General features: G+C 73.1%; 103 protein-coding genes, 3 tRNA genes, 1 other RNA gene and 1 pseudogene (1 of these 108 only partly in view). 52 read left to right on the top strand and 56 right to left on the bottom strand.

The window, feature by feature from the left end:
* The 7 genes from LG943_RS13550 to LG943_RS13520 all read right to left on the bottom strand — a co-directional run.
* Positions 1 to 3,138: the start of a type I polyketide synthase gene (locus tag LG943_RS13550; RefSeq protein WP_270072614.1), read on the bottom strand. Its footprint begins 3,666 nt before the window's first position; only the first 3,138 of its 6,804 coding nucleotides appear in the window; the start codon lies at positions 3,136 to 3,138; its stop codon lies beyond the left edge, outside the window.
* Positions 3,135 to 3,479 carry an acyl carrier protein gene (locus LG943_RS13545; RefSeq protein WP_270072613.1) on the bottom strand — a complete coding sequence of 115 codons (345 nt, stop codon included), beginning with the start codon at positions 3,477 to 3,479 and terminating at the stop codon, positions 3,135 to 3,137. Before LG943_RS13545 ends, LG943_RS13550 begins: the two co-directional genes overlap by 4 nt.
* Positions 3,480 to 4,186: 707 nt before the next feature.
* Positions 4,187 to 4,639, bottom strand: a complete 453-nt coding sequence (locus tag LG943_RS13540; RefSeq protein ID WP_270072612.1) for a pyridoxamine 5'-phosphate oxidase family protein — start codon at positions 4,637 to 4,639, stop codon at positions 4,187 to 4,189.
* Between the two features lie 226 nt (positions 4,640 to 4,865).
* The gene (locus tag LG943_RS13535) at positions 4,866 to 6,221 is read right to left on the bottom strand and encodes a cellulase family glycosylhydrolase (RefSeq protein WP_270072611.1); all 1,356 of its coding nucleotides are present in this window, start codon (positions 6,219 to 6,221) and stop codon (positions 4,866 to 4,868) included.
* 194 nt (positions 6,222 to 6,415) lie between these two features.
* Positions 6,416 to 8,029, bottom strand: a complete 1,614-nt coding sequence (locus LG943_RS13530; RefSeq protein ID WP_270072610.1) for an ABC-F family ATP-binding cassette domain-containing protein — start codon at positions 8,027 to 8,029, stop codon at positions 6,416 to 6,418.
* A 231-nt stretch (positions 8,030 to 8,260) separates the two neighbouring features.
* Positions 8,261 to 10,132, bottom strand: a complete 1,872-nt coding sequence (locus LG943_RS13525; protein WP_270072609.1) for a glycoside hydrolase family 3 protein — start codon at positions 10,130 to 10,132, stop codon at positions 8,261 to 8,263.
* A gap of 462 nt (positions 10,133 to 10,594) precedes the next feature.
* Positions 10,595 to 11,179 carry a TetR/AcrR family transcriptional regulator gene (locus LG943_RS13520; RefSeq protein WP_270072608.1) on the bottom strand — a complete coding sequence of 195 codons (585 nt, stop codon included), beginning with the start codon at positions 11,177 to 11,179 and terminating at the stop codon, positions 10,595 to 10,597.
* A 74-nt stretch (positions 11,180 to 11,253) separates the two neighbouring features.
* Between LG943_RS13520 and LG943_RS13515 the strand changes: the two genes are divergently transcribed.
* The 6 genes from LG943_RS13515 to trxA (LG943_RS13490) all read left to right on the top strand — a co-directional run bounded on the left by LG943_RS13515 (position 11,254) and on the right by trxA (LG943_RS13490) (position 16,054).
* Entirely contained in the window at positions 11,254 to 12,462 is a 1,209-nt protein-coding gene (locus LG943_RS13515) for an MFS transporter (RefSeq protein WP_270072607.1), read from the top strand.
* A gap of 277 nt (positions 12,463 to 12,739) precedes the next feature.
* A complete protein-coding gene (locus LG943_RS13510) occupies positions 12,740 to 13,756 on the top strand; it encodes an NADP-dependent oxidoreductase (protein WP_270072606.1) in 1,017 nt (338 codons plus the stop codon).
* A gap of 71 nt (positions 13,757 to 13,827) precedes the next feature.
* Positions 13,828 to 14,613 (top strand): helical backbone metal receptor, encoded by a 786-nt coding sequence (locus LG943_RS13505; protein ID WP_270072605.1) that lies wholly within the window; start codon positions 13,828 to 13,830, stop codon positions 14,611 to 14,613.
* A gap of 57 nt (positions 14,614 to 14,670) precedes the next feature.
* Positions 14,671 to 15,204 carry a DinB family protein gene (locus tag LG943_RS13500; protein WP_270072604.1) on the top strand — a complete coding sequence of 178 codons (534 nt, stop codon included), beginning with the start codon at positions 14,671 to 14,673 and terminating at the stop codon, positions 15,202 to 15,204.
* 86 nt (positions 15,205 to 15,290) lie between these two features.
* Positions 15,291 to 15,707: a MerR family transcriptional regulator gene (locus tag LG943_RS13495; RefSeq protein WP_270072603.1), complete on the top strand. Its 417-nt coding sequence runs from the start codon at positions 15,291 to 15,293 to the stop codon at positions 15,705 to 15,707.
* Complete coding sequence (gene trxA, locus LG943_RS13490) at positions 15,707 to 16,054, top strand: thioredoxin (protein WP_270072602.1); 348 nt, start codon at positions 15,707 to 15,709, stop codon at positions 16,052 to 16,054. Before LG943_RS13495 ends, trxA (LG943_RS13490) begins: the two co-directional genes overlap by 1 nt.
* Positions 16,055 to 16,264: 210 nt before the next feature.
* On the opposite strand, the gene LG943_RS13485 is transcribed toward trxA (LG943_RS13490), so the two are convergent.
* The 3 genes from LG943_RS13485 to LG943_RS13475 form a co-directional block, all read right to left on the bottom strand.
* Positions 16,265 to 17,212 (bottom strand): HNH endonuclease, encoded by a 948-nt coding sequence (locus tag LG943_RS13485; protein WP_270072601.1) that lies wholly within the window; start codon positions 17,210 to 17,212, stop codon positions 16,265 to 16,267.
* Between the two features lie 321 nt (positions 17,213 to 17,533).
* A complete protein-coding gene (locus LG943_RS13480; protein ID WP_270072600.1) occupies positions 17,534 to 19,864 on the bottom strand; it encodes an ArnT family glycosyltransferase in 2,331 nt (776 codons plus the stop codon).
* A complete protein-coding gene (locus tag LG943_RS13475; RefSeq protein ID WP_270072599.1) occupies positions 19,861 to 21,117 on the bottom strand; it encodes a glycosyltransferase in 1,257 nt (418 codons plus the stop codon). The genes LG943_RS13480 and LG943_RS13475 overlap by 4 nt, the downstream gene beginning before the upstream one ends.
* A 402-nt stretch (positions 21,118 to 21,519) precedes the next feature.
* Between LG943_RS13475 and LG943_RS13470 the strand changes: the two genes are divergently transcribed.
* Together LG943_RS13470 and LG943_RS13465 are read left to right on the top strand one after the other, a co-directional pair.
* Positions 21,520 to 22,323, top strand: coding sequence for an alpha/beta fold hydrolase (locus tag LG943_RS13470; RefSeq protein WP_270072598.1), 804 nt, complete (start codon positions 21,520 to 21,522; stop codon positions 22,321 to 22,323).
* A gap of 8 nt (positions 22,324 to 22,331) precedes the next feature.
* On the top strand, positions 22,332 to 23,612 hold the full coding sequence (locus tag LG943_RS13465) for a PP2C family protein-serine/threonine phosphatase (RefSeq protein WP_270072597.1): 1,281 nt from the start codon (positions 22,332 to 22,334) through the stop codon (positions 23,610 to 23,612).
* A 136-nt stretch (positions 23,613 to 23,748) separates the two neighbouring features.
* Here the strand turns inward: LG943_RS13465 and LG943_RS13460 are convergent, their stop codons facing one another.
* Together LG943_RS13460 and LG943_RS13455 are read right to left on the bottom strand one after the other, a co-directional pair.
* Positions 23,749 to 24,000, bottom strand: coding sequence for a hypothetical protein (locus LG943_RS13460; protein ID WP_270072596.1), 252 nt, complete (start codon positions 23,998 to 24,000; stop codon positions 23,749 to 23,751).
* Positions 24,001 to 24,257: 257 nt separating this feature from the next.
* Complete coding sequence (locus LG943_RS13455) at positions 24,258 to 25,040, bottom strand: L,D-transpeptidase (RefSeq protein ID WP_270072595.1); 783 nt, start codon at positions 25,038 to 25,040, stop codon at positions 24,258 to 24,260.
* 240 nt (positions 25,041 to 25,280) lie between these two features.
* Between LG943_RS13455 and LG943_RS13450 the strand changes: the two genes are divergently transcribed.
* Entirely contained in the window at positions 25,281 to 25,994 is a 714-nt protein-coding gene (locus LG943_RS13450; protein WP_270072594.1) for a response regulator transcription factor, read from the top strand.
* A complete protein-coding gene (locus LG943_RS13445) occupies positions 25,975 to 27,981 on the top strand; it encodes a sensor histidine kinase (RefSeq protein ID WP_333486362.1) in 2,007 nt (668 codons plus the stop codon). Before LG943_RS13450 ends, LG943_RS13445 begins: the two co-directional genes overlap by 20 nt.
* Positions 27,982 to 28,214: 233 nt before the next feature.
* On the opposite strand, the gene LG943_RS13440 is transcribed toward LG943_RS13445, so the two are convergent.
* From LG943_RS13440 to dnaA, 9 genes and pseudogenes are all read right to left on the bottom strand, one after another.
* Positions 28,215 to 28,288: transfer RNA gene (locus LG943_RS13440), tRNA-Ile, on the bottom strand.
* Between the two features lie 137 nt (positions 28,289 to 28,425).
* Complete coding sequence (locus LG943_RS13435; RefSeq protein WP_270072627.1) at positions 28,426 to 29,100, bottom strand: DUF3566 domain-containing protein; 675 nt, start codon at positions 29,098 to 29,100, stop codon at positions 28,426 to 28,428.
* 678 nt (positions 29,101 to 29,778) lie between these two features.
* The gene (gene gyrA / locus LG943_RS13430) at positions 29,779 to 32,382 is read right to left on the bottom strand and encodes a DNA gyrase subunit A (RefSeq protein ID WP_270072592.1); all 2,604 of its coding nucleotides are present in this window, start codon (positions 32,380 to 32,382) and stop codon (positions 29,779 to 29,781) included.
* A 50-nt stretch (positions 32,383 to 32,432) separates the two neighbouring features.
* Positions 32,433 to 34,370, bottom strand: coding sequence for a DNA topoisomerase (ATP-hydrolyzing) subunit B (gyrB, locus tag LG943_RS13425; RefSeq protein WP_270072591.1), 1,938 nt, complete (start codon positions 34,368 to 34,370; stop codon positions 32,433 to 32,435).
* 389 nt (positions 34,371 to 34,759) lie between these two features.
* Positions 34,760 to 35,257 (bottom strand): DUF721 domain-containing protein, encoded by a 498-nt coding sequence (locus tag LG943_RS13420; RefSeq protein WP_270072590.1) that lies wholly within the window; start codon positions 35,255 to 35,257, stop codon positions 34,760 to 34,762.
* Positions 35,250 to 36,380, bottom strand: a complete 1,131-nt coding sequence (gene recF / locus LG943_RS13415) for a DNA replication/repair protein RecF (RefSeq protein ID WP_270072589.1) — start codon at positions 36,378 to 36,380, stop codon at positions 35,250 to 35,252. The genes LG943_RS13420 and recF overlap by 8 nt, the downstream gene beginning before the upstream one ends.
* A 177-nt stretch (positions 36,381 to 36,557) precedes the next feature.
* Positions 36,558 to 37,481: pseudogene (gene gnd, locus LG943_RS13410) on the bottom strand (phosphogluconate dehydrogenase (NAD(+)-dependent, decarboxylating)); the annotation flags it as partial.
* A gap of 40 nt (positions 37,482 to 37,521) precedes the next feature.
* Entirely contained in the window at positions 37,522 to 38,661 is a 1,140-nt protein-coding gene (gene dnaN / locus LG943_RS13405) for a DNA polymerase III subunit beta (protein ID WP_270072587.1), read from the bottom strand.
* Between the two features lie 644 nt (positions 38,662 to 39,305).
* Positions 39,306 to 41,204: a chromosomal replication initiator protein DnaA gene (gene dnaA / locus LG943_RS13400; RefSeq protein WP_270072586.1), complete on the bottom strand. Its 1,899-nt coding sequence runs from the start codon at positions 41,202 to 41,204 to the stop codon at positions 39,306 to 39,308.
* Positions 41,205 to 42,014: 810 nt separating this feature from the next.
* On the opposite strand from dnaA, the gene rpmH reads away from it, so the two are divergent.
* From rpmH to LG943_RS13360, 8 genes are all read left to right on the top strand, one after another.
* Entirely contained in the window at positions 42,015 to 42,158 is a 144-nt protein-coding gene (gene rpmH / locus LG943_RS13395) for a 50S ribosomal protein L34 (RefSeq protein ID WP_179768393.1), read from the top strand.
* Between the two features lie 99 nt (positions 42,159 to 42,257).
* Positions 42,258 to 42,683, top strand: coding sequence for a ribonuclease P protein component (gene rnpA, locus LG943_RS13390; RefSeq protein WP_270072585.1), 426 nt, complete (start codon positions 42,258 to 42,260; stop codon positions 42,681 to 42,683).
* Positions 42,680 to 42,985 carry a membrane protein insertion efficiency factor YidD gene (yidD, locus tag LG943_RS13385; protein ID WP_270072584.1) on the top strand — a complete coding sequence of 102 codons (306 nt, stop codon included), beginning with the start codon at positions 42,680 to 42,682 and terminating at the stop codon, positions 42,983 to 42,985. The genes rnpA and yidD overlap by 4 nt, the downstream gene beginning before the upstream one ends.
* A 28-nt stretch (positions 42,986 to 43,013) precedes the next feature.
* A complete protein-coding gene (gene yidC, locus LG943_RS13380; RefSeq protein ID WP_270072583.1) occupies positions 43,014 to 43,949 on the top strand; it encodes a membrane protein insertase YidC in 936 nt (311 codons plus the stop codon).
* 136 nt (positions 43,950 to 44,085) lie between these two features.
* Positions 44,086 to 44,598, top strand: coding sequence for a Jag family protein (locus tag LG943_RS13375; protein ID WP_270072626.1), 513 nt, complete (start codon positions 44,086 to 44,088; stop codon positions 44,596 to 44,598).
* Positions 44,599 to 44,798: 200 nt separating this feature from the next.
* The gene (rsmG, locus tag LG943_RS13370) at positions 44,799 to 45,518 is read left to right on the top strand and encodes a 16S rRNA (guanine(527)-N(7))-methyltransferase RsmG (RefSeq protein WP_270072582.1); all 720 of its coding nucleotides are present in this window, start codon (positions 44,799 to 44,801) and stop codon (positions 45,516 to 45,518) included.
* Positions 45,519 to 45,697: 179 nt separating this feature from the next.
* On the top strand, positions 45,698 to 46,528 hold the full coding sequence (locus tag LG943_RS13365) for a ParA family protein (RefSeq protein WP_270072625.1): 831 nt from the start codon (positions 45,698 to 45,700) through the stop codon (positions 46,526 to 46,528).
* Between the two features lie 25 nt (positions 46,529 to 46,553).
* Positions 46,554 to 47,477 carry a ParB/RepB/Spo0J family partition protein gene (locus LG943_RS13360; protein ID WP_270072581.1) on the top strand — a complete coding sequence of 308 codons (924 nt, stop codon included), beginning with the start codon at positions 46,554 to 46,556 and terminating at the stop codon, positions 47,475 to 47,477.
* A 478-nt stretch (positions 47,478 to 47,955) separates the two neighbouring features.
* On the opposite strand, the gene trxA (LG943_RS13355) is transcribed toward LG943_RS13360, so the two are convergent.
* The 8 genes from trxA (LG943_RS13355) to LG943_RS13320 all read right to left on the bottom strand — a co-directional run bounded on the left by trxA (LG943_RS13355) (position 47,956) and on the right by LG943_RS13320 (position 59,199).
* Positions 47,956 to 48,282 carry a thioredoxin gene (gene trxA / locus LG943_RS13355; protein ID WP_270072580.1) on the bottom strand — a complete coding sequence of 109 codons (327 nt, stop codon included), beginning with the start codon at positions 48,280 to 48,282 and terminating at the stop codon, positions 47,956 to 47,958.
* 87 nt (positions 48,283 to 48,369) lie between these two features.
* A complete protein-coding gene (trxB, locus tag LG943_RS13350; RefSeq protein WP_270072579.1) occupies positions 48,370 to 49,302 on the bottom strand; it encodes a thioredoxin-disulfide reductase in 933 nt (310 codons plus the stop codon).
* 276 nt (positions 49,303 to 49,578) lie between these two features.
* Entirely contained in the window at positions 49,579 to 50,451 is an 873-nt protein-coding gene (locus LG943_RS13345; protein WP_270072578.1) for an anti-sigma factor family protein, read from the bottom strand.
* 29 nt (positions 50,452 to 50,480) lie between these two features.
* Positions 50,481 to 51,101, bottom strand: coding sequence for an RNA polymerase sigma factor SigM (gene sigM / locus LG943_RS13340; protein WP_179770661.1), 621 nt, complete (start codon positions 51,099 to 51,101; stop codon positions 50,481 to 50,483).
* 8 nt (positions 51,102 to 51,109) lie between these two features.
* Positions 51,110 to 52,645, bottom strand: a complete 1,536-nt coding sequence (locus tag LG943_RS13335) for a protein kinase family protein (RefSeq protein ID WP_270072577.1) — start codon at positions 52,643 to 52,645, stop codon at positions 51,110 to 51,112.
* A 261-nt stretch (positions 52,646 to 52,906) separates the two neighbouring features.
* Positions 52,907 to 54,757: a murein biosynthesis integral membrane protein MurJ gene (gene murJ, locus LG943_RS13330; RefSeq protein ID WP_270072576.1), complete on the bottom strand. Its 1,851-nt coding sequence runs from the start codon at positions 54,755 to 54,757 to the stop codon at positions 52,907 to 52,909.
* Positions 54,758 to 54,878: 121 nt separating this feature from the next.
* Positions 54,879 to 56,612, bottom strand: a complete 1,734-nt coding sequence (murJ, locus tag LG943_RS13325; protein ID WP_270072575.1) for a murein biosynthesis integral membrane protein MurJ — start codon at positions 56,610 to 56,612, stop codon at positions 54,879 to 54,881.
* A 67-nt stretch (positions 56,613 to 56,679) separates the two neighbouring features.
* On the bottom strand, positions 56,680 to 59,199 hold the full coding sequence (locus LG943_RS13320) for a DUF6049 family protein (protein WP_270072574.1): 2,520 nt from the start codon (positions 59,197 to 59,199) through the stop codon (positions 56,680 to 56,682).
* A gap of 328 nt (positions 59,200 to 59,527) precedes the next feature.
* Here LG943_RS13320 and LG943_RS13315 point away from each other — a divergent pair, with 328 nt between their 5' ends.
* On the top strand, positions 59,528 to 60,991 hold the full coding sequence (locus LG943_RS13315) for a CCA tRNA nucleotidyltransferase (protein ID WP_270072624.1): 1,464 nt from the start codon (positions 59,528 to 59,530) through the stop codon (positions 60,989 to 60,991).
* 211 nt (positions 60,992 to 61,202) lie between these two features.
* Positions 61,203 to 61,868, top strand: coding sequence for a GOLPH3/VPS74 family protein (locus LG943_RS13310; RefSeq protein WP_270072573.1), 666 nt, complete (start codon positions 61,203 to 61,205; stop codon positions 61,866 to 61,868).
* Positions 61,869 to 62,112: 244 nt separating this feature from the next.
* Here the strand turns inward: LG943_RS13310 and LG943_RS13305 are convergent, their stop codons facing one another.
* The 3 genes from LG943_RS13305 to LG943_RS13295 form a co-directional block, all read right to left on the bottom strand.
* Positions 62,113 to 63,417 (bottom strand): MFS transporter, encoded by a 1,305-nt coding sequence (locus LG943_RS13305; RefSeq protein WP_270072572.1) that lies wholly within the window; start codon positions 63,415 to 63,417, stop codon positions 62,113 to 62,115.
* 192 nt (positions 63,418 to 63,609) lie between these two features.
* Positions 63,610 to 63,798, bottom strand: a complete 189-nt coding sequence (locus LG943_RS13300; protein WP_333486361.1) for a DUF397 domain-containing protein — start codon at positions 63,796 to 63,798, stop codon at positions 63,610 to 63,612.
* Complete coding sequence (locus LG943_RS13295) at positions 63,795 to 64,604, bottom strand: helix-turn-helix domain-containing protein (protein WP_270072571.1); 810 nt, start codon at positions 64,602 to 64,604, stop codon at positions 63,795 to 63,797. Before LG943_RS13295 ends, LG943_RS13300 begins: the two co-directional genes overlap by 4 nt.
* A 359-nt stretch (positions 64,605 to 64,963) precedes the next feature.
* Between LG943_RS13295 and LG943_RS13290 the strand changes: the two genes are divergently transcribed.
* Complete coding sequence (locus tag LG943_RS13290; protein WP_270072570.1) at positions 64,964 to 65,362, top strand: ATP-binding protein; 399 nt, start codon at positions 64,964 to 64,966, stop codon at positions 65,360 to 65,362.
* The gene (locus LG943_RS13285) at positions 65,359 to 65,571 is read left to right on the top strand and encodes a helix-turn-helix domain-containing protein (protein ID WP_270072569.1); all 213 of its coding nucleotides are present in this window, start codon (positions 65,359 to 65,361) and stop codon (positions 65,569 to 65,571) included. Before LG943_RS13290 ends, LG943_RS13285 begins: the two co-directional genes overlap by 4 nt.
* Before the next feature lie 151 nt (positions 65,572 to 65,722).
* Here the strand turns inward: LG943_RS13285 and LG943_RS13280 are convergent, their stop codons facing one another.
* The 3 genes from LG943_RS13280 to LG943_RS13270 form a co-directional block, all read right to left on the bottom strand.
* On the bottom strand, positions 65,723 to 66,448 hold the full coding sequence (locus tag LG943_RS13280; protein ID WP_270072568.1) for a hypothetical protein: 726 nt from the start codon (positions 66,446 to 66,448) through the stop codon (positions 65,723 to 65,725).
* 389 nt (positions 66,449 to 66,837) lie between these two features.
* The gene (locus tag LG943_RS13275; RefSeq protein ID WP_270072567.1) at positions 66,838 to 67,917 is read right to left on the bottom strand and encodes an inositol-3-phosphate synthase; all 1,080 of its coding nucleotides are present in this window, start codon (positions 67,915 to 67,917) and stop codon (positions 66,838 to 66,840) included.
* Between the two features lie 89 nt (positions 67,918 to 68,006).
* A complete protein-coding gene (locus LG943_RS13270) occupies positions 68,007 to 68,627 on the bottom strand; it encodes a PadR family transcriptional regulator (protein WP_270072566.1) in 621 nt (206 codons plus the stop codon).
* 844 nt (positions 68,628 to 69,471) lie between these two features.
* Between LG943_RS13270 and LG943_RS13265 the strand changes: the two genes are divergently transcribed.
* From LG943_RS13265 to LG943_RS13235, 7 genes are all read left to right on the top strand, one after another.
* Positions 69,472 to 72,129, top strand: a complete 2,658-nt coding sequence (locus tag LG943_RS13265; protein WP_270072565.1) for a transglycosylase domain-containing protein — start codon at positions 69,472 to 69,474, stop codon at positions 72,127 to 72,129.
* Positions 72,130 to 72,135: 6 nt separating this feature from the next.
* Complete coding sequence (locus LG943_RS13260; protein WP_270072564.1) at positions 72,136 to 73,497, top strand: glycosyltransferase 87 family protein; 1,362 nt, start codon at positions 72,136 to 72,138, stop codon at positions 73,495 to 73,497.
* 90 nt (positions 73,498 to 73,587) lie between these two features.
* On the top strand, positions 73,588 to 73,878 hold the full coding sequence (gene rpsF / locus LG943_RS13255; RefSeq protein ID WP_179768345.1) for a 30S ribosomal protein S6: 291 nt from the start codon (positions 73,588 to 73,590) through the stop codon (positions 73,876 to 73,878).
* 68 nt (positions 73,879 to 73,946) lie between these two features.
* On the top strand, positions 73,947 to 74,522 hold the full coding sequence (locus LG943_RS13250) for a single-stranded DNA-binding protein (protein ID WP_270072563.1): 576 nt from the start codon (positions 73,947 to 73,949) through the stop codon (positions 74,520 to 74,522).
* A gap of 75 nt (positions 74,523 to 74,597) precedes the next feature.
* Complete coding sequence (gene rpsR / locus LG943_RS13245) at positions 74,598 to 74,834, top strand: 30S ribosomal protein S18 (protein WP_017595522.1); 237 nt, start codon at positions 74,598 to 74,600, stop codon at positions 74,832 to 74,834.
* 20 nt (positions 74,835 to 74,854) lie between these two features.
* Entirely contained in the window at positions 74,855 to 75,301 is a 447-nt protein-coding gene (gene rplI, locus LG943_RS13240; RefSeq protein ID WP_270072562.1) for a 50S ribosomal protein L9, read from the top strand.
* 197 nt (positions 75,302 to 75,498) lie between these two features.
* Positions 75,499 to 76,320 carry a peptidoglycan recognition protein family protein gene (locus tag LG943_RS13235; RefSeq protein WP_270072561.1) on the top strand — a complete coding sequence of 274 codons (822 nt, stop codon included), beginning with the start codon at positions 75,499 to 75,501 and terminating at the stop codon, positions 76,318 to 76,320.
* 7 nt (positions 76,321 to 76,327) lie between these two features.
* On the opposite strand, the gene LG943_RS13230 is transcribed toward LG943_RS13235, so the two are convergent.
* Entirely contained in the window at positions 76,328 to 77,707 is a 1,380-nt protein-coding gene (locus LG943_RS13230; RefSeq protein ID WP_270072560.1) for an MATE family efflux transporter, read from the bottom strand.
* 338 nt (positions 77,708 to 78,045) lie between these two features.
* On the opposite strand from LG943_RS13230, the gene dnaB reads away from it, so the two are divergent.
* Positions 78,046 to 79,956, top strand: a complete 1,911-nt coding sequence (gene dnaB, locus LG943_RS13225; protein WP_270072559.1) for a replicative DNA helicase — start codon at positions 78,046 to 78,048, stop codon at positions 79,954 to 79,956.
* Positions 79,957 to 80,138: 182 nt separating this feature from the next.
* On the opposite strand, the gene LG943_RS13220 is transcribed toward dnaB, so the two are convergent.
* Both LG943_RS13220 and LG943_RS13215 read right to left on the bottom strand, forming a co-directional pair.
* Positions 80,139 to 81,080: an oxidoreductase gene (locus LG943_RS13220; RefSeq protein WP_270072558.1), complete on the bottom strand. Its 942-nt coding sequence runs from the start codon at positions 81,078 to 81,080 to the stop codon at positions 80,139 to 80,141.
* Between the two features lie 431 nt (positions 81,081 to 81,511).
* Complete coding sequence (locus LG943_RS13215) at positions 81,512 to 82,066, bottom strand: DoxX family protein (protein ID WP_270072622.1); 555 nt, start codon at positions 82,064 to 82,066, stop codon at positions 81,512 to 81,514.
* Between the two features lie 90 nt (positions 82,067 to 82,156).
* Between LG943_RS13215 and LG943_RS13210 the strand changes: the two genes are divergently transcribed.
* The 3 genes from LG943_RS13210 (at position 82,157) to LG943_RS13200 (ending at position 84,765) form a co-directional block, all read left to right on the top strand.
* Complete coding sequence (locus tag LG943_RS13210) at positions 82,157 to 82,780, top strand: TetR/AcrR family transcriptional regulator (RefSeq protein ID WP_270072557.1); 624 nt, start codon at positions 82,157 to 82,159, stop codon at positions 82,778 to 82,780.
* A 157-nt stretch (positions 82,781 to 82,937) separates the two neighbouring features.
* Entirely contained in the window at positions 82,938 to 83,468 is a 531-nt protein-coding gene (locus LG943_RS13205; RefSeq protein WP_270072556.1) for an SRPBCC family protein, read from the top strand.
* Positions 83,469 to 83,634: 166 nt separating this feature from the next.
* Entirely contained in the window at positions 83,635 to 84,765 is a 1,131-nt protein-coding gene (locus tag LG943_RS13200) for a Gfo/Idh/MocA family protein (RefSeq protein ID WP_270072555.1), read from the top strand.
* Between the two features lie 87 nt (positions 84,766 to 84,852).
* Here the strand turns inward: LG943_RS13200 and LG943_RS13195 are convergent, their stop codons facing one another.
* Complete coding sequence (locus LG943_RS13195; protein WP_270072554.1) at positions 84,853 to 85,335, bottom strand: Lrp/AsnC family transcriptional regulator; 483 nt, start codon at positions 85,333 to 85,335, stop codon at positions 84,853 to 84,855.
* Between the two features lie 107 nt (positions 85,336 to 85,442).
* Here LG943_RS13195 and LG943_RS13190 point away from each other — a divergent pair, with 107 nt between their 5' ends.
* The gene (locus tag LG943_RS13190; protein ID WP_270072553.1) at positions 85,443 to 85,856 is read left to right on the top strand and encodes a DUF2000 domain-containing protein; all 414 of its coding nucleotides are present in this window, start codon (positions 85,443 to 85,445) and stop codon (positions 85,854 to 85,856) included.
* A 206-nt stretch (positions 85,857 to 86,062) separates the two neighbouring features.
* Here the strand turns inward: LG943_RS13190 and LG943_RS13185 are convergent, their stop codons facing one another.
* From LG943_RS13185 to upp, 5 genes are all read right to left on the bottom strand, one after another.
* Positions 86,063 to 86,293: a hypothetical protein gene (locus LG943_RS13185; protein ID WP_270072552.1), complete on the bottom strand. Its 231-nt coding sequence runs from the start codon at positions 86,291 to 86,293 to the stop codon at positions 86,063 to 86,065.
* Between the two features lie 233 nt (positions 86,294 to 86,526).
* Positions 86,527 to 87,045: a PH domain-containing protein gene (locus tag LG943_RS13180; protein ID WP_270072551.1), complete on the bottom strand. Its 519-nt coding sequence runs from the start codon at positions 87,043 to 87,045 to the stop codon at positions 86,527 to 86,529.
* Positions 87,046 to 87,058: 13 nt separating this feature from the next.
* Entirely contained in the window at positions 87,059 to 87,223 is a 165-nt protein-coding gene (locus LG943_RS13175; RefSeq protein WP_179768322.1) for a hypothetical protein, read from the bottom strand.
* A 151-nt stretch (positions 87,224 to 87,374) separates the two neighbouring features.
* Positions 87,375 to 87,596 carry a three-helix bundle dimerization domain-containing protein gene (locus LG943_RS13170; RefSeq protein ID WP_270072550.1) on the bottom strand — a complete coding sequence of 74 codons (222 nt, stop codon included), beginning with the start codon at positions 87,594 to 87,596 and terminating at the stop codon, positions 87,375 to 87,377.
* Positions 87,597 to 88,001: 405 nt separating this feature from the next.
* Positions 88,002 to 88,640 (bottom strand): uracil phosphoribosyltransferase, encoded by a 639-nt coding sequence (gene upp / locus LG943_RS13165; RefSeq protein WP_270072549.1) that lies wholly within the window; start codon positions 88,638 to 88,640, stop codon positions 88,002 to 88,004.
* 309 nt (positions 88,641 to 88,949) lie between these two features.
* On the opposite strand from upp, the gene LG943_RS13160 reads away from it, so the two are divergent.
* From LG943_RS13160 to LG943_RS13145, 4 genes are all read left to right on the top strand, one after another.
* A complete protein-coding gene (locus LG943_RS13160; RefSeq protein ID WP_270072548.1) occupies positions 88,950 to 89,453 on the top strand; it encodes a tRNA adenosine deaminase-associated protein in 504 nt (167 codons plus the stop codon).
* Between the two features lie 81 nt (positions 89,454 to 89,534).
* Positions 89,535 to 90,032, top strand: a complete 498-nt coding sequence (locus LG943_RS13155) for a tRNA adenosine deaminase-associated protein (RefSeq protein ID WP_270072547.1) — start codon at positions 89,535 to 89,537, stop codon at positions 90,030 to 90,032.
* 83 nt (positions 90,033 to 90,115) lie between these two features.
* Entirely contained in the window at positions 90,116 to 90,595 is a 480-nt protein-coding gene (locus LG943_RS13150; RefSeq protein WP_270072546.1) for a nucleoside deaminase, read from the top strand.
* Positions 90,596 to 90,605: 10 nt separating this feature from the next.
* Positions 90,606 to 90,693, top strand: a tRNA-Ser gene (locus LG943_RS13145).
* A 110-nt stretch (positions 90,694 to 90,803) separates the two neighbouring features.
* On the opposite strand, the gene tgmC is transcribed toward LG943_RS13145, so the two are convergent.
* The 6 genes from tgmC to LG943_RS13115 form a co-directional block, all read right to left on the bottom strand.
* Entirely contained in the window at positions 90,804 to 92,006 is a 1,203-nt protein-coding gene (gene tgmC / locus LG943_RS13140) for an ATP-grasp peptide maturase system methyltransferase (RefSeq protein WP_270072545.1), read from the bottom strand.
* Complete coding sequence (gene tgmB / locus LG943_RS13135; protein WP_270072544.1) at positions 92,003 to 92,956, bottom strand: ATP-grasp ribosomal peptide maturase; 954 nt, start codon at positions 92,954 to 92,956, stop codon at positions 92,003 to 92,005. The genes tgmC and tgmB overlap by 4 nt, the downstream gene beginning before the upstream one ends.
* Entirely contained in the window at positions 92,956 to 93,255 is a 300-nt protein-coding gene (gene tgmA, locus LG943_RS13130) for a putative ATP-grasp-modified RiPP (RefSeq protein ID WP_270072543.1), read from the bottom strand. The genes tgmB and tgmA overlap by 1 nt, the downstream gene beginning before the upstream one ends.
* A gap of 106 nt (positions 93,256 to 93,361) precedes the next feature.
* Positions 93,362 to 94,072, bottom strand: coding sequence for a GntR family transcriptional regulator (locus LG943_RS13125; RefSeq protein WP_270072542.1), 711 nt, complete (start codon positions 94,070 to 94,072; stop codon positions 93,362 to 93,364).
* A 3-nt stretch (positions 94,073 to 94,075) separates the two neighbouring features.
* The gene (locus tag LG943_RS13120) at positions 94,076 to 94,648 is read right to left on the bottom strand and encodes a GntR family transcriptional regulator (RefSeq protein WP_270072541.1); all 573 of its coding nucleotides are present in this window, start codon (positions 94,646 to 94,648) and stop codon (positions 94,076 to 94,078) included.
* 51 nt (positions 94,649 to 94,699) lie between these two features.
* Positions 94,700 to 95,428, bottom strand: a complete 729-nt coding sequence (locus LG943_RS13115) for a Mut7-C RNAse domain-containing protein (RefSeq protein ID WP_270072540.1) — start codon at positions 95,426 to 95,428, stop codon at positions 94,700 to 94,702.
* Positions 95,429 to 95,534: 106 nt separating this feature from the next.
* On the opposite strand from LG943_RS13115, the gene LG943_RS13110 reads away from it, so the two are divergent.
* Positions 95,535 to 96,137 (top strand): hypothetical protein, encoded by a 603-nt coding sequence (locus LG943_RS13110; protein ID WP_270072539.1) that lies wholly within the window; start codon positions 95,535 to 95,537, stop codon positions 96,135 to 96,137.
* Between the two features lie 22 nt (positions 96,138 to 96,159).
* On the opposite strand, the gene LG943_RS13105 is transcribed toward LG943_RS13110, so the two are convergent.
* The gene (locus LG943_RS13105; RefSeq protein ID WP_270072538.1) at positions 96,160 to 96,516 is read right to left on the bottom strand and encodes an STAS domain-containing protein; all 357 of its coding nucleotides are present in this window, start codon (positions 96,514 to 96,516) and stop codon (positions 96,160 to 96,162) included.
* A 312-nt stretch (positions 96,517 to 96,828) separates the two neighbouring features.
* On the opposite strand from LG943_RS13105, the gene LG943_RS13100 reads away from it, so the two are divergent.
* The 7 genes from LG943_RS13100 (at position 96,829) to LG943_RS13070 (ending at position 102,748) form a co-directional block, all read left to right on the top strand.
* On the top strand, positions 96,829 to 97,269 hold the full coding sequence (locus LG943_RS13100; protein ID WP_270072537.1) for an STAS domain-containing protein: 441 nt from the start codon (positions 96,829 to 96,831) through the stop codon (positions 97,267 to 97,269).
* A gap of 386 nt (positions 97,270 to 97,655) precedes the next feature.
* Complete coding sequence (locus LG943_RS13095; RefSeq protein WP_270072536.1) at positions 97,656 to 99,116, top strand: type III PLP-dependent enzyme domain-containing protein; 1,461 nt, start codon at positions 97,656 to 97,658, stop codon at positions 99,114 to 99,116.
* The gene (locus tag LG943_RS13090) at positions 99,113 to 100,435 is read left to right on the top strand and encodes a pyridoxal-phosphate dependent enzyme (RefSeq protein ID WP_270072535.1); all 1,323 of its coding nucleotides are present in this window, start codon (positions 99,113 to 99,115) and stop codon (positions 100,433 to 100,435) included. The genes LG943_RS13095 and LG943_RS13090 overlap by 4 nt, the downstream gene beginning before the upstream one ends.
* An 89-nt stretch (positions 100,436 to 100,524) precedes the next feature.
* On the top strand, positions 100,525 to 101,748 hold the full coding sequence (locus LG943_RS13085) for an aminotransferase class V-fold PLP-dependent enzyme (protein WP_270072534.1): 1,224 nt from the start codon (positions 100,525 to 100,527) through the stop codon (positions 101,746 to 101,748).
* Between the two features lie 70 nt (positions 101,749 to 101,818).
* Positions 101,819 to 102,196, top strand: coding sequence for a type II toxin-antitoxin system RelE/ParE family toxin (locus tag LG943_RS13080; RefSeq protein WP_270072533.1), 378 nt, complete (start codon positions 101,819 to 101,821; stop codon positions 102,194 to 102,196).
* Positions 102,197 to 102,201: 5 nt separating this feature from the next.
* Complete coding sequence (locus tag LG943_RS13075; protein WP_270072532.1) at positions 102,202 to 102,519, top strand: XRE family transcriptional regulator; 318 nt, start codon at positions 102,202 to 102,204, stop codon at positions 102,517 to 102,519.
* A gap of 106 nt (positions 102,520 to 102,625) precedes the next feature.
* Complete coding sequence (locus LG943_RS13070; protein WP_270072531.1) at positions 102,626 to 102,748, top strand: hypothetical protein; 123 nt, start codon at positions 102,626 to 102,628, stop codon at positions 102,746 to 102,748.
* 57 nt (positions 102,749 to 102,805) lie between these two features.
* Here LG943_RS13070 and LG943_RS13065 read toward each other — a convergent pair whose 3' ends face one another.
* The 4 genes from LG943_RS13065 to LG943_RS13050 form a co-directional block, all read right to left on the bottom strand.
* Positions 102,806 to 103,282: a TIGR03618 family F420-dependent PPOX class oxidoreductase gene (locus LG943_RS13065; protein ID WP_270072530.1), complete on the bottom strand. Its 477-nt coding sequence runs from the start codon at positions 103,280 to 103,282 to the stop codon at positions 102,806 to 102,808.
* 72 nt (positions 103,283 to 103,354) lie between these two features.
* Entirely contained in the window at positions 103,355 to 104,842 is a 1,488-nt protein-coding gene (locus tag LG943_RS13060; RefSeq protein WP_270072529.1) for an MFS transporter, read from the bottom strand.
* 81 nt (positions 104,843 to 104,923) lie between these two features.
* Positions 104,924 to 105,415, bottom strand: coding sequence for a MarR family winged helix-turn-helix transcriptional regulator (locus LG943_RS13055; RefSeq protein ID WP_270072528.1), 492 nt, complete (start codon positions 105,413 to 105,415; stop codon positions 104,924 to 104,926).
* An 83-nt stretch (positions 105,416 to 105,498) separates the two neighbouring features.
* Positions 105,499 to 107,055, bottom strand: a complete 1,557-nt coding sequence (locus LG943_RS13050) for an acyl-CoA synthetase (protein ID WP_270072527.1) — start codon at positions 107,053 to 107,055, stop codon at positions 105,499 to 105,501.
* A 119-nt stretch (positions 107,056 to 107,174) separates the two neighbouring features.
* Between LG943_RS13050 and LG943_RS13045 the strand changes: the two genes are divergently transcribed.
* The 4 genes from LG943_RS13045 to LG943_RS13030 are packed head-to-tail and all read left to right on the top strand — an operon-like array spanning position 107,175 to position 111,619.
* Positions 107,175 to 108,455: a cytochrome P450 gene (locus LG943_RS13045; RefSeq protein ID WP_270072526.1), complete on the top strand. Its 1,281-nt coding sequence runs from the start codon at positions 107,175 to 107,177 to the stop codon at positions 108,453 to 108,455.
* The gene (locus LG943_RS13040) at positions 108,455 to 109,519 is read left to right on the top strand and encodes a beta-ketoacyl synthase N-terminal-like domain-containing protein (RefSeq protein WP_270072525.1); all 1,065 of its coding nucleotides are present in this window, start codon (positions 108,455 to 108,457) and stop codon (positions 109,517 to 109,519) included. Before LG943_RS13045 ends, LG943_RS13040 begins: the two co-directional genes overlap by 1 nt.
* A 20-nt stretch (positions 109,520 to 109,539) precedes the next feature.
* The gene (locus LG943_RS13035) at positions 109,540 to 110,034 is read left to right on the top strand and encodes a beta-ketoacyl synthase N-terminal-like domain-containing protein (RefSeq protein ID WP_270072524.1); all 495 of its coding nucleotides are present in this window, start codon (positions 109,540 to 109,542) and stop codon (positions 110,032 to 110,034) included.
* A 58-nt stretch (positions 110,035 to 110,092) separates the two neighbouring features.
* A complete protein-coding gene (locus LG943_RS13030) occupies positions 110,093 to 111,619 on the top strand; it encodes an aromatic amino acid ammonia-lyase (RefSeq protein WP_270072523.1) in 1,527 nt (508 codons plus the stop codon).
* 145 nt (positions 111,620 to 111,764) lie between these two features.
* Here the strand turns inward: LG943_RS13030 and LG943_RS13025 are convergent.
* Positions 111,765 to 111,849: transfer RNA gene (locus tag LG943_RS13025), tRNA-Ser, on the bottom strand.
* Between the two features lie 131 nt (positions 111,850 to 111,980).
* Between LG943_RS13025 and ffs the strand changes: the two genes are divergently transcribed.
* Together ffs and LG943_RS13015 are read left to right on the top strand one after the other, a co-directional pair.
* Positions 111,981 to 112,076, top strand: an RNA gene (gene ffs / locus LG943_RS13020) — signal recognition particle sRNA small type.
* A 147-nt stretch (positions 112,077 to 112,223) separates the two neighbouring features.
* The coding region (locus tag LG943_RS13015; protein WP_270072522.1) for a DNA polymerase III subunit gamma and tau at positions 112,224 to 113,508 on the top strand (1,285 nt) is incomplete at its 3' end.

Genomic DNA, 113,508 nt, shown 5'->3' with positions numbered 1-113,508 from the left:
CTGCCGGACCTCCACGTCGCGGGGTTCGGCGCCGAACACCGCGCACGCCGCCGCGAACGCCATCTCGATGTAGGCGGCCGCCGGGAGGAACACCACGCCGTTGAAGCGGTGGTCGGCCAGCCAGGGGTGGCTGCGGGTGCCGATGTCGGCGCTCCACACGTGGCGGCCGTGGTCGTCGGGCAGCCGGACGCCCTCGCCCAGCAGCGGGTGCCCGGAGCGGGCCAGTCCGGCGGCGCTCTCGATGGTGGGCACCAGCAGGACGCGGTGGTCCCACGCGGTCGGCGGCAGTTCCACGGGCGCGCCGGCGGGGTGCTCGCGCGCCCAGTCGATCCGGCCGCCGGCGCAGAAGGCCGCGCCGACGTGGGTGCGCAGGGAGGTGACAGGGTCCTCGCCGCGCCGGATGGAGGGGGTGGCGGTGACGGTGCGGCCGCGGTGCCGGCCGGCGGCGGCGATGGCGTGGGTGAGCAGCGGATGCGGCGAGAGTTCGGCGAAGACGCGGTGGCCGTCCTCCAGCGCCGCCTCCACGGCCGCGGCGAACCGCACGGGCCGGCGCAGGTTGCGCGCCCAGTAGCCGGCGTCGAAGGCGGGGATGGCGCGGGGGTCGTCCTCGACGGTGCCGTAGCAGCGGATCGCGGGGTCGGCGGGCGGTGCGGCGGGCCGCAGGTCGGCGAGTTCGGCGATGATGCCGGGCAGCAGGTGGTCGGTCAGCGGGGAGTGCGGCGCGCCGTCGATGACCACCCGGCGGGCGGGGATGTCAGCGTCCTCCCACTCCTCCACCAGCCGCTCGATCGCGGCCTCGGGACCGGCCACGACCGTGGACTCGGGGGCGTTGAGGACCCCGATCACGACGTCGTCGGCGCCGAAGCGCTCCAGGTCGCGGGCGGTCTGCTCGGCGGACAGCTCCACGGCGGCCATGGCGCCGGCCAGGCCGGTCATCAGGCGGGAGCGGCGGCAGACGATGCGGGCGCCGTCGGCGGGGGAGAGCGCGCCGGCGACGACGGCGGCGGCGATCTCGCCCATGGAGTGGCCGATGACCGCGCCGGGCTCGACACCGTGGGCGCGCCAGGCCGCGGCCAGGCCCAGGTGCATGGCGTAGAGCGCGGGCTGCACCCGGTCGGCCCCGGTGATGGGGTCGGGCGCGGTGATCAGCTCGTGGACGGAGATGCCGGCCTCGGCGCGGATCACCGGCTCCAGCTCCGCCACGGCGGCGGCGAACGCGGGTTCGGCGCGCAGCAGCTCGGCGCCCATGCCCGACCACTGCGAGCCCTGGCCGGAGAACACCCACACGACCTCGCGGGCGGCGCCGGCGGGCGCGGTGCCGGCGGCGGTGCCCACGGCGGCGCCGACACGGCCGTCGGCCGCCGCGCGCAGGCGTTCGGCGAGCTGGGCGTGGTCGGCGGCGGTGACCGCGATGCGGGCGGCGCGGGGCGCCCGGCCGCGCGCCAGGGCGTGGCCGATGTCGGTGAGCGGGGTGTCGGCGCCCTCGGCCTCGACCCAGTCGGCGATACGGCGGGCGGTCTCGGCAGCGGCGGCCGGGGAGCTGGCCGAGACGGGGAAGACCAGGGGGCCGTGCGCGGGAGCGGGAACGGGCGCGGACGCGGGAGCGGAGGGCGGTGCCGGCGTGCGGTCGGTGGCAGCCGTGTCGGCGCCGGAGTCAGCGGAGCTGGCGGCGGTGGGATCGGTGGTGGCGTCGGTGCTGGTGGCGGCGGCGCGGGAGGCGGGGGCGGGCGCGGCCGAAGAGGCGGTGCGGCCGGCCTCGGGCGGGCTCTCCAGGATGACGTGGCCGTTGGTGCCGCTGAACCCGAACGAGGACACCCCGGCCAGGCGGGCGCCGGAGGCGGTCGCCCACGGCTGGGCTTCCTGGGGGATGTAGAGGCCGGTGCCCTCGGCGTCGATCTCGGGGTTCCACGCGCGGAAGTGCGGCGTGGGCGGGACGGTGCCGGTGCGCAGGGCCATCACGGCCTTGAGGATGCCGACGATTCCGGAGGCGCACTCGGTGTGTCCGAGGTTGTTCTTGCTGGATCCGATGGGCAGGCGGCGGCCGCCGCCGGTGCCGTAGACCTCGGCCAGGGCGCGGAACTCGATCGGGTCGCCGAGGGGGGTGCCGGTGCCGTGGGCCTCGATCAGCCCGATGTCGGCGGGTTCGGCCCCGGCGGCGGCGAGGGCGGCGCGCAGGACGGTGGTCTGGGCGGTCTCGGAGGGCGCGACGATCCCGTTGGAGCGGCCGTTGTGGTTGACCGCCGAGCCGCGCAGCACGGCGAGCACGCGGTCGCCGTCGCGCCGGGCGTCGGCGAGGCGCTTGAGGACGAGCACGCCCACGCCCTCGCTGCGCACGTAGCCGTCGGCCTCGGCGTCGAAGGCGCGGCAGCGGCCGGTGGGCGAGAGCATGCCCCACTGGGAGAAGCTGATGCTGGCGCCGGGGCCGAGGATGAGGTTGACGGCGCCGGCGAGCGCGAGGTCGCACTCGCCGCTGTGCAGGCTGTGGGCGGCCAGGTGGACGGCGGCCAGGCCGGAGGAGCATGCGGTGTCGACGGCGAGGGCCGGGCCGTGGGCGCCGAGGAGGTAGGCGATGCGTCCGGCGGCGACGGAGTGGGTGTTGCCGGTGGAGAGGTAGGCCTCCGGCATCCGTTCGCCGCCGGACACGAGCGGTGCGCAGCGCAGCATGTAGTCCACGTGCGCCAGGCCGGCGAAGACGCCGGTGGCGGTGGCCTCCAGGGAGGCGGCGGGGATCTGGGCGTGCTCCAGGGCCTCCCAGGCGACCTCCAGGAGGACGCGCTGCTGGGGGTCCATGGCCAGGGCCTCGGTGTCGGAGATGCCGAAGAACCCGGAGTCGAAGCCGCCGACGTCGTCGATGTAGCCGCCCCACCGGCCCACGGTGCGGCCGCGCACGCCGGGTTCGGGGTCGTAGAGGCGCGCGGCGTCCCAGCGGTCGGCGGGGACCTCGCCGATGGCGTCGCGGCCGTCGGCGAGGAGGCGCCACAGGGAGCGGGGCGAGTTCGCGCCGCCGGGCAGGCGGCAGCCCATGCCCACGACGGCCAGCGGCGGGTAGGCGCCGGACCCGGCGGACGGCACCCGGGGTGCCGGGGCGGGCGCCGGGTCGCTGGAGGGGGAGGGCGCCGAGGCGGGGCGTGCGGTCATGGGGCTCCGTTTCGGGGCGGTGTGTTGGCCGGCGTTTCGGTGGGCGTGTGGTGCTCGACGGGAGTGCCGGAGGGGGCGGAGGGGGTGGGATCGGAGGAGTCGCCGAGGTGGGCGGCCAGGGAGTCGATGGTGGGGTAGCGCCACGGCAGCAGCGCCGGCACCGGGCGGCCCAGGCGGGACTCCAGTTCGCCGCACAGGGAGACGGCGTCGCGGGAGGAGAGGCCGAGAGAAAGGAACGGCACGCGGGGGTCGACCTCGGCGGGGTCGGCTCCCGTGCGCCGCGCGACGGAGTCGATCATCAGTGCCCGAACGTCGGCGGTGCCGCCGGTCGACCCGGTCATGGGAATTCCCCGATTTCCTCGCTGCGAATGAAGGGCGAGCGCGCGCTCACTCCGACAGGAAATTGATTATCCCCGCAGCGAGATTGCGCCGCAACACCCTTCCAGGGAATCACAAAAGTGGCAATTCGCATTTCTCGGATAAGTTCCCGGAAACGGATGCAGACAATGCGGGAACCCGCCCATCGGACGAAGGCGGGCACCTCAACGCGGCCGGAAGGGCGAGCCCGGGAGGCGGTGGACGGCGACCATCGGGCGCTGGCGGGGCGGGCGATGCCGGTCCGAGGGGCGGCCGCCGAGCCGGTGGGCGGGAGGGCGCGCCATCACCCGGGCGCGGCGCTCAGGGGAATTCGGAACGACAGCAAAGACAGCGAACGTCGGACCGGTATTTCGCGGAATCGAAGCGGCCCGCACGTGAGATCCATCGCCGTGTTCTTGCAGCGATTTCCGGCCTTGCGGGCGGAACGAAAAATGCCGGAAAGGTGTTTTTGCCCGCTGTCCGCATGAACCGTCCGGCGCGTGCTCCAGGCCGGGCGGGCATCGACACGAGCGGCGAAGGTGTCAACGGATCGACGGACCGACGGGCGACCGGGTCGGCATGGCGGTGTAGCGACACAGCCGTACAGCCGTACAGCCGCATATCGGCAGGTCCGCATGTCGGCATCCGGCCATGCCGGCACGCGGCCCAGTCGGCGGATCCCCGCGGCGGCTCAGCCGAGCCAGGTGCCCTCGCGCATGAGGTCCCGGTCGGGAAGCTCGTTGACCTCGCGCCACGCCTGGACGCGGAGCGGGCGCACGCGGAAGTAGCGGTAGGAGGCGAGCGCGCGCGGGTCGAAGCCGGTCTTCTCGGCGAAGGCGTCGAGGGTCGCGTCGGGCAGTTCCGCGGCCGTGTGCACCTCCACGGTCCCCTCGACCATGACGACGTCGCGGGTGGGGCCGAGGCCGAGCCGGACCCGCCCGCCCTCCGCGAGGCCGCGGCCGGTCGGGCTGGTGATGGGCGTGGCCAGCAGCAGCGTCTCACCGTCCCAGAGGAAGGACAGCGGCACCAGGTAGGGCTGGCCGTCCTGCGCGGTGGCCACCCACAGGTCGACGTCGGCGGCGAGCCGGTCGAGGGTGTCCTGCTTGCGCTGCGGGAGCGGGCGGGGCGGCTGTACTGCGGTCACGGTCGTCCTCCTCCGGTGTGGGCGCCCAGCCTGCCACGGCGCCGACGGCCGCGCACGCCCGGGGTCCGGTGGAGGCCCGGGGAGGCCCGAGGAGATCGGTGGAGCCCGGCAAAGCGGGTGGCAAGCGGGTGGCCCGGCGGGCCGCCGCGCGTCGTTCCGGGAGCGCTCCCAGAACGCGCGGACGTGTCCGCCGGGCCGGTGCCGCCCTGGGGAGGGCGGTGTGCGGTCAGCCGCGCGGGGTGCAGGTGGGCACCGGCGCGGCGTTGGTGCCGCTGTGGGTGCCGGTGAACCCGAAGGACGCGCTCTGGCCCGCGGAGAGGTCGCCGTTGTAGCTCTTGTTCACCGCGGTGACGGTGGCGCCGCTGGAGGTGACGTCGGCGTTCCACGCCTGGCTGACGCGCTGGCCGTTGGCGAAGGTCCAGGTGACCTGCCAGCCGTCGATGTCCTCGGCCGCCGTGACCTCGACCTCGCCCTGGAAGCCGCCGCCCCACTGGTTGACGACCTCGTAGGCGGCGGTGCAGCCGCCCTCCGGGTCAGGCGAGGGGCTGGGGTCCGGTGAGGGGCTGGGGTCGGGCGAGGGCGAGGGGTCGGGGTCCGAGCCGTAGACGCTGGCGGTCTCGGCGGTCTCCACGATCCCGTTGGGGCCGTTGAACAGCCGCTCGCCCCAGGAGGTCAGGCTGTCGGGATTGAAGTCGTCGACCAGGTCGAGGTACTCCACCCCGCCGCCGTTGCCGCTGTAGGACCAGCCCAGGTAGCCGATCCCCAGGTCCTCGGCGGTGGCGAGGATGGCGTCCTCGTCGGGGTTGCCGTCGCTGTGGTTGTGGCCGAACTCGCCGACCATGATCGGCAGGCCGGCGTTGACGTAGGAGTTCAGGTAGCTCTGGATCTCGGCGGCGGTGTCGTAGACGCCGTACATGTGCACGTCGAAGATGAGGTTGGCCGCCGGGTCGCTCTGGAAGATCTGCTGGGCGTTGTCGCGCATGGTGAACGACCAGTCCTGGCCCCAGTTGGGCGCGTCGACCACGATGGTGTGGTCGAACCCGGCGTCGCGCAGGCGGTCGATCGCCTGGGTGGTGGCGCCGGTCCACTGCTGGTAGTCGGTGTTGCCCCACGGCTCGTTGCCGATGTTGATCAGCACGTAGGGCTCCTGGCCGGCCAGGACGTCCTGCATGTCGATCCAGTAGTCCACCGCCTGGTCGAGGCTGGCCGCGGCGCCTTCCTCGCCGTAGCCGGTGGTGTCGTGGACCTCCAGCACGCAGATCAGCTTGTTGGCCTTGCACTCGGAGATGACGTTGGCGAGGTCGGCGGCCTCGGTGCGGGTCCAGCGGTGGCCGCTGCTCAGGACCACCCGCACGGAGTTGGCCCCGAGGTCGGCGATCTCGGCGAAGGACTCGGTCTCGCCGGTGTACCAGGCGTGGGGGTGGTTGACCCCGCGGAAGACGAAGTCGTTGCCGTTGGCGTCGACGAGGCGGCCGTCGCGGATCTCGAACCCGGTCTCGGCGTGGGCCGGCTGGACGACGAGGAGCAAGGAGAGTAAGAGGGTGGCCACCGCCGACGCGGTGATGGCGAGGCGTGTACGCATGGGTCGTTTCCTCAAGGTGGATGTCGTCACGGGTCGTGGACCCGGAACGTGAACGGACGTACCGGCCGGCCGGACGGCTTCCCCCTGGAGCGCCATCGCAACTATAAGCGACGTGACTTTGTTCACTCAACTGCTGAAGTTAGAAACACCGGGCGCTCCCGCGCCGCCGTGGGACGGCGCGGGAGCGCGCGGGCTCAGCCCTGGAGGGGCTCGGTGTCGAACGGTGCCCGGCCGCGTTCGACCCGCCACCAGCGCGTGACGCCGATGTCGGCGAGGAACGCGGTGTCGTGCCCGGCCACCAGCAGCGCGCCCCGGTAGGCGGCCAGCGCGTCGGTGAGCTGGCGCACGCTGTCGAGGTCGAGGTTGTTGGTGGGTTCGTCCAGGACCAGCAGGTGGGGCGGCGGGTCGGCCAGCAGCAGGCACGCCAGGGAGACGCGGAAGCGCTCGCCGCCCGACAGCTCCCCGGCGGCCTGGCCCACGCGGTCGCCCCGGATGAGGAAGCGGGCGAGGTTGGCGCGGACCTCGTGGGGGGTGGCCGAGGGCGCGGCGGCGCGGACGTTGTCCATGACGCTGAGCCGGTCGTCGAGGATGTCCAGGCGCTGGGGCAGGTAGCCGATGCGGTCGGTGGAGCGGACGACCCGCACGACCGGGTGGTCGGCGCCGCCGGTGATCGCCCGCAGCAGGGTGGTCTTGCCGCTGCCGTTGTCGCCGACGAGGGCGATGCGCTCGGGTCCGCGCACGTAGAGGGTGCCCTCGGGGGTGGCGAGCTGGAGCACGTCGCGCCCGGCGGGGACGTCGGTGTCGGGCAGCGAGATCCGGATGCGGTCGTCGTCGCGGACGGCGGCCTCGGACTCCGCCAGCGCCTGTTCGGCCTCCTCGACCTTCTCGGTCTGCATGATGCGGTGCTTGCCCGCCGAGACCTGGGCCTCGCGCTTGCGGGCGTTCATGACGATCTTGGGCTCGCGCTTGGACTCATACATCTTGTTGCCGTAGCGGAGCCGGCGGTCGAGCTTGGTGCGGGCCTCGACGAGCTGGCGCTTCTCGCGGCGGACCTCGGCCTCGGCGGCGCGGACCATGCGCTGGGCGGCCTCCTGCTCGGCGGCGAGCTGCTCGGTGTAGGCGGTGTAGTTGCCGCCCCACGTGCGCAGCCGGCCGTCGCGGAGTTCGGCGATCTGGTCGACGCGTTCGAGGAGTTCGCGGTCGTGGCTGACGACCACGAGCACCCCGCGCCAGGAGTCGACGGCCTCGTAGAGCAGGCCGCGCGCGCGGCGGTCGAGGTTGTTGGTGGGTTCGTCCAGCAGGGTGATGGCGGGCCGGCGCAGCAGCAGGCCGGCCAGCCCGGTGAGCACCGCCTCGCCTCCCGAGAGGGTGCCGACGGTGCGGTCGAGCGGGTCGCCCGACGCGGAGGGGTCGAGGGCGATGCCGAACCGCGCGAGTTCGGCGACGGCGCGCTCCTCGATGTCCCAGTCGTCGCCGACGGCGGTGAAGTTGGCCTCGGAGGCGTCGCCGGCCTCGATGGCGCGCAGGGCCGCGCGGGTCTCGGCGATGCCGAGGAGTTCGGCGACGGTCTGGCCGGTGTCGAGAGTGAGCCGCTGGTCGAGGTAGCCGACGTCGCCGGCGGTGGTGATGGTGCCGGAGTCGGGGGTGAGCTGCCCGGTGACGAGCTTGAGCAGCGTGGACTTACCGGACCCGTTGCGGCCGATCAGGCCGGTGCGGCCGCGGTCGAAGGCGGCGTTGAGGCCGCTGAAGACGGCGGTGCCGTCAGCCCAGTCGAAGGAGAGGTCGGTGCAGACGATGGAGTGTGACAAGTGGGTCCCCAGGAGTGTTGTGCCCGATGAACGAACGGGTGTCGACCAGCGCGGTCCCGTTGAACAGGCGCAACGTGGGGTCCTCCTTGTCGGTTGACGGCGGTTGCCAGTCGCCGGCGGCGCGGTGCCGCACGCTCAGTGTGCCACACGCTCCCCCATTAACGCAACACCTATCGCGTTATGCGACCGGAGCGCGGGCCGCACCGGTGCTCGGCGCGGCCCGCGCGGGGACTACCCGGTAAGGCCGTGGCCCACCGGGAACAGCGGCTTCTGGCCGTCGCCCTTGTTGATCGGCTCCTGGTCGACCGAGGCCGGCCAGGTGACGGGCAGCTTCCCGCTGAACGGCCGGCGGCCGAAGAGGACGTCGGTCATGCCGGCGCCCTCGGTGCCCGGCAGCCACGAGGCGACGAACGCGTCGGCGGTGCGCAGTTCGTCGTTGATGACGAGCGGGCGCCCCGATACCAGCAGCGCCACGCAGACCTCGGTGCGGTCGCAGATCTCGCGCAGGTTGCGCTTGTCGAGGTCGCTGAGGGCCAGGGTGGCGCTGTCGCCGCGGCCCTCGGCGTAGGGGGTCTCGCCGCCCACCCAGATGCCGATGTCGCCGGAGTAGTCGCCGCCGGTGTCGGTGCCGACGTACTCCAGGTCGGTGGCGGTGCCGGCGGTCTCGGCCTGGACGGCCTCCCAGAAGGTGGTGCCTTCGGTGATGTCGCCGCTCTGGCCCTGCCAGGAGATGGACCAGCCGCCGAGCTGGTTGCCGAGGTCGTCGGCGGTGCGGCCGCCCACCACGATGTCGGCGCCGTCGCGGGCCGACAGCGGCAGCACGCCGTCGTCCTTCAGCAGCACCTGCGACCGGCCGACCGCGTCGCGCGCCACGGCGCGGTGCCGGGCGGAGCCGACGTCGTCGGTGTGGGAGCGGTCGGTGAAGGGCCGCGCGAACAGGTCCTGCTGGAACTTCAGGTCGAGGATGCGGCGGACGGCGTCGTCGACGCGGGCCTCGCTGATGCGCCCGGCCTCGACCTCGCTGACGATGGTCTCGATGTTGAGCCGGTAGTCGTCGGGCACCATGATCATGTCGACGCCGGCGTTGATGGACTTGCGCAACTGCTCGGCGTAGGAGTCGCCCTCGACCTGGCGGACGCCGGCGTAGTCGGAGATCACCACGCCCTTGAACCCGAGTTCGCCCTTGAGCACGTCGTTGAGCAGGTAGTCGTGCTCGTGCATCTTCAGGCCGTTCCAACTGCTGTAGGACACCATGACCGAGGCGACGCCGGCCTTGACGGCGCTGCGGTAGGGCGGCAGGTGGATCTCGCGGAGTTCGGACTCGGTCAGCCGGGCGTCGCCCTGGTCGATCTGGTAGTTGTTGTCGCCGGTGCCCCAGGTGGTGCCGCCGTCGGCGACGTAGTGCTTGGCGGTGGCGGCGACGCCGTCGGGGCCGAGCCGGTCGCCCTGGAGGCCGCGAACCGAGGCCGCGGCCAGCGGTTTGACGATCGAGGGGACCTCGCCGAAGCCCTCGTAGGTGCGGCCCCAGCGGTCGTCGCGCGGCACGCTGACGGCCGGGGCGAACGTCCAGTCGATGCCGGTGCCCAGGACCTCGCGGCGGGTGATGTCCTGCACCCGCTCGACCAGGCGGGCGTCGCGGGTGGCGCCCAGGCCGATGTTGTGCGGGAAGACCGTGGCGCCCTCGACGCTGTTGTGGCCGTGGACGGCGTCGATGCCGTAGATCAGCGGGATGCCCAGCCGGCTTTGCATGGCGTGCCGCTGGTAGTCGTCGTACATGTCGGCCCAGTCCTGGGCGGTGCCGCCGGGCTGCCCGCCGGGGCCGCTGCCGCCGCCCGAGAGGAGGGAGCCGATGCCGTACTCGGCGAGGTCGTCCTTGTCGTCCATGACGTGGACGTGGTCGACCTGGGTCATCTGGCCGGCCTTCTCGGCGAGGGTCATGCGCGCCAGGCAGTCCTCGGTGGAGGTGCAGCGCGGCGCGGCCGCGGCCGTGGGCGCCGCCGCCGTGATGAGGGGCAGCGCGAGCGCGGCCGCGGCGAGCGTGCACGCCGCGGCGAGCGGCCCCGACCTGCGGGGTCTCGCGGATCGGGTATGGGGACCTGCCATCGTCAACCTCCTTGTGATGCGCCTGCTGCGGCGCTGCGAAAGCCCGGCGGCCCCACCCCCGGCGCGATTGCCCCGACGGGCGATCACCTCTCTCTCCGTGATCACTCAAATCCATGAAGTGACTTAACGGTAAATAGGTGTTCACGGAAGCGTCAAGAAGTCCACAGCCCTGTGGATGACGCGCGAGCGGTACCCCTCGCCGACCGGCGGTCCTCGGGACGCGGACCCGCAACGAGAGGTACTGGGAACGCTCCCCGAGAGCAAGCAACGCGCCGAACCGCAGGTCAACCGGGTTTCGGCGGGCAACCGAGAACCGGCCGGATCCGGCTCCCCCAACGGCCCGACCGGAATCGACATGTCGGCATGGCGGCACGCCGCCATGCCGGTTCCTCGACACGCAACCGCTCCACGAGCCCCATCACGATCACGCGCGGGTTCAGGCCCCGCCGACGCGGATCCGCCTCAGCGCGCGGCGTCCACGCGGGCGTCGACCCACGCGCACAGGTCCCGCAGCGCCGCCTCGGCCCGCTCGCGGTCGCCGGTGCTCAGGTAGTCGGTCTCCAGCCCGGCGTAGGCCGCGTTGAGCAGGGTGGCCGTGGTGCGCGCCTCGTCCTCGGGCATGCCGCGCCGCACCAGGCAAGTGCCGACGAACTCGGCGCGCCCGCGCACGAAGCCGGGCACGGGCACGGGGAGGCGCCCGGCGGCGGCCAGCCCCTCGATCTCGCGGATGAGGCGGGTCATGGCCAGTTCGCCGGGGCCGAGGTTGCGATGCCAGGCGTCCTCGACGATCGAGCCGACGCCCACCGCCGGGTCGTCCCATCCGGGAGTGGCGCGCAGGGCCGTGTGCTGGCGCTCGTCCAGCCGCTCCAGAACGGCGACGAGCAGCGCGTTCTTGTCGGCGAAGTGGTGGGTGAGCACCCGAGTGCTCTGCCCCAGGCCCTCGGCGAGCCCGCGCAGGGTGAAGTCGGCGACGCCGGTGCGCGCGAGCTGCTCGATCACGGCGTCGACCACCGCGCGGCGCCGCTGAGGGTCGGCGGTCCTGGCCACGTGCGGCACCTCCCCGTCTCCTGCCGAGGACACTTTGGCACACCTATTAGGGAAACACTTGTTACCCTAATCGCATGTCGACTTCTTCCTCCTCCCGCCCGCCTCTGTGGCTGGGCGCGCTCGCGCTCGCCGCCTTCGCGGTGCAGACCGACGACTTCGTGATCATCGGAGTGCTCGCGGCGATAGCGTCGGACACGCACGTCTCCGAGGCCGCCGCCGGGCAACTGGTCACGGCGTACTCGCTGATCTACGCCCTCATGGCACCGGTGTGGGCGGTCGCGCTGGCGCGGGTGCCCCGCGGCGCGCTGCTGATGTGGGCGCTGGCCGTCTTCACGGCGGCCAACTTCGCCGTGCTCGCCGTGGACGGCTACTGGCCGCTGATGGCACTGCGGGTGGTGGCCGCGCTGGCGGCGGCCGTCGTCCTGCCGACGGCCCTGGCGGTGGCGGGCCGCGCGGCGCCGGCCGACCGCAAGGGGCGCTACCTGGCGACGGTGATGACCGGGCTCACCGGCGCGATCCTCATCGGCGTACCGGCGGGCACCTGGATCGGCGCGGCCTTCGGGTGGCGCGCGACGTTCGTGTTCGGCGGCCTGCTCGGCGCGGCGGCCCTGCTCCTGGCGGCGCGGTTCCTGCCCCGGGAGAGCCGGGAGCGCGCGGCGGGCGAGGCGGCGCCGACGCCGGCGGAACTGGTCCGGCCGATGCTGAACACGGCCGTGGCGGGGGTGCTGGCGGTGACCGTGCTAGCGGTGGCGGGCAACCTGGCGTTCCAGACCTACATCTCGGTGCTGCTGAGCGGGATCGCCGACGTGGGGCCGAGGCTGCTGGCCTTCCTGCTGGTGTGCGCGGGGCTCGGCGGGCTGGCGGGCACGCAGGCGGCCGGCCGCCTGGTCGACCGCTTCGGCGCGCTTCCGACCTTCTTCGCGACGGGCGCCCTGTTCTGCGCCGCGATGGCGGCGCTCGCCGGGCTGTGGCTCGTGCGCCCGGTCCCGGTGGCGCTCGCGGCGGCGCTCCTGGTCGCCTGGTCGGCCGCCGCGTGGGCCATCCCGCCGACCCTCCAGGCGCTGATGCTGTCCCGGACCGGCACCGAGGCGGCGACGCAGGCGATGGCGGTGCACAGCGCGTCGGTCTACGTCGGCGCGGCGGCGGGCGGCGCGGCCGGCGGAGCCGCCCTGTCAGCGGGCGCGGGCGTTCTCCCGGTGGCGGCGGCTCTTTCGATGGGGCTGGCCCTGGCAGTCGGAGCCCTGACGTCGAGGGGTGCGGTAGCCCGGACGGAGAGCCGGTGAGACCAATCCCCGCGCGTGCGGGGAGCACCTTAATGACCTGCGGGTCTTGGCTACCGTGGCCCTGGTTTTCCCGTCTTCGCCGACATCTCATCAAGTCTGCTTCCTTGTCGGCCTGTCCGCACGTCTTCTTGTCGATTTGGGGATGTGCGGACAGGCCGCCCCAACCGTCCCTTCTCCGCCCCGCTGTGAGGTTAGGAACGTGTTGGGCCGCTTCCGGGTCGGGTAGGTGGTGGCCGACAGGGGTTCCACGTATCACCGCAGTTCTAGGAGGCATGCCATGGCGGGGGAGAGCACGGGGCGCGAGGTCCGGTTGGCTTCGCGGCCGAAGGGGGAGCCGACGCTCGCCGACTTCGAGATCGCCGAGGTTCCGGTTCCCGAGCCCGGTGAGGGGCAGGTCCTCGTCCGCAACACGTGGATGTCGGTCGACCCCTACATGCGCGGCCGGATGGACGACGTCGAGTCCTACATCCCGCCGTTCAAGCTCGGCGAGGCCATGACCGGCGGCGCCGTCGGCGAGGTCGTCGCCTCCCGGGCGGACTCCGTGCCGGTCGGGGCGACCGTCTCCCACTTCCTCGGCTGGCGGGAGTACGCCGTGCTCGACGCCGCCTCCGCGACCGTCGTGGACGCCGACACCGCGCCCGCGCGGGCCTACCTGGGCCCGCTCGGCTCCACCGGCCTCACCGCCTACGCCTCCCTGGTCGAGGTCGCGCCGGTGCGCGAGGGCGACGTCGTGTTCGTGTCGGCCGCCGCCGGCGCGGTCGGCAGCGTCGCCGGGCAGATCGCGCGCAAGCTCGGCGCCTCGCGGGTCATCGGGTCGGCCGGGGGCCCGCGCAAGACCGCGATGCTGCTGGAGGACTTCGGCTTCGACGCCGCCATCGACTACAAGGCGGGTCCCGTCGCCGACCAGCTCGCCAAGGCCGCGCCCGACGGCATCGACGTCTACCTCGACAACGTGGGCGGCGACCACCTGGAGGCGGCCCTCGGCGCCGCCCGCACCGGCGGGCGGTTCGCCCTGGTCGGCGCCATCAGCGTCTACAACGCCACCGAACCCGTCCCCGGGCCGAGCAACCTGTTCCTGGCGGTCAAGCGGGAGCTGTCGCTGCGCGGGATGCTCGTGGGGTCCTACACCCACCTCGTCCCCGAGTACACGCGGCGGGCGAGCGCGTGGCTGGCCGACGGGAGCCTGCGCACCGAGGAGACCGTGCGCGAGGGGATCGACGCCGCCCCCGAGGCGTTTCTGGGCATGCTGCGCGGCGAGAACATCGGCAAGATGCTGGTCCACCTCGCCGACTGACCCCGGGGGCGGCGCGCTCCCGGCACCGGCGCGGGGGCGGACCGCCCGGTGCGGTGCGAGGAGGGACGCGGATGGCGGTGCCGCGCGACGACATGGGGTACCCCGTCGACGTCCCCGGGCCCGTGGCGCGCGTGGTGTCGCTGGTGCCGTCCCTGACCGAGGCGATCGCGTGCACCCGGCCCGAGGTGCTGGTGGGCGCCACCGACTGGTGCTCGCACCCGCCCGGCCTGGCCGTCGCCCGGGTGCGCGGGACGAAGAACCCCGACCGCGCCGCCGTCGCCGCGCTGCGCCCCGACCTCGTGGTCGCCAATAAGGAGGAGAACCGCGCCCTCGACGTCCGGCGGCTGCGCGAGGCGGGGATCCCGGTGTGGGTGACCGTGACCGAGTCCGTGCCCCAGGCGCTGGCCTCGCTGGAGCGGCTTGTCACCACCGCCCTGGACCGGCCGGTGCCCGGCTGGCTGGCGGCGGCCGCGCGGCTGTGGGCGGGGCCGCCGCCGGCGGCGCGGGCGCGGGTGGCGGTGCCGGTGTGGCGCGACCCGTGGATGGTGGTGGGCGCCCGAACCTTCACCGGCGACCTGGTGGGCCGGCTCGGCCTGGCCAACGCGTTCGCCGACGGACCCGGCCGCTATCCCCGCGTGGCCCTCGCCGACATCGAGCGCGCCGGGGTCGACCTCGTCCTGCTGCCGGACGAGCCCTACCCGTTCTCCGGCGACGACGGGCCGGAGGCGTTCGGCCGGGTGCCGACCGCGCTGGTCAGCGGGCGGCTGCTGACCTGGTACGGGCCCTCCCTCATCGAGGCGCACGCGCGCCTGCGCGGCCTGCCCGGCGCGGCCGCCGGCCCCCGGCCGCCGCGCTGATCCGCGCGGGGGAAAACCGCTTCCCGCCGCGCGGGCCCGCGTGGAAGCCTGGCGCGCATGCCGACAACACGACGCGAACTGCTGCGCTGGCAGTTCGACATGACCTGGTCCCTGTTCGAGTACCACCTGGAGCGGCTCGGGCCGGACGACTTCCTGTGGGAGCCGGCCGACATCTGCTGGACGATGCGCCAGGACGCCACCGGCACCTGGCGCCCCGACTGGTCCGACACCGAGCCCGATCCCGTCCCCGTGCCCACCGTCGCGTGGGTGACCTGGCACATCGGCTGGTGGTGGAGCGTGGCGCTGGACCACGCGCAGGGCCGCCCGCCCCGGGAGCGCGACGACGTCGTGTGGCCGGGGCCGGGCGAGGCGAGCGTGGCGTGGCTGCGCGGGCTGCGGGCGGAGTGGGCGTCGGTGCTGGAGGATCTGGCGGACGCCGACCTGGACGCCCCCGCGCGCTTCCCCTGGCAGGAAGACCCGGACATGACCGTGGGGCACACGCTGGCGTGGCTCAACGCCGAGCTGATGAAGAACGTCGCCGAGATCGGTCAGTTGCGGATGGTACGCGCGGCGTCGAAGCAGCCGTCCTGAACCCCGTCCCGGCGCGCGGCGGAGCGCCGGGCCGCTCCGCCGCCGGCCTTGCCTTGACGTTGACGTCAAGGTCTACCGTCGTAGGCATGCGCATCGGTGAACTCGCCAGACGCGCCGGGACCACCACCCGAGCGCTGCGGTTCTACGAGTCCCAGGGCCTGCTGAGCGCGCGGCGCGCGGCCAACGGCTACCGGGACTACGACGAGGAGGACTACCGCCTGGTCAGTGAGATCCTGACCCTCCAGGCGGTGGGGTTCAGCCTCGACGACACCCGGCCGTTCGTGGAGTGCCTGCGCTCGGGGCACGAGACCGGCGACTCCTGCCCCGACTCGATCGAGGTGTACCGCCGCAAGCTGGCCGACGTGGACGCCTTCATCGACCGGCTGAAGGCGGTGCGGGCGGACCTGGTCGTCAAGCTCACCGACGCGCTGGAGCGGCAGCCGGCCGTGTGCAACATGACCGGGCCGCTCCCCGGCGATACCCCAGGCGACGAGGAGCCGTAATGCCACAGACGGATGTGTCCGGCCGGATCACCGCGGTCACCGACGCGGACTTCGAGGAGCGCGTCCTCAACGCCGATGGGCCGGTGCTGGTGGATTTCTGGGCGGAGTGGTGCCCGCCGTGCCACATGATCGCGCCCGTGCTGGAGGAGATCGCCGCCGAGCGCGCCGACTCCCTGACCGTCGTGAAGATGAACAGCGACGAGAACCCGCTCACCCCGCGCGAGTACCAGGTGATGTCGCTGCCGACGCTGATGCTGTTCCGCGGCGGCCGCCCGGTGCGGGTGGTCGTGGGCGCCCGCCCGAAGTCCCGCCTCCTGGCCGACCTGGTCGACGCGCCGGACCAGTGACCCCCGCAGGGGCGCCGCGCCCGGCCCACCGGCCGCGCCCGGCGCCCCCGCCCGCAGCCTCCACGGCCTCCACAGCCTGTGGACAACCAACGCGGCCCCGCCCGGTCCGGCCGCACACTGGGGCGTGCACCACTCCCGCCGCCCCAGGAGGCCCTGGTGACAAACCGACCCGCCGACATACCGACATGTCCCCCCGCCCCGGGGGCCGCGCTAGCCCCGGACCAGGGCCCGCAGCTCGGCCACGGTGATCCACGGCTGCTTGGCGTGGATCATGCGGTGGCAGTTGGCGCACAGCATCGCGAGGTCGTCCAGCGTGTTCTCGCCGGCGCCGGCGTGGTGCAGCGGGACCACGTGGTGGATCTCGATGTACCCCTCGCCGCGCGGCCCGTACCTGCGCCCGAAGTCGAACCCGCACACCTCGCAGGCGATGGGCAGGCCGTGGCGGCGGGCCCACTCCACCTTGGCGTTGCGCAGCGGCCGGCTCCGCTCCCGGGAGTACTGGAGCCGCAGCCGGAGGTGGCCCTCGACCGCACTGGGCCACTCCACCCACGAGTCGTCCTCGTCCACCGGCGCCAGGCCCGCCACCTCGTCGTCCCCGGCCCACTCCCGGATCTCGCGCACGGCGCCGCGCGTCGCCTCGGGGTCGTCCACGAAGCGGCGCACGACCTCGCGCAGCATCCGGGCGCCGCCGCTCCGCCCGGCCTCCATCGCGGTGCGCACGCGCACGGCGTCGGCGCAGACGCGCGCGACCTCCGCCGCGCCGCGGAACCCGGACCCGCGCGTGCCCGGCGGGTACATCCGCAGCCGCCGCAGGAGGTCGGACAGCGCGCGCACCCCGGGGTCGTCCGCCGGAGGGCCCGTCCAGCCGCGGTCGTCCACCAGCCCGCACGCCAGCAGCAGTTCGTCCCACACCCAGGCGGGTTCGCGCTCCGTGCGGACGTCGAAGCCCAGTTCGCGCAGCCGCCGCCCCACGGTCTGCTCTCCGCCGGAGAACTCCGCGGGCCGCAGGGCCCTGCCGCCGGCATACCGGTGCGCCACGCCGACGATCGCCTTGGAGTCGTACTCCCGGCCCAGGTGGACCACCACGTAGGCGCGTGCGGGCTTGTACCCGTAGTGGTTGAGGAAGGTGTCGCGCCCCAGGCGGTCGCATTCGGCCATGGCCTGGAGAACGGATTCCGCAGTGATGTCCGCCCACCCCATCCGGTCAGCGTAGTGTCACCGCCCCGCACCGGTGGAAGGGGCGGGTGTGGCCGGATCGGGCCGGGCGGGGCGCCGGCCCGGAGGGGGCGCACCGCGTGCCGGGGGCGTGGGATGGTGTTTCGGACGCTCGGAACCGGTATGGCGACCTGTCCGCATGTCGACATGGCGACTTCCCAGGGGCGCGGGGGAGCGCGGGGTCCGCTGCTGTGCGCGGGGCGGCGGGGCCGCCGACCGGAGGGTTCCGGAGGGCGGCCCCGCCGGGGTGGGCGGGTCGGCGGCTCAGCCGCAGGCGTACAACTGGAGGCCGCTGTCGTCGGATCCGCCCCAGGCCGACGGGTCGACCAGGGTGCAGTTCTCCTGGACCCACTCCTGGCGCTGGCTGCCGCCGGCCATCGGGCCCGCGGCGGGCTGGGATCCGTCCGCGCCGCCCGACGCGGCCGCGTCGCCGGTGTCACCGGTGGCCGCGCTGCCGGATTCGTCGGCATCGGCGGTCGCACCGCCCGGCGCGCCGCCGCCCGCTCCCATGCCGCCGCCGAGCAGGACGAACCCGATGTCGCCCGACTCCTTCCACTGGGCGAGCTGCTCGACCGAGGGCGCGTCGTCGGAGCCGGTGAACCCGCCCATACCGACCACCGCGAGGTCGGAGTTGATGATGTAGGACGTCGCGCTCATGGCGCCGCCCTCCACCGCGAGCGGGACCGCGGCCTCGCCCGCGTTCTCCGCGACGTAGGCCAGCATCCGGCTCTGCTCGTCGGTCAGCGACGCCCCGCCGCCGCCCGGACCGCCGGGCGCGCCCGTCCCGCCGGAGGAGGCGTCCTGGCCGGCCGCGCCCTCGGCCTGGTCCGCGCCCTGGGGGGCCTGCCCCTGCGGGAAAGCGCCCTGCGACCCCCCGGACGGCGGGCCGCCCTGGGCACCGCCCGGGGGCGTCCCCGCGGCGCCGCCCTGGGAGTTGCCGCCCTGGGCGTCCTCATCCTGGTCGTCCTGGCCGCCGCCCATGCCGCCCATGCCGCCGGGGCCGCCGCCCATGCTGTCGGCGGGGCCGGCCATGGGGTTGGAGCCGTTCATCGCCCCCGAGGCGGCCGTCGCCGCCAGCCCCGACCACGCGGCCGGGACCGCCAGCACGGCCGCCAGGCCGAGCGCGAGCGCGGCCCGCGCCAGCCCGCGTCGGCCGCCCAGCCGCTGCACCACCAGCAGGACCACCGCCACCGCGGCGAGCCCGATCACCAGGTACCCGGCCCAGACGTGCCACTCCGGTGTACGCCAGACGACCGCCGACGACCAGGCGGCGGTGGTCAGGACCGCCAGCGGCAGCAGCAGCCACGCGCGGCCCGCCGGGCGCCGGTACCACGCCCAGAACCGCACCAGCCCGGCGCCGGCCACGGCGGCGATCGCGGGGGCGAGCATGGTGGTGTAGTAGGGGTGCATGGTGCCCTGCGCGAAGCTGAGCACCAGGCCGACCACGACCAGCCAGCCGCCCCACAGCACCCAGCCCGCCGCGCCGCGCCGGTCGAGCGGGCGGCCCGCGCGGCGCCGCAGCACCGCCGACACCGCCACCGCCGCCAGCACCAGGCCGCACAGCGGCAGCAGCCAGCTAATCTGGCCGGCGAGCTGGTCGTTGAACATTCGCAGGATCCCGGCCTGGCCGGAAAACCCGCCGCCCGGACCGCCGCCCCCGCCGGGCATGCCTTGGGCGGCGTCGCTCGCGGTGCCGGCGGCCGCCTCCGCCGCGCCCGAGGGCGCGCCGCCGCCCGGCCCGCCCGCGCCGCCGCCGAAGATCCGGCCGAAGCCGTTGTAGCCGAACACCAGGTCCCAGGCCGAGCCGTCGGTGCTGCCGCCGATGTAGGGCTTGGGCGCGGGCCACAGCGCGGTCAGCGCCACCCACCAGAACGAACTCGCCACCAGGACCACCCCGGCCACGCCGAGGTCCAGCGCCCTGCGCGGCCACGGCGCCCGGCTCGCGATCAGGTAGGCCGGCACGAACGCGGGCAGCACCATCCACGCCTGGAGCATCTTGGTGAGGAACCCGCAGCCCACCAGGAAGGCCGCCAGGGCCGTCCAGGCGGTGGCGCGCGGCCCCTCGGCCGCCCGCGTCATGGCGTAGGCCGCGCCGACGACCAGCAGCACCAGCAGCGTGTCGGGGTTGTTGATGCGGTTGATGGCCACGGTGATCGGGGTCAGCGCCAGGATCAGCGCCGCCAGCAGGGCGGCGTTCTCGCCCGCCCAGCGCCGCACCGTGCGGTGCAGCAGGAACACGGCGGCGACCCCGGCGATGGCCTGGGGGAGCTGCACGGCGACCTTGGAGAACCCCAGCAGCTTCACCGAGGCGACCTGCACCCACAGCGCCATCGGCGGCTTGTCGACCGTCACCACTCCGGCGGCGTCGAGGCTGCCGAAGAAGAAGTTCTCCCAACTGGTCGACATCGACTTCACGGCGGCGGTGTAGTAGGTGTTGCCCCACGACCCGCCGATCCCCCACAGGTACAGCGCCGCGGCCAGGCCGCAGACCGCCGCCAGCGCCCAGGGCCGCCAGCGGCGCCAGGGCGGGCGGGCCGCCGGCGCGGGCGGTGCGGTCGCGCGCGGAGCGGGCGCGGTCGCGGTGCGGTGGGTCATCGGTTCTCCTCCTTGGGGGACGCGGCGCGGGTGCGAAACACCCACGACCGCAGCAGCACGAAGCGCAGCGCCGTTCCGGCGACGGACGACACCACGAGGACGGCGACCTCCAGCCATCGGGCGGGATCGGGGGTGAGCGCGTGCAGCGCCAGCAGCGCGCCCGAGGTGAGCGCGTAGTACAGGCCGAACACGACCAGCCCCTGGACGTGGGCGCGCCCGCGCGCGCCCGCCGGGCGGGTGAACGTGTAGCGCCGGTTGGCCTCGGTGTTCCACAGGGTCGTGGCGACCAGGGCGGCGAGGTTGGCCGCCAGCGGCGGCAGCCAGGCGCGCAGCAGGGCGTAGAGGAGCGCGGTGGCCACGGTCGACACCGCGCCGATCAGCCCGAACGACACCAACTGCCAGGTCAGCCCGCCGCGCGGCGGGGCGAGCACGGCCTGCGGATGCGCCGGCCGGGGCGCGGGGCGGCGCGGCAGCCCGGGTACCCGAGCGGCGCCGGTGGCCTTGGCGCGGGCCACCCGCACCAGCCCGGCGAGGTCGTCGAGCGCGGTGCGCACGACGTCGACCCGGGTGTCGACGTCCTCGATCCAGTCGACGGGGACCTCGTGCACCCGCAGCCCGTTGTGCTCGGCCAGCAGCAGCAGTTCGGTGTCGAAGAACCACGCGTCGTCGCGCACGTGCCCAAGCAGCGGGCGGATGACGTCGGTGCGCGCGGCCTTGAACCCGCACTGGGCGTCGGAGAACCGGGCGCCGTGGGTGCAGCGGATCACCGCGTTGTAGGCCCGCGAGATCAGCTCGCGCCGGCCGCCGCGCACGGTCCGCGCGCCCGGCGCCAGGCGGCTGCCGATGGCGATGTCAGAGTGCCCGTTGACCAGCGGCGCGATCAGCGGGAGTAGCGCGTCCAGGCCGGTCGAGAGGTCCACGTCCATGTAGACCACCACGTCGGCGTCGCTGTAGCCCCACGCGGTGCGCAGCGCCAGCCCGCGCCCCTTGCGGTCCAGGTGCAGCACCCGCACCTTGTCCATCGCCGCGGCCAGTTCGTTGGCCACGGCCAGGGTGCGGTCGGTGCTGGCGTTGTCGACAACGGTGACGCACCACTGGAACGGCATCCGCTCGGCCAGGTGCGCGCACAGCACCTCCAGGCACCCGGGCAGCGACCGCTCCTCGTTGTAGACCGGGATCACGATGTCGACCCACACGGTCCGGCGCCGCTCCCCGGCCTCCTGCCGGACGGCCGCCTCTGCCACCCCCGTCATCTCCCTCACCTCTCTTCACTCGGTTCACCCCATGAAGCCGAAGAGAGGTGGGGCGTCTGCGGGAGAAACCTGGCAGAACCCTGGGAACCGGGCCGCCCACACGGCCGGGCGGCGCCGCCGGGGGCCGGTGCGCCGCCGCCTCGGGGACGCCGGACCGCCCGCGCCACCGGGGCCGGCGGGCCGCGCGCCCGATGGCGGGCGGCGCCGCGCCCATGTCCGCGCCGGGCGCGGCCGGCCGCGCCCGGCGCCCGGAAAGTGTGGTCGAGCCCACGGCGTCGCACCCCCGCACCCGGATAGCGGTAGGAGCGGATGCGCGCCCCGGGCACGCCGTCCGTCCCCGGGTTCCGCGCCGCCGCGGCGGGCGGGGCCATCCCGCGCGCGGCACATGGGAGGATTCGGCGCATGGACGTCCTCAGCCGCAACAACGTCGCCGTGACCGGCCGAAACGACGGGCCGACCGTGGTCCTGGCGCACGGCTTCGGCTGCGACCAGAACCTGTGGCGCCTGGTGCTGCCCCGGCTGGAACGGGACTTCCGCGTCGTCCGGTTCGACTACGTCGGCTCGGGGAGATCGGACCTGTCGGCGTGGAGCGCCGATCGCTACAGCGCGCTCGACGGCTACGCCCGCGACGCGGTCGAGGTGTGCGCGGCGCTCGACCTCACCGGCGCGGTGTTCGTCGGCCACTCGGTGAGCGCGATGGTGGGCGTCCTCGCGGCGGCCGCCGCCCCGGAGCGCATCGGTGCGCTGGCGATGGTCACCCCCTCGCCCTGCTACATCGACGACGAGGGCTACCGGGGCGGGTTCAGCGCCGCCGACATCGACGAACTGCTGGACTCCCTGGACTCCAACTACCTGGGCTGGTCCGCCGCCATGGCGCCGGTCATCATGGGCAACCCGGACCGGCCGGAACTGGGCGCGGAGCTGGAGCGCTCCTTCTGCGCGACCGATCCCGACATCGCCGCCGTGTTCGCCCGCACCACGTTCCTGTCCGACAGCCGCGGGGACCTCCAGACGGTGTCCGTGCCGACGCTGATCCTGGAGTGCGCCGAGGACGTGATCGCGCCGCGCGAGGTGGGCGCCTACGTGCACGCCGCCATCCCCGGCAGCCGGCTGGTCACCCTGGACGCCACCGGCCACTGCCCCCAGCTCAGCGCGCCGGAGGCCACGGCCGAGGCGATCGCCGCCTTCGCCCGCGGCCTGGCGTGATGGCGCGCGTGAGCCGCGGGCCCGAGCCCGCCGACACCGGGGGCGGCGACGGCGGGGCCGACGACGCGGCGTTCACGTCGCTGCTGGAGGACAGCGCCGAGGAACTCTACGAGAGCGCGCCCTGCGGCTACCTGTCCACGCTCATGGACGGCACGATCGCCAAGGTCAACGCCACGCTGCTGGCGTGGCTGGGCCGTGACCGCGACGACGTGGTCGGCCGGCTGCGGTTCAGCGACCTGCTGACGGTCGGCGGCCGCCTCTACCACGAGACCCACTTCGCGCCGCTGCTGCGCATGCGCGGCGAGGTCAACGGGATCGCGCTGGAGATCCGCGCCGCCGACGGCTCCCGGCGGCCGGTCCTGGTCACCTCGACCGTCAAGACCGCCGAGGACGGCGAGCCGCTGCTGATCCGCACCACGCTCACCGACGCCCGCGACCGGCGCGCCTACGAGACCGAACTGCTGCGCGCCCGCAAGGCCGCCGAGGAGGCGCGGCGCCAGGCCGAGGCCGACCGGGCGCGGTTGCAGGAGGCGATGGCCGTCCTCCAGCAGAGCCTGCTACCGGACACGCTGCCCGAGATCCCGGGTCTGGAGACGGCCGCCCACTACCACACGGCCTCGCCCGACCAGGTGGGCGGCGACTTCTACGACCTGTTCCCCCTCGGCGCCGACCGGTGGGGGTTCTTCCTCGGCGACGTGGTCGGCAAGGGTCCCGAAGCGGCCTCGCTGACCTCTCTGGCCCGCTACACGCTGCGCACGGCCGCCCTCTACGAGACCGAGCCGGCCGCGGCGCTGACCGTGCTCAACGCCGCCCTCACCGAGCGCGGCACCGACGGGGACCCGCGCTACTGCACCGCCGTGGTCGGTGTGCTCGACCGCGACGGCGACGGCTTCGAGGTGCGCCTGGCCAGCGGCGGCCACCCGCCGGCCGTCGTCGCGCGGGCGCAGGGCGGCGCGCGGCCGCTGGAGACCCCGGGCGGGCTGATCGTCGGCATCCTGTCCGACGCCCCGTTCGCCACCGCCCGCACCCGGCTGGCGCCCGGCGACAGCCTGCTCCTCTACACCGACGGCCTCACCGAGGCGCGCGTCGGCGGCAACCGCGACCTGTTCGGCGAGGACGCCCTGCGCGCGTTCACCGCCGACCACGGCCGTTCCGGCCCCCAGGAGCTGGTGCGCGCCCTGGTCCGCCTCCTGGAGGAGTTCGGCGAGGGCCTGAGCGACGACACCGCCCTGCTGTGCCTGGGGGTGCCGGCCGCCCCACGCGGGGCCGGGGAGGCCGCCCAGGCGTAGCGGCCACGTGCGGCGGCGGCCGCCACCCGCCGGGACCTTTCCGGTCCGCCGCGGCGGTGGGCGGCCGCCGGTACGCCCTGCCCCGCGCCGGGAGGTGCCGGGCGGCCCCGCTCGGCCACCCGGCACGGGGCGCAGGTCAGCCGGTGTAGTTGGGATCGGCGACCAGCGGGTTGGTCACGCCCGCCTCCTCCAACAGCTCCTGGTGGCGAGCCAGGTCCTGGTCGATCAGCCCTTGCTCAGTGGCGGACGCCTCAGCGTCGGACGACTCGGCCGGGGCGGGCTCCTCGGCCACCGGGGGCGCCGGGACGTCGCTGGCGTAGGCGGGGACCGCGCCGAACAGCGCGGAGGCACTGAGGCCGGCCACGAGCAGCAGCTTCTTGAGGTTCATGGTGGTTCCTTCGATGGTTGTTTCCGGGAGTACGCCCCAACGGCGTGCTCAGGACGGCGGATGCCGCGCCCGGGTTGCGGCGCGGATCGGCCGGTGTGGTGTGCAGCGGCCCGGTCGGTTCCGCCGGTCCGGACGGGAGGTCCGCGGATTCGGGGCGAGGGCGAGGCGGCGGGGATCGCGGCGGGTGAGGATCGGGAAGCGGGATGGACGGCGGCCCGCGGGGTGCCCGCTCCGGGGAGGGTGGGGCGGGCGCCGTGTCAGCCGAGGATCTCGACCGGCGTGCCGATCGGGAGGTTCTCGGCCATCCAGGTGATGTCGTCGTTGGAGACCCTGATGCAGCCGTGGCTGATCCGCTGCCCCAGCGCATCGGGGTCGTTGGTGCCGTGCACGGCGAGCTGGCCGGGGCCGCCGGCGAACGTCTCCAGCGTCTCGGAGTGCCCGCTGAGGCCGAACGCGTAGGCCCCGTAGTCGCCGTCGGGGTCGGAGGGCTGGAGCAGTTCGGTGAAGTAGTACCGGCCGGGCGGGGTGGGCGTCTCGCTCTCCCCGGTGCCGATCGGCCCCGAGCGGACCTCTTCACCGCCGTCGAAGACGGTGAACGTGAACGCCTCGGGGTCGACTTCCAGCCGGAAGTCGGTGCCCGTCAACTCGACGTCCGCACTGCGCACCCAGCCCGTGCTCCCGTTCGGCCGCACGGGCAGCAGCACCTCCAGCCACTCGCCCCTGTTCTGCTCCACCAGGAACGCGCGGTCGGCACCGAAGTCGTTGGGGCTGGCCAGCGTCTCTGCGACCTCCTCCCCGCCCTCCTCGGCGAAGATCTCGATCTCGTCCCCGACCACGGTGGCGATCTCGGCGGTGGCGGCCCCCTCGGCCGGGGCCTCGGCCGCCGACTCCTCGTTCGCGCCGCCGCCCTCGTCCGGCGCGTCGGCCGGGGCGGACTGGCAGGCGGTGAGGGCGGTCAGGACGGCCGCCGCGGCGAGCGGCGCCAGGAGCCGGCGGGCGCCCGTTCGGGCGTCGGAGCCGGCGAAGGCAAGTCGGTACATGAGGGGAGTCCATCCGGCATCGGTTCCGCGGCGGCCGGGGCCGTCCGCGTCTGCGGGAAGAGGCGCCCGGCGGTGATCCGCCGGACGACACGAAGACTGTCCGAGGATTGTGAAGGTCCCGTGTGGCCGTCGTGTGAGTCCGGTGTCCGCGCCGTCCGGGCGCGTACGATCAGTCCGCCCCCGGTCCCGGCCCCTCCCCCGGCCTCCCGGACCACCGCTGACCGACGGAGGGACCCCCGCGTGTGCGCGCACGTGCTTGTCGCCGAGGACGACGTGAACCAGGCCGAACTCATCCGGCGCTGCCTGGAGCGCGAGGGGCACGTCGTGTCCGTCGTCCACGACGGGCGGGCCGCCGTCGAGGCGCACCGGCGCAGCGGCCCCGACCTGGTCGTGCTGGACGTGATGATGCCGGTGATGACCGGGCTGGAGGCGTGCCGCGTGCTGCACGCGGAGTCCGACGTCGCCCTGCTCATGCTCACGGCGCGCTCCACCGAGGACGACCTGCTGACGGGCCTGGACCTGGGCGCCGACGACTACATGACCAAGCCGTTCAGCCCCCGCGAGCTGATGGCGCGCGTCCGCACCCTGCTGCGGCGGTCCCGCCGCGCCGCCGCCCCGGAGCCCGAGGACCGGACACTGCGCGCCGGCCCCCTGGCCGTCGACCCGGACCGGCACACCGTGCACCTGCGCGGGATGCCCGTGGCCTGCACGCCCGTCGAGTTCCAACTGCTGGAGGTGCTCGCCGAACGACCCGGCCGCGTGTTCACCCGGGCGCAACTGCTGGAGCGCATCCACGGCATCGACCGGTTCATCACCGAGCGCACCATCGACGTGCATGTGAAGAACCTGCGCAAGAAGCTGGAGGCGCAGCCGCGCCGCCCGACCCTGCTGCACACGGTCTACGGGGTCGGCTACAAGATCGACGGGTCCGCCGATGGCGCGCGCCCGGCGTAGCGTCGGGCACCGCGGGGTCGCGCGCCCCCCGCTTCGGGGCGCCCTGCGGCACAGCCTGCTCGCCCGCGTGCTGGCCAACTCCGTCCTGGTCGCGGTCTGCTCGGTCCTCGCCACGGCGTGGCTGGCGGTGCAGGGCACGTCCGAGTCGATCAGCTCCCAGCAGGGCGAGACCCTGGCCGTCGACACACGCATCCACAACACCCTGGTCGGCTACGCGGCCGCCCACCCCGAGTGGGACGGCGTGCAGGACGCGGTCGAGGACCTGGCCGACGAGACCGGGCGCCGTATCGCGCTGACCACGGAGAACCGGCAGCTCCTCGCCGACTCCGCCGAGCCCGGGACCCCGCTGCCCGCGCACACCGCCTCGGTGGTCGACCCGCTGGCCGTGGACGTCACCTTCGCCCCCGACGACACCGACCGCATCGACGCCCGCGCGGTCGGCCCGTTCGCCCTCGGCACCGAGGACGGCGAGCGGCTGGTCATGTTCGCCAAGGAGATCGCCGCCTGCCTCACGGCCACGCACGGCGGCGAGGTAGCGGTGGTCGACACCCCCAGCGGCCGCCCGGCCTTCGAGTGGGACGGCACCGAACCCGACGAGTACGCCTTCGCGGACTGCAACGGCGACCTGCTGGCCCCCACCGCGAGCGAGCAGGAGGCGCTGGACGACCTCAACGGGCGCATAGGCCACTGCCTGGAGCCGTACGGCCTCCAGGCCGAGTACACCATCGACGGCCTCACGGGAACGGGCACCGTCGCAACCGGCCCGCCCGCCGAACCGCCGGGGGCGCAGCCGTCGGACGAACCGGGGGCCGAGGTCGCGGCGGGCCTGCCCGAAGCGACGCCCCTCCGCCCGTCCGACGGCGGGTCGGCATCAGGCGTGGTGGACGAGGACCCGGCCGATTCGCCGCTGACCGCCTCCCTCGACGCCCGGACGGCGGCCTGCGTCGACACCGCCCGCCGCGACCAGCTCGACCCCTACGTCGCCCCGGCGGCCCTGCTGTTCATCGACGACCCCGCCGCCAGCCCCGCCCAGGACATGGCGCTGTCCCGCGAGGGCCTGCTGCGGGTGTCGGGGGTGGTGCTGCTGGTCCTGGTGCTGACCGTGGTGGTGAGCGTGGCGGTGTCGATGCGGCTCATCCGGCCCGTGCACGCCCTCACCGACGCGGTGCAGCGGATGCGCGTCGGGGACGCGTCGGCGCGGGTCGCGGTGCGCGACGCGGGCGAGATCGGGCGGCTCGGCGCCGCGTTCAACGAGATGTCGGAGCACCTACAGCGGCTGGAGGAGCAGCGCAAGGCCATGGTCAGCGACGTGTCGCACGAACTGCGCTCTCCGCTGAGCAACCTGCGCGGGTGGCTGGAGGCGGCGCAGGACGGGTTGACCGAACTCGACCCGCAGCTCATGGCGATGCTGGTCGAGGAGACGCGGTTGCTCCAGCGCATCATCGACGACCTGCGGGACCTGGCGCTGGCCGACGCGGGCAAGCTGCGGCTGTCGCCGGAGCGGGTCGAGGCGGCCGACCTGGTGGCGCAGGCGGCGGCCAGCCACCGGCTGGCGGCCGAATCAGCGGGGCTGCGCCTCACCATCGACGCCGAGGAGGGGGTCGTGCTCTACGCCGACCGCACCCGCGTGCTCCAGGCGGTGGGGAACCTGCTCGGCAACGCGCTGCGGCACACCCCGGCGCCGGGGGAGATCACCGTGCGGGCGCGGGGCGAGGGCGACGAGGCGGTCATCGAGGTGGCGGACACCGGGGTGGGCATCGCGGCGGACGACCTGCCGCACGTGTTCAGCCGGTTCTGGCGGGCGGAGAAGTCCCGCAACCGCAAGACGGGCGGCAGCGGCCTGGGGCTCGCCATCGTCCGCAACCTCACCGAACTGCACGGCGGCCGCGCCACGGTCACCAGCACCCCCGGGAAGGGCTCGACCTTCACCCTCCGCCTCCCCCTCACCGGCCCCCGTCGCGGCGACCTCCTAGACCGAGACCGTTGATGGGAGATATGGAGAAGGTCCCCGCCGGGTTCGGCGGGGACCTTCTTACCCGCGCTTTTCAGTGTGGGTGTTTTGTCAGTTCGGTCAGGGGTGACGTCGGATGCCGCTGACCTGGGATCGGCGTCCGCTGGGGTCCGCCACGACCGGGCGGCGGCTGCCCGAGTTGCTGTCACCACTGCTGCGAAAAGGCCCCTAGCAGATCCCGCTAGGGGCCTTTTCGCAGCTTGTTCGGGTGGGCGTACCAGGACTTGAACCTGGGGCCTCATCCTTATCAGGGATGCGCTCTAACCGACTGAGCTATACGCCCGTGTTCCGGCTGGAACTCTACCGCAAGTGGGGGACCGGGGCGAACCGGTTACCTGCGGGAAGGGGGCTGGCGCGGGGGTTCCGCGCCGGGCCTGTGCCTTGAGTCTAGCCGAGGACGGGGGCTGCTCGGGACGGTGGTTACTCGGTCTCGGACAGGGTGACGTCGATGCCGCCCACCAGGTCGGCCGCGAGGTTGTAGAGCATCGCGCCGATCGTGGACAGGGACGTGATCAGGATGATGTTCAGCGCGCCCAGGAGGCCGGTGTAGCCCAGTACGCGGGCGGGCGAGAACCACTGGTCGGGGTTGAGGTTCAACTCGTCGCCCTCGCCGCCGTCGGTCAGGGACGAGATGAGGTCGGTGACCGCGTCGAAGACCCCCAGGCCCGACAGGATCACGTAGAGGACGGTGACCGCGACGAAGAGGATGATGAAGCACACCAGCGAGATGACGAAGCTGAAGCGCATCACCGACCACGGCTCCACCCGGCTCACCGTGAGGTGGGCCTTGCGGCTGGACTTGGTGGCCTTCACCGAGGGCTCGGGCGTGCTCGGCGCCATCATGGACACTCCCCTTTGCTCGGCCTTCGCCATCGCGGGGGCCTCCTTCGCCGATCGGGAACCGGAAGACTCGCTGGAGGCCGTGCCCGAGGCGGTGCCCGCGGTACTGCCCGCTGTGCTGCCCGCGGAGGTGTCCCCGGTCCCGGACGCGGCCGACGTGCCGCCGGAGGCGCCCGCCTTGGCGCCGGCCGCGGCGGTGTCGCCGGTCTGGCCGGACGTCGTAGTGGTTGTTCCACCCGAGGCGGCCTTCGACACACCCGATGAGGGAGCGGTGGATGAGGAGGACGACGGCGAAGAGGTCGACGAGGACGCGGCTGCGGATGCCTTTCCGGATGCCTTTCCGGACGTCTTCGCGCTGCCCTTGCCCGCTGCCTTGCCCGAGGCCGTGCCCTCCGGCTTCTTCACGGGCGAATCCGGCGTCTCGGACCCGGCCGAAACCGGGGTGTCGGCCTGTTCCGCTTCTTCCGTGCTCACGGTGCCTTCCGCCTCGGTCTCCTCGGGAGCGGCGGCGGAATTGCGTTGCGTGTTCTCAGACTTAGCCACGTTACCGCTGGACTTTCCATGTGACGGGTGGAACCGGATCAGGGGGGATGGCTGCGCGGGGGCGCTCCGCGATCGCGGGCGTCGTGCCACGGGAGCACACTCTAGTGCCCATGTCGGGGATCGTCCGAAACAGCACGCTGAGGGCGTCCGATTCGACCGGTTCGGCTGCGGGCCGGCCCCCGCCCGCCCCTACCCGCCACCGCCCCGCACCCGAAGCCCGGGGCCGCACGCCCGGCGGCGGTCCGCACGGCCCTCGGGCGCGCCCTCACGCGCCCGCTGCCGCCCGCCCGCCGCCCCCGCCCGGCCCCGGGCGGGAAACGGGCGGCGGCCGCCCCACAGGCCCGCTGAGCCCCGGGACGGCCGCCGCTTCGCCGTGTCGCGCGCGGTGCGCTACTCCTCGGTCGACGTCTCCTCGCCCGGCTCCTCGCCCGGCTCTGCGACGCCGGCCGTGGCCGACTGCTCCTGGAGGCCCGGAGTGCCCTCGGTCATCTCCTCCTCGTCCTCGGCCTCGGCGTTGCGCGCGATGGCGACGACGTGGGTGCCCTTGGCCAGGTTCATCAGCCGCACGCCCATGGTCGCCCGCCCCGACTGCTTGATCTCGGCGCAGCGGGTCCGGATGACCCCGCCCGAGGAGGTGATCGCGAAGACCTCGTCCTCCTCCGGCGACACCATCAGCGCGCCCACGAGCTTGCCGCGCGCCTCGACCACCTTGGCGGTCAGCACGCCCTTGCCGCCCCGGTTCTGCACCGGGTACTGGTCGGCCGGGGTGCGCTTGGCGTAGCCGCCCTCGGTGGCGACCAGGACGTCGGCGGCGCCGTCGGAGTCCCGGATGACGTCCATGCTCAGCAGGTAGTCGCCCTCAAGGAACCGCATGCCGATGACGCCGCTGGTGGCGCGGCCCATCGGCCGCAGCGACTCGTCGGACGCCGGGAACCGGATCGCCTGGGCGTCGCTGCTGATCAGCAGCAGGTCGTCGGTGGGGAACACCAGCCGCGCCGCGATCAGCTCGTCGTCGTCGCGCAGGTTGATGGCGATGATCCCGGCCGACCGCGCGGAGTCGAAGTCCTCCAGCCGCGACTTCTTCACCAGCCCCTGCCGGGTGGCCAGCACCAGGTACGGCGCGTCGTCGTACCCGCGCAGCGCCATGACCTGCGCGATCTCCTCGTCGGGCTGGAACTCCAGCAGGTTGGCCACGTGCTGGCCGCGCGCGTCGCGCGCCGCCTCGGGCAGGTCGTAAGCCTTGGTGCGGTAAACCCGGCCCTTGTTGGTGAAGAACAGGATCCAGTTGTGCGTGGTGGTGACGAAGAAGTGCTGGATGATGTCGTCCTGCTTGAGGTGCGCGCCCCGCACCCCCTTGCCGCCGCGCTTCTGCGCCCGGTAGCCGTCCAGCCGCGTGCGCTTGGCGTAGCCGCCGCGGCTGATGGTGACGACCACGTCCTCCTCGGCGATGAAGTCCTCCATACGCATGTCACCCTCGAACGGGATGATGTGCGTGCGGCGGTCGTCGCCGTACTTCTCGACGATCTCGGTCAGCTCGTCGCGGACGATCGACCGCTGGCGCTCGGGCGAGGCCAGGATGTCGTTGTAGTCGGCGATCTGCTCCATCAGCTCGTCGTACTCGGCGGTGAGCTGCTGGCGCTCCAGCGCCGCGAGCTTGCGCAACTGCATGTCCAGGATCGCCCGCGCCTGGATGTCGTCGATCTCCAGCAGCTCCATCAGGCCGGACTTGGCCTCGTCGGCCGACGCGCTGCCGCGGATGAGCGCGATCACCTCGTCGATCCGGTCGATGGCGCGCAGCAGCGCCCGCAGGATGTGCGCCCGCTCCTCGGCCTTGCGCAGCAGGTAGCGGGTGCGCCGGACGATGACCTCGATCTGGTGGGCCACCCAGTGCCGGATGAGCTGGTCCAGCCGCAGCGTGCGCGGCACGCCGTCGACCAGGGCCAGCATGTTCGCGCCGAAGGTCTCCTGGAGCTGGGTGTGCTTGTAGAGGTTGTTCAGCACGACCTTGGCGACCGCGTCGCGCTTGAGCACGATGACCAGGCGCCGGCCGGTGCGGCCGCTGCTCTCGTCCCGGACGTCGGCGATCCCGGAGATCTTGCCGTCCTTGACCAGGTCGGCGATCTTCAGCGCGAGGTTGTCGGGGTTGACCTGGTAGGGCAGCTCGCTGACGACCAGGGCCTGGCGGCCGCGGGCGTCCTCCTCGACCTCCACCACCGCGCGCATGGTGATCGAGCCGCGCCCGGTGCGGTAGGCGTCCTCGATCCCGCGGCGGCCCACGATCAGGCCGTTGGTGGGGAAGTCGGGGCCCTTGATCCGCGCGATCAGCTCGTCCAGCAGGACGTCGTCGGTGGCGTCGGGGTGGGTGAGGTACCAGTTGACGCCGTCGGCGACCTCGCGCAGGTTGTGCGGCGGGATGTTGGTGGCCATGCCCACCGCGATGCCCGAGGAGCCGTTGACCAGGAGGTTGGGGAACCGCGCCGGCAGCACGACGGGCTCCTGGGAGCGGCCGTCGTAGTTGGGCCGGAAGTCGACGGTCTCCTTGTCGATGTCCCGCAGCATCTCCATGGCCAGCGGCGCGAGTTTGCACTCGGTGTAGCGCATGGCCGCGGCGGGGTCGTTGCCGGGGGAGCCGAAGTTGCCGTTGCCGTCGACCAGCGGCATCCGCATCGACCAGGTCTGCGCCAGCCGCACCAGGGTGTCGTAGATGGGGCTGTCGCCGTGCGGGTGGTAGTTGCCCATGACGTCGCCGACGACGCGGGCGCACTTGAAGTAGCCGCGGTCGGGGCGGTACCCGCCGTCGTACATGGCGTAGAGCACCCGCTGGTGCACCGGCTTGAGGCCGTCGCGCACGTCGGGCAGGGCGCGGCCGACGATGACCGACATCGCGTAGTCGAGGTAGCTGCGCTGCATCTCGACCTGGATGTCGACGGGTTCGACCCGCTGGCCGCCGCCCGCTTCGTCGTCAGGGGCTTGCGGTGTGTTCGCATCCGTCACGGGATGAGAGATCCTTTTCTGCTAGTTCGCTGCCGCGGGATGTCGGGGCGTCAGATGTCGAGGAAGCGGACGTCCCTGGCGTTGCGCTGGATGAAGGAGCGCCGGGACTCGACGTCCTCACCCATGAGCACGCTGAACATCTCGTCGGCCTGGGCGGCGTCGTCGAGGTTCACCTGGAGCAGCACGCGGTTGTCGGGGTCCATGGTGGTGTCCCACAGCTCGGCCGCGTTCATCTCGCCCAGGCCCTTGAACCGCTGCACCAGGTCGCGCGGCCGGGGGTCGCGCCGGCCCGCGGCGATTCCCGCGCTGATCAGCTCGTCGCGCTCGCGGTCGGAGTAGGCGTAGTCGGCGTCGGAGCCGCGCTGGTCCCACTTGATCTTGTAGAGCGGCGGCTGCGCCAGGTAGACATGGCCGGCCTCGATGAGCGGCTTCATGAACCGGAACAGCAGGGTGAGCAGGAGGGTGCGGATGTGCTGGCCGTCGACGTCGGCGTCGGCCATCAGGATGATCTTGTGGTACCGCAGCTTTTCGGCGTCGAAGTCGTCGTGGATGCCGGTGCCCAGCGCGGTGATGATCGACTGGACCTCGTTGTTCTTCAGGATCCGGTCGATGCGCGACTTCTCGACGTTGAGGATCTTGCCGCGGATGGGCAGGATCGCCTGGTAGTGGGGGTCGCGCCCGCCCTTGGCGGAACCGCCGGCGGAGTCGCCCTCCACGATGTAGATCTCGCACTTCTCCGGCTCGGTGGACTGGCAGTCCGACAGCTTGCCGGGCAGAGAGGTCGACTCCAGCAGGGTCTTGCGCCGGGTGAGGTCGCGCGCCTGGCGCGCGGCGATGCGGGCGCGCGCCGCCTGGCTGGCCTTGGTGACGATGTCCTTGGCCTCGCCGGGGTTGCGCTCGAACCAGTCGCGCAGGTGCTCGTTGGTCACCCGCTGCACGAACGACTTGGCCTCGGTGTTGCCCAGCTTGGTCTTGGTCTGCCCCTCGAACTGGGGGTCGGCCAGCTTGACCGAGATGATCGCGGTCAGGCCCTCGCGGATGTCGTCGCCGGTGAGGTTGTCGTCCTTCTCCCGCAGCAGCCGCTGCTCGCGCGCGTAGCGGTTGACGATCGACGTCAGCGCGGTGCGGAAGCCCTCCTCGTGGGTGCCGCCCTCGGCCGTGTTGATGGTGTTGGCGAAGGTGTGCACCGAGGAGGTGTAGGACTGGTTCCACTGCATGGCGATCTCGGCCGAGATGCCGTCGCCCTCCTCCTCGAAGGAGATGATCGAGGCGTGGGCGGGTTCCTTCGTCGTGTTGATGTGGCGGACGAAGTCGGAGATGCCGTCGGCGTAGTGGTAGGTGCGCACCACCGGGGCGTCGTCGATGAACTCCGGGCGCTCGTCGCGCAGGGTGATCGACAGCCCCTTGTTGAGGAAGGCCATCTCCTGGAGGCGCCGGGCCAGCGTCTCGAAGCTGTAGGTGGTGGTCTCGAAGATCGAGCCGTCGGCCCAGAAGGTGGTCTGGGTGCCGGTCTCGTCGGTGTCCTCGTCGCGCGAGAGCGGTGCGGTGGGGCGCGCCATGCGGTAGCTCTGCCGCCACACGCTGCCGTCGCGGCGGATCTCGACGTCGAGGCGGGTGGAGAGTGCGTTGACCACGGTGACGCCCACACCGTGCAGACCGCCCGAGACGGCGTAGGACTTGCCGTCGAACTTGCCGCCGGCGTGCAGCACGGTGTGGATGACCTCCACCGCCGGGCGCTTCTCGACGGGGTGCATGTCGACGGGCATGCCGCGTCCGTTGTCGGCCACGCGCACGCCGCCGTCGGCTTGCAGGGTGACCTCGATGGCGGTGGCGTAGCCCGCCAGCGCCTCGTCGACGGAGTTGTCCACAACCTCTTGGACGAGGTGGTGCAGACCGCGCTCACCGGTCGATCCGATGTACATGCCGGGGCGTTTGCGAACCGCCTCGAGCCCTTCGAGAATCGTGATCGCTGAAGCGTCGTAGGCCAAGTGGAAACACCCTCCTGCTGGGGACGCCCGCCATCCGGTGCCCCCGAGGCATGGGGAAGGCCGCCGGGCCGTACCGGGTGCAGCGCGAGGATGTACCGCCGGTACAGCACCCGCTGGACACCGCGAACCGCCCCGGTTCCCGCCGCCCTCTCTTGGGGCGGGCTATACCGGCGGAAGCGTCCGAAGAACCGGTTCCATGATACCCCCCGCAGGGCCGGAAAGTGGCATTCGCGGCGCTGTGCCGCCCGAGGACGCGTGAACAGACCGGGATTGGACTCCCCACACGCACCCACCCCCGCGAACAATTCCCCGCGCCGTTCAGCGCCGCGCAGGGTCGGCCGCTTATGAGGCGGCAGCCACCTCACGGTAATCGCGAGGTCACCGGGGCGTCAGGTGACGCGCCGCGGTCCGGGGCCGCGCCCGCGCCCGGGCGCCTGCACCTTCAGGGAGTGCACGGTGCCGTGGCCCAGCTCCTCGTTGAGCCGGCGCAGCAGGTCGCGCGCCATGGCGCGGGCGTGCGCGGCCATGGTGGGGGAGTCGGCGGCGATGACCAGCTCGCCGGCCTCGTAGGTGACCGGCCGCAGGTGCTGGGCGTTGAAGTCGCCGACGATCTCGGCCCAGCGGCCGAACACGCCGCCCACGGCCACCTGCTCCTGCCAGCCGTGCTCCACCAGCCAGGCGCGCACCGCGTCGCCGAAGAGCTGGGGCTCGTTGCGCGAGCGGACCGGGCCGCGCCGGGTGCGGCGGGGGCGGCGGTCGGGGGCCGCGCCCCGCTCCTTGGCGGCCGCCTTGGCCTGGGCGAGCGCCTGGCGGGCGAGGTCGGCGCCGCCGAGCGCGGGGGGTTCGCCGCCGGGGGCGGCGGGCGCGGCGGGGGAGTCCTCAGGCACGCTCCACACCTCCTTCGCGCACGCTAAAGCGCGCTCCCTGGAGTTCGGGCGGGATGTCGGCGTCGACGGCGGCGCTGACCAGGACCTGCTCGGCGTGGCGGACGTGCTCGGCCAGCCGGCGGCGGCGCTCGCTGTCGAGTTCGGCGAAGACGTCGTCGAGCAGCAGCACGGGGTCGTCGCCGTCGGCGCGCAGCAGCTCGAACCCGGCCAGGCGCAGGGCCAGCGCGTAGGACCACGACTCGCCCTGGCTGGCGTAGCCCTTGGCGGGGAGTTCGTCCAGCCGCAGGTGGAGGTCGTCGCGGTGGGGGCCGACCAGGCTGACGCCGCGCTGCAACTCCTGCACATGCACCTCGGCCAGCGCCCCGCGCAGGATGTCCACAAGCTGTGCACGGTCCAGCGGCGGGTGCTCGGACTCGGCCAGCGCCGAGGAGCGGTACTGGAGCACCGGCGGGCCGCCCGAGCTGGTCAGCTCGCCGTAGGACTTGGCGACCAGCGGCTGGAGTTCGCCCACCAGGGCCAGGCGCGCGGCCAGCAGCTCGGCGCCGGCCACCGCCAGGTGCTCGTTCCACACCTCAAGGGTGGACAGGTCGGGTTCGGCGCGCTTGAAGAACTGCGCGGAGGCCGACTTCAGCAGGGCGTTGCGCTGCTTGAGCACCCGCTCGTAGTCGGCGCGCACCCCGGCCATGCGGGGGGCGCGGGCCACGAGGAGTTCGTCCAGGAACCGGCGGCGCTCACCGGGGTCGCCCTTGACCAGGGCGAGGTCCTCGGGGGCGAACAGGACGGTGCGCAGCAGGCCGACCACCTCGCGCGGGCGGGGGACCGGCGCCCGGTTCAGCCGCGCGCGGTTGGCCTTGCCCGGGTTGATCTCCAGGTCGACCACGGCCTGGCGGCCGTCCTTGACGATCGCGGCGCGCACGATGGCGCGCTGGGCGCCCTTGCGGACGAGGGGGGAGTCGGTTGCGACGCGGTGGCTGCTCTGCGCGGCGACGTAGCCGATCGCCTCGACCAGGTTGGTCTTGCCCTGGCCGTTGGGGCCGACGAACGTGCTGATCCCCGGCTCCAGCTCGATGTGCACCTCGGCGTAGGACCGGTAGTCGGTCAGTTGCAGGTGTGAAACGTACATCCGACCTCTCCCGCTCCTCGTCTGCCCGGATGTGCGCGCGGAGACCGCGCCGGGCGGGGGTTTCACGTGAAACCCCCGCCGAGAACGGGTCCGCGCCGCCGGAGCGGGTGCGCCGGGACCGGCGGACCGCCGCTGCGGACCCGGCCCGCCTCCGGGCGGCGCGGAAACCCCTGTGCCTCAGCTCCGGGGCGTCTGCCCGGGGTCGTCGGCGGCCCGGGTCACCGCGTGGCCGCCGAACTGGTTGCGCAGCGCCGCCACGACCTTCATGGCCGGGCTGTCCTCCTGGCGCGAGGCGAAGCGGGCGAATAGCGCGGCTGTGATGACCGGCGCCGGGACCGCGTGGTCCACGGCCGCCTGGACGGTCCACCGGCCCTCGCCGGAGTCCTGGGCGTAGCCGCGGATGGACCCGAGGTCGGGGTCTTCGCGCAGCGCCCGCACAAGCAGGTCCAGCAGCCAGGAGCGGACCACGGTGCCCTCGCGCCAACTGTCGAAGGTGCCGGGCACGTCGTCGACGATGTCGGAGGCGGCCATCAGCTCGTAGCCCTCGGCGAACGCCTGCATCATGCCGTACTCGATGCCGTTGTGGACCATCTTGACGAAGTGGCCCGCACCGACGCCGCCGGCGTGCACGTAGCCGCCGCCCTCGTCGGGGGTGAGCGCGCGGAAGACCGGCTCGGCGCGCTCGACGTCCTCGGCGGCGCCGCCGACCATGATGCCGTAGCCGTTCTCGCGGCCCCAGACGCCGCCGCTGACGCCGGCGTCGAGGTAGCGGATGCCCCGCTCCTTCAGCTCGTCGGCGCGGCGGCGGTCGTCGACGTAGTGGGAGTTGCCGCCCTCGATGATGAGGTCGCCCGGTTCGAGCACCTCGGCCAGCTCGGTGATGGTCTTCTGGGTGGGTTCGCCCGCGGGGACCATCAGCCAGACGACGCGCGGGGCGGTCAGCCGCTCGGCGAGTTCGCCAAGGCTGGCGACGTCGCGGACGTCGGGGTCGAAGTCGAACCCGACCACGTCGTGGCCCTTGTCACGCAGGCGGGCGGCCATGTTGCCGCCCATTCTGCCCAGGCCGACCATACCTAGTTGCATGCTCGTCTCCCCCAATGCGACCTGTGGATATGTGGATCGACCGGTACCGACGCGGCGGTCAGCCCGACAGCCGGACCGGCATGATCAAGTATCGGTAATCGGCGGTCGCACCGTCGTCGGCGGGCTTGCCGGTGATGATGGCCGGCTTGGTCGAGGTCGTGAACTGGAGCCGGGCGATGTCGGAGTCGATCGCCGTGAGGCCGTCGAGGAGGAAGGCGGAGTTGAAGGCGATCTGGATGTCCTCGCCCTCCAGGGAGGAGTCGAGGACCTCGACCGCCTGCGCCTCGTCGCCGGTCCCGGCCTCCAGCACCAGGCGGCCGTCGCCGAAGGCCAGCCGCAGCGGGGTGTTGCGCTCGGCCACCAGCGACACGCGCTTGACGGCCTCGATGAACTCCGCGCGCTGGACCTCGGCCACGGAGTTGAAGGTGTCGGGCAGCAGGGCGCGGTACTTGGGGAACTCGCCGTCGAGCAACCGGGTGGTGGTGCGGCGGCCGCCGCCCTCGAAGCCGATCATGCCCTCGCCGGAGTCGGCGGCCGACAGCGCGATGGAGACCTCGGCGCCGCCGGTGAGCGACTTGGCGGTGTCGGCGAGGGTCTTGGCGGGCACCAGGGCCACGGCGGAGACGTCGGGGTTCTCGGGCTTCCAGGCGAGTTCGCGCACCGCCAGGCGGTAGCGGTCGGTGGAGGCCAGGGTGACGGTGTCGCCCTCGATCTCGACCCGCACGCCGGTGAGCATCGGCAGGGTGTCGTCGCGCCCGGCGGCCACGGCGACCTGGCTCACGGCGGCGGCGAACGCGTCGCTGCCGATGGAACCGGTCATCTGCGGCATGGCGGGCAGGGTGGGGTAGTCCTCCACCGGCAGGGTGAGGAGGGTGAACTTCGCGCTGCCGCAGGCCACGGTGACCTTGGCGCCGTCGGTGCTGATCTCCACAGTCTGTGGAGGAAGGTTGCGGGTGATCTCGGCGAGCAGCCGCCCCGAGACGAGCGTGGTGCCGGGCTCCTCGACGTCGATCTCGACCGAGACCTGCGCCGAGACCTCGTAGTCGAAGCTGGAGAGCTTGAGGCGGCGGCCGCCGTCGTCCTCGGTGGCGTCCAGCAGCATGCCCGCCAGGACGGGCACCGACGGGCGGACCGGCAGGCTGCGGGCGGTCCAGGCGACGGCGTCGGCCAGTACGTCACGTTCGACCCGGAACTTCACAATCCGACTCACTTTCCTCGAAACCAAGTGGCCCCTGTGAGTGATGGGGGCGGTGTCGCGGCGGTGGCACCGGACGCGTCACGGGGACGGGTTCACACCGTACCCGGATTCGCGGCCGCCCGCTGCCCACCACACCCGATCGCCGGTGCCCTCGGCGGGGCGGCGGAGCGAGCGGGGAGCGCCGTCCACAGATCCGGGCCCAAGCCGATTTACCAAGCCACTGATCGGTAAAAAGAGGCGTCGTAGTAATAGGGGCTGTGGAAAGTGTGGACAACCCTTGTTTGCGCAGGTGAGACCGGGAATTTTTGTCCACCGGCCCTGTGGGCGGAGGCTGGGGAAAACCGGCCGCGCTGTGGACGGAGAACGGCCGCCCACAGGTTGTCCACGGGTTGTCCACCGGTACTCCACAGGTTATCCACCGGTCGCGCACAGGCCCGGGGACACCGGGGGTCGGGGGTCCCCAGCCCTACCCACAGGTCATCCCCAGGCCGTCCCCAGGTTGTCCACCGGTAAGGGGCGGTTATCCGCAGGGTTATCCCCGGGTTGTCCACAGAAAAGCGGGGTTCCTGGGGACAACCCGGTGCCGTCGGCGGAAAACCGGGGGGAGAAACCGGCCGAAAGCGGCCGTGGAAAGTCCTCGGGGGTCAGCCGTTGCGCGACTGCTGCTTGATCCGGTTGGTCAACTCGGTCACCTGGTTGTAGATGGACCGGCGCTCGGCCATCAGCGAGCGGATCTTGCGGTCGGCGTGCATGACGGTGGTGTGGTCGCGGCCGAACTGCTGGCCGATCTTGGGCAGCGAGAGGTCGGTCAGCTCCCGGCACAGGTACATCGCGATCTGCCGGGCCGTCACCAGCACCCGCGAGCGCGAGGTTCCGCACAGGTCCTCGGTGCTCAGCCCGAAGTAGGACGCGGTCTGGGCCATGATTGCCGAGGCCGTGATCTCGGGGCCCTCGTCGTCGGGGATCAGGTCCTTGAGGACGATCCCCGTCAGGTGGAGGTCGACCGACTGCCGGTTGAGGCTGGCGAAGGCGGTCACCCGGATGAGCGCGCCCTCCAGTTCGCGGATGTTGGTGGAGATCTTGCTGGCGATGAACTCCAGCACCTCGGGCGGCGCGGCCAGGCCCTCCTGCGCGGCCTTCTTGCGCAGGATCGCGATGCGGGTCTCCAGCTCCGGCGGCTGGACGTCGGTGATCAGGCCCCACTCGAACCGGTTGCGCAGCCGGTCCTCCAGGGTGACCAGTTGCTTGGGCGGGCGGTCGCTGGAGATCACGATCTGCTTGTTGGAGTTGTGCAGGGTGTTGAAGGTGTGGAAGAACTCCTCCTGCGTCTGCTCCTTGTTCTCCAGGAACTGGATGTCGTCGACCAGGAGCACGTCGATGTCGCGGTAGCGCCGGCGGAAGCCGTCGGCCTTGCCGTCGCGGATCGAGTTGATGAACTCGTTGGTGAACTCCTCGGAGCTGACGTAGCGCACGCGCGCGCCGTCGTAGAGGCGCTGGGCGTAGTGGCCGATGGCGTGCAGCAGGTGGGTCTTGCCCAGCCCCGAGCCGCCGTAGATGAACAGCGGGTTGTAGGCCTTGGCCGGGGCCTCGGCCACCGCGACCGCCGCCGCGTGGGCGAACCGGTTGCTCGACCCGATGACGAAGGTCTCGAAGGTGTACTTGGGGTTCAGCCGCGCCGGCTCGGCGGAGGTGTGCGGCTGGTTGCCCCCGGCGGTGTCGGGCGCGGCCGGAAGCGGCGGCGCGGGCACGCCCCCCGCGGGGTCGGCGCCGGGGTCGCCCGGGTCGGCCGGCCGCGGGGCCTGCTGCTCCCACTGCTGGGCGGGCGGCCCCCCGGAGCCGGGGTGGCCCGGGTGCTGCTGCTGGCCGGGCTGCTGCCAGGCGGCGGGGGAGTCCCACTGCGGGGCCTCCCACCGGTTGGGCGCCTCCCACTGGGGCTGCCAGTTCTGCTCGCCGTAGGAGGAGGGGCCGGGGTAGCCGCGGCGCGGTGCCAGGAGGTCGTCGCCCTCGCCGGCGGCGGGCGCGGGGGAGTCGGGGCGCGGGGGTTCGCCCGCGCGGGGGCCGCCCGGGGGCCGGCCCTGGTGCGGGTGGCCCTGGTGGGGGTGGCCCTGGTGGGGGTGGCCGAACTGGCCGTCGGGCACGGATTCGCCGGCTGAGGGCGACCCCGGCAGGTCCTCGGGCATGATGGCCGGCTGCTGCCAGGGCGGGCGCGCGGGACCGGGATCGGCGGCGCCGGGGCCGTAGGCGCCGGGCGCCGAGGCGGCGGCCGGCGGGGGCTGCACGGCGGTGGGGTCGACGGTGACGGCCACGCGGATCTCGCGGCCCAGCTCGGCGGAGAGGGCCTGGCTGATGGCCGGGCGCAGCCGGGTCTCCAGGACCTCCTTGGCGAACTCGTTGGGGGCGGCGAGCAGGGCGGTGTCCTCGATGAGGCCAAGGGGACGGGTCTGCGGCAGCCAGGCGCGCTGCTGCGGGGGCAGCGTGCTGTTGTCGAGGCTGCTGAGCACGCTCGACCACACCATTGCGAGGTTGACCTGTGCCTCAGACACGGTGACCTGCCATGGTTCGTCCCCTTCTCAATGGTCTCCTCTGGTGCGGTGCCCCGCCGTCCGGTCGGTGGCAAGGGAGCCGGACGGTCCATTGTCCCGGTTGGCGGGGCGGACGCGGGACGGGGCCGCGGGGCCGTTCGCGACCGGGCCGCGCTGTGGGTAACTCAGGGTGGTTCTGTGGACCGGTTGTGTATAGCGACGTGTGGACGGGGCGGCGCCGCGATCGCGGCGCCCGACGGGCTTCCACAGCCGTCCGGGCGCCGTCCACATGTTGTGCACGTTCTCGTACACAGCCTGGCAGACACCCCCAGCGACTGGCGACTTATCCACAAACCGCAGGTCACAGATTTGCACAGGGCACAGTAGGTTGCGGGCGGGCGGCGCGGGGCGCGAGGCTGTGCACACCGCGCCCGCGCGCGCGTTGTCCACAGCTTAGGGGCGGCCCGGCGGCATGCACAGCCTGTGGAATCCGCGTCAGCGCGCTGTCCACAGGGGGAACGCGGAGCGGCCGCGCCCGGCCCCGCCGAGGCGTCGGTCCTGGTGGGAAGCGGGCCGCCGGGCGCCCGGTTCCGGTGCGCTCCGCGGGTTGGGTATGCTTGGTCAGCAATCCGTCTGTGTGTGAGGGTGCCTTCATGCGGCCGCACGTCCCGTGCGGCCCGAAGCGGCGCACCCCGCGAGCGGCCCCCGTGGCCGCTGGAGCGCCCTCAGACCACCGCGGACGCCCCAGCGGCGTCGATCGGGCGCAGACACCCGCGTCCCGCAGCCCGCGGGGCCGCTGAAGTACCTCGATACCCGCCCTGGAGCCCAGCAGTGAGCAAGCGTACGTTTCAGCCGAACAACCGGCGCCGCGCGAAGGTCCATGGTTTCCGGCTGCGCATGCGGACCCGCGCCGGCCGCGCGATCGTCGCGGCCCGCCGCAAGAAGGGGCGCGTGCGGCTGACCGTGAGCCAGTAGCGCTCACGGTCGACCGATCGACCTTCCGGGCCGGCTGCCCTTGCGGCGGTCGGCCCTCTGTGTGTGTCCGGTGCCCGTCCCGGTTGAGGACCCCATCCGATGTTGTCGCCCCAGAACCGCATGCGTCACAGCGCCGAGTTCGGCCGCGTGCTGCGCTCGGGGCGGCGTGCCGGGCGCGAGGCGCTGAGCGTGGCCTACCTCGCCCCCGGCGCGGAGCCCGGCCCGCAGGCGCCGCCGCGCGTGGGGTTCGCCGTCAGCAAGGCGGTGGGCAACGCGGTGGTGCGCAAGCGCGTCCAGCGCCGGCTCCGCCACCTGATGCGGGCGCGGCTGGGCGCGCTGCCGGACGGTAGCCTGCTAGTAGTGCGGGCCAAACCCCTGGCCGCGTCCCTTGGACACGACTCGCTGGCCGCGCAGCTCGACGGTGCCATCGCCTCGGCGATGCGGCCCCGCAACGCGACACGCCGTCGCAAGGGGTCCGACCCACCGCGCGAGCCGCGGCCCGGCGGAGATCGGGCGGGTTCATGACTGACGACAGACCGAGCCTCGCGGCGCGGGCCCTGGTGCTGCCCATCCGCGGCTACCAGCGGTTCATCAGCCCCGCCCTGCCTCCAGTCTGCCGTTACTACCCCTCCTGTAGCGCCTACGCCGTTGAGGCGCTACAGGTGCACGGTGCGCTGCGGGGTTCGTGGCTGGCGGTCCGGCGAATCGCCCGGTGCCACCCGTTCACGCCCGGCGGGCTCGATCCCGTTCCCCCGCGGCGGGGCGCCGCCGACCGCGACGCCTCCACGCCCGGACCGGGGACCGCACCGGGACCACTGGAGCAGTAGCTGAACTGAAGTCAAGAGGAGTTGGCCGGTGCTGGACCCGCTATACAACGCCGTCGGCTGGGTGCTGATCCAGATCCACTCGGGGCTGACTGCCGTTGGGCTCGACCCCGACAGCGGTTGGGCCTGGGGTCTGTCGATCGTGCTCCTGACCGTGCTGATGCGGCTGATCATGGTGCCGCTGTTCGTCAAGCAGATGCAGACGCAGCGCAAGATCCAAGAGATGCAGCCGCAGTTGCTCAAGGTGCGGGAGCGCTACAAGAACGACAAGCAGCGCCTCCAGCAGGAGCAGATGAAGCTCTACCAGGAGAGCGGCACCAACCCCCTCATGGGCTGCCTGCCGCTGCTGCTCCAGATGCCGGTCTTCTTCGCGCTGTTCAGCGTGCTGCGCAGCGTGGCCCAGGGCCAGGCGCAGTACGGGTTCACCCCGCAGTTGGTGGAGAGCGCGCAGAACGCCACGATCTTCCACGCGCCGCTCGCCGCGCAGTTCCTGATGAGCGAGCAGGAGTTCGCCAACTACCACGCCGACCCGCTGCTGGCCCGCGTCGTCATCGCCATCGCCTGCATCATCATGGGCACCACCACCTTCCTGACGATGCGCCAGAGCATGAAGCGCAGCGCCGGGACCCTGGCGCCCGACAACCCGATGGCGCAGTCGCAGCGGATCATGATGTACCTGGCGCCGGCCTTCGGCCTGTTCGGTCTGGGCATGCCCATCGGCGTGTTGATCTACTGGGTCACCTCGAACGTGTGGACCATGGGTCAGCAGCACTTCATCTACCGCAACCAGCCGGCTCCCGGCGAGGAGCCCGCCAGCAAGCAGGCGTCGCCCAACGGCTCGGCCAAGGGGCTTCTGGGCAAGCGCAAGGAGAGCGCGCCAGAACCGGTTGAACAGCCTAAGATCGAGCGTAAGCAGCCGAAGAAGCAGACGCGGGCGAAGCGATCCGGCGGAAGCCCGCGCAAGTAGGGCCGATAACGACGAGTGCGCAGGCAGCCTTGAGCCCTGGAGGCGCACCGCCGGCATCCGCACAGACGTTAGGAGACAGCTCGCTGTGAGCAACGGCAACACCGACGAGCCGGTGGAGGAGCGCGGGAGCGTCGCCGTGGCGGACGCCCCCCCGCCGGAGGACGACGAGGCCGCTGAGCCCGTCATCGACATCGAGGCCCTGGAGAACGAGGGCGACATCGCCGCCGACTACATCGAGGGTCTGCTCGACATCGCCGACTTCGACGGCGACATCGACATGGACGTCGAGGGCGACCGCGCCCTGGTGTCCGTGGTGGGCGCCACCCTGGACGAACTCATCGGCGACAACGGTGAGGTGCTGGAGGCGCTGCAAGAGCTGACACGCCTCGCGGTGCACCGCACCACCGGCAACCGCAGCCGGCTGATGCTCGACATCGGCGGCTACCGCGACTCCCGGCGCAAGGCGCTCAGCCGGCTGGGTGCCGAGGCGGTCGACGAGGTCAAGCGCACCGGCGAGGTCAAGCCGCTGGAGCCGATGACCCCCTTCGAGCGCAAGGTGGTGCACGACGCCGTCGCCGCCGCCGGACTGCGCAGCGAGTCCGAGGGCGAGGAGCCCAACCGCTACGTGGTGGTCTACCCCGCCGACTGAGGCGGGCGCGGCCGGTGCCGGGCCACCGGCACGGAGCGGCGTACCGCGAAGGTTTCACGTGAAACACCGATGTCCGGCTTCGGCGCCCCTCACGCATAGCATCGTGAGGGGCGCCGCTGTTTCTACCGCCCCGGAGATTTCCCGCCATGTCGACCTGTCGATTTGCCGTGCTCGGATTGGAAGGGACCAGGTGGTGACTGATGGCCTCGGGTGCTGACCGGAGTGTGGCACCGCCCGAGCAGGCACAGGCGCTGTTCGGCGCCGCCCTTCCGCGGATGGAGCGCTACGCCGAAGTGCTGGCGGCCGCGGGCGTGGAGCGCGGGCTGATCGGCCCCCGCGAGGTCCCCCGGCTGTGGGAGCGCCACCTCATGAACTGCGCCGTGGTGGAGGAGTTGATCCCCGAAGGCGCCACGGTGGTGGACATCGGCTCCGGCGCCGGACTCCCCGGCGTGGTGCTGGCGCTGGTTCGGCCGGACCTGTCGGTGACGCTGCTGGAGCCCCTGCTGCGGCGCACCGTGTTCCTGCGCGAGTGCATCGACCTGCTGGAGTTGGACAACGTGGAGGTGCGGCGGGCGCGGGCCGAGGAGGTGCGCTCCCAGGTGCGCGCCGACATCGTGACGGCCCGCGCGGTGGCGCCGCTGACCCGCCTCGCTGGATGGGCGCTGCCGCTGCTCGGCAAGGGCGGCAGCCTTCTTGCCCTGAAGGGGGAGCAGGCCGAAGCCGAACTCGAAGAGGCCCGTGGGGATTTGTCGGCACAACGGCCTTGCGTTGCTGATGTGATCCGGGTCGGGCGCGGTAAAGTCGAACCCGCTACCACGGTTGTTCGCGTGACCGTCACATCCGAGGGCGACCATTCTCATGCATCCCGATCGCGCCGCTCTGCGGGTGGTGGCCGAAGAAAACGCGGACGGAAGAGGTGAAGTCATTCGTGCCCCAGAACCAGTCCGACGGCGCCTATGTTTCACGTGAAACACCGCATTGGGAGGACCCTGCCATGCCCGCCGATGTTTCACGTGAAACAGATGTGGACCTGATGGCGCCGAAGGCCCCGATCGACGTCGAATTCGATACGCCCATCGCCCGCGCCGCCCGCGCGGCAATGTCGGTGCGCGGCGTCCACGAGGACGCCTGGCCGCGTCCCGCCGAATGCCGCATCATGAGCGTCGCCAACCAGAAGGGCGGCGTCGGCAAGACCACCACCACGGTGAACCTTGCCGCGTCGCTCGCCATGCACGGCAACCGCGTGCTGGTGGTCGACCTCGACCCGCAGGGCAACGCCTCCACCGCGCTGGGGATGGAGCGGGGCGCAGACTCCCGGTCGATCTACCACTGCCTGGTCGAGGACGAGGAGATCCGCGACCTCGCCCGCCCGGTCCCCGACATCGACAACCTGTGGTGCGTGCCCGCCACCATCGACCTGGCCGGTGCCGAGATCGAACTCGTCTCCCTGGTCGCACGCGAGTCGCGCCTCAAGCGGGCGTTCTCCGCCTACGACGTCAGCGACCTCGACTACATCTTCATCGACTGCCCGCCCTCCCTCGGCCTGCTGACGGTCAACGCCATGGTGGCCTGCGAGGAGGTGCTGATACCGATCCAGTGCGAGTACTACGCGCTGGAAGGCCTGGGGCAGTTGCTGCGCAACGTCGAACTGGTGAAGTCCCACCTGAACCCCGGCATGGAGATCAGCACGATCCTGCTCACCATGTACGACGGCCGCACCCGGCTGGCTTCACAGGTTGCGGATGAAGTACGCGGCCACTTCGGAGATCTGGTACTCAAGACATTGGTGCCCCGGAGCGTCCGCGTCTCGGAGGCTCCGAGCTACGGGCAGTCCGTGATGACCTATGATCCGGGCTCCTCCGGCGCGGTGGCCTACCTGGAGGCGGCGCGCGAACTCGCCTACCGGGCGAAGACGGGTGCCAACAACTGATCATGGGACGTGAAGGGAGACGTCGGTGAGCCAGCAGCGGCGCGGTCTGGGTAAGGGGCTGGGGGCGTTGATCCCGCAGGGGCCCGAGCCGTCCGGCCGGGACGGTTCGCCCTCGGGCGAGCGCCACCCGGAACCGGTCAACGGCGCCTACCTTGAGGAGATCGAGGTCGGCGCCGTCACGCCGAACCCGCGGCAGCCCCGCCAGCACTTCGACGAGGAGGCTCTGGAGGAGCTGCGCGCCTCCATCGCCGAGGTCGGCCTGCTCCAGCCCATCGTGGTCCGCAAGCTCGGTCCCGACCGCTACGAGCTGATCATGGGGGAGCGGCGCTGGCGCGCCAGCAAGGAGGTCGGGCTCGACCGCATCCCGGCCATCGTCCGCGAGACCGGCGACGACGACCTCCTGCGCGACGCCCTGCTGGAGAATCTCCACCGCCAGCAGCTCAACCCGCTGGAGGAGGCCGCCGCCTACCAGCAACTCCTGGACGACTTCGGCGCCACCCACGACGAACTCGCCAAGCGCATCGGCCGCTCCCGCCCGCACATCACCAACACCCTGCGCCTGCTCAACCTTTCGCCGTCGGTGCAGCGGCGGGTGGCGGCCGGCGTCATCAGCGCCGGGCACGCGCGCGCCCTGCTCTCCGTCGACGACTCCGACGCCCAGGACCGCCTGGCCCGGCGCATCGTGGAGGAAGGTCTGTCCGTGCGCGCGCTGGAGGAGTTGATCGTTCTCGGCGAGACCGGCGGCGCGGACAAGCCGCGCCGCTCTCCCGCGCGCAGCGCGCCCAACCCGGCGGTCGAGGAGTGGTCGCGCCGCCTCTCCGACGCCTTCGACACCCGCGTGAAGATCAACCAGGGCCGCACCAAGGGCAAGATCGTCGTGGAGTTCGCGACGATGGAGGACCTGGAGCGCATCATCGCCGCCATGGCGCCCGGCGCCACCGACCGCTAGCCCGGGACGGGCCGCCCGCGCGGCGGCCCGGCGGGGCAGGGGCCGGCGCCGGTCGGCGGGCCGATCCGCCGCTCCACCGGTATGCGGGTATGCGGGTATGCCGCTATGCGGGTATGTCGCCTTTTCTCCCGGACGGCCGCACCGCAACATCCCCCACACCGGTGCGTCGGCGGGTGCGGGCACGGGAGCGCCTGAGATCGGCTGTGCGACCCCGGAGGGGATCGCCCCGTGGCGGGAGGTGCCCGTGGACTGGGACGGCCCGGACGCTGCGGCTGAGGGCGTTCGCCGCCGTGCGGGCGCCCGTCGCCGCGCGTCGGTGGGATTCACGGTCGCGCCGGACCGCCGGCCGCGCGGTCCCCTGAACACTGATGGCCCCCGAGGAACGTGTCCTCGGGGGCCATCGGCGTTCAGGCGAGGGCGTATCGACCCCGGCGTTTCACGTGAAACAGCGGACGCGGGGCCGGTCCTTCGCCGCCGCTTAGCGGATGAACTCCTCCAGGTCCTGGAGCAGCTTGCGCTTGGGCTTGGCGCCCGTGATCTGGAGGACGACCTCGCCGTCGCGGTAGACGTTCATGGTCGGGATGGCCATGACGCCGGCGTCGCGGGCGGTGTTGGGGTTCTCGTCGGTGTTGAGCTTGACGATCTCCAGCTTGTCGCCGTACTCCGCGGCGATCTCCTCCAGGATCGGCGCCACCTGGCGGCAGGGACCGCACCACTCGGCCCAGAAGTCGACCAGGACCGGCTTGTCGCTCTTGATGACGTCGGCCTCGAAACTGGCGTCGGTGACCTGCTTAAGGTTGGACACGGTGAAACTCCTCGTCGGATCACATGCACTGCGACAGAAGGGGACGGGGGGTGCCGCGCGGTCCGCGACCGCGCGGCGGCCGGACGGCTAGGCGCCGTGGTCGGCCAGGTAGCGCTCGGCGTCCAGCGCGGCGGCGCAGCCGGTGCCGGCGGCGGTGATCGCCTGGCGGTAGTGGTGGTCGACCACGTCGCCGGCGGCGAAGACGCCGGGGATGTTGGTGCGGGTGCTGGGGTGGTCGACCGCGAGGTAGCCCTCGGAGTCGAAGTCGAGCTGGCCGGCGAACAGCTCCACGCGGGGGTCGTGGCCGATCGCCACGAACAGTCCGGTGACGTCGAGCTTGGACTCCTCGCCGGTGACGGTGTTGCGCAGCCGCACGCCCGACACCTTGGCGTCGCCCAGGACCTCGACCACCTCGGTGTTCCACTCGAAGCGGATCTTGTCGTTGCCGAACGCGCGCTCCTGCATGATCTTGCTTGCGCGGAGTTCGCCGCGGCGGTGGATCACGGTGACCGAGCGGGCGAAGCGGGTGAGGAAGGTGGCCTCCTCCATGGCGGTGTCGCCGCCGCCGACCACCGCGATGTCCTGGTCGCGGAAGAAGAAGCCGTCGCAGGTGGCGCACCAGGAGGTGCCCCGGCCGGAGTACTCCTCCTCGCCGGGCACGCCGAGCTTGCGGTAGCCCGAGCCCGTGGCCACGATCACCGTGCGGGCGAGGTGGACGTCGTCGCCGACCTTGACGACCTTGGGGTCGGCCGTGAGGTCGACCTCGGTGACGTCGTCGGGCACGAGTTCGGCGCCGAACCGCTCGGCCTGCTTGCGGAGGTTGTCCATGAGGTCGGGGCCCATGATGCCGTCGGGGAACCCGGGGAAGTTCTCGACGTCGGTGGTGTTCATCAGCGCACCGCCGGCGGTGACCGAGCCCTCGAACACCAGGGGGCGGAGTTCGGCCCGCGCGGCGTAGACCGCCGCGGTGTAGCCCGCGGGTCCCGATCCGATGATGATTACGTTGCGGACGTCACTCACGGTGGTCGGCCCTCCGGTCGGCTCTGCGGGCCGGGATTCCGGCGGCCCGCGGGGAAAGTCGTCTCTACCAACAGATGGTAGGGCCGGGTGATTCCCGGGCCGGTCGCGGGCGTGTCGACCTGGCGGTTCGCGGACAAGTCGACTCCCGCCGGACGCCCCGGGCCGGCGGCCGGGACCCGGCGCCGCGGGACGCGAGACGGCCCCCGCCGCGGTGCGCGGCGGGGGCCGTCTGGGATGTGCTCCGGTGAGCCGGGCTCGGCGGCCCGGAGCGCCCGGCTAGGGCGCCGGGGCCTCGGCGGTGGCCAGCACGGGGTCGTCGCCCGCGCAGCCCGCCGGGACCACGACCACCTCGTAGGACTTCTGGGTGCCGCCGCCGGGCTCGGTGCCGAAGTACATGGCCCACGCCTCCTCGGGGCCGCTGCCGGAGTCGAACTCGGCGAAGTCGATGAGCAGCGGGTGCCCCCCCGCCTGCGGGCCGAGCCTGTGCGCGCACGAGGAGACCTCGGAGGGGACGGCCGAGGGGTCGGGCCGGTTGGCCTCGGCCGGTCCCTCAGTGTCGCCCTCAGTGCCGCCGGGGGAGGTGGGGTCGTTCTCGGTGAGTACCGACTGCGCCTGGGCGGCGAGTTCGGCCTCGGTGTACACGGTGGCGGTGGAGACCAGCAGCGGCTGGTAGCTGAGCGCGGTGTCGCCCTCGCCCGAGGAGCCGGGGCTGGGCGCGGAGGCCGCCGGGGGCGCGCCGGCCTCGCCGCCGGTGGTGGTCAGGCCGTGCAGCACGGCGCTGCCGCCACCGACCACGACCACGGCCGCCGCCGCGACCGCGAGGTAGTTGACCCAGCGGTTGGCGCCGAACCCGCGCCGCCGGCGCAGCGGGACGACGTTGGCGGTGTTGGCCGCTCCGGGAGGCGGTGGTGCGGAGCCGACCGCGGGCGCGCCGCCGGGACCCGAGGCGCGGCGGGCCTCGCCTTCGGCGCGCAGCGCGTCGTCGAGGCGGGCGGCCAGGGCCTCGGGCATGGGCGGGGCGGGCACCTCCGCCAGAACCCGCGAGACTTCGGCCAGTTGGGCCTGCTGGTCGGCGCAGGTGGCGCAGTCCAGCACGTGTCGGCGGACCGCGTTCTCCTCGTCCTCCTCCAGCAGTCCTTCGGCCGACAAGGCGAGAGTCTCCGCGTCCACATGAGACGTCACGATCTCCTGTCACCTCCTCTCGGGGATGTGACGTCTCGGGGGCTTCCAGGGTTCCGCAGATGCGCGAGATATGGCAGAAGTCGCGCCCGTCCCCGGGCGCAGCGGCTCTTGACGGTGCCCGGCGCGATCTCCAGGATCTCCGACGCCTCGTCCACGCGGTAGCCGAGCATGTCGACCAGGACGAGGGCCATCCGCTGCTCCTCGGGCAGCTTGCCCAGGGCGGCGTGGACGTCCATGGCGGAGTCGGAGTGGCCGGTGGGGTCGGGGGTGGTGTGGCGGGTGCGCTCGTTGGAGAGCACGTCGAGGGTGGCGTCGTCGGTGGGCACGGCCGGGCGCACCATCTTGCGGCGCATGCGGTCGTGGCAGGCGTTGATGACGATGCGGTGCAGCCAGGTGCTCACCTGGGCCTCGCCGCGGAAGCGGTGGGCGCCGCGGAACGCCGACAGGAACGCGTCCTGGAGGGCGTCGGCCGCCTCCTCGGAGTCGCCGAGGACGCGGATCGCGACAGCCCACATGCGCTCGCGGTGCCGCCGGACCAGTTCGCCGAACGCCTGGTCGTCACCTTGAGCGTGCCTGGACAACAACTCCTTGTCCGGGAGCTCCTGAACCGCGTCAATCACCGTCGTCACGTTTTCCCGCGCAGCTCGACCTCGTTGATGGTCCCCCGGTAGTCACTGCCTTCCTGGGGCAAACTAGTGAACCATACGACCACATAGCGTCCTTCGGCCGGATCGGGGAGTTCCACCTCGACCTCCCCGCTCACGTTCTCCTGGGTCGCGGCCGGAGACGACCCCTGCCCGAGTTCGGCGGGGTCGGTGCTGTCGCCGACGAGGATCTCCAGGTTGGCGGGGCCCGAGCCGAGGTTGAGCGTCAGCTCGTGCACCTCGGTGCTCTGCCCCAGGTCCAGCAGCAGCCCGGCGCCCGGTTTGAGCCGGCCGAAGTCGGCGGACTCATATCCCTCGGTGCTCCACCCGGTGGCGGGGTCGCCGTCGATCGCCAGGGCGGCGTTGTCGCCGTGCTCCTCGCCGTCGCCGTTGGGGGGCGGGTCGTAGCCGTCGGCCGACGCCGGCTGGATCGAGGTGAGTTCGGCCTGCTGCTCGTTGTTGGTGGAGTTCTGGGCGCCGCCGGTCTCGGGGTCCTCGCCGCCGCTCATGGTGGAGCCGATGTTCCAGGCGACCACCACGACGCCGACGAACACGGCCAGGGCGAGTCCGCCCACCAAGGCGCGGGCGACCGTGCGGGTGGTGCCGCCGCCGGAGGAGGAGCGGCGTTCGCGCCGGGAGGGCGCGGGGCGCTGGCGGGGCGGCGCGATGGGGGCCGCGGCCGCCGCGAACTCGCCGGAGCGCCGCGAGGTGCCGCGCGCGGGCTGGGGCGCGCTGTGCGGCGCCGCCGGCAGCGGCACCATGCGCGGCACCCCGGCCAGGGCGTCGGCGATCGCGCGGGCGCTGGTGAGCGGCCCGCCGCCCAGCGGTGCCTGGAAGGCGGCTCGGCAGGCGAGGTCGTTGAGGTGCTGGGGGATCCCGGCGCGGATCTGGCTCGGCTGGCAGGGGGCGCCGCCCACGAGGGGGGCGGCGGGCAGGCCGTTGTGCGCGTGGCCGGGCCAGTGCGCGGTCAGCGCGGCGTAGAGGAGGCGGCCCAGGCCCTGGGCGTCGGCGGCGACGGGGTTCTCCGCGCCGATGCCGCGCAGGGCGGCGTCGACGCCGATGCCGGTGACCTTCACGGCGCCGCCCACCGTCCAGATGAGCTTGCCCGGCGTGAGGTTGAGGTGGTGGAGTCCGGCGGCGTGCGCGGTGGCCAGGGTCTCGGCGGCCTCGGCCACCAGCCCGGCGGCGCGTTCGGGGGCCAGCGGGCCCTGGGCCAGCAGGTCGGTCAGGGACTGCCCGGCCACCCACTCCTCGACGACGTAGGGGGTCGCGTCGCGGTCGTCGGCGTCGAACACCTGGGTGACGCGGGAGTCGGCGATGCGGCTCGTGGCGCGGGCGGCGCGCACGACCTCGCTGGTGCGGGGGAAGTCCTCGGCGAAGGTCCACACGGCGACGAGCCGGGCGAGGGTTTCGTCGGTGGCCTTCCACAGGACGGCGCCGTTGGTCTGGCTCACCTGGGAGTCGAGTCGGTACCGGCCTGCGAGTCGGGCGCCGGGCTCAATCATGAAGGTGCTCATGCCGGGAGTGACGGACGTGACGGCCGACCGAGGACGCCTCCAGTGGGGGCTGCCGGAAGGGGGAGCGCTCGGGGGAGTGCGGCCGTGTCGTTGTCTGTCCCCAACCTCCCTTCGGGCAGCTCAGAAAACACGTGGACGACGGCGAAGAACTGCCGTTCCATGCTAGGACGCCCGAGTGGGGCCTTCGGTGGCCAGTTGTGGGCTGGTGGGCGAGCATTTGGGTCCTTATGTCGATTACACATGGTCATGTCCGCCTGGTGATCAGCGGCGCAGCAGGCGGTCGCGTACCATGTCCAAGAAGGTTGTGACTTCGGTCACACCAAGTCGTTTGGCGACCAGCACGAACAGCAGCGCGCCGACCACCCCGCCCGCCGCCATGGCCAGCAGCGACGGCAGCACCGTGCCGGGCAGCAGCCCGAACATGAGGATCATCGCCACCCCGAACACCGCGCTGGGCACCGTGGCCACGTGCAGCAGCAGCAGCGTCCGCAGCACCCGCCGCCCGTCCAGCCCGTTCATGCGGGCGCGCAGCCCGCGCCAGGCCAGCACCGAGCCCACCACGTAGTACAGCCCGTAGGCCACCGGCAGCAGCACCACCACCAGCCGGGGCGGCGCCGCGAACAGCAGGGTGATCGCCAGGGCGGCGTGGGCCGCCTCGGCGGGCAGCGCGATGAGCGAGGGCGTCTTGGTGTCGCCGAGCGCGTAGTAGACCCGCATCAGCAGTTGGAACAGCGTGAACGGGATCAGCATCACCGAGAACACCATGAGGATCCGCCCGATCCCCTGGGCGTCCTCGGTCGTGGTGCTGCCGTTGGCGTAGATCAGCACGCAGAAGGGGATGGCGAACACCACCATCGCCACCGAGATCGGCACGATCAGCACCGCCGACAGCCGGAACCCGCGCGAGAAGTCCGCCCGCACCAGGTCCCGGCGGCCGTCGGCCACGTGCGCGCTCATCCGCGGCAGCAGCGCGGTGATCACCGAGACCGCGATGATGGCGTAGGGGAGTTGGAACAGCATCGACGCGTACTGGTAGGCGGTGATGCCGGCGCCCGCGGCGGCCTCGCCCGACTCCACCACCCGCACCCCCGCCCGGGTGGCGACGTTGGTGGTCACCAGCAGGCCCGCCTGCGCCACGCCGATGTAGAGCATCATCCACGCCGCGGTGCGCACCGCCTCGCCCAGGCCCGAGCCGCGCAGGTCCAGCCGCGGCCGCCAGCGGAACCCGGCGGCGAACAGCGCCCACAGCAGCACGAGCGCCTGCACCACCTGGCCGCAGGTGGTGCCCAGGCCCAGCAGCGTCAACTGGCCGTCGGTGATGGTCTCGGGCGTGCTCCCCGGGCCGGCGACCACCAGGAACATCGCGCCCACGGCGATGATCACCAGGTTGTTGAGCACCGGCGCCCACATCGGCGCGCCGAAGCGGTTGCGGCTGTTGAGCATGGCGCTGGCGATCCCGCTGGCGCCGATGAAGAAGATCTGGCCCAGCAGGAAGCGCGCCAGCAGGGTCGCGGCGTCGTGCTGGCCGCTGGTGAACTCGCCGGCGTAGAGGCGGATCAGCAGCTCGGCGGCCGCGATCGCCACCACGGTGATCACCGCCAGCACCAGCAGCATCACCGTGAACAGCCGCTGCTCGGTGGCCGTGCCGCCGTCGGCGTCCTGCTTCTTGCGCTTGACCAGGAACGGCACGAACACGCTGGCCAGCAGGCCGCCGATCAGCAGGTCGTAGACGGCGAAGGGCACCATGTTCGCCGTCTGGTAGGCGTCGCCGAGCAGTTGGGTGCCCAGCGCCGCCGCCAGCACGATGGTGCGGACGAACCCGGTCGCGCGCGAGACCACGGTGCCCACGGCCATGACGGCGCTGGAGCGCAGCAGGTTGTCGGGGGCGGCGTGCGCCGCGCCGCCGATCTCGTTGCCCTCCTCGCCGGGGCGGTCGGCGGTGCCCAGGTCGCCGTAGTCGGCCGGGTCGTGCACCACGACCAGACCGGGCTCGGGCTGGGTCCCCGGTTCGGTGCGCTCGACGGCGTCGAGGACCTCCTCGGGCATCGGCAGCCGCCGGCGCGGCCGGGGCGCGGGGGGACCGGTCTGGTCGTTCGACACCGGTGGAGCCATCTTCCTGTGGTGCTTCCTGTGGGCGGCGGGGCCGGCTTCGTCCCGGGGTCGGGGGTGACGACGACGGCCGCGGGCGGCGGTGGGGTGCGGCGGCGGCCCGGCGGCCGCGCGCCGCCGGCGCCTACCGCCGCAGACGGGAGCGCACGAGGTCCACGGCCGCCGACAGTTCCCGCACCCGCAGCGCCCAGGCGCACAGCAGGAACAGCACTCCGCCGATCAGGCAGCCGACCACGGGGGCGCCGAGGTTGGTCCAGATCCCGGGCCCCACCCGCGTGGTGAAGAACCACAGGACGCACGCGCCCGCGGCGACGCTGGGAACGGCGGCCGCGTGCAGCCGCAACAATGTGCCACCGATGTGCCGCCCGTCAAGCCCGCCCAGGCGGCGGCTGAGGATGAAACCGGCGATGACCAGGCCGGAGAGGAACGAGCACATGAAACCGGCGGCCACGCCCGCCACCACGCGGTCCGGCGGCAGCACCGCGTAGGCCGTCAGCGCGAGCGCGCCGTGCACGGTGACGTTGGCGATGCTGATCAGCGCGGGGGTGCGGGTGTCGCCCATGGCGTAGAACACCCGCAGCATCAACTGGAAGACGGTGAACGGCACCAGGCCCAGCGCCATCACGGCCAGCACCACGCCGATGTTGGCGGCGTCGGCGGGGGAGGTGTTGCCGCGCGCGAACACCAGCGTGGCCACCGGCACCGCGTACAGCGCCAGGGCCAGGCCCAGCGGCACCAGCACCAGCGCCGAGATCCGCAGCGTGCGGGAGAACCCGGCGCGGACCTCGTCCCAGCGCCGCTCGGTGGCGTGCGCGCTCATCTGCGGCAGCAGCACGGTGATCAGCGAGACGGCGATGATGGCGTACGGGAGTTGGAACAGCGTGTAGGCGAAGTTGTAGGCGGTCAGGCCGGCGCCCACGTCGTGGCCCTGGCGCACGCTCTCGGCACCGGCGCGGTTGACCAGGTTGGCGGTGATCAGCAGCCCGAGTTGGGTCATCAGGGTGTAGAGGAACATCCACCCGGCGCTGCGCAGCGCCTCGCCCAGGCCGGAGCCGCGCAGGTCCAGCCGCGGCCGCCAGCGGAACCCGGCGCGCCACAGCGACCCCAGCAGGACCACCAGTTGGGCGGCCATGCCCGCGGTCGTGCCGGCGCCCAGCAGCACCAGTTCGCCCTGGGTGACGGTCTCGACGGTGCGGCCGGCTCCGGCCACCCACAGGAACAGGGCGCCGACCGCGATCACCACGATGTTGTTCAGCACCGGCGCCCACACCGGGGAGCCGAACCGGTTGCGGGTGTTGAGCATGCCGCTGATGAGGCCGCTCAGCCCGACGAAGAAGATCTGCGCGAGCAGGAACCGCGCCAGGTAGACGGTGACCTCGGCCTGGCGGGGGTCGGAGTCGCCCAGGTAGAGGCCGATGATCGGCTCGGCGGCCAGGACCGCCGCGGCGGTGACCACCAGCAGCAGCACCACCGCGCCGGTGAACAGCCGGTTCTCGGTCTTGACGCCGCCGTCGTCGTCGCGCATGCGCCGCTTGACCAGCAGCGGGATCACGACGCTGGCCATCAGGCCGCCGATGAGCAGGTCGTTGATGATGAAGGGGATGGTCTGGGCGGTCTGGTAGGCGTCGCCGAGGAGCTGGGTGCCCAGCGCGGCGGCGATCACGATCGCCTTCACGAAGCCGGTGACGCGGGAGACCATGGTGCCCACGGCCATGATGGCGCTGGAGCGCATCATGCCGCCGGACCCGCCCGAGCCCTGCTCGCCGCTGGCGCCGCCCGTGGGCGCGGTGGGGTCGTCGGGGCCGGTGGGGCCGGGGACGGGGGGATCGTCGCTGCCGTTCGTGGTCTCGGTGGCCACAGGCCGGCTCCTTTCGGGATTGCGTGGGCAGGGCGAAGCGCCGCGCAGCGGGGGATGTCCGCCTCGCTCAGCCACCGGCCGGGGCGTCGCCGGTGCCGCCCTTGCCACCGGCGGGCGGGGCGGCGTCGGGGCCGCCGGGCCGGGTGGAAGGGGGTTCCTCCTCATTCTGCTGCATCGGGGCGGGCGACTCGCCCGCCGCCGCGCCGCCGTCGCCGCCCTCGGGGCGCTCGCCGGCGGAGTCGGAACCCTCCGCGGCCTCGCCGCCTTCAGCGCCCCCGGCGCCCTCGGTGCCGTCCGCGCCCTCGGGGGGCTCGGCCGCGGCGGCGGCGCGCCCGCGCCGCCACTTGCGCACCGCGCGCGGGGTGAGCGCGGCCACCAGCACCAGGGCGCCCGCGCCGCTGATCACCAGCGCCTGGGTGCCCATGCCGGTGGCGTTGACCGACAGGAACTGCTCCTCGGCGATCGGCTCGCCGCTGACGTTGTGCAGGTTCATCTGGATCATCGTGCGGCCGTTGACCCGGGCGGTCAGCCGCACATAGACCGTGGTCCGGTCGCCGGGGCCGATCTCGATGGGGTCCTGGATGGGGTCCTGGTAGTTGCCGATGGCCAGCCGCTCGGGGTTGGCCGACAGCAGCGACAGGTTGACCCGGACCGTGTGGTCCTCCAAGTCGTTGGCGATCAGCACGCCCATGGTGCCGGTGGCGCTGGCCAGGGTGACCGGCTCGGAGGGAATGATGCGCACCTTGTTCATGTCGGCGCGCACCGCGTCGGCCACCAGGTCGACGGCGGTTTCGGACAGGTCGTCGCGTTCCCGCCAGGCCACCGACTCCAGCCGCAGGACGGCGGGCCGGAACGGGTCCTCCTCGTCGACCAGAATGCTGTTGAAGAGGCGGATCGAGCCCCGGATGTCCTTGACCTCGTCCAGGTAGGAGCCGCTCAGCTCGGCGCGCGAGGCCGAGCGGGGGTAGGCGGCCTCGGCGCGGTCCTCGCCGGCCGCCGCACCCTCGGGGCGGACGTCGTTGAGGGCCACCGGCTCCAGCCACGGCAGGGTCTCGGTGGCCTCCAGGACGCCCTGGGCGAACCCGGCGCCGGGGTTCCAGTCGGCCGAGGGGTAGGCCACCACGGTGCGGTCGGTGCCCGGCCGCTCGGCGGCGATCATCGCGGTCTCGGCGGCGAACCGCTGCTGGGCCAGCGCCGCGTCGCCGGGGTCGGAGGTGTCGGCGTCGAGCACCTCGGTCAGCCCGCTGTCGGCCACCAGGGCGGTGCCCTGCTCGCCCTCGCCCAGGTCCAGCGGCGCGGCGGCCGAGGGGGTGTGCCCGACCCAGGAGGCGGCGGGCATCGCGGGCTCGCGCAGCAGGAACCCGGTGGCGCCCATGCGCTGGTACAGCTCGCGGGTGGGGGTGTTGAGCATGCCGTCGGCGGGGACCGCCAGGCCGGCCTCGGCGGGCAGGCCCAGCACCCGCTCCACGGTGTCGTAGCCCAGGGCGATCGCCGACTCGGCGTCACCGGACAGGTCGTGCCGCAGCAGCGCGGCGAGGTCGGCCGAGGCGTAGGGGGTGGCCACCACCGCGTCCTCGGCGAGCGCCGCGCGCGCCTGGTCCAGCCAGACCTCGGCGTTGGCGCTGGCCTCCATGTCGGTGGTGGCGGCGCCGGAGTCGCCGTCGGCGGTGTCGGGGTCGGCCACCACCTGGTAGGGGGAGGTCAGCCGGTCGATGTCGTCGAGCAGGCCGGGGTCGACCGCCCAGGTGACGGGCACCCCGGAGGAGTCGTCGGAGCCGCCGGACTCCGCGCCGCCGGAGTCCTCCTGACCGCCGCCGGAGTCCTCGCCGGCGTCGGCGGAGCCGCTGGGCGAGGGGGACGCCGACGGGCTGGGCTCGGCGGACTCCTCGCCCTCGCCCTCGGGAGAGGGCTCCAGCGACACGTCGCCGTTCTGCGCGCCCGCCGTCAGCAGGCGGCCGAGCCGGCCCTCGGGGGCGAGGCTTTCGGTCAGCGAACCGCCGAGATAGGTGTCGTCGTCGGTGCGCTGGGGGCGGTCCATCAGCGGCCACACCCACGCGATGCCCACGGGGTCGGGCGCCGACCCGCCCCGGTAGGGCAGGAAGGTGCGCTTGGCGCCCATGTCCTCGCCCGCGCCGTTCACCGCCTCGACCACCATCGGGTAGACGCCGAACTCCGACAGGTCCAGGTCGGCGGCGTCCACGCGCAGGGTGAACTCCGCGGACTCCCCTGGCTCCAATCCGCCCTCGATCTCGGTGTCGGCGCCGAGGGCCTCCGGTTCGATCCCCTCGCCCTGGGCGTAGGCGTCGAGTTCGGAGCGGTCGGCCAGACCGGCCGTGGAGTAGCGGAACCGGACGGTGACGTCCTGGACGGCCCGCTGGGTGGTGTTGGTGACCTCGCCGGTGATCCGGACGGTGCTGCCGCGCCCCACCGAGGTGGGGGTGATCTCCTCGACCACCAGCGGATCGGGCCGGTTGTCGCCCTGACCGGGGTCGGCGGCGGGGGCCTGCGCAGGACTGAACGCGGCCAGGGCCGGCAGGAGGGCGGCGGTCGTGGCCGCGACCGCGCCTAGGTGAAGGAGTCGACGCACGCCAGTAGGTCTTCCATGAGGTTGACGATGGCCCGCGGGGGATGTGGAACTGCTGCACGGTGCCGCGGTCTCGCGGGTCGCTGCGAACGGCCGAACAGGGCGGCGGATATCGCGGTGGACTGGTGTGCACAATACCGCTTCGGGCGGGGCGCTCCGCAGCATTACGGCCCGCGCGGAACGCCGCCTTCCTTGAACCGGATCCGATCGTCGGATCAGCGGGGCGATCCCGGGCCCGGGACCGGCGCCGATTCGCAACACGGGGTCGCGACACCTAATCTCTGGTGGTGTGCCGAATTCAGCGCTTCCAGGTGAGACCCCCCGTACGCCGGTGACCGGCGAGGCCGCCCCGCCGGGCCGCCTCACCGGCGAGCAGCGGGCCGCCGTCTCCGACCTGTTCGACTCGATCGGCACGGTCCTGGCGGAGCTGGGCGAGCTGTTCACGCGCGGCGGCCACGAGATCGCCCTGGTCGGCGGCCCGGTGCGCGACGCCCTGCTCGGGCGCGAGGTCAACGACCTCGACCTCACCACCGACGCCGTGCCGCAGACCATCCTGTCGCTGGTCGACGGCTGGGCCGACGCCGTGTGGACGGTCGGCATCGACTTCGGCACGGTGGGCCTGCGCAAGGGCGGGCTGCAACTGGAGATCACCACCTACCGCAGCGAGTCATACCAGCCCAAGTCCCGCAAGCCCGAGGTCCACTACGGCACCTCGCTGTATGAGGACCTCATCCGCCGCGACTTCACCGTCAACGCCATGGCGGTGCGGCTGCCCGACCGGGAGTTCGTGGACCCCTTCGGCGGGCTGGCCGACCTGCGCGCGCGCCGGCTGCGCACCCCCGGCCGCCCCGAGGACTCCTTCACCGACGACCCGCTGCGCATCATGCGCGCGGTCCGGTTCGCCGCCCAACTGGGCGTGACACCCGCGCCGGAGGTCCGCGAGGCCGCGGCCGCGCTGGCCGACCGGCTGGAGATCGTCTCGGCCGAGCGCGTCCGCGACGAGCTGACCAAGCTGATGCTCAGCGCCGACCCGCGCCGGGGCGTGGAGTTGATGGTCGACCTCGGCGTGGCCGAGCACGTGCTGCCCGAGATCCCCAAGATGCGGCTGGAGATCGACGAGCACCACCGGCACAAGGACGTCTACGAGCACTCGCTGACGGTGCTGGACCAGGCCATCGAGCTGGAGCGGGCGCGCGGCATGGGCCCCGACCTGGTGCTGCGCCTGGCGGCGCTGCTGCACGACATCGGCAAGCCCAAGACCCGCGCGTTCGAGTCGGGCGGGCGGGTCACCTTCCACCACCACGAGGTGGTGGGCGCCTCGATGAGCCGGCACCGGCTGGGCGCGCTGCGGTTCCCCAAGGACGTCATCGCCGACGTCAGCAAGCTCGTGGGGCTGCACCTGCGCTTCCACGGCTACGGCAAGGGCGAGTGGACCGACTCCGCGGTGCGCCGCTACGCCCGCGACGCCGGCGACCTGCTCCAGCGGCTGCACGTGCTGACCCGCGCCGACTGCACCACGCGCAACCGGCGCAAGGCGGCGGCGCTGGCGCGCGCCTACGACGACATCGAGCGCCGGATCGAGCGCCTGGCCGAGGAGGAGGAGCTGAACAAGGTCCGGCCCGACCTCGACGGCAACGAGATCCAGGAGGTCCTGGGGATCGGCCCGGGGCCGATGGTGGGCAAGGCGTGGCGGTTCCTGCTGGAGCTGCGCCTGGAGAACGGTCCGATGGGCAAGGAGGCGGCGGCGGCGGAGCTGCGCGCCTGGGCGAAGCGGCACGCCGACTCCGGAGCCTGAGCCGGCATGTCGGCGTGCCGACGTGTCGACGTGTCGGTGAACCGGCACGCCGGCGCGGGTGCCCCGGCCGCCGCCGGTCGGCGGGGACCCACCCGCCCCAGCCGCCCCAGCCGCCCGTGACAGGTGTCATGTCCGGGGCGCGCGGAACCTCACGGCGGGGTGATGACGACCTCCCCTGGTCGCCGGGCGCGCCGGACGCTGCAATGGACGCATGACCCCACACGGCTCCACCGGCGGATCCCGGCCGCGGTCCCTGCCCGAGCGGCTCTACCTCCTCAGCTACGACCTGGACAAGAAGCGCCTCGACGCGCCCAGTTCCCTGTACCGCCACCAGTTGCTGCGCGGCGCGGCGCTGGTGGAGCTGTCCCTGCGCGGCCTGGTGGTCGACCGCGGCGGCAAGGCCGCGCGCGGCGACGGACCCGAACCCGACGACGCGCTCCTGGCCGGGGTGCTGGCCGACGTGCCCGCGCACCGGCCGCGCCACTGGGCCGGCCTGCTGGTGCGCGAGCCCGGCGCGGCCGAGCGGACCGTGCGCGAGCGGCTGGCGGAGGCCGGCGTGGTCACGGTGGAGACCCGCCGCCTGCTCGGCGTGCTGCCGCTGCGCACGGTCACCCCGGTCGACGGTGCGGAGGTCCGCCTGCTGCGCGAGCGGGTCCGCGACATCGTGATCGGCGGCGACCCGGCGGCGGCGCCCGCCGAGGACGTCGCCCTGGCGGTGCTCGCCCTCGAGGGGAACATGGCCCACGTGCTCACCTGGCGGGAGCGCCGCGACCACAAGCGCGCGATCGCGGCGCTGAACGCCCACTTCGACGCGATGGTGCCGGGCGTGCGGTCGGCGGTCCGCCTCGCCGTCGCCAACGCCACGTCGGGCGGGTAGCCGCCGCGCGGGTCGCCGAAGCGCCGTGTCGACAAGCCGACCTGGCGACCGGGGGGCCGGTGGGTCGGCGGGCCGGGTTGCCGGGAGGGGACCGGCGCGGAGCGGGGGACGGCGCGTGCCCGGCTAGGGTACGGCCCTGGCCGCGCGCCGGTACGCCGGTACGTCGGCACACCGGTAGGCCGACATGTCGCCGAAGCGATCGGGGCCGCCGCAGCCGCGCGGGCGCCGCCGGCCGGGCGCCCGATCAGCCGCGGTCGGCCGCCACGGCGGTGCCGCCGCCGCGCACCGCGCGCGCCCGCACCGCCCACAGCCCGCCCACCAGGGTGTATCCGGCGGCCATCGCCACCACGACGGCGGTGCCGGTCCCCGCCGGGGGCACCGTCGCGGCCGCCACACCCGCGCCCGCCACGAACACCGCGTTGAACAGCATGTCGTAGACGGAGAACACCCGGCCCCGGAACGCGTCGTCGACATGTCGCTGAACCAGCGTGTCGACAGCGACCTTGACCCCCTGGGACACCACACCCAGCGCGAACGCCGCCACCGGGAACAGCAGCGGCGAGAACGGCAGCCCGAACACCAGCAGGGCCGCGCCGCCCGAACCCAGCAGCGCGGCGATCCACGCGTCGGCGGAGACGCGCGCGGTCGCCCACGGCGTCGCCACCGCCCCCACCAGGAAGCCCGCGGCCGAGGCGCCCAGCGCCACCGAGAACCCCGCGAACCCGGCCACCCCGCCGGAGGTGAAGGTGTTGTTATAGAGGAGCAGCGTCATCAGCGTCATGATGCCGAAGCCCAGGCGGTGGGCGGCGATGGTGGCCAGGCCGTAGCGCGCCGGGCGGCGGCTCCAGATGTGCCGCGCGCCGTCGACCAGCCCGCCCACGATCCGACCCAGCGCGGCCCGCACGGCGGCGGGCTGCTCGGCGAGGTCGGGGCCGAGTTCCGCGCGGCCGAGCGTGAGGGCGACCGGGGCCGCCGCCGCCATCGCCGCGGCCGCGCCCAGCAGGACCAGCGCGGTGCCGGTGGCGCCGTCGCCGCCGAGCAGGCGCAGCCCCGCCGCCGCGCCGGCGCCGGCGAAGGCCGCGGCGGTGCCGCACGAGGGGGTGACCGCGTTGGCCATCATCAGCTTGGTGTGCGGCACCACGTGCGGCAGCGCGGCCGAGAGCGCCGCCAGCAGGAAGCGGTTGAGGCCCAGCAGCGCGAGCGCGGCCACCAGGAACCCGGCGCCGTCGGCCCCCGCCCAGACGAGCGCGGCCGTGGCGGCGGCCAGGACCGCCTTGGCCAGGGTGGACCACACGAGGACTTGTCGACGTGACCACCTGTCGATGAAGACACCCGCGAACGGGCCGACGACGGAGAACGGCAGCAGCAGCGCCGCGAAGGCGGCGGCCGCCTGGCCGGCGGTGGTGTGCTGCTCGGGGGAGAAGAAGACGTAGCCCGCAAGTCCGGCCTGGTAGAAGCCGTCGGCGAACTGTGAGACCAGCCGCACGGCGAACAGCCGGCGAAACCGCGGCCCCTGGAGCACGTCGTGGAGATCGCGGTAGAAGGACACGCGCCCAGCCTAGGGGCGAGTGGCCGCCGGCGGAGGCGCCCGGCGCGGACCGGCCTGCGGGGGAGGAGGGGGAGAGGCGGGGGACCCGGCATTGCCCTCGGCGCCGGGCCGCGTGAGGATGTGCTGCCAGCCGCGCGCCCGCCACCCCCTCCAGCCGGCAGTCGAAGGGTGAATCCGCCTTGGGGCCAAGGACTACAGGTCGGCTGCCTTCACCGCCACCAGGAATGCGGTCCACTCCATAGGTGGCACCACCAGGTGCCCTGCGCCGCGATTCTTCGAGTCCCGAATCGCCGCGCCCTGAGCGAGCGTGTCGGCCACTTCTACGCACTCGCCCCTGGTGCCGCTGTAACTGCTGGTGCGCCAGGTGCCTTCCGCAATCACGTCTTTGCCCGTGCCTTCCTGATCATCGCGATCGATGCCGCTGGAGGCAGTGCCAGCCCACGCAGGTCCTCGAAGTCTTGGCTGTACTGCGCGACCTTGGCATCAACATGATCAATGTCCGATTCGGACCTATTCTCCAATACGAGGATGTCCCCCGGCTCACCGGGCACCCGAAGCACCTGGAAACTGCCGTCCAAGCCCACGTGGGGGGCAGCGCTGAGGGGTAGGACATGCAGAGTCACATGCGGAAGCTCTGCCATCGCCAGCAAATGGTCCCACTGTGGGATCATCACCCCTTCGCCCCCGACGTTGCGCTCCAGTACGGCTTCGTCGATCACGAACACGCCACGAGGTTGAGGCGCCTGCCACACGACCTGTTGCCGCCGCATCCGAGCGCGGACGTATTGTTCTAGTTGAGCTTCGGTCGCCAGCGTTTCTCCGGCGCGTACCACCGCACGCGCATAGTCCTCAGTTTGAAGAAGTCCTGGAATCCATCCGAGTTGCCATTGCCTGATGAGGGTGGCACGGCCTAATAGAGGTTCCAGTTCGGCGAGCCAGAGCGGTATGCCCGACTTGCTGACATGGGCAACCAAACGGGTTATCTGACCGCCCGATCTTAGAGCCTCGTCCAACTGTGGAGCGTAGCGCTCCTTTAGGCCGCGAACACCCCGTTCGATGGCTCCTAGCATCCCGGCAGAGAGCGGTACTCGCTCCGCCAGTCGATCCAGCGACAGCCCCAACTCTTCTCGTCGGCGACGTACTTCAGTTCCTACGCGCAGCCATTCTTCCTTTGGACGATCCGCCATGTGCTTACCTCACCACAGCGCGAACAGGCTCACAACAGGATCCGCACTATTCCAGCCAACGATGTGTGAACGCTGGAATCCGACGTGCCCCACCACCATTGTTGGACTTAGAGGGATCACAACAGTGACAACAAAACGGCCCTACTGGGTGGTGTGACACCCGGCAGGGCCTAATCCCGACCTGTGTGAGCCAGGTGGAGACTTATGACGAACTCTATATGGACTCAAGCGCCCGTTACGTCCCGTGTTGATGCGAGCTACCGGCGGCGCCATGCACGGTCCAACCGGGTGCGGCCCTATGTCCGGTCCCGTTGCTCTGAGCCACGGCACCGGGGGCAGCGATGACGGCGGCTGTCGTGGTGGCCGCCAACACCTTTCCCGGTGAACCGTGGGCGGTCACGAAGGCACGCCATTGGCTGCTGGCCGCGCTGAACACGGCCGGAGTCCCGATTCCCGAGGAGCGGCGGTCGGCGGCCCTGCTGCTGTGTTCCGAGGCGGCGACCAACGCCATTCTCCACACGACCAGCAAAGGCAGGTGCTTCAGCGTGCACCTCCACGCCTTTCCCGGGCGCATCACCGTTGAGGTCGAAGACGACGGCGGTCCGTCCCGCCCCACACTGATCACCGCGGCTCCCACGGACGAGCACGGGCGCGGACTCGGCCTCATCGACCACTACGCCGACGAGTGGGGGCCGCGTGCCACTGGACCGGGGATCTACTGCGTCCTCACCTGGGATCCCCGGACGGTGACCCGATGACCAGACGTGTGCCTTCCGGGAACTATCCCCGCCTTTACACCTCCGCCGAAGTCCAGCGCATGTTCCGGGTGAGTCCCACGACCGTCAGGCGGTGGGCGGAGGCGGGCCATCTGCGCACCGCGTTGACACTGGGCGGCCAAAGGCGGATCTACGCCGACGACGTCGACGCGCTGCTCAACCCCTCCAAGGAGGCGGACCCGCGCGGCTGACTCCGGAGGGGGAGACAGCCGCGTGCCGAGGGCCGCTCGGAACCCGGTTCCGAGCGGCCCGTTCACTGCCCCCGGTCGCTGTTCCACGTGAAACAGCGGTGGCCGGCCCCTTGGGGGACCGGCCACTTCGGTGCGGGGAGCGGAGGGCGGGCTACTCGCGGTAGAGGGTGCCCTCGGAGATGCTGGTGGTGCCGTCGGACATGACGCTGCTGACGGTGATGTCGAGCGAGTCCTCGCCGGCGGGAGTCAGGGTGACGAAGCCGTTGTCGACGCAGTCGGGGTCGGTGCTCACCGCGTAGGAGAACGTCATCTGCGTCTCGCTGGGCTGGACCTCATGGATCTCCCAGGTGCAGCGGCCGTCCTCGGTGACGACGAGGTTGTACTCCTCGCCCTCGACGGTGTCACCCGAGACCGTGATCGTGGCCGACCAGACACCCATCGGGGCGCCGCTGCCGTCGAGTTGGTCGAGGTTGCCGTCCCACACGCCTTCATAGGGGGCGAGCGCGGACTCCTCGGCGGTGCCGCCCGACCCGCCGGAGCTGCTGAGCAGCCACAGGCCCACGCCGCCGACCACCACGAGGACGGCGACGCAGACGCTGATGATGACCAGGACGAGACCGACGTTGCCGCCGCCGCGCTTGCCGCTCGGGTAGGACCCCGTGGGCCGGCCGCCGGGATACCCGCCGCCGGGGTGCCCCCCGCCCGGGTACCCGCCGCCCGGGTGGCCGCCGGGGGGCGGGTAGCCGTACCCGCCCGCGGGCTGGCCGCCGGTCGGCGGGCCGAACCCGGGCTGCGGTCCGGGGCCGCCCGGCCCCGGTGGCGGCTGCTGCCATGGTCCCGGCCCCGGAGGGGGGCCGGGGTCCTGGGGGTAGCTCATCGAGGCTCCTTGACCTGCCCGGGATCTGACGCCCGGATCGGCTTGACTGGAAGCCCATTATGGCCCGGCGCCGCCGGCCCTTCGAGCCCGCGAGACGGCCCCCGCCCGGTCCCGCGAACGGTTCCCGGCGCCCCGCCGCCCCGACCTCGCGTCGCCCTTGCGAACCCCCGGGAACCCCTCTGCGGGTTCCGGGAGGTCCCGCGCTTCCCCGCTCTTCCGCGCGCGGCGGCGCGGGCGCGCCATGGGCCGGAACGGTCCGCTCCGATCCGCCGGCCCACGGTGCGCCCGCCGGTCACCGCCCCCGCGTCCCGCCCCGCGCGCCCCCCATCCGCGCCGCGCGCGGCCGTGCTCGCGGCGGCGGGCGGGTCAACGGGGAAGAGGAGAGCGCCTCAGCGGTCGACCTCGCCGGCGATGAACCGCTCCACGAGGTCGTGCGCCTCGCTGTCGCTGTACTGCTCGGGCGGGGACTTCATGAAGTAGGCCGACGCCGACGTGATCGGTCCGCCGATGCCCCGGTCCTTGGCGATCTTGGCGGCCCGGATGGCGTCGATGATGATGCCGGCGGAGTTGGGGGAGTCCCACACCTCCAGCTTGTACTCCAGGTTCAGCGGGACGTCGCCGAAGGCGCGCCCCTCCAGCCGGACGTAGGCCCACTTGCGGTCGTCCAGCCACGGCACGTGGTCGGAGGGACCGATGTGCACCGAGCCCGCCTTCAGCTCGTGCGGGATCTGGGAGGTCACCGAGCGCGTCTTGGAGACCTTCTTGGACTCCAGCCGGTCGCGCTCCAGCATGTTCATGAAGTCCATGTTGCCGCCGAAGTTGAGCTGGTAGGTGCGGTCCACCACCACGCCCCGGTCCTCGAACAGCTTCGACAGCACCCGGTGGGTGATGGTCGCGCCCACCTGGGACTTGATGTCGTCGCCGACGATCGGCACCCCGGCGCGGGTGAACTTCTCCGCCCACTCCGGGTCGGAGGCGATGAACACCGGCAGGGCGTTGACGAACGCCACCCCGGCGTCGATGGCGCACTGCGCGTAGAAGCGGTCGGCCTCCTCCGACCCCACCGGCAGGTAGGACACCAGCACGTCGGCGCGCGCGGCCTTCAGCGCCGCGACCACGTCGACGGCGTCCTCGGTCGACTCCTCGATGGTCTCGCGGTAGTACTTCCCCAGGCCGTCGAACGTCGGCCCGCGCTGCACGACCACCCCGGTGGGCGGGACGTCGCAGATCTTGACGGTGTTGTTCTCGCTCGCGGTGATCGCGTCGGCGAGGTCCTGGCCCACCTTCTTGGCGTCGACGTCGAAGGCGGCCACGAACTCCACGTCCCGCACGTGGTAGGGGCCGAACCGCACGTGCATGAGGCCGGGGACCCGGGACTCGGGGTCGGCGTCAGAGTAGTAATGGACGCCCTGGACGAGCGATGCCGCACAGTTTCCTACACCCACGACGGCTACGCGTACCGAACCCATTGGTCCTTGCTCCTTCTTGGTCGCTGATTGGGACGTGAAAGCGCGCCGCGATGGCGCGCCGGGCGGGCGGCGCGAGGCCGCCGCCGTGCTTAGCGCCGGCTGCCGGGGGGAGGTGGCCCGCCTTCGCGGAGGGGGGCGTTTCCGCTGATAGTGGCATCAGCGGTGGACGCGTGCTCGGCGCACCGCCGTTCCCGCCGGATGAGGTCGTCAAGCCAGCCGACTTCGCTTTCCAGGGCCTCTGCCCGGTGCCGGTGCAGTTCAACGGTGTAGGGGTCCTGCCGGGGGTCGGCCAGCCGCTCCCGCACCTGGGCGAGGCACTCCTGGAGGCGCGCCCGGCGGCCGTCGAGGATGCGCAGCCGGACCTCGGTGCGGGTCCGGCCGAACAGCGTGAAGTGGACCCCGAAGCACTCGTCGTCGGTCGCGGCGGGGGTGCTCTCGGCGAGGAGGTCGCCCAGCCGGTCGCGCCCGCGCTCGGTGAGCCGGTAGACGATCCGCGAGCGCCGCCCGCCCGCGCCGCCGCAGTGGGCGGACACCACCAGGCCCTCCCGCACCATCTCCTTCAGGCAGGGATAGAGGGAGCCGTAGGAGAACGCGTGGAAGATGCCGAGTTCGGAGTTGAGGCGTTTGCGCAGCTCATAGCCGTGCATCGGGGCTCCGGCGAGATGGCCGAGAACGGCGAGCTCCAGTACCCGGGCACGTCGGCCGCCCATGCCGCCACCTCCTGCCCTCAACCGGTCCGCCCTGTCCGACTCGTCGTTGTCCGCGGCCCGCGCCCGCGCGGCGGGACCCGCTGCGTAGTTCAGCCGAACCCGGGCGGATATTTGTTCCCGGCCGTGTGCGCGGCCGGTGGCCCGGTCGGCGCCCGGCCGCCCGGTTCGCGGCCCGGCGGCCGCCCTCGGCGCCGCGGCGGAGGGCGACGGACGCTGCTCAATGCGTGGTTTATCCGCGTATGACTATATCGCCCTGATATAACGCAACGCTGTGTTGGCTATCTAACACCGGGTCCGGCGCCCGCCCCCGCCGCCCGAGCGCCGCCGCGGCACCCGGACCTGCGCGCTTGTGACCCGGGCCTCACCGGGCCGCTTCCGCCCTCGCGGCCGGCCGCCGGTCCGGACCCCGCCGCGGCGCCGACCGGGGCCCCGAAGGCGGCCGGAGAAGCCGCCTCAGCCAGGTACGCTCACGCCTGGGTTGTGCTATGCGCCGCCGTCGCTCTACCGTGACGGGTGCTCCAACCGTGACCGTTCGGTGCTCCTGTGGTGTCCTAACCGCGGGTGCGGCGGTTCACACGAGTCGCGGGCAGTCGTACGGCCCAACGCTCGACCGGGTTGCCCGGGTCTTTTCGCCTAGAGGTCGCCGACAGGAGGAAGCAGAGGACAACGTTTCCGGAGTGGTCGAAAACCATTCGCGGTAGTCGGGCGTCCCATATCCGGACGCATGAACCTCCGAAACCGACGGCGCGTTTCGACCCGGCTCCCGGATTCCCTCCGCGTGGGGCCTTCCCCCACTTACCCGAGTCGTAAGGCCGATCGGCCGCTGAACAGCAATCGAGGACGCGTGAGTACCGAAAGACGACGGAATGCCGGCGGGCGCCGCCGGGCCTCTGGCCCGGCCGACGGCGCGCGCGGCAACGGCGGCAGGCGCAGGGCGCAGGGCCCTGCCGGGGACGAACGCTCTGCCGGTCGCCGCAGGCCGCCCGCCGACGACAACGGTGGCTTCTGGGACGAAGGCGCCCGCGGTGCGGCCGCCGCCGGCGCGGGCGGAGCGGCAGGAGGAGGCGGCCGCCGCCGCCCGCCGGCCGGCGACGACGGCTTCTGGGACGACGAGCGCCCCCGCCGCCGCTCCGAGGGCGGCGACCGGGACCGCGACCGCGGCCGCTCCAGTGGCGCGCGCTCCGAGGCGGGACCCCGATCCGGCGGGCGCCGCCGCGCCGCGCCCGAGCGCGGGCGCCGCGCCGCCGCCGCGCACGGCGCGCGCTCCGAGGGCCGTGGCGGGCGCCGCCGCTCCCAGGGCGACGACCCCGACGAGTACGACGACCGCGGCCCGGTCAAGCGCTTCTTCGCCAAGGCGTGGAAGCCCGCGCTGATCACCTGCGCGCTGATGTTCGTGGCCGGCGTGGCCGTGCTGGGCATCGCCTACGCCAACACCCCCGACCCCCGCACCCTGGACCAGCAGGACTCCGCGCAGATCGCCGCCACCACCATCAAGTACGAGAACGGCTCGGAGGCGGTCACCACCGGTGAGCTGAACCGGGTCATCGTGCAGCGCGAGGACATCCCGCAGTCGGTGGTCAACGGCGTGCTCGCCGCCGAGCAGCAGAACTTCTACGAAGAGCCGGGCATCTCGATCTCGGGCACCATGCGCGCCGTGCTGACCGCCGGCGCCGCGGGCGGCGGCTCCAGCATCACCCAGCAGATGTCGCGCAACTACTACGACACCCTCTCCCAGGAGCGCACCTACACCCGCAAGCTCCGGGAGATCCTGATCTCGATCAAGGCGGGGCAGACCATGCACCCCGACGAGATCCTGGAGAAGTACCTCAACACCATCTACTTCGGCCGCCAGGCCTACGGCGTGCAGGCCGCCGCCCAGGCGTACTTCGGCAAGGACGTCAGCGAGCTGAACGACGCCGAGGGCGCGTTCATCGGCGCGATCATCCAGCAGCCCGGCAACTTCGAGAACGTCGAAGGCAACAAGGAGATGGAGGACATCCTCCGCGAGCGCTGGGGCTACGTGCGCGACAACCTGGTCACCATGCACGAGGAGCACCCCGACCTCGGCCTGCCCGCCAGCGAGGCCGAGAAGCTGGAGTTCCCCGAGACCATCCCCTACGGCACCGGCGACGAGATCGAGGGCCAGGAGGGCTACATCCGCGACGCGGTGATCAACGAGTTGCAGACCCGCTACAACCTGTCGCCCAACCAGATCGCCACGGCCGGCTACACCGTCGAGACCTCCCTCAACCCCAAGCTGATGACCGCGGCCGAGGAGGCGTTCGCCGAGACGCTGCCCGACATGCCCCCCGAGACCGTGCAGGGCCTCGCGGCGGTCGACCCCCGCACCGGTGAGATCCGCGCGTTCTACGGCGGCACCGACTTCACCCAGGACCCCAACAACTCCCTGACGCTGCGCGCGCAGGCGGGTTCGGCGTTCAAGCCCTACGTGCTGGCGGCCGGGCTGGAGCAGAACATCAGCCTGCGCAGCGAGTTCAACGGCGACTCCCCCCAGGAGTTCCCCGGCGTGGGCGAGCCGATCCAGAACGACAGCAACAAGGACTGGGGCCAGGTCGACCTGGTGGAGTCCACCGCGAACTCGGTCAACACCAGCTTCGTGCAGCTCGCCATCGAGGTCGGCCCGCCCGCGGTGGTCGACATCGCCAAGGGCGCCGGCATCGGCGAGGAGCAGTTCGAGACCGCCGAGATGGGTCCCAACATCGCGCTGGGCACCTACCAGGTCACCGCGCTGGACCAGGCCGCGGGCTTCGCGACCTTCGCCAACGGCGGCGTGCACATGCCCCAGCACATGATCACCAAGGTCACCAACGCCCAGGGCGAGGAGGTCAAGCCCAACGACGCCCCGCAGTTGGAGGAGGGCACCCGCGCCTTCAGCGAGGAAACCGCGATCGACGCCACCTACGCCATGACCCAGGTGGTCGAGAACGGCGGTGGCGACGCCGCGGCCCTGCCCGACGGCCGCCCGGTGGCCGGCAAGACCGGTACCTCCAACAGCGCCAAGTCGGCCTGGTTCGTGGGCTACACCCCGCAGCTTGCCACGGCGGTGGGGCTCAGCCGCGACGACGGCCAGCAGTTGGTGATCCCCGGCGTCGACAACGTCTACGGTGGTACCACCTCCGCCAAGATCTGGCGCGCCTTCATGACCGAGGCCATGAAGGGCCAGGAGGTCGAGGAGTTCGCCGACCCGGTCTGGAAGGGCGAGGAGGCCCGCTACGGCCCCACTCCGGAGCCCAGCGCGCAGCCGTCGGAGACCCCGAGCCAGACCCCGGACGAGACGCCCAGCACCACGCCGAGCCACACCCCGACCTCCTCGCCGCCCTCGGCCCCGGCCACGGGCGACGATTGCCCGGAGTTCGACCTCACCTGCCAGAACGACGATGACGACGAAGAGGACGACGAGTCCCCGCCGCCCACCGGCCCCAGCGGGCCGGACGACGAGCCGCCGGGCTGGTTCCGCCGGTTCGGGAGTTCCGGGGACTAAGTGTCGGTGAGTTCTACTGAGCGGGCCGGCGGCGCTGCCGCCGGCCCGCCTTCTGCGTCCCCCGAGGCGCGCCGCGCCACCCTGTGGCTGGCCGCCCTTGGGGCCCTCGGCGCCGTGGCCGCCTACCTCGCGAAGTGGCCGTGCCGCTTCGGCGGGGCCTGGTCCGACGGCACCCAGTACGCCGCCGGCTGCTACAGCGACGTCTTCCCGCTGTACTTCCGCGACGCCCTCGACTCCGGCTCCGTGCCCTACCTGGACGTCCCCACCGAGTACCCGGTGCTGACCGGCGGGCTGATGTACGTCGTCGCCCGCACTGTGGCCTGGCTGCCCGACGAGACCGCGCGCGCCTTCGGCTACTTCGACCTCACCGCCGCCGCCATGGGCGCCTGCCTGGTCGCCGCGGTGGTGGGGGTGGGCCACCTGGCCGGCCGCGGCGGGATCGCCCCCGCGCCCGGCACCGCCTTCCGCCCCCGCGCCGCGCTGCTGGCGGGCGGCCTGGTGGCGCTGTCGCCCGCCGGCGTCCTGACCGGGCTGATCAACTGGGACCTGCTGGCCGTGGCCCTGTTCACCGGCGGGCTGGTGGCCTACGCGCACGGCCGGCAGTGGAGCGCCGGCGCCCTCTTCGGGCTGGCCACGGCCGCCAAGTTCTACCCGTTCCTGGTGTTCGGGCCGCTGTTCGTGCTGATGGTGCGCGAGCTGGTGCGGCGCGAGGGCGGCCCCGGCGCGGTGACGGTGGGCGGCTTCCTGCGCCCGCTGGCCGCCGGGGCGCTGGCGTGGGGCGCGGTCAACCTGCCGGTGTACCTGGCGGCCCCGCACAACTGGGCCACGTTCTTCACCTTCAGCCGGGAGCGCGGCACCGACTGGGGGTCGCTGTACTACGCCCTGGGCGGCTACGGGGTGTTCCCCTCGGGCGACCTGGACCTGGTCAACGCCACGGGCATGGCGGCGCTGCTGGCCGCCTGCGCCGGGGTGGCGGCCCTGGCGGTCTTCGCGCGCCGCCGGCCGCCCCTGGAGCAACTGGTGCTCCTGGTGGTCGCGGCGTTCCTGCTCACCAACAAGGTGTGGTCGCCGCAGTTCGTGCTGTGGCTGCTGCCCCTGGCGGCGCTGGCCTGGCCGCGCACGCTGCCGGCCGCTCCGGCGCTGGTGGTGTTCGGGCTGTGGCAGCTCGCCGAGGTCGGCTACTTCTTCGGGATCTGGCAGCACCTGCTGTGGGTGACCCAGCAGACCGGCCCGGCGGTGCCGGGCACGGGCGCCGGGCTCGACGTCGCCGCCTACTCGCTGCTGCTGCTGGGCCGGTGGACCACGGTCCTGGGGGTGTGCGCGCTGACGGTTGTGGACAACCTCCGGCGCGGCGGTTCCACGGCGTGACGACTGGTAGCCTTGGCGTTTGTCTGGCTCAATGCCCTCCTGCCATGGAGAGACCATGGCCGCGACAGTCCAGAGGAGGTACGAACGCCTATGCGTCGTTATGAAGTGATGGTCATCCTCGACCCCAGTCTCGACGAGCGCACCGTGTCGCCGTCGCTGGAGCAGTTCCTCGGAGTCGTCCGCAACGACGGCGGCTCGGTCGAGAAGGTCGACGTCTGGGGCAAGCGCCGCCTCGCCTACGACATCGCCAAGAACTCCGACGGCATCTACGCGGTCATCGACCTCACGGCCGAACCCGCCACCGTCAAGGAGCTCGACCGCCAGCTCAACCTCACCGAGGCCGTTCTGCGCACGAAGGTCCTGCGACCCGAGGTCCACTGACCCGCGGCGCCGTCCGCCGGCGTCCCCGCTCATACGCCTGATCCGACTACCTAACCCGGAGCCAACCCATGGCAGGCGAAACCCAGATCACGCTCGTCGGCAACCTCGTCGACGACCCTGAACTGCGATTCACCCCCAGCGGGGCCGCGGTCGCCAACTTCCGCGTCGCCTCCACCCCGCGCACCTTCGACCGCCAGAGCGGCGAGTGGCGCGACGGCGAGTCGATGTTCCTCACCTGCTCGGTGTGGCGTCAGTACGCCGAGAACGTCGCCGAGAGCCTCCAGCGCGGCATGCGGGTCATCGTGCAGGGCCGCCTCAAGCAGCGGTCCTACGAGACCAAGGAGGGTGAGAAGCGCACCGTCTTCGAGATCGACGTCGAGGAGGTCGGCCCCGCGCTGCGCAGCGCCACCGCCAAGGTGACCAAGGTGCAGCGGCAGGGCGGCCAGGGCGGCGGCGGATTCGGCGGCGGTGGCGGCTACGGCGGTGGCGGCGGCCAGGGCGGCGGCTACGGCAACCAGGGGGGCGGCTTCGGCGGCCCCCAGGGCGGCCGTTCCGGTCCTCCCGCCGACGACCCCTGGGCGACCAGCGGCGGCGGCGGTGGCTTCGGCGGTGGCGGCGGGTTCTCCGACGAACCCCCGTTCTAGCCGGGGCGCACCGCACACCCCTGTCCGATTGACCATCCCCGGGTGTACCCGGGGCTCTTGCAAAGGAGCACCACGATGGCGAAGCCGGCAGCGCGCAAGCCCAAGAAGAAGGTTTGCCTGTTCTGTCAGGAGAAGCTGTCCTACATCGACTACAAGGACACCACTCTGCTGCGCAAGTTCATCTCCGACCGCGGCAAGATCCGCGCGCGTCGGGTGACCGGCAACTGCACGCAGCACCAGCGTGATGTCGCGACGGCGATCAAGAACGCCCGCGAGATGGCGCTGCTGCCCTACACCAGCACCGCTCGCTAACGGGGTAAGGAGGTTTTGTCGTGAAGCTGATTCTGACCCAGGAGGTCACCGGCCTCGGCGCCCCGGGCGATGTGGTCGAGGTCAAGGACGGCTACGGCCGCAACTACCTGCTGCCGCGCGGGTTCGCCATCCGGTGGACCCGGGGCGGGCAGAAGCAGATCGACTCGATCCGCCGCGCCCGTTCCGCGCGCGACATCCGCAGCCTGGACGACGCCCAGCAGGTGGCGGGCCGGCTGAACGCGCTGAACGTCAAGCTCCAGCAGCGCGCCGGTGACGGCGGGCGGCTGTTCGGGTCGGTCACCGCGGCCGATGTCGCCGACGCCGTGAAGGCGTCCGGCGGCCCCGAGGTCGACAAGCGCCGGATCGAGATCCGCAACCCGATCAAGTCGGTGGGCGACCACAAGGTGCAGGTCCGCCTGCACCCCGAGGTCACGGCCACCATCAAGCTCCAGGTGCAGGGGGTCTGACCCTCCGCACCGGGCTTTCGCGGCCCCGGTCCCCGCGCGGGGACCGGGGCCGCGGTGTGTGCGGCTCCCGACCCGCCACCGGGGGTTCGGGGTGATGTGTCCGAACACGCCTGGTTTCTCTGGGTTGTCAATCCGTCACTCTGTGTAGCCTATCTTGTCCTGTGGGTCTGGAACTCCACAGGAAGGATGTGGCCGCTATGTGCAGCCATGAGGGGGCACCGGCGCGTCCGGGTGTGCCGCGCCGCAGTGTCCTGCGGGGAGCCGCCCTGGCGGCGGGCGGCGCGCTGCTGGGCGGGGCCGTCGACCTCGCCGCCGCGCCCGGCGCGCTCGCCATGGGCGAGCCGCGGATCTACACCCGCGCGGAGTGGGGCGCGCGCTCGCCCAAGCGCTCCGCCACCGTGGTGTCGCAGGCGCCCGACATGATCGTCGTGCACCACACGGCCACGGGCAACACCACCGACTACTCCAAGAGCCACGCCGCCGCGCTCTCCCGGTCGATCCAGAACCACCACATGGACACCAACGGGTGGGACGACACCGGGCAGCAGCTCACCATCAGCCGCGGCGGATACATCATGGAGGGCCGCAACCGGTCGCTGCCGGCCATCCGGGCGGGCGACCACGTGGTGGGCGCGCACACCGCCGACCACAACTCCCACACCGTGGGCATCGAGAACGAGGGCACCTACACCTCGGCCGAGCCGACCGGCGAGCTGCTGGGCGCGCTGATCGAGACCTGCGCGTGGCTGTGCCTGGTCTACGGGCTCAACCCGTCCAGCGCCATCGTGGGCCACCGCGACTTCAACCCGACGAGCTGCCCGGGCGACGGCCTCTACGCCATGCTGCCCCGGCTGCGCACCGACGTGGGGGCGCGGCTGCGCAGCCTGGAGGCGCGCCTGGTACTGCGCGACGAGGCCGACCTCCCCGAGGAGCACCTGCCCACCTACCCGCGGGTCCCGGTGGACGAGCGCGCGGTGGAGCACTACCACGGTCCGGCGCTCGGCGCGGGCGAGGTCTGAGGGCGGTTCAGGGGCGCGCGGCCCCGGCCACCAGCCAGGCCCCGCCGCGCGCCCGGGCGCCCAGGGTGATCCCGCGCGCCAGGATCCACACGGCGAACGCGATCCACAGCCAGGTGAGCCCGTGCGGCGAATCCGCCGGCAGCGCGTAGTGCACCAGGGCCGCGCACGGCAGGAACGCCAGCATCGTCCAGAAGCTGGCCCAGGCCAGGTAGCGCTGGTCGCCGGCGCCCATGAGGATCCCGTCGAGCACCATGACCACGCCGCTGAGCGGTTGCAGCAGCGCCACCACCAGCAGCGCCGCCAGCAGCAGGCGGTGCACGTGGGGGTCGTCGGTGAAGGGCAGCGGCGCCCACGGCCGCACCGCCAGCGTCAGCACGGCGAACACCGCACCGGCGAACACGCCCCACTCGACCATGCGGCGGGTGGCGGCGCGGGCGCCGGCGGTGTCGGAGGCGCCCAGGTAGCGGCCGATGATGGCCTGCCCGGCGATCGCGATGGCGTCCAGGGCGAACACCAGCAGCGACCAGATCTGCGTGGCAACCTGGTGCGCGGCGAGTTCGGCGTCGCCCAGGCGGGCGGCCACGGCGGTGCTGACCACCAGCACCACGCGCAGCGACACGGTGCGCACGAACAGCGCGAACCCGGCGGTGGCCGAGGCGCGCAGCCCGGCCAGGCTGGGCGCGAGCCCGACCCCGTGGCGGCGGGCGGCGCGCACCACCACCGCGATGTAGGCGGCGGCGCCGGCGGACTGGGCGATGACGGTGGCCCACGCCGATCCGGCGACGCCCCAGTCCAGCAGCAGCACGAACGTCGCGCACAGCACGATGTTGGCGAGGTTGGTGCCCACCGCCACCAGCAGTGGCGTGGTGGCGTCCTGGAGGCCGCGCAGCACGCCGGTGCCGGCCAGGATGACCAGCAGCGCGGGCGTGCTCAGCAGGCTGACCCGCAGGTAGACCTCGGCGTGGACGGCGACCCCGGGTGAGGCGCCCAGCGCCTGGACCAGCCAGGGCGCGGCCGGGTAGCAGACCGCCACGATGGCCGCGCCGAGCAGCGCCGCCAGCCACAGGCCGTCGACGCCGCTGCGCACGCCGGCGGCGATCTGGCCGGCGCCGAAGCGGCGCGCCACGGCCGAGGTGGTGCCGTAGGCCAGGAACACGCACAGGCTGGCCAGGGTGATCAGCACCTGGCCGGCCACGCCCAGGCCGCCCAGCGGCTGGGTGCCCAGGGTGCCCACGATGGCGGAGTCGGTGAGCAGGAACAGCGGCTCGGAGACCAGGGCGAAGAAGCTGGGCACGGCGATGCGCAGGATCTCGCGGTCGTGGGTGTGCCGGAAGGGCGGGGCGGGCAGCGCGCCGCGCAGGGCCGACAGGGCTGGCTTGACGGGCATGGCACTGCGACAATACCGGACAGGTGTTCGAGGTCGTGTGCGCAGGTTATCCACCCCGTGGGGGCGGCCTGTGGAAAACCTGTGGAAAGCGGGCTGTGAACTTTCTTTCGCACACAGCCGGTGCATAACGTTTTCGCAGCTCAGGATAGGTGAAGTCCGACTGTGAATTAGTTATCCACAGGTGTTGTGCACAAGCTATCCGCAGGATGGCCGCCTTCGTCCACAGGATCTCCCCAGCGCTGTCCACAGGCCGCTTTGCGCCGCGGGTGCTCCAGTCGCGACAATCCAAGCCCGGGCATGCTGGACATGTTCGCGAACGTGAAGCAGGGGGAGTCCACGTGAGCGTCGCCGACCTACCGCCGGAGCACACCGGCGCCGGCTTCGAGCGCACACCGCCGCACGACATCATGGCCGAGCAGAGCGTGCTGGGCGGCATGCTGCTGTCCAAGGAGGCCATCACCCAGGTGGTCGAGATCGTGCGGTCTGCCGACTTCTACCGGCCGGCGCACCAGACCGTCTTCGACGCGGTGGTCGACCTGTTCTCGCGCGGCGAGCCGGTCGACGCCATCTCCGTCAACGCCGAACTCACCAAGCGCGGCGAGATCACCCGGGTGGGCGGCGCCCCCTACCTGCACACCCTCACCGAGGCCATCCCCACCGCAGCCAACGCCGGCTACTACGCGCGCATCGTCGCCGACCGCGCGGTGCTGCGGCGCCTGGTCGAGGCCGGCACCCGCATCGCCCAGATCGGCTACGCCGGCGACGGCGACGTGGACGACCTGGTCGACCACGCCCAGGCCGAGATCTTCCGCATCGCCGAGAAGCGCACCGGCGAGGACTACCTCCCGCTCAGCGACATCATGCCGGGCGCCCTGGACGAGATCGAGGCGATCTCGGCCCACGACGGCTCGCTGACCGGTGTGCCCACCGGGTTCACCGACTTCGACGCGCTCTCCAACGGCCTGCACCCCGGGCAGATGATCATCATCGCGGCGCGCCCGGCGGTGGGCAAGGCGCTCGCGCTGGACACCCCGCTGCCCACCCCCGAGGGCTGGACCACCATGGGCGAGGTCGCCGTGGGCGACCGCCTGCTGGCCCCCGACGGCAGCCCCACCCGGGTGGTGGCGGCCACCGAGGTCATGACCGGCCGCCCCTGCTACGAGCTGCGGTTCGACGACGGCACCTCGGTGGTGGCCGACGCCCAGCACGAGTGGCCGGTGCGGGCGGGGGGAAGCGGCGGCGGTGACGGCGTGGAGCTGTGCACGACCGCCGCGCTCGCGGCGCGGCTGGCCGACACCGGCGGCGCATCGGGCCCGGTCGTGGCGGCGCCGCCGCGCGGCCCGGGTGCCGTGCCCTCGCCCGCGCCCGGTCCACAGGTTGTGGACACCGCGACGGCACCGCGCGCGGGCGGCGGGCGCGGCGGGGTCGCCACGGCGCCCCGGCGGGCCGTCGCGCGCCGGGTGACCGGTGCGCGCCGGGTGCCCAGCGTGCCGGTGCGCTGCGTGCAGATCGACCACCCCGACCACCTGTACCTGGCCACCCGGGCGCTCATCCCCACCCACAACTCCACCCTCGCGCTGGACTTCGCGCGGGCGGCCTCGATCAAGCACCAGCTCACCAGCGTCTTCTTCAGCCTGGAGATGGGCCGCAACGAGATCGTCATGCGGCTGCTGTCGGCAGAGGCACGGGTTCCGCTGCACACCATGCGCTCGGGCCTGATGACCGACGACGACTGGGCGCGGCTGGCCCGGCGCATGGGCGAGGTCGCCAGCGCGCCGCTGTTCATCGACGACTCCCCGAACCTGTCGATGATGGAGATCCGCGCCAAGTGCCGGAGGCTCAAGCAGCAGCACGACCTCAAGCTGGTCATCGTGGACTACCTCCAGCTCATGAGTTCCACCGGCCGCGTCGAGAGCCGCCAGCAGGAGGTCTCGGAGATGTCGCGGTCGCTGAAGCTGCTGGCCAAGGAGCTGGAGGTGCCGGTCATCGCGCTGTCCCAGCTCAACCGTGGTCCCGAGCAGCGCACCGACAAGAAGCCGCAGGTCAGCGACTTGCGTGAGTCCGGAAGCATCGAGCAGGACGCCGACATGGTCATCCTGCTCTACCGCGAGGACGTCCACGAGAAGGAGTCCCCGCGCGCCGGCGAGGCCGACCTCATCGTGGCCAAGCACCGCAACGGCCCCACGGCCACCGTCACGGTGGCGTTCCAGGGCCACTACAGCCGCTTTGTCGACATGGCGCCGGGCTGACATGCCGACAGGGGGCGGCGCGGAGGTCGGCGCCCCCTGTCGGCCCGCCGCCGCCCCGCCCGCTGCGCCCGGTGCGCCCGCCTCGTCTGGGGCGGTGTCGCCGTCGGCGCGCCGCCCGGTCTCAGACGCGCGGGCGCAGCGGTCTCGGCACCGGATCCGCCGCCGTCATGCCGCGCCCGGCCTCAGGCGCCGGTGCCCGTCAGGTCGGCCGACAGCTCCCACAGCCGGGCGGCGGCCCCGGGGTCCACGGCCCACGGCTTCACCCCGCCGACCAGCATGTCGTCGGAGTCGGCCGGTTGCGCCACGTCGCAGTCCTGGCAGTAGGCGCCCCCGTGCCCGGCGAGCAGTGGTGAGGTCGCGGCCCACACGGCGGTGGCCGCGCCCTGCTCGGGGGTCTTGAAGCCCTCGGCGGGGCGGCCGTCGGGCCCCACCCAGCCCAGCTTCCGCCACTCCTCGCGGGGGACGTGGCGCTGGAGCGGGGTGAGGATGCTGCCGGGGTGCACGGCGAACGCGTGCAGCCCGTCGGCGGCGCCGAGGCGGTCCAGGTGCACGGCGAACAGCGCGTTGGCGGTCTTGGCCTGGGCGTAGGCCAGCCAGCGGTCGTAGCCGGTGCGGAAGTGGATGTCGTCCCAGCGGATGCCGGACAGGAAGTGCCCCGACGACGACACGGACACCACCCGGGCGCCGGCGGAGAACTGCGGGCGGAGCAGGTTGACCAGCGCGAAGTGGCCGAGGTGGTTGACGGCGAGGTGCATCTCCCAGCCCGGCCCGACGCGGGTCTCCGGGCAGGCCATCACCCCCGCGTTGGTGATGGCGATGTCGATGCGGCGGCCCCGCAGACGGCGGGCGAGGTCGCGGACGCTGTCCAGGTCGGCCAGGTCCAGCGGGTGGACCTCGGTCCCGCCGACCCCGGCGAGGGCGTCCTCGGCGGCGGCCGTGCGCCGCGCCGGGACGATGACCCGGGCGCCCGCCCGCGCCAGCGCCCGCACGGCCGCCAGGCCGAGCCCGGAGTAGCCGCCGGTGACCAGCGCGGTGGCGCCGGTCAGGTCGGTTCCGGTGAGGACGTCGTCGGCCGTGCTGTGCGGCCCGAACCCGGAGCCGAGTCTGTGCTGCTGAGTGATCATGGCGAGGACCCTAGGAACTGGAGCGCACACCAGGTCAAGGCGCGGCGGCGGCCGAGGTACGAGAAGTGCACAAGGACACAAGGCTCCACATGCACTAGGCGGCAAAGCGACAAATGCCCAAGGGGACAGGGACACAAGACCACAGGGAAAGAGCACAGGCGCCGAGGAAGGCGGGTGGCGGGGGCGAGCGTTGAGGTCGTTGGTCGGGGCGCCGGCCCCCCGCCCGCCGTCGCCGCCCTCGCCGCTACCCCGGCCATCCGCGAGGGGACCGATGGCCGCCGTCCCGCCCCGAGTCACCACCGCAAGCCTCAATCCACCCCCCACACACACAGCGGCGCCCCGGTCCTGCGGGTCGGGCGCCGGGTGGCTGTCACCCGCGCCGACCGCAGGACCGGGGCGCCGGTCGCACGCACCCCCTCACGAAACCGCGCCTAGACGCGCTCGGTCGAAACCGAACCCGTCCCCGTCACAGCTCCCGTTCCCGTACCAGCGTTCGCCCCGACCTCCCGGCGAGACCGCGCCCCGCTCCGGTGCGGCCAGGCCACCCAGCCCATCAGCCCGACGTAGAGGATCTGCTCCAGCAGTCGCGGCACCAGCGGCGACGCCGGGTCGCCCGCGAGTTCGACGTCGTTCAGGGCGGCGTAGGCGTTGGCCGGGAACATCAGCACGAACAGCAGCGCCAGGCAGGCGGCGGCCGTCCGGCGGGTGCGCGGCCACACCAGGCCCGCGGCGCCCGCGAGTTCGAGCACGCCCGTGGCGTACACCAGCAGCTCCGGGTACGGGAGCTGCGGCGGGACCATGGCCACCATGTCGGCGCGCGTGGGCATCACCGTCACCGACGGCGGGACGAAGTGCGCGCTCGCGGTGAGCAGCAGCATCACCGCCATGCCGTGGGCGGTGCTGGACCGCCAGGTGGCGAAGCGCCGCACCCCCAGCGCGCCGAGGCCGCGGAACACGGCCGTGGACCCCAGCAGAACCGAAATCACCAACATGTCTCCCCCTCAAATCTTGTCACTGTCTAGTTTGCTCCGCCGACTCAATCTTGTCAATGACTAGATCTGGGGTAGGCTGCCGACATGCCAGAACGCACCGGTTACCACCACGGTCACCTGCGCCGGGCGCTGCTCGACGCCGCCGTCGACCTGATCGCCGAGCGGGGCACGGCCGCCGTCAGCCTGCGCGAACTGGCGCGCCGCGCCGACGTCTCGCACGCCGCACCGGCCCACCACTTCACCGACAAGGCCGGGCTGTTCACCGCCATCGCCGCCGACGGCTACCGCATGCTCGCCGACTCCCTCGCGGCCGCCGAGCACGCCGGTGATCCCGCCGAGCCCGTGGACCCCGACAACCCCTCGGGCGCGCTGTACGAGATGGGCGTGCGCTACGTGCGCTTCGCACTGGGGCATCCCGGCCACTTCGACGTCATGTTCCGGTCGGAGCTGTACCACGCCGACGACCCGGACCTGGCGGCCGCGTCCGAGCGCGCCTCGGCCCTGCTGGAGGCGGTCGTGCCCGGCGGCCCCGGCGGACCGCGCGCTGCCGCCTACAGGCTGGCGGCGTGGTCGGTGGCGCACGGGTTCGCGGTCCTGTGGCGCGAGGGCAGCATCCAGGCGGAGGTGCACGGCGACGACCCCGAGGAGGTCTTTCGCACGGTGGCGGCGGTGCTCTTCCACGGCTACACGGTCGCCCCCGCAATTTGAAGGCCCCGTCCCGGTGCCCGCGCCCGGCCGGGGTCCGTAGGACGCCGTGCCCGGGCGCACGGGAGGCCGCCCGGCGGCGAGCGGGGGGCCGGTGCGTCCGCGAGAACGCGCCTCGGGCACACTTTCCTCACATCCGCCGGGCACCGGGAGAATCGGGATGCGCTACGCCGAAGGCCCCTCCACCGAACGCGAGACCGCCGTCGCCGCCCCGCCGGAACGGGTGTGGTCGCTGGTCACCGACATCGCGCTGCCGTGCGCCCACAGCCCCGAGCTGCAACGGGTCGAATGGCTGCCCCCGGCCACCGAACCCGTGGAAGGCGCGCGGTTCGCGGGCTTCAACCGCCACCCCCGCATCGGCGAGTGGCGGACCGTGTCCCAGGTGGTCGAGGTCAAGCCCGAGAGCGCGTTCGCCTGGGCGGTGCTGGACGTCGACGGCCGGTTCGGCCCGCCCATGCGCGACGCCGCCGCGCCGATGGCGCTGTGGCGGTTCGCGCTGGAGCCCCGCGACGGCGGCACCCTGGTGCGCCAGTCGGTCCGGCTCGGCCCCGGCCCCTCCGGGCTCAGCGTGGTCATCGACCGCATGCCCGAGCGCGAGGAGATGCTGGTGGCCCACCGGATCGAGGAGTTGGCGACCGGCATGGAGGCGGTGCTGGAGGGTTTGCGCGTCCGGGCCGAGACGGGCGGCTGAACCGGACGACCCGCCCGCGCACTCACCCGCCGCGCCCGGCCGCCCACACACGACCCGGCCGAGGCGCCCCCGAGCTCGGCCGGCCGCCCGCACCGCCACCCTCATCCCCACCGCCCCCACCGAAAATCAGTTGCCCCCGCCGACTCCGCTCCGCCACGATGCGGCCATGGAGCGCGATGAGGCGCGGGGCCGTCCCCGCATTGGCGTGGTCGGACTCCGGCGCGGACTGCACCTCGCCGAACACTGCCCCCGCGTGGGGCTGGAGGTGGTCGCCGCCTGCGACCTCGACCCCGCGGCGCGGGCGCAGGCCGCGCCGAGCCTGCCGGGCGCGGTCGTCGCCGAGCGCTGGCAGGACCTCCTCGACGCCGACCTCGACGGCGTCATCCTCGCCAACGACTTCGACGCCCACGCCGAACCCGCCGTCGCCTTCCTGGAGCGCGGCGTGCACGTCCTCTCCGAGACCGCAGCCTGCGCCGGGGTGGAGGAGGGCCGCTGCCTCATCGCGGCCGCCGACGCCTCCGCCGCCACCTACTCCTTCGCCGAGAACTTCGTCTTCCACCCCCACGTGCGGCTGCTGCGCGCGGCCGTGGACGCCGGCGAGATCGGCCGCCCGGTCCTGGTCGAGGCCGACTACCTGCACGGCATGGCGCCCGAGGCGGTGGACGCGCTCGTGGGCGACCCCGCGCACTGGCGCGGGCGCATCGCCGCCACCGCCTACTGCACCCACACCCTCTCGCCCGTGCTCGCGCTCACGGGGGCGCGGCCGCTCGACGTCGCGGCGCACACCGTGGACGGCGACCGCCCCGGTTCGGCAGCCGTGCTGGTGGTGCGGCTGTCCACGGGCGCGCTCGCGGTGACCCGGCACGGGTTCCTCCAGGGCGAGCCGGACAGCCACTGGAGCTGGATCTCGGCGCGGGGCACGCGCGGGCTCGCGGAGTCGGTGCGGGCGCCGGGGGAGCGGTCCTGGTCGCTGCGGGTGCGCACGGAGGCGTGGGCGGCGCCCGGCGGCGAGGTCCGCGACGAGGAGCGCGTCCCGCCGCCGCTGGAGGTCGGCGGCGGCACCGTGCAGCGGGCCGACGAGGGCACGGTGCTGGTGCTGGAGAGGTTCCGGGCCACCGTCGCCGACGGCGCGCCCCCGGCCGTGGGGGTCCGCGCGGCGGTGGCGGCATCGCTGGTGGGCGTGCTGGGCGCGGAGTCGCTGGCCAAGGGCTCGGCCCCGGTGCCGGTGCCCGACTTCGGGGCCGACACCGGCTCCGAGCCGGGCTTCGATCCCGACACCGACTCCGCTGTCGGCTGAGCCCGCGCCGGGCGCGTAAATTTGTCGACAAAACGACTCCTCGCGCCCGGTCGACCGGCCGCCCTGACCACCCCGCGCGGACGGCCCTCAGTCCGGCGTCCCCGCCCCACCCGCGTCGGGCAGCCGCCCGATCACCGGGTTGCGGGTGCTCTGGAAGATCACCGAGGTCCGGAACCCGACGATCTCCTTGCGCTTGCTCAGTTCGTCCACCAGGAACGCGTGCAGCCGGTCGAGGTCCTGCACCGCCACGTGCAGCACGAAGTCGTCGCCGCCGGCCAGCACGAACGCCGACAGCACTTCGGGCAGCACGCTGACCTCCTCCTTGAACCGCACGATCACCGGTCGGCTCAGCGGGCGCACCTGGATCGACACCAGCGCCTGCACACCGCGGTTGAGGGCGGCGAGGTCGACGTCGGCGTGGTAGCCGCGGATCACCCCGCGCCGGGTCAGCGCCCGCACCCGCTCCAGGCACGTGGAGGGTGCCACGCCGAGCCGCCGGGCGAGTTCGCGGTTGGACTGGCGCGCATCCGTTTGGAGCAGCCGGATGATCTCCGCATCAAGTTCGTCCATGTGCGCATTATGGCGCTGATTCCGGCCAACTGTTCGATCACAAGGGGGGATCGGCGCCCGTATGGATAGGTTTTCCCGTGTACGGCGATCACATGGGGAGGCACGCGATGACGCTACGGACGAAGCTGGTACTGGTCGTGGACGAGGCGCTGCCGATGGCCCACGCCGTGAACGCGGCGATGGTCACCGGCCTGGCCCTGGGCGGCCGGCTGCCGCACCTGCTCGGCGCCGACGGCAAGGACGCGTCGGGCGGCGTGCACGCGGGGCTGAACCCCAACCCGGTGCCGGTCCTCACGGCCGGGGCCGCCGACCTGCGCGAGCTGGCCGAGGCGGCGCGGGCCGACGACGACCTCACCGTGGTGGGGTTCAACGAGGTGGCCCGGCGCAGCCGCGACTACGCGGCCTACCTGGACGCGCTGGCGCTGACCCCCGCAGAGGAGGTCGGCTACGTGGCGGTGGCGCTGTTCGGGCCGCGCAACCGGGTCAACCCCCTGACCAAGCGGCTGCCGCTGCTGCGGTGAGCGGGCCATCGGCCCGGTGTCAGCGGCTCGGCGCCGGAATCCCCGCAACCTGAGGGCGGCACGACAGCCTGGGGGCGGCACGAGGCGACGAGCCGAACACGACCGAGGGGGCCGACCGCGCATGCGGTCGGCCCCCTCGGCGCAGGACGGGGTCCGTGTCTGTATCCGTGCCCGTGTCCGTGTCCTGCGTGTGTGTGCGCCCGGGACTAGATCCAGCGGGCCTGCGGCCGGGTACGGCCGGTTTCGTCGGTGACCAGCTCCCAGGTCAGCAGCGGCCGGTCGGAGGCGACGGCCTCCGCGGCGACGCGCGGCTGGGGCATGGCGGTGGTCGCGGTGCGGGCTTCACCGCTCCGGCGCCGCAGCACGCTGGCGCGCGTTCGGCGCGGGGTCTTGGTGCTGCGGCCGGTCTGCGTGGCCGGGCTCACCGGGTTCGCCATGACGGCACCCCCCTCGTTCGTTCGTAAGAAGTCTCAAATTAACCCTTCGTTCACCTTCGAGTCAACTCGGATTTTCCTGGACGAGGGGGTTTCGCCCCGGTGGGAGGGGGGTTCCGGGCACGCTGACGAGCGCGGAAGCCGCCAAGGTGAACAGAAGGTGAACAAAAAGAAGCGCCCGCCTTGCGGCGGGCGCCGGGGTCAGTGCGGTCCACGACCGTTACCGGGCTGTCCGGTTACTCGTTCGGATCCTTGAAGATCAGCCCGACCACCTCAAGGTAGAGCTGCTCGGGATAAGGCACGAAGTTGATCCTGCTCAGCGCCTGGTCCTGACCGGCCGACTCCATGACGAACGTGCCGTAGCCCAGGAACCGGCCGAGCAGGGTGCGCTCGAAGCGCATGTCCGTGACCTTGCCCAGGGGCATCATGTTCACCTGGCGGGTGATCAGCCCCTGGGTCAGCAGCAGGCGCTGCGACGTGATGACGAAGTAGTCGACCGACCACTCGGCCACCCGCCAGACGAACCACACCAGGATGAGCAGCCACACCCACCAGATGACCGCCAGCACGGCGGCGCTGGAGGCCACGACGGTGTTGCTCAGGATGCCCGCGAAGATGAGCGCGCCGAGCACCGCCGCGACCGGACCGATCAGCACCGCGGGGTGCCGCCGGATGGTGACGACGTCCTGTTCGTAGGGCAGAAGGTAGCGGTTGACCGAAGCGGGAGCCCGGTTCGGCGGTGCGACGAGCCTCATGGCCGCCTGGTCCTTACGCGCTCAGGGTGTTGACGAAGCGGGACAGGGACTCGGCGGCGGACATGAGCCCTCCCACGCCGGTCTGGATGACGCCCGCCGCGCTTTCCGGCTGCGTGAGTAGATAAAACGCGACGAAAGCGATGAGGGCATACCCCAACCACTTCTTCAACCTCGCCATGACCGACTCCCCACGAATGCTGGTGACCCACTGACCCAAGCTGATTGTTACACCGACATTCAGACCCGTAAAGCCAGATGCCCGTAATCGGCGTGGCGTTCGGGGCAGAACGGATGTGGTACCGCCCACGCGCCCCCGCCGGCGGTGCGGGTCACCGGCGCTCGGCGAAGGCCAGGGCGAGGACCTGGAGGTGCTGGCGGGCGATGCGCTCCACGAGGTCGGGGGTGGCGCGGCCGGTGACGTCGAGCGCGCCCTGGCGCGCGGCGTCGACGCATCTGGTGACGGTGGCGGGATCGTGGACACCGGTGAACTCGGCGTTCAACCGGTCGACAACGGGGGAGAAGTCGCGCGGCGGGCTGATCTTGTCCGGCATCTCACTCCTTGAGGGGTAAGGGTGATCAGTTGCGCTCTGTACCCGGGCACAGTCGCTCGGTAACCACCCTCGGGGTCAAGATTGTACGTCGGGGCAGACGTGGTGTTCACGGGGGGTGGGTCGTGCTGGGGCGTCCGTGGGGCGAACTGGGGCTATGCGCGGGGGATGGTCGGCTCGTGGCTCAATACCATGATCGCCCTAATGTGTCACGACTCCGTCTCAGAATGAATTCGGCTGTCGCAAATCAGGGTCTTCAGCAGGCGCGTAACGCGGGGGTTGGGTCGGGTGGGCCCCATGCGACATACGACCGGTGATTCCCCCTTTTCGGTCGTTCATTCCTCTGTTTTGAAGTTGATACAAAAAAACGCGGCTCGAACGCCGCGCGGTGCCGGGGGGAGGCCGGGATCAGACGCTGCCGTAGAGGCGGTCGCCGGCGTCGCCCAGCCCCGGAAGGATGAACCCCTTCTCGTTGAGGCGGTCGTCGATGGCGGCGGTGACCACGCGCAGCGTCGCGGCGGGCTCTCCGACCTTTTCGGCCAGGGCGCGCAGCCCCTCGGGAGCGGCCAGCAGGCAGATCGCCGTGACGTGGTCGGCCCCGCGCTCCACCAGCAGCCGCAGCGCCGCCGCCAGGGTGCCGCCCGTGGCGAGCATGGGGTCCAGGACGTAGCACTGCCGGCCCGAGAGGTCGTTGGGCAGGCGGTCGGCGTAGGTGGCCGGGGCCAGCGTCTCCTCGTTGCGGGCCATGCCCAGGAACCCCACCTCGGCCGTGGGCAGCAGCCGGGTCATGCCGTCGAGCATGCCCAGCCCGGCGCGCAGGATCGGCACCACCAGCGGGGTGGGGCGGGTGAGCTGCACCCCCGTCATCGGCATCAGCGGTGTGTCCACCGTCACGTCGGCCACCCGGACGTCCCGGGTCGCCTCGTAGGCCAGCAGCGTCACCAGCTCGTCCGTCAGCCGGCGGAAGGTCGGGGAGTCGGTGCGGACGTCGCGCAGGGTTGTCAGCTTGTGCGCGACGAGCGGGTGGTCGACGACCAAGGTGTCCATTGGGCACTCCGATGAGCTGGGGAAATGATGGGGAATCGGCGTCTGAGTCTATCGACGCGCACGATCTTCACCGCCGGTCGCGCGCGGGGCGGCGGCGCCCGGCGGAGGGCGCCGCCCCAACGGGCTTGGCCATACCGTTCTGCCGGGCACCGGATGTCCGTTCTAATAGGACCTGTGAGCGCCGACTTCTACCACGAGGACGATTCCCTCCGGGGAAACCGGGCCGCGGACGACCGCGACCGCTACGATGACGCCGCGCCGGACGATCTGCGATCCTGGCCCGATCACAGCCGGGCTGGTGGGGTGACGATGACGGAACTCGAACTGAGCGACGACGACGGAAGCGGCGACTTCGCCGCGGTCGCCTACCGCGAGGAGAACTACTGGGACGTCTACCTGCTGCCGGTGGCACTCACCCAGGACTTCAAGGGCGTGCTGCACGCCCTCCGACAGCAGCCGAGCATCAGCGGCGCGATCGGCCTGCTGTCGATCGGTGACGACTTCTTCGTCATCGTGCGCGTCTACGGCGACGACGTCAGCCTCTTCCTCTCCGACGTCACGGCCTCGGTCGACTGGCAGGTGGCGCGCGACGTGCTGGAGTACCTCGACATCGACGTCCCCGACGACGAGGACCTCGACCAGGTCCTGCCCGCCGGCGACATGTCGATCCTCGCCGACCTCGGCCTGGACGAGATGGAGCTGGGCGCGCTCGCCGGCGACCTCGACCTCTACCCCGACGAGGTCCTGGCCAGCATCGCCGAGCGGATCGGATTCCAGCAGGCGTTCCAGCGTGCCGTCGACACGATGGGGTAAGGACTCCTACCGATCGGTCTAGGACGACGACGGGCCGCCCCCACGGCCCGTCTGACGCCCGCGAGAGGGGACGGGAGAGCGGTGGCGATCTTCTCGGCGGTCTTCTGCCGCGGCCAGGACGACGACGAGTGGAGAGGTGTCGGAGTCGAGGGCGACCTCGCCGAGGCCGGCACCATCGACGACATCGCCGACACCATGCGCGACGTGTCCGGCGCCGCGGCCGAGGGCACGATGGTGCTGCTGGTGGAGGCCGACGACGAGTGGTTCGCGGTCGTGCGGGTGGACGACCACACCGACCCCCGCGTCTTCCTCTCCGACGTGCGGGTGGTGCACGAGCACCCGGTGGCGGCGCTGCTCCAGGAGAGCGGCGGCATCGAGGCGCCCGAGCAGACCGAGGGCACCGGGCAGAAGCCCTACCCGGTGCCGGGCGGCGAGCCCGAACTCCTGGCCGACCTCGGCGTCCCGGCCGGTGACCTGGTGTCGCTGACCACCGGCGGCGGGCTGCTGCCCGGCGACGTACTGGCCGAGATCGCCGAACGCGCCGGCTTCGCCGAGCCCCTGGACGCGCTGCGCCTGTAGCGCCGCGCCGCAAGATCAAGAAGGAGTGCCGCGCAGGTAGGTGCGGGGCCGCGACAAGGAATAAGGGACACACCACGAGGGGCATGAAGCGAGCCGATATCGACGCCGCGCTGCGCCTGGCGCTCGCCGAGAGCGCCCGCACCGCCGAGTCCGGTGACGTCCCCGTGGGCGCCGTGGTCCTCGACCCCGGCGGCCAGGTGCTCGGCACCGGCCACAACCGCCGCGAGGCCGACGCCGACCCCACCGCGCACGCCGAGGTCCTGGCCCTGCGCGCCGCCGCGCGCGCCCGCGGCGAGTGGCGCCTGGCGGGCTGCACGCTGGCGGTCACCCTGGAGCCCTGCACCATGTGCGCGGGCGCCGCCGTACTGGCCCGCGTGGACCGCGTGGTCTACGGCGCCCGCGACCCCAAGGCCGGCGCCGCGGGCTCCCTGTGGGACGTCCTGCGCGACCGCCGCCTCAACCACCGCCCCGAGGTGCTCCCGCCCGACCTCGTCTCCCCCGAGGTCGCCGACGCCTGCGGCGCCGTGCTAACCGGGTTCTTCGCACGCCGCCGCATCCGGTAGCATGGTCGGCGGTGGAGTCGCCTAGTGGCCGATGGCGCTCGCCTCGAAAGCGAGTAAGGGGCAACCCTTCGTGGGTTCAAATCCCACCTCCACCGCCACACCCGCCCGTTCACCCAGGTGAACGGGCGGTTTTTTCATGCCGTGCAGCGGCCCGCCGCGCCGTGGTGCACATCCATCGCACACCGAACCGGGGACGTCCTCGTCGCTCCTAGTCGGCCAGATCCCAGGTGGCCGTCGTGTCACCGCCCGTGACCCACACCGTCTGCGTGTGGCCGTCGGTGCGGATACGAAACCGCTCCTGCGGCGGACTCCCCGCATCGCGCCACAGGCGCACGGCCGCCTCGACACCGTCCCACAGGCGCACCGGCCCGATCTGCCGAACGGCCCAGCCCCCGCCGGGCTCGGGCGTGAGCGAGGCGGCCGCGCCGGTCGCGGCGTCGAAAAAGTACTCGACCCAGGGGCCGCCGTCGCCCCGCCGCGACCGCCATTGCGCGCCGGGCGCGCCGAGTTGCATGACGAACGCGCCGGTCCAGTCGTCACGGAGGTCCGGCGGCACAACGGCGGGGCGCGGCCGGACACCCGCGAGCGCCGCGACAACCTCGTCCCAGCGTTCGCCGTTGACCGGGGGTGCCGCCTGCGGCCGGGCGATCATGAACGAGACCGTTCCGGGCAGGAACCGGCCCTCGGCCGTCCCGTCGGCACCGACCTCCAGCAGAGCGAGCCCGTAGCCGTGCAGCCAGCCGGAGACCGTGACCAGGATGCGCCCGCCGGGGCGCGTCTGGTCGAGCCATGCGCGCGGGACGCGTCGGACCGAGCACGTCGCGATCACCCGGTCGTAGGGCGCGTGCGCGGGGGCGCCGTCGAGGCCGTCGCCGATCACCAGGCGCGGGGCATGCCCGGCGCGGCGCAGCGCGGCGGCGGCACCGGCCGCGACGGCGGGGTCGACCTCGACCGAGGTGACCTTGTCGTCGCCGAGCCGGTCGCACATCAGCGCCGTGGAGTAGCCGGAGCCCGTGCCGATCTCCAGCACGGTCGCGTCGTCGTCGAGGTCGAGGTGCTCCAGCATCCGCACGACCAGCCCCGGCACGGTTGAGGAGGAGGTCGGATCGCCGCCCACCGGCTCGGCCACGTCGCGCGGCGCCACATGCCCGTCGAGCTGGGTCACCCAGGTCTCGTTCCGGTAGGCGAGGCCGAGCCATCGGGCGGTGTCGCGGCCGCCGCTGACGGGAGCCCACAGGGTGCCCCGGCCGGGGGTGTCGGCTCTCTCGAAGAACTCGGGCACGAACAGGTGGCGCGGCACCCGTTCGACCGCGCGGCGCCATCGGGGAGAGCGCAGGACGCCCGCGCGTTCCAGTTCGTCGGCGAGCGCGCGCCGCAGGAGGGCGGTTCGGGCGTCGGAGAAGTCGGTCACGCGGTCCCCCGTTCGAGGAGGTCGGCGAGCGCGGCGGCCATCGGGAGACCGGTCTCGTCCTCCAGCCACGCCCATTGACCGTTGGGGTTGCACTCCAGGAACACGGCCGCGCCGTCCGGCCGCAGCGCGAAGTCGAAGCATCCGAACCGCAGGCGGAAGCGCTTGAGGAACGCCGCTGTCAGGTCGGCGAGTCCGGGCGGCGGGTCGGTGGCGGTGTAGGTGAGCGCGTCGTAGTCGTACCTCCAGTCCACGAGGTCGCCGCAGTCGATCCGCACGCAGAACACCCGGTCGCCGATCGCGGTGGCCCGCAGGTGCTCAACGGCCGGCACCTTGGCCTGGAACAGGTGTGCCGTGCCGGCGACCGACTCGTCCAGCTCGGCCGGATCCACCTCGGCGACCCAGATCGTTCGCGCCTGACCGTCCCGGTGGTAAGGGCTCGCGCGAAGCGGCTTGTAGACGATCGGCCCGTGTTGGGCGGCGAACGCGCGGGCCTGGCCGAGGTCGTTGGTGATCAGAGTGGGAGCCACGGTGAACCCGAGGTCGGCCGCCGCGGCGAGCTGGGCGGGTTTGAACTCGGCGTCGGCGATGGCGTGCGGATGGTTGACGTAGAGACAGCCCGGCAGGGACGCCAGCACGCCCCCGAAACCGTAACGGGCTTGCAGGGCGGCGAAACGGGCGTCCTGCTCGTCAAGGCCGGGAAAGGCGAAGCCGCGCGGACGCCGGTAGTACAGCGACCGGACGGCGCCAAGCTCGGCCTCGCGGGTCGCGGTCGCCATACTCCCGTTCAGCCCGCCGCCGTCGATCCTCGCCGCCAGGGTGAGGGTGTGCGGGAACTCGGCGGGGTCGAAGCGCACGACCGGCACGTCGCGCCGGTTGAGTTCGGCGACCACGACGTCGGCCGTCGCGTCATCGGGTTGGGTGACAACCAGCACGGGCCGCGGTTCGGCCATCAGTCCTGGTCGCTGTCTTGCGTGTGGTCCTCGTCGACGCTGCTCCTGCCGTCGCCGTCACCCCTGTTGGTCCGGGTCTTGTCCTCGGTGCCCGTGTTGGACTTCTTGTGCTTGGCCACGATCAGTTCGCCGTCGTCTCCAGCGCCCAGTTGCGTCGCGGGGTCGATCCGCGTCGCGACGAACCCGACGTCGGTGGTGTGCCGGTAGAGCGCCATGCGGCGCAGACTCCACGGGGCCACGGCGGTGGGAGCGTCGGGGCGGGGCGTGCCGGTCGGGAGACGGTCCGCGTTCTGGAACATCGGGGCATCAACTCCTGCGAGGCGTCGACGGGGTTCTGACTTTAACGCCTATCGCGAGAAGTTGTCAGGAGTTCCGACAAGAGGGACCGGGTCCTGCGGACGGCGGTCAGACGGGCAGCCGGTAGTGCAGTTCATACAGGTGAGTGCCCTTGACCAGGACCGACACCTCGACGGGGCGGTCCGCGTCGGTGTAGACGGTGCGGAACTGGCGGAGGACGGGGACGTTCGGGAGCGACAGCAGGTCGGCTTCTTCGGGTGTCGGCATTCGGGCCGACACCTTGTCGACGTGGTAGCGCTGGGGGTGTCCCGCTTCGGCCAGGACGCGCTGGGCGCCTTCTCGGATCCGTCGGGGCCCGGCCAGTTCGGTGCCGCGAGCCAGGCTCAGCGGGTAGTACGACCAGTCGACCTCGACCGCGTGGCCGGCATGCCTCAGCAGCCGCTTGCGAAGTTGCACGCGATCGTCCGCCGCCTGCTCAAGCGCCTTGGCGACCTCGGGCGGCGGGGTGACCTCGGCTACTTGGAGCAGGTCGTAGGAGTAGCCGCCCGGCTCCGGCGCGAAGTAGGCTCCCACCTCCACCCGGAACGGCTGGCGGTCGCGGACGAACACGCCCTTGCCCTGGCGGCTGGTGAGGTAGCCCTCGCCCTTGAGCACCGCCAGCGCCTTCTGGACCGTGGTGTTGGCGACGCCGAACTCCTCGACCAGCCGCGCCGTCGACGGGAGTCGGGTCCCCGGTTCCAGGTCGCCCGCCATGATCCGGGCCCGCAGGTCCGCCGCCACCTGCTCGTAGGGCGGACGCTCGTCGGCTCGCCGTGCCACCGGTCAGCCCGCGATCAACCGGTAGCGCAGGCGGCGCCCTTCGGGGACCATCGCCATCACCGACACCTCGAACGGTCTCCCCTCCGCGGTGAGGCACGTCCGCCGCAGCACGATCACCGGCGCCCCTGCCGCCAGCCTCAGTTCGGCGGCTTCCCCCTGTGTCGCGCCGCGGACCTCGATCTCCTCCCGCGCTTCGTGCACCGCGTACCCGAGGTCGGCGAGCAGCGTCACGGCCCCGCCCTTGATCTTCCCCGCCTCGGCGAGCGCCGTGCCGGCCGCGATGTCAGCCGGGTACCAGGAGTCGGTGAGTTCGACCGGCCGGTCGTCCAGCGACATCGTGCGTCGCCGGACCACCGCCGGAGCCCCCTCCGGCAATTCCAGCGCCCTTGCCACCTCGTCGGGCGGCGTCTCCATGACGACCTCGCGGATCCGCTGCGTGCCGGTGCGTCCCTCCTGGGCCGCTTCGCGCGACCAGGGGTCGGCGTCGCCCTCTCGCCGAGGAGTCAGGTACGGCACCGAGGTTGCGGTCCACACAGCGCGCTCCTCACTGGCTGGCATGCCCATCGCGAGAACCATTATGGACGCGCCTCCTGCCAAGGCGGGGACCGACCGACCCGGGATCGCCGCTCAGCGGTCGCTCGCGGCCACCACCGACTCGGCGGTGCGGACGACCTCCGTCAGGCGGTGGTGGTGGGCGCCGGGCCAGTAGACGCGGCCGCAGGTGTCGCAGCGGGTGAAGGTGTCGTAGGTGCGCCGGGTGCCGGGTTCCAGGAGGTGGGCCACGGACTCCTTGGCGGCCGGGGACACCGTGCCGTTGCACGCGGGGCAGCGGGTCCAGGGGGCCAGGGGCGGTGCGAAGCGATCGAGGACGTCGCGGAACTGGTCGTCGGGGCCGTGCCCGCGCACGTAGGCGCCGGCGGTGAGGTCGCGGCGGTGCAGGAGGCGGCGGTCCTGGGTGAGCAGGGCGCGCCGGTCGGTGTTGGCGGTGGCCACGAGCGTGTCGTCGTCGAGGTCGTTGCCGTAGGCGGTGTCGACGCCGACCAGCCGCAGGCGGCGGGCCAGGGCGCCCAGGTGGACGTCGAGGAGGAAGCGCGGCGCGAACGGCAGCGGCTGCGGGCGGGCGACGCCGGCGACCTCCACCGTGCCGCCGGGCGCGGGCCGGTGGGAGTCGGGTACCGCGCGCCCGTCCACGGCCAGCCGCCCCACCTCGGTGAGCGGCACGCCGAGCGACTGCACCAGGTGGCCGAGCGTGGCGGTGGGGTCGTGGACCGCGCGGACCTCGCCGCCGCGGTGCGGGTGCGGCAGGAAGAACCGCAGGTCAGCCGCGAACAGCAGGCGCACACCGGGCCGGTCCATGCCTCCAGGATGCCAGCTCCCCGTCCGCCGCGCCCGGACGCCGGCGGCGCGGGCCGGAATGGCCGTCCGCGACGGGGGAACGACGAGGGTCCCCCCCACCGTGGAGGTGACCGTGCTTCCCCCCTACCCGATGCAGCGGCTGCGGCTGTCCGCCCTGCGCCACCCCGCGAAGGCGGCTGCGGCGGCCGCGTCGCTCGCCGCCCCGGCCGGGGCGGCGGTCTTCGCCGTCTTCGCGCTCGTAGTCCCCGGCACGATGGCCGTGGCCTGGCCGTGGGCCGCGCTGCTGGGAGGTGTGCTGACCGGTGTGTCCACCGGCGTGTGCTGCCTGGCCGCGCTGCGGCGCGTGCGGCGGGCGGGGGCGGTGGACCCCGCAACCGACGCCCGGACGCTGCACGCGGCCGAACGGGTGCTCAAGGAGGGCCGGCCCTCCGGTGTCCCCGACGTGGACCGGCTGGCGGCCGCGCTGCTGGAGGCGTCCGTCCGCGGGCCCCACCCGGCGCTGACCCTGGCGCTGTTCGTGCCCATCGCCCTCGCCGACGGCGCGCTGCTGGCCGTGGCCCTCGCCGAGGGGGACACCCGCCAGGCGGTCTTTTTCGGGGTGCTGGCGGTGTCCATGGTCGGGCTCGGCGTCTTCTCGGCGGTCGCGGGCGCGCGTGAGCGCCGCAGGCGGAGGTGGCTGGAGCCCGCGTTCGGGCTGCCCCGGCGCTGACCCCGCTCGCGCGGTCCGTCGCTCAGTCGGCGGCGGGCCGGTGCGGGGCGGCCTCGTGGAGGCTGCGGTAGACGGGCATCAGGCGGTCGATCTGGCAGATTTCCAGCACGCGGCGGACGGCGCTGTGGGGCGCGGCGACGCGGATGCGGCGGCCGGTGGCGTGGGCGGCGCGCTGGGCGTCGACGAGCACGTGCACCGCCGCGGAGTCGCAGAAGACGGTTTCGGTCATGTCCACGATGACGGGCCCCGACGCCGTCTCCAGCAGGGCGGTCAGCCGGTTCAGCAGCTCGCCGCGGTTGTAGACGTCGATCTCCGCCGGCATGGCCGCGACGACGGGCCGCCGATGGGAGTGGAGCGAGGATGCGAATGCCGTGACCATACGACCGGTGTCCCTTGGATCCGTGGGCAGGAGGAGAGGCCAGTGGGCCGGACCGGACCGCCCTTTCGGCGGCCTCCCCCATGTCTACCAACCGCCCTCTCAAGCCATGGCAAACGCCGGTTATGAATCTGCCATCGACGGGGGTGTCGGGCGGTTCACAGCCAATTCCATGTTTGCCGGGCCCTATGGCGGGCAGCGAAACCATGGGTCCGGAGGCGCGGCCCCAAAGTACGGAGACCGACCATTTCGGCGGTCGTCCGCCAACCGCTTAGTCCCATCATCGGATCGGGCTCGGCTTCCGGCAGGTGAGTGATGAAACAGCCCACGCAGATCGTCGCCAAGGTCGACTACATCGCCCGCGGCGCAATTGTGACCGTGCCGCAGAGCATCGAGCCGTGGCACTGCATGTGCCTGCGCGGCCAACTCCTCTGGCTGCTCAACGAGCGCATCGAGGAACTCGTCATCGACTTCAGCCCCACCATCTCCTGCGCCCCCGGCATCGCGGAGGTGATCGAGCGGGTGCAGACCCGCACCCAGGCGCACGGCGTGCGCCTCTCCCTCGTGCTGACCCCCGACTCCGCCGCCGCGCGGGCGCTGCACGGCACCGGTCTCACCCGGCTGCTGCGCGTCCACCCCGACCGTGCCGTGGCCGAGGACCACCTCCACCGCGCCGCCGGCGCGCCGGCCGCCGCGCGCGGCTCGGGCCGGCTGCCCTCGCCGCGCGACCCCGGCGTCGTCCCCCAGGCGTCCTGACCCCCGTCCCTTCCACCCCGCCCCGCTGACCTCCACCCCCGCCCCTCAAGTCCCCGACCTCGGCGCCGCCGCGCCGGCCGCTGGGCGGCCCGCGCCCGCGGCCCGGCGGGACGCCGGGGCTTACGCCGCCGTTCGAGCGCGGCGCCCAAGGGCCGGTTGCACCGGCCCGCGCCGCGCCCGGCGGGCGGCGCCGTTCCCGTGGCGGCGGCCCGTGGACAACGGGCAAGAAATGCGCGCGGGCAAAAGCCCCCTTTTCCCCGGTCGCGGCAGAACACACCACCTATTGCCGCCCCATCGGTGTGGCGTACCGCAAAGCGTAAATATCCGGTAAAGCGGGAAGAAGTGGTAGCGGGCCGCTGTGCGGACAGGGAAGGGGCACGCCCTGAATGGATCCGACGCCGCTGTACCTGGAACCCCGCCTGGACGAACCCCTGGCGTCGCTGGTGGAATCCGCGGAGTTCCTGCACACGCTCACCGACGCGCTCGGATCCCCGCTCAACATCCTGCTGCCCGACCAGGCCGCCGCCAATGTCGAGCGTTTCCGCGCGGTGTTCCGCCGGCACAGCCTCAGCGGTGAGATCTGCCTCGCGCACAAGGCCACCCGCTCCAGCGCCGTGGTGCGGCGCCTGGCCGCCACCGGCGCCGGGATCGACGTCGCCTCCCTGGGCGAACTCCAGCACGCGCTGGGCGCCGGGTTCACCGGCGACCGGATCGTGGCCACCGGCCCCAAGGACCCCGACTTCCTGTGGCTGGCCGCCCGCACCGGCGCCGTCGTGCACCTCGACGGCCTGGCCGAACTCGATCTGCTCGCCGAACTCGTGCGCAAGCACGGCCTGCCCCGCACGCGGGTGCTGCCCCGGCTGTCCGGGTTCGCCTCCGCCGGCGTGCGGGTGCGCAGCCGGCGCAGCCGCTTCGGCGTGCCCGCCGCCGGCCTCGACCGCCTCATCGACGCCCTGGACCGCCACCGCGACGCCGTCGATCCCATCGGCACCGCCTACCACCTCGACACCACGAGCCTGGACGAGAAGGCGCTGGCCTTCGAGGGCTGCCTGGTGGCGCTGGACGCCCTGCGCCGGCGCGGGTTCGCCCCGCGCGCCGTCGACATCGGCGGCGGGTTCGGCACCGGCTACCTGGCCGACGCCGCGCAGTGGGAGCGCTACACCACCGAGCTGCGCCGCGCCGTCCTCGGCGAGCGCCAGCCCCTGACCTGGGGCGGCCACGGCTACGGCCTGCGCGCCGAGGGCGGCACCCTGCGCGGCGCGCTGGGGCTCTACCCGGCCCACCGGCCGCTGTCGGGCCCCGACTACCTCGACCGGCTGCTCGCCCGCACCGCGCCCGGGCTCGGCCGCGGCCTGGGCGCGCTCCTCCTCGACAGCCTCGGCGACCTGCGGATCGCGCCCGGCCGCGCGCTGCTGGACCAGTGCGGCCTCACCCTGGCCGCGGTGGCCGAGGTGCGCCGCGAGGACTCCGGCGACACCGTGGTGCGCCTGGCCGCCAAGGCCGACGACATCGGCCTGGAGGACCACGGCGTGCTGGTCGACCCCGTCGTGGTGCCGCGCGCCCCGGCCGCCGACCCCGCGCCGGCGGCCGTCTACCTCACCGGCAGCCTGTGCCTGGAGTCCGACCTCATCACGCGCCGGCTGGTCCACCTGCCGCGCCTGCCCCGGCCCGGCGACCTGCTCGCCTTCGCCAACACCGCCGGCTACTGCATGGACTTCGGCGCCACCCGCGCCCAGGGCCGCCCCGGCGCCCGCAAGGTCGCCGTCCACCGCGACGCGGGCCGCTGGCAGTGGTGCCTGGACGACCGCTACTGGCCGATCGGCCGCACGGGAGGCACGCCGGCATGAGATACGACAGCATCACCGACGCCATCGGCGACACCCCGCTGGTGCGGATCGCCCCCGAGGTCCACGGGCTGCGCAACATCGACCTCTACGCCAAGCTGGAGATGCTCAACCCGTTCGGCTCGGTCAAGGACCGCGCCGCCTGGAACATGGCCCGGCCCCGCATCGCCGACGCCCAGGCGCGCGGCGCCACCGTGGTCGAGCTGTCCAGCGGCAACACCGCCAAGGCGCTGGCCGTGATCGCCGGCATGCACGGCCTGCGGTTCAAGAGCGTCACCAACCGCATGCGGGTGCCCGAGATCAAGGACCTGCTCCTGCTGCTGGGCGCCGAGATCGAGGAGCTGCCCGGCCAGACCGAGTGCCTGGACCCCGGCCTCGCCGACGACCCGCTGACCGCCGTGCACCGCGAGCTGACCGCCATGGGCGACGCCCACCTGCACACCGACCAGTACTTCAACGAGCGCAACACCGAGGCGCACGCCGCCGGGACCGGCCCCGAGATCATCGCCGACCTCGACGGCCGCGCGCCCGACTGGTTCGTGGCCTGCGTGGGCACCGCCGGGTCCTCCACCGGCGTGGCGCGGGTGCTGCGGGCCCACGACCCCGGGGTGCGGGTGGTGGGGCTGGTCGCGGGCAAGTCCGACTTCATCCCCGGCATCCGCGACATCGACGAGGTGCGCGAGGTCGGCCTGTTCGACCCCGCCGCCTACGACGCCATCGACGCCGTCAGCACCGACGACGCCGTCGAGGGCATGGTGACCCTGATGCGCCGCTGCGGGATCCTCGCCGGCCCCACCGGCGGCGCCGCCTACACCGGCGCCGTGCGCCGGCTGCGCGCGGTGGACGACACCCTCACCGAGCGCGCCACGGCCGTGTTCATCGTCTGCGACCGGGGCGAGAGCTACCTGGGCTACGTCCGGCGCCACCGCCCCGAACTGTTCGGCCGCGCGGCCGCCGACCCCAACACCGTGGCCTCGGTCAGCGCCGCCGAGGCGGAGTCGGCGGCGGCGCTGGACCCGGCCGCCGCGCGGGAGTGGATCGCCCGGCGCCGGCCCACCGTGGTGGACCTGCGCAGCCCGTTCGCGTTCCGCGCCCTGCACATCGAGGGGTCGATCAACATCGTCGACGAGGTCTTCGGCGAACTGGTGCGCGGCGGGCTCCCGTTCGGCCGGCGCCAGCCGGTCCTGCTGGCGTGCCCGGTGGGCGAGCAGTCCGCGCGCTACGCCGCGCTGCTGGCGCGCATGGGCCACGAGGAGGTCTACAGCCTGGCCGGCGGGATCATCGGCTGGCGCGACGCGGGCGCGCCGCTGGTGGCGGACTGACGGTCCCGCGCGGCGGGCGCGGGCGGGCGCCGCGGCGAGGGCCGGCGGCGGGTGGGCAGGCAGCGGGACGCGCGGCGGAGGGGACGGCCATGACCGGGCACAGGACGCGGCGGGAGCGGCGGGCGACGGACGCGGCGGCGGAGTTGGCGGAGTGGCAGCGCCCGCTGCGCGCGCAGTTCCCCATCATCGCGGGCAACCCCGACCTGGCCTACCTGGACAGCGCGGCCACGGCGCAAAAGCCCGAGGCGGTTCTGGAGGCGGTGCGCGCCTACCTCACCACCGCCAACGCCAACGCCGCCCGGGGCGCCTACCCGTGGGCCAACGCCACCACGCGCATGGTCGAGCGGGTGCGCGAGCGGGTGAAGGCGTTCCTGGGCGACCCCGACCCCGCGACCTCGGCCGTGCACTTCACCGGCGGCACCACCGAGGGGCTGCGCACGGTGGCCCGCGACTGGCTCACCGCCTACCTGCGCGACGGCGACGAGATCGTGGTTCCCCCGGCCGACCACCGCGCCAACCTCGACCCGTGGCTGGAGGCGCGCGACCTGCTGGCCCGCCAGGGGGTGCGCGTGGCGGTGCGGGAACTGCCCTACCAGGCGTCCTCTGGCGACTACGACTTCGCCGCCCTGGCCGCCATGGCCGGGCCGCGCACCGCGTTCGTGGCGGCCACCCACGTGCACCACGTCTACGGCGTGGACATGAACATCGACCGGCTGCGCCGCGCGGTGGGCCCCGGGCCGGTGATCTGCCTGGACGCCGCGCAGAGCGTCGGCCACCTGCCGGTCGCCCTGGACCGCCTCGACGTCGACTTCGTCGCGTTCTCCGGGCACAAGGCGCTCGCGCTGCCGGGCACGGGCGCGGTGTGGGCGCGCCAGGCGCGCGGCCCGGCGTTCCACCCCGGCGGCTGGAGCGGCACGCCCAACACCGCCGGGATCGCCGGCCTGGAGGCGGCCCTGGACTGGCTGGAGGCCGCCGGGCCCGACCGGATCGAGCGCTGGTGCACCGCGCTGGCGGCCCGGCTCACCGATGCCCTGCGCACCCTGGACGCCTACGAGGTGCTGGGCTGCGGGCTGAGCCTTGCCGCCGACTCCCCGGTGCAGCACCGGGTGGGCATCGTGGCGTTCCGCCACCGCGCGATCTCCTCGGGCGACCTGGGGTTCGTGCTGTTCAGCCGGGGGTTCATGGTGCGCACCGACAGCCACTGCCAGGCCGGCGCCGAGGAATCCGACGGCTCGGTGCGGGTGAGCGTGCACGTCTACAACACCGTCGAGGAGATCGACGCCCTGGTCGCGGTCCTGGCGGAGCTGAACTGAAGCGAGGTGTCCTCGACGGGATTGCGGGGAATCACCGGTGAATGTAGAACGTTAACGTCATAATCGCAGGGTGAAGTGGACCGTCATCCTCGTTGAAGAAGTACATGCATGGCTCATGGAGCTTGTCAGGACCGATCCGAAGACCGCAGAACTCGTGGCAGCCGCGGTGAACGTGCTCAGCGCAGAAGGCCCGGCTCTCGGCCGCCCGCTGGTCGACAGCATCAGACACTCGAAGCTGCATAACCTGAAGGAGTTGCGTCCTGGCTCAAGCGGCGGGACCGAAATCCGCATCCTGTTCGTGTTCGATCCCGACAGGCAGGCCGTTCTCCTCGTCGCCGGCGACAAGAGCGGGCAATGGCGCACCTGGTACAGGGAGAGCGTCGCGTTGGCTGAAAGGCGCTATGAGAAGTGGCTGAACGGTGGGTACCAGAGCGGCGAAGGGAGTTGACCGGCGTGACCCGGGACTGGGCGGACGTCAGAGCCGAGCTTGAGGCTTCGGGCGCGATCGACACGGAGCGTGTCCAGGCTCTTGAGGCCGAAATGCGAGCGGAGGTGCGGGCATACCGGCTGGCGGAGATCCGACGGGCGCACGGAATCGGCCAAGACGCCCTCGCCAAGCAGTTGGGGATCTCGCAGTCGCGAGTCTCCCGAATCGAACGAGGCGATCTAGACCGATCGGAAATCGCCACCGTGCGCGGCTACATCGAGGCGCTCGGTGGCGAAATCCATATTGTGGCGCGTTTCGGCGATGAGAGCATTACCGTCGCATAGGAGCCTCTCCCAGGGCGGGGGCGGGGCGGCGCAGGACCGCGAACGCCACCGCGAAGGCGGCGGCGATCAGTCCGCGCCGACCGCGAAGGCCAAATGGTAGCCGCCGGTGAGGGCCGCGGCGGTGTCGGCGCCGGCCTCGGCCAGGGCGTCGGTGCGGGTGAGCGTGCACGTCTACAACACCGTCGAGGAGATCGACGCCCTGGTGGCGGTCCTGGCGGAGCTGAACTGAAGCCGGCCGGGCGGCCGCACCACCTCGGTGGCGCGGCCGTCCGGCCGGCTCGCGGGCTCAGCCCTCCTCGACGTCCAGGGCGGTGCCGTAGAGGCGGGCGACGCGCAGGCGCAGGACCACCCGGTGCTCGGCCACCTGCTGGGCGAGGAACGCCGCCTCGGCCTCGGGGCTCTCCAGCGGAGGGATGAGCGAGAGCAACTCCCGGCCGACCTCGTCGCCTGGGACGGTGGTCTCCGCCGACACCTCGGCCTCGCCCTCGGCCACCGCGAACGCCCACGGCCCGGCGCTGACATGCAGCGCCACCCGGGGGTCGCGGCGCAGGTGGCGCACCTTGAGCCGGTCGGGGGTCGCCGACACCCGCACCACGCGCTCCTGGGGGCTCCAGTGCTGGAGCACGGTCGACATGTGCGGGTGGCCGGACTTCTTCACCGTGGCCAGCACGCCGAAGCGCTGCTCGCCCAGCAGGTGGGACAGTTCGTCGTCGGTGAGCACGCGGGGCTGCGGGCCGGCGGGTGCGGCGGTGGTGTCGTCCATGGTCGTGGGCTCCTGTCAGGCGGTGGGAGGGGGCGGAGTGGGTGGGGTGGGGCTGTCGGGTGGAGCCGCAGGTCAGCCGCGCGGAGCGGACGCGGCGGGTCGGGGGCGGCGCAGGACCGCGAACGCCACCGCGAAGGCGGCGGCGATCAGTCCCGCGCCGACCGCGAAGGCCAGGTGGTAGCCGCCGGTGAGGGCCGCGGCGGTGTCGGCGCCGGCCTCGGCCAGGGCGTCGGTGCGGGCGGCGGCCAGGGTCGACAGCACCGCCACGCCCATCGCCATGCCGATCTGCTGGGTGGTGTTGAACAGGCCCGAGGCCAGCCCGGCGTCGGCCTCGCGGGCGTCGGACATCCCCAGGGCGGTCAGCGCCGGCAGCGCCAGCCCGAACCCGGCGGCCAGCAGCATGACCGGCAGCAGGTCGACGGCGTAGTCGGCCTCCACCGGCACCCGCACCAGCAGCGCCAGCACCCCGAACAGCAGCACCAGGCCGCTGAGCAGGACGGCGCGCTCCCCGTGGCGGGAGATGAGGCGGGGCGCCACGGCCAGCGACACCACGCCGATGACCAGGGCGGCGGGCAGCATGGCCACGCCGGTCAGCGTGGCGCCGTAGCCCAGCACCCGCTGGAGGTAGAGGGCCACCAGCACCTGGAAGGAGAACAGCGCGGCCACCATCAGCACCTGCACCAGGTTGGCGCCCCACACGCTGCGCGAGCGCAGCACCCGCAGCGGCATCAGCGGGGTCCGCGCGGTGGCCTGGCGGAGGACGAACCCGGCCAGCAGGAGCAGGGCGAGCGCGCCCAGGCCCAGGGTGGAGCCGGCGACGCCGTGGCCCTCGATCCGCACCACGGTGAAGATGGCGAGCATCAGGCCGGAGCTGATCAGCAGCGCGCCGAGCACGTCGGCGCCGCCCTCGCGCGCGGCGGGCCGGTCGGCGGGCAGCACCGGCAGCGCGACCGCGATCGCGGCGACGCCGATCGGCAGGTTGATCAGGAAGATCCAGTTCCAGGCGAGCGCGTCGGTGAGGACGCCGCCGAGTACCTGGCCGATGGACGCCCCGGCGGCGCCGGTGAAGCTGAAGACGGCGATGGCGCGGGCGCGTTCGCCGGCATCGGTGAACAGGGTGATGAGGATGCCCAGGGCGACCGCCGAGACCAGGGCGCTGCCGACGCCCTGGACGAGGCGGGCGGCGATCAGCACGGCCGGGGTGCCGGCGGCGCCGGCCAGCGCCGAGGCCGCGGTGAACAGCGCCATGCCCGCGAGGAAGACCCGCTTGCGCCCGACCAGGTCGCCCACCCGCCCGGCGAGCAGCAGCAGGCTGCCGAAGGCGACCAGGTAGGCGTTGACGGTCCAGCTCAGCCCGGCGGCCGAGAAGCCGAGGTCGCTCTGGATGGCGGGCAGCGCCACGGTGACGATGCTGCCGTCCAGGACCGACATCAGGACCGCGGACGACAGGACGCCCAGGGCGATCCAGCGCCGGCGCCCGGCCGGAGCGGTGTCGGTGGCGGCGGCGGTGTCGGTCGCGGCGGCGCCGGTGGAAGTGGGTAACGCGGTGGTGGCGGACATTGCTCTCCCCGTCCTCGGTGGTGACGAGAAGAACCATAGCAGAATGTTTTGTTGTAGACGATCTAGTGCGGACCTTTTTCGCTAGACCGTCCGCTGGCGCGCCCGGCGCACCGGCTGCGGCTGCTCCACCGGCTCGGCCAGATGCCCCTTGGTCAGCCGCTCCAGTGCCCGCAGCAGCACCACGCGCTCGTCCTCGGGCAGCGACTCCAGGGCCTCGCGGTGCACCCGGTCGACGATCCGCTGGCTGCGGTGGGCGACCTCGGCCCCGGCGTCGGTCACGGCGATGACCCGCGCCCGGCGGTCGGTGCTGGAGGGCCGCCGCTCGGCCAGGCCGGCCTTCTCCAGGGCGTCGACGGTCACCACCATCGTGGTCTTGTCCATGTCGCCGATCTCGGCGAGCTGGGCCTGGGTGCGCTCCTCGCCGATGGCGTGCACCAGCACGCAGTGCATGCGGGCGGTCAGCCCGATTTCGGCGAGGGCGGCGGCCATCCGGGAGCGCAGCACGTGCCCGGTGTGGTCGAGCAGGAATGAGAGGTCGGGCTGTTCGGCGTGGGGCGGTGCCATGGCGGTCATTCACCCAGCCTAGCAATCCGGACCGTAGCGGATTATTTCCAACGGATCGGGTGGCGGGCCGCGGCGCGCGTCCGCGCGGACGGTCACCCCTGGGCGTCGGGGGCGGCGGCGCCGTAGCCGGCCTCCACGGCGCGCCGGTCGAGCTTGCCCGCTCCGTTGCGGGGCAGCGCCGGTGCGACCACGGCCGAGCGCGGGATCTTGTAGGCGGCGATCCGCCCGGACAGGGAGGCGAGCACCCGCGCCGGATCGAGGCGGGAACCCGCCGCGGCCACCAGCACCGCGCGCCCGACCTCGCCCCACTCGGGGTCGGGCACCCCGATGACCGCGCAGTCGGCCACGTCGGGGTGGCGCAGCAGCGCGAGTTCGACCTCGGCCGGATAGACGTTCTCGCCGCCGGAGATGATCACCTCCTTGACGCGGTCGACGACGCGCACGGTGCCGTCGGGGGCCGCGCGGGCGGCGTCGCCCGTGCGCAGCCAGCCGGAGGCGAACGCCGCCGCACTCTCCGGCTCCCGGCGCCAGTACCCGGCCATGACGTTGGGGCCGCGGGCGAGCAGTTCACCGGTCTCGCCGGGGGGCGCGTCGGTGAGGTCGGGCCGCACCACGCGGACGTCGGTGAACATGTGGGGAACGCCGCCGAGTGCGGCGGCGGGGTCGGCGCCCGGGCCGTCCGCGCCCGCGCCGTCCGCTCGCGCGGCCTCCGCGAGCAGCACGCCGGGTCCCGCCTCGGTCAGCCCGTAGCCCCAGCGCAGGGGGAGGCCCCGGCGCGCGTACGCGGCGGCCAGGTCGGCGGGCACGGGCGCCCCGCCGCACACCGGCGTGCGCAGGCTCGACAGGTCGGCGCGGGGCCAGGCGGGGTGGTCGGCCAGCCGCCGGTACATGGTGGGCACACCGAACATCGCGGTGACGCGGTGCCGCTCGATGACGCGGATCGCCTCGCCGGGGTCGAAGGCGTCCATGAGGACGCAGGTGCCGCCCTTCAGCAGCACGGGCAGCGCCAGCATCCCCAGGGCGCCGGCGTGGAACAGCGGTGCGGCGACCAGGGCGACCTCCCCCGCCGTCAGGTCGGTGTCGACCAGCACGTTGACGGCGTTCCAGGTGAGGTTGGCGTGGGTGAGGACGGCGCCCTTGGGCCGGCCGGAGGTGCCCGACGTGTAGAGGACGACGCAGGGGGTTTCCGGGGAGACGGGTCCGGCGGCCGCCGGAGCGGGGGAGGGCGCCGGCGGCTCCGCGAGGTCCGGCGGGTCCACCGTGCCCGACGTGTCCAGCCGGAGCATCGGTGGCGGCGATGGCGCCGGCAGTTCCGGGGCGGGGCCGGTGTGCAGGAGGAGCCGGGCACCGCAGTCGGCCAGCACGAAGGCGGTCTCGGGCGGCGCCAGGCGGGTGTTGAGCGGGACGAACACCGCGCCCAGCAGCCCGGTCGCGAAGAAGGCGGTGAAGAAGGCGGGCTGATTGGGGCCGAGGAAGGCGACCCGGTCGCCGCGCCCCACGCCCCGGTCGCCCAGCACGCGGGCGAGGCGGCGGGCGCGGTCGTACAGGGCGGAGTAGCAGGTGGCGGAGTCGCGGTGGACCAGCGCCGTGCGGTGCGGGGTGCGCCGGGCCCGGCGTTCGGCCCAGGACGCCACGCTCAGGTCGTACACGGCGCCGCCTTCCGCCGGACCGGTCCGCTCACGCCACGTGCGAAAACGCCGTGACCTCGATCGATCACGTATAGTATCATGATGATTACTTTACGTTCCCACGACTGGGGGAGAGGGCTGTGGCCACTGCCGGACCGGGCACTTCGCTCCTGATGGACGTCCGCCTGCGGCTCAGCCCCGCGGCGGAGGAGGTGGACACCCGGGGGGAGCCCCCGGTGTGGCAGGCCCCCCTTCCCGACGGCTCCCGGGTCTGGGTGGCCACGGGATACGACACCGTGCGGACCGCGCTCACGGCGCCCGCGTTCCGCAAACCCGTCGTGGGGGGCGGCGAGCGCTGGGAGCGCTACCTCCACTTCACCGACCCCCGGACCACCGGCTCCATCGTCCGCAGCATGCTCAACGCCGACGGCGACGACCACCGCCGTCTCCGCGCGCTGGCCGCCCCGGCGCTGGCCCCCGACCGCCTGCGGCAGGCCGCCGCCCACGCCGCGCGGCTGGCCGACCACCAGCTCGACCTCGTCAGCGCCCACGGCGGCGCCGACCTCGTCCACGACTTCGCCCACCCCTTCGCCGTCCGGGCGGTCACCGCCCTCTACGGCTACCCGCCGGAGTTCACCCGCCGGGTGCTGGAACTCCCGCGCTGGGCGCCCGCGCCGGTGTTCGCGCCCGCCGGCTCGCCCGACCGGGAGCGCTACGGCGTCGAACGCGAGGCCATGTGCGCCCTGCTCCGCGACCTCGTGGCCGCCAAGCGGCGCGCGCCGGGCCCCGACCCCGTCAGCGAGATGATCGCCCGCGCCGACTCCGACGGCCTCGACGACGGCCAGCTCACCTCCACCCTCTTCCTCCTGCTGGTCGCCGCCTACGAACCCGTCACCGACTTCCTCACCACCAGCCTGTACTCCCTGTGGCACCGCCCCGGCCTCCTCGCCGACCCCGACTCGGTGACCGCCGGGCTGGCCGAACTCCTGCGCTACACCAGCCCCCTGGCGGTGACCATGCCGCGCTTCGCGGCCGAACCCGTCGAGCTGGGCGGTGCGCGGTTGGCGGCCGGCGACGCGGTGGTCCTCCACCTCGCGCTCGCCAACCGCGACCCCGCGCGCTTCCGCGATCCCAACCGCCTTGACCTCACCCGCCGGGTCGACCACGACCTCGTCTTCGCCCACGGCCCGCACTTCTGCCTGGGCACGCACCTGGCGGTACCGCTGTGCCGCACCGCGCTGGAGGCCGTGCTGCGCCGGCTCCCCGGGCTCGCCCCGGCCCAGCCGCTGGACCACCTGTCCTGGCAGCCGGGGTCGTCCGGCCCGCTCTCCCACCTCCACGTCACCGCGGGGCTGCGGGAGCTGCCCGTGGTCTTCGAGCCGCAGCCGCCCCGCCGCCCCGCCGCGGAAGCCGCCGTCTGATGCCCCGCGTCACCGGCCTGGCCGTGCTGACCGCCTACGGCAGCGGCCCCGAGGCGCTGTGGGACGGCCTGCTCTCGGAGAAACCGGCCACCACCGCGGTCACCCGCTTCGACACCACCCGCCACCGCGCCCACGACGCCTGCACCCTGCCCGGCACCCCCGACCTGTTCGCGGAGCTGGAACGGCTCGTCGCCGAGGCGTGCGACCAGGCCCGGCTCTCCCGCGCCGAACGATCGCGGACGCCGCTCATCGTCGCGGTGCACGCCGGCGCCGACACCGCCGACCGGCTCACCCGCCTCGCGGCGGCCTGCGGGCTGCGCGAGGTGCTCACCGTCCACACCGCCGCCTGCGCGGCCGCCGCGTCCGCCGTGGCCGAAGCCGCCCAGTTGGTGGCCGACGGCGCCGAGGACCGGGTCGTGGTGGCGGCCGGCAGCTTCGTGGACGCCAGCATGTTCGCCGCCTTCGACGACGCGGGCATCCTCGCTCCCTCAGGTGCGGCCCGGCCGTTCAGCGCGGGGCGCGACGGCCCCGTCCTGGGCGACGGCGCCGCCGCCGTGGTCGTGGAGCGCACCGGAACCGTGCGGCCCTGGCTGCGCGTCGCCGGATGGGGCAACGCCGCCGAGGGCTACCACGTCTGCCGTCCCCACCCCGAGGGCACCGGCCCCGCCGCGGCCATCGCGGCGGCGCTGCGCCGGGCCGGCGTGGGCCCCGAACGAATCGGCTACGTCAACGCCCACGCCACCGCCACCCCCGCCTTCGACGCGGGCGAGGCCGCGGCGATCCTGCGCGCCCTGGCGCCCCACGGCCCCCACGTGCCGGTCAGCTCCACCAAGGCGCTGCACGGCCACTGCCTGGAGGCGTCCGGCCTGGTCGAGCTGGTGGTCTGCGCGCTGGCGCTCCACCACGGCGAACTCCCCGTCAACGCCGGCCACCTAGGCCCCGACGACGACTGCGCCCTCGACCTCGTCCTAGACCGCGGGCGGGCGCCGCGCGCCGACCACGCGCTGAGTCTGAACACCGGCTTCGGCGGTGTCAGCGCCGTCCTCCTCCTGGCCAAGCCGTGAAGCGAAAGGGTGCCATGCACGTGACGGTGCGGTCCGAGGGCCGGTGGCCGCCGCCCGGCTCCCCCGGGGAGCCGCCGCCCCCCGTCCCCCGGTTCGAGGCGTCCGCGTTCGCCCCCCTCCTCCTGGCCGCCGCCGAACGCTGCCTGGGAGCCCACTACGGCGCACCGCCGGTGCCGCCGGAGGCGGGGCGGCGTACCGCGCTCGTGCTGGCGGCCACCCGGGGCGACGTCGCCACCCAGGCCGCCATCGACGACGCGGTGGCGCGGGGCCGGCCCGTGGCCCGGCAACTGCTGTTCCAGAACGTCCCCAGCACCGCGCTCGGCCACCTCGGCATCGTCTGGGGCCTGACCGGACCGCTGGTCACCACGCTCGCCATCGGCTCACCCGAGCACGCCGCGGAGGCCACCGCCGCCCGGATCCTCGCCGCGGGGGACGCCGACCACGTCCTGGCCGTCGCGGTCGATCCGACCGCGCCCGGCACGGCGACCGCCCGGCTGCTCGCCGGCGGGCGATGAGCCCCGCGCACCACACGCAACGACCACCGTCAGCAGCGACGACCGCAAGAGGCTGTTCATGACCATGACCCCGCAGGCCCGGACCACAACGGCCGAGCTGTGCTTTCCCGCGAACCTGACCCCCGAGGCACTGGAGACGGCGGCCGACCCCGTCCTGGTCCGCCTTGACGAGGGCTCCCGACTCGCGGTCGAACGGTGCCACGACTACCTGCACCGCTGCCTCGCCGAGGGGCGCGAGATCTACGGCGCCACCACGGGGTTCGGCCCCCTGGTCGGCTTCTCCGGGCAGGACGAGGCGGCCGACCAGTGCGAGAACCTGCTCTGCCACCTCGACGTGGGCCAGGGGGCCGACCTTTCGCCGGGCGTCGCCCGCGCGGCGCTGCTGGCCCGGCTGTGGAGCCTGGCCCACGGCCGGTCGGGGGTGGCGCTGGACGTCGTCGACGCCCTCAGCGCGACCCTCGCCACCTCGTTCGCCCCGGCCGTTCCCGAGTACGGTTCGGTGGGCGCCAGCGGCGACCTCGCCCCCATGGCCCACGCGGTCCGCTCCCTGCAAGGGCGCGGCGACGCCTACCTCGGCGCGGTGCGCATGCCGGCCGCCCGGGCGCTGGCCGAGGCCGGGCTGGAGCCGCTGTCCCTCAGCGGCCGCGACGCGCTGGGGCTGGTCAACGGCACCCCGGTCACCGCCGCCGCGGCGGGGCTGGCCCTTGCCGCCCTCACCCGCTCCCTGGCCACCGCCACCGCGCTGACCGCGCTGCTGGCGGACCTCCTCGGCTGCCGCACCGACTTCACGGTGCCCGAACTCTTCACCGCGCTCGGCCACGACGACACCGCCCGCCAGGCGGCCGACCTCCGCGCGCACCTGGCCGGCCACCGCCCCGGCGGCGAGCGCGCGCTCCAGGAGCCCTACACCCTGCGGTGCGCGCCGCACCTCATCGGGGCCGCCGCCACCAGCCTGCGGCACGCCCGCCAGGTCGTCACCGACGACCTCAACGGCGTCAGCGACAACCCGCTCTTCTTCTTCGAGCGCGACCTCATCTGCCACGGGGGGAACTTTTTCGGCCAGCAGGTCGCCTTCGCGGCCGACCTCATGTCCATCACCGCCGCGCAACTGGGCAACCTCGCCGAGCGCCAGCTCGACCTGCTCATCGACCCTCGCCGCAACGGCGGCCTCAACCCCATGCTGGCCGAGCAGCCGGGGCGCGACCACGGCGTCCAGGGGGTCCAGCTCGCCGCCACGTCCCTGGTGGTCGCCATGCGCCGGGCCGCCGTTCCCGCCGCCATGCAGAGCGTCCCGACCAACCACCACAACCAGGACGTCGTGCCGTTCGGCACCCAGGCCGCCCTCACCGCGCTGGCGCAGGCGCGGAACCTGCGGCTGCTGCACGGCTCGCTCGCCGTGGCCCTGGCCCAGGCCGCCCGCGTCGGCGCGCGCCGGCCCAGCGCCCCGCTCTGCGCCGAACTCCTGGACGTCCTCGACACCGCCGTGGCCGGCGGCTCCCCGTGGGCCCAGCAGGTCCGCGACACCGCCGACCTGCTCGACGCCGTGCAGCCGCTGGAGTCCCGGCTCCAGGCGGGTCAGCCGTGAGCCGCCGGGGCGGCTGAGCCCTCCGGCGGGCGGCCGAGGCGGAGACCGAGACCGACTGAGACTGAGACTGAAACTGAACCTGGACAAGGCGAAGGCCCCGACCGCGCACCCGGTCGGGGCCTTCCACTTGCCTGGTCACAGGCGGCGGAGGATACGAGATTCGAACTCGTGAGGGGTTGCCCCCAACACGCTTTCCAAGCGTGCGCCCTAGGCCACTAGGCGAATCCTCCACGGACAACTCTACATGTCGCGCACGGGTGCCGCGAACGGATTGGGCGCCCCCAACCAGCACTCCGGCGGGCGGTCCCGGTCCTGTGGCGCGATGGTGCGCGGCGGGCGCGGGGGTCGGATAGACTGGGCGGCAGACCCCTCGTGCGGCGTCACCTTATGAACCTCCCCAGGGCCGGAAGGCAGCAAGGATAAGTAAGCTCTGGCGGGTGCGCGGGGGGTCCTTTTCTTTGGTCCGCCCCCGCCGCACCGCCGCCAACCCGTGCGGGCTGTCGCAGGTACAGGGTTGAATGGGAGCGCGGACCCGCCCGGGCACAACCCCGTCGTGCCGATGGCCGCAAACGCGCCGGTCCGCGGAGGGAGCAGTGAGCGCGCCGTGAGCATCGCGCTGTATCGCAAGTACCGGCCCGCGACGTTCGGCGAGGTGCGCGGGCAGGAGCACGTCACCGAACCGCTGCGCCAGGCGCTGCGCAACGGCCGGATCAACCACGCCTACCTCTTCAGCGGCCCGCGCGGCTGCGGCAAGACCTCCAGCGCGCGGATCCTCGCCCGCTCGCTCAACTGCGAGCAGGGGCCCACCCCCGATCCCTGCGGCACCTGCGAGTCCTGCGTGGCGCTGGCCCCCGACGGCCCCGGCAGCATCGACGTCATCGAGATCGACGCCGCCTCCCACGGCGGTGTGGACGACGCCCGCGACCTGCGCGAACGCGCCTTCTTCGCCCCGGTGAACTCCCGCTACAAGGTCTACATCATCGATGAGGCCCACATGGTGACCCGCGAGGGGTTCAACGCCCTGCTCAAGCTGGTCGAGGAGCCCCCGCCGCACCTGAAGTTCGTGTTCGCCACCACCGAGCCGGACAAGGTCATCGGCACCATCCGCTCGCGCACCCACCACTACCCCTTCCGGCTCATCCCGCCCAGCACCCTGCGCGAGCTGATGGAGGAGATCCTCAAGGACGAGGGCGTGCCCTTCGACCCCGCCGCGTTGCCGCTGGTGGTGCGGGCCGGCGCGGGATCGGCGCGCGACTCCCTGTCGATCCTGGACCAGTTGCTGGCCGGGTCCGACGACCGGGGCATCACCCGCGAGAGCGCGGTGGCCCTGCTGGGCTACACCGACGCCGGCCTGCTCGCCGACATGGTCGACGCCCTCGGCGCGGGCGACGGCGCCGCCGTCTTCGGGCTCATCGACCGCGTGGTCGAGGGCGGCCACGACCCCCGCCGGTTCACCGCCGACCTGCTGGAGCGCACCCGCGACCTCGTGGTGCTGGCGGCCGTGCCCGACGCCCTGGACAAGGGCCTGATCAACGTCGCCCCCGACACCGTCGACCGCATGCGCGAGCAGGCCGGGCGCATCGGCCCCGCCCGCCTCACCCGCGCCGCCGACATCCTCAACCAGGGGCTCACCGACATGCGCGGCGCCACCTCGCCCCGGCTGCTGCTGGAGTTGATGTGCGCGCGGATCCTGCTGCCGGGCGCCGCCGCGCAGGGCGGCGACGACACCGGCGCGCTGCTGGCCCGCCTGGAGCAGGTCGAGCGCCGCCTGGCCGCCGGCGGCCCGCCCGTCGCCGCCCAGCCCGCGCCGGCGGCACCGGCACCCGCCCCGGCCGCACCCGTGGCGCAGCGCCCCGCGCCCGCCGCACCCGACCCCGCGCCCGCCGCCC

The organism is Streptomonospora mangrovi (assembly GCF_027604915.1).
GTDB classification, from domain to species: Bacteria; Actinomycetota; Actinomycetes; order Streptosporangiales; family Streptosporangiaceae; genus Streptomonospora; species Streptomonospora mangrovi.
This window is presented reverse-complemented; position numbering and strand designations above follow the sequence as displayed.

What these genes read in the sequence shown, in the direction of transcription:
- LG943_RS13545 (WP_270072613.1), bottom strand. Translation starts at nt 3,479, where the DNA reads ATGACCGGGTCGACCGGCGGCACCGCCGACGTTCGGGCACTGATGATC.
- LG943_RS13535 (WP_270072611.1), bottom strand. Translation starts at nt 6,221, where the DNA reads ATGCGTACACGCCTCGCCATCACCGCGTCGGCGGTGGCCACCCTCTTA.
- LG943_RS13525 (WP_270072609.1), bottom strand. Translation starts at nt 10,132, where the DNA reads ATGGCAGGTCCCCATACCCGATCCGCGAGACCCCGCAGGTCGGGGCCG.
- LG943_RS13515 (WP_270072607.1), top strand. Translation starts at nt 11,254, where the DNA reads ATGTCGACTTCTTCCTCCTCCCGCCCGCCTCTGTGGCTGGGCGCGCTC.
- LG943_RS13510 (WP_270072606.1), top strand. Translation starts at nt 12,740, where the DNA reads ATGGCGGGGGAGAGCACGGGGCGCGAGGTCCGGTTGGCTTCGCGGCCG.
- LG943_RS13505 (WP_270072605.1), top strand. Translation starts at nt 13,828, where the DNA reads ATGGCGGTGCCGCGCGACGACATGGGGTACCCCGTCGACGTCCCCGGG.
- LG943_RS13500 (WP_270072604.1), top strand. Translation starts at nt 14,671, where the DNA reads ATGCCGACAACACGACGCGAACTGCTGCGCTGGCAGTTCGACATGACC.
- LG943_RS13495 (WP_270072603.1), top strand. Translation starts at nt 15,291, where the DNA reads ATGCGCATCGGTGAACTCGCCAGACGCGCCGGGACCACCACCCGAGCG.
- trxA (WP_270072602.1), top strand. Translation starts at nt 15,707, where the DNA reads ATGCCACAGACGGATGTGTCCGGCCGGATCACCGCGGTCACCGACGCG.
- LG943_RS13485 (WP_270072601.1), bottom strand. Translation starts at nt 17,212, where the DNA reads ATGGCCGAATGCGACCGCCTGGGGCGCGACACCTTCCTCAACCACTAC.
- LG943_RS13480 (WP_270072600.1), bottom strand. Translation starts at nt 19,864, where the DNA reads ATGACCCACCGCACCGCGACCGCGCCCGCTCCGCGCGCGACCGCACCG.
- LG943_RS13475 (WP_270072599.1), bottom strand. Translation starts at nt 21,117, where the DNA reads ATGACGGGGGTGGCAGAGGCGGCCGTCCGGCAGGAGGCCGGGGAGCGG.
- LG943_RS13470 (WP_270072598.1), top strand. Translation starts at nt 21,520, where the DNA reads ATGGACGTCCTCAGCCGCAACAACGTCGCCGTGACCGGCCGAAACGAC.
- LG943_RS13460 (WP_270072596.1), bottom strand. Translation starts at nt 24,000, where the DNA reads ATGAACCTCAAGAAGCTGCTGCTCGTGGCCGGCCTCAGTGCCTCCGCG.
- LG943_RS13455 (WP_270072595.1), bottom strand. Translation starts at nt 25,040, where the DNA reads ATGTACCGACTTGCCTTCGCCGGCTCCGACGCCCGAACGGGCGCCCGC.
- LG943_RS13445 (WP_333486362.1), top strand. Translation starts at nt 25,975, where the DNA reads ATGGCGCGCGCCCGGCGTAGCGTCGGGCACCGCGGGGTCGCGCGCCCC.
- recF (WP_270072589.1), bottom strand. Translation starts at nt 36,380, where the DNA reads ATGTACGTTTCACACCTGCAACTGACCGACTACCGGTCCTACGCCGAG.
- rnpA (WP_270072585.1), top strand. Translation starts at nt 42,258, where the DNA reads ATGTTGTCGCCCCAGAACCGCATGCGTCACAGCGCCGAGTTCGGCCGC.
- yidD (WP_270072584.1), top strand. Translation starts at nt 42,680, where the DNA reads ATGACTGACGACAGACCGAGCCTCGCGGCGCGGGCCCTGGTGCTGCCC.
- rsmG (WP_270072582.1), top strand. Translation starts at nt 44,799, where the DNA reads ATGGCCTCGGGTGCTGACCGGAGTGTGGCACCGCCCGAGCAGGCACAG.
- LG943_RS13365 (WP_270072625.1), top strand. Translation starts at nt 45,698, where the DNA reads ATGTCGGTGCGCGGCGTCCACGAGGACGCCTGGCCGCGTCCCGCCGAA.
- LG943_RS13335 (WP_270072577.1), bottom strand. Translation starts at nt 52,645, where the DNA reads ATGAGCACCTTCATGATTGAGCCCGGCGCCCGACTCGCAGGCCGGTAC.
- murJ (WP_270072576.1), bottom strand. Translation starts at nt 54,757, where the DNA reads ATGGCTCCACCGGTGTCGAACGACCAGACCGGTCCCCCCGCGCCCCGG.
- LG943_RS13310 (WP_270072573.1), top strand. Translation starts at nt 61,203, where the DNA reads ATGACCCCACACGGCTCCACCGGCGGATCCCGGCCGCGGTCCCTGCCC.
- LG943_RS13295 (WP_270072571.1), bottom strand. Translation starts at nt 64,604, where the DNA reads ATGGCGGATCGTCCAAAGGAAGAATGGCTGCGCGTAGGAACTGAAGTA.
- LG943_RS13285 (WP_270072569.1), top strand. Translation starts at nt 65,359, where the DNA reads ATGACCAGACGTGTGCCTTCCGGGAACTATCCCCGCCTTTACACCTCC.
- LG943_RS13280 (WP_270072568.1), bottom strand. Translation starts at nt 66,448, where the DNA reads ATGAGCTACCCCCAGGACCCCGGCCCCCCTCCGGGGCCGGGACCATGG.
- LG943_RS13275 (WP_270072567.1), bottom strand. Translation starts at nt 67,917, where the DNA reads ATGGGTTCGGTACGCGTAGCCGTCGTGGGTGTAGGAAACTGTGCGGCA.
- LG943_RS13270 (WP_270072566.1), bottom strand. Translation starts at nt 68,627, where the DNA reads ATGGGCGGCCGACGTGCCCGGGTACTGGAGCTCGCCGTTCTCGGCCAT.
- rpsF (WP_179768345.1), top strand. Translation starts at nt 73,588, where the DNA reads ATGCGTCGTTATGAAGTGATGGTCATCCTCGACCCCAGTCTCGACGAG.
- LG943_RS13250 (WP_270072563.1), top strand. Translation starts at nt 73,947, where the DNA reads ATGGCAGGCGAAACCCAGATCACGCTCGTCGGCAACCTCGTCGACGAC.
- rpsR (WP_017595522.1), top strand. Translation starts at nt 74,598, where the DNA reads ATGGCGAAGCCGGCAGCGCGCAAGCCCAAGAAGAAGGTTTGCCTGTTC.
- LG943_RS13235 (WP_270072561.1), top strand. Translation starts at nt 75,499, where the DNA reads ATGTGCAGCCATGAGGGGGCACCGGCGCGTCCGGGTGTGCCGCGCCGC.
- LG943_RS13230 (WP_270072560.1), bottom strand. Translation starts at nt 77,707, where the DNA reads ATGCCCGTCAAGCCAGCCCTGTCGGCCCTGCGCGGCGCGCTGCCCGCC.
- LG943_RS13220 (WP_270072558.1), bottom strand. Translation starts at nt 81,080, where the DNA reads ATGATCACTCAGCAGCACAGACTCGGCTCCGGGTTCGGGCCGCACAGC.
- LG943_RS13210 (WP_270072557.1), top strand. Translation starts at nt 82,157, where the DNA reads ATGCCAGAACGCACCGGTTACCACCACGGTCACCTGCGCCGGGCGCTG.
- LG943_RS13205 (WP_270072556.1), top strand. Translation starts at nt 82,938, where the DNA reads ATGCGCTACGCCGAAGGCCCCTCCACCGAACGCGAGACCGCCGTCGCC.
- LG943_RS13200 (WP_270072555.1), top strand. Translation starts at nt 83,635, where the DNA reads ATGGAGCGCGATGAGGCGCGGGGCCGTCCCCGCATTGGCGTGGTCGGA.
- LG943_RS13195 (WP_270072554.1), bottom strand. Translation starts at nt 85,335, where the DNA reads ATGGACGAACTTGATGCGGAGATCATCCGGCTGCTCCAAACGGATGCG.
- LG943_RS13190 (WP_270072553.1), top strand. Translation starts at nt 85,443, where the DNA reads ATGACGCTACGGACGAAGCTGGTACTGGTCGTGGACGAGGCGCTGCCG.
- LG943_RS13185 (WP_270072552.1), bottom strand. Translation starts at nt 86,293, where the DNA reads ATGGCGAACCCGGTGAGCCCGGCCACGCAGACCGGCCGCAGCACCAAG.
- LG943_RS13180 (WP_270072551.1), bottom strand. Translation starts at nt 87,045, where the DNA reads ATGAGGCTCGTCGCACCGCCGAACCGGGCTCCCGCTTCGGTCAACCGC.
- LG943_RS13175 (WP_179768322.1), bottom strand. Translation starts at nt 87,223, where the DNA reads ATGGCGAGGTTGAAGAAGTGGTTGGGGTATGCCCTCATCGCTTTCGTC.
- LG943_RS13170 (WP_270072550.1), bottom strand. Translation starts at nt 87,596, where the DNA reads ATGCCGGACAAGATCAGCCCGCCGCGCGACTTCTCCCCCGTTGTCGAC.
- upp (WP_270072549.1), bottom strand. Translation starts at nt 88,640, where the DNA reads ATGGACACCTTGGTCGTCGACCACCCGCTCGTCGCGCACAAGCTGACA.
- LG943_RS13160 (WP_270072548.1), top strand. Translation starts at nt 88,950, where the DNA reads ATGACGGAACTCGAACTGAGCGACGACGACGGAAGCGGCGACTTCGCC.
- LG943_RS13150 (WP_270072546.1), top strand. Translation starts at nt 90,116, where the DNA reads ATGAAGCGAGCCGATATCGACGCCGCGCTGCGCCTGGCGCTCGCCGAG.
- tgmB (WP_270072544.1), bottom strand. Translation starts at nt 92,956, where the DNA reads ATGGCCGAACCGCGGCCCGTGCTGGTTGTCACCCAACCCGATGACGCG.
- tgmA (WP_270072543.1), bottom strand. Translation starts at nt 93,255, where the DNA reads ATGTTCCAGAACGCGGACCGTCTCCCGACCGGCACGCCCCGCCCCGAC.
- LG943_RS13120 (WP_270072541.1), bottom strand. Translation starts at nt 94,648, where the DNA reads ATGGTTCTCGCGATGGGCATGCCAGCCAGTGAGGAGCGCGCTGTGTGG.
- LG943_RS13115 (WP_270072540.1), bottom strand. Translation starts at nt 95,428, where the DNA reads ATGGACCGGCCCGGTGTGCGCCTGCTGTTCGCGGCTGACCTGCGGTTC.
- LG943_RS13105 (WP_270072538.1), bottom strand. Translation starts at nt 96,516, where the DNA reads ATGGTCACGGCATTCGCATCCTCGCTCCACTCCCATCGGCGGCCCGTC.
- LG943_RS13100 (WP_270072537.1), top strand. Translation starts at nt 96,829, where the DNA reads ATGAAACAGCCCACGCAGATCGTCGCCAAGGTCGACTACATCGCCCGC.
- LG943_RS13095 (WP_270072536.1), top strand. Translation starts at nt 97,656, where the DNA reads ATGGATCCGACGCCGCTGTACCTGGAACCCCGCCTGGACGAACCCCTG.
- LG943_RS13090 (WP_270072535.1), top strand. Translation starts at nt 99,113, where the DNA reads ATGAGATACGACAGCATCACCGACGCCATCGGCGACACCCCGCTGGTG.
- LG943_RS13085 (WP_270072534.1), top strand. Translation starts at nt 100,525, where the DNA reads ATGACCGGGCACAGGACGCGGCGGGAGCGGCGGGCGACGGACGCGGCG.
- LG943_RS13065 (WP_270072530.1), bottom strand. Translation starts at nt 103,282, where the DNA reads ATGGACGACACCACCGCCGCACCCGCCGGCCCGCAGCCCCGCGTGCTC.
- LG943_RS13060 (WP_270072529.1), bottom strand. Translation starts at nt 104,842, where the DNA reads ATGTCCGCCACCACCGCGTTACCCACTTCCACCGGCGCCGCCGCGACC.
- LG943_RS13055 (WP_270072528.1), bottom strand. Translation starts at nt 105,415, where the DNA reads ATGACCGCCATGGCACCGCCCCACGCCGAACAGCCCGACCTCTCATTC.
- LG943_RS13040 (WP_270072525.1), top strand. Translation starts at nt 108,455, where the DNA reads ATGCCCCGCGTCACCGGCCTGGCCGTGCTGACCGCCTACGGCAGCGGC.
- LG943_RS13030 (WP_270072523.1), top strand. Translation starts at nt 110,093, where the DNA reads ATGACCATGACCCCGCAGGCCCGGACCACAACGGCCGAGCTGTGCTTT.